The organism is Burkholderia cepacia complex sp. TUM26381 (assembly GCF_057439935.1).
Window position 1 is genome coordinate 2,373,966 of sequence record NZ_CM172006.1, and the last position, 114,432, is coordinate 2,488,397.

96 protein-coding genes and 3 tRNA genes (2 of these 99 running past the window's edge) are annotated in these 114,432 nt (G+C 66.5%); 30 read left to right on the plus strand and 69 right to left on the minus strand.

From position 1 onward, the window contains the following. The 10 genes from hscA to ACWMMN_RS11180 form a co-directional block, all read right to left on the minus strand. Positions 1-806, minus strand: the start of a protein-coding gene (hscA, locus tag ACWMMN_RS11135; RefSeq protein ID WP_342702498.1) for a Fe-S protein assembly chaperone HscA. Its footprint begins 1,063 nt before the window's first position; the window shows 806 of its 1,869 coding nt (coding positions 1-806); the start codon lies at positions 804-806; its stop codon lies beyond the left edge, outside the window. A 54-nt stretch (positions 807-860) separates the two neighbouring features. Further along, positions 861-1,388: a Fe-S protein assembly co-chaperone HscB gene (gene hscB / locus ACWMMN_RS11140; protein ID WP_059236685.1), complete on the minus strand. Its 528-nt coding sequence runs from the start codon at positions 1,386-1,388 to the stop codon at positions 861-863. A 94-nt stretch (positions 1,389-1,482) separates the two neighbouring features. Next, the gene (gene iscA, locus ACWMMN_RS11145; RefSeq protein ID WP_014896627.1) at positions 1,483-1,806 is read right to left on the minus strand and encodes an iron-sulfur cluster assembly protein IscA; all 324 of its coding nucleotides are present in this window, start codon (positions 1,804-1,806) and stop codon (positions 1,483-1,485) included. Between the two features lie 65 nt (positions 1,807-1,871). Further along, positions 1,872-2,279, minus strand: a complete 408-nt coding sequence (gene iscU / locus ACWMMN_RS11150) for a Fe-S cluster assembly scaffold IscU (protein WP_011352562.1) — start codon at positions 2,277-2,279, stop codon at positions 1,872-1,874. Between the two features lie 66 nt (positions 2,280-2,345). Beyond that, entirely contained in the window at positions 2,346-3,569 is a 1,224-nt protein-coding gene (locus ACWMMN_RS11155; RefSeq protein ID WP_059233718.1) for an IscS subfamily cysteine desulfurase, read from the minus strand. Positions 3,570-3,634: 65 nt separating this feature from the next. Further along, the gene (iscR, locus tag ACWMMN_RS11160; RefSeq protein WP_009691731.1) at positions 3,635-4,174 is read right to left on the minus strand and encodes a Fe-S cluster assembly transcriptional regulator IscR; all 540 of its coding nucleotides are present in this window, start codon (positions 4,172-4,174) and stop codon (positions 3,635-3,637) included. A gap of 114 nt (positions 4,175-4,288) precedes the next feature. Continuing rightward, positions 4,289-4,771, minus strand: a complete 483-nt coding sequence (locus ACWMMN_RS11165; protein WP_059233717.1) for a low molecular weight protein-tyrosine-phosphatase — start codon at positions 4,769-4,771, stop codon at positions 4,289-4,291. A gap of 101 nt (positions 4,772-4,872) precedes the next feature. Next, on the minus strand, positions 4,873-5,100 hold the full coding sequence (locus ACWMMN_RS11170) for a hypothetical protein (RefSeq protein WP_043190346.1): 228 nt from the start codon (positions 5,098-5,100) through the stop codon (positions 4,873-4,875). Between the two features lie 129 nt (positions 5,101-5,229). Further along, complete coding sequence (locus ACWMMN_RS11175) at positions 5,230-6,642, minus strand: lactate utilization protein B (protein ID WP_059233715.1); 1,413 nt, start codon at positions 6,640-6,642, stop codon at positions 5,230-5,232. Positions 6,643-6,677: 35 nt separating this feature from the next. After that, positions 6,678-7,400 carry a (Fe-S)-binding protein gene (locus ACWMMN_RS11180; RefSeq protein WP_174993526.1) on the minus strand — a complete coding sequence of 241 codons (723 nt, stop codon included), beginning with the start codon at positions 7,398-7,400 and terminating at the stop codon, positions 6,678-6,680. Positions 7,401-7,583: 183 nt separating this feature from the next. On the opposite strand from ACWMMN_RS11180, the gene ACWMMN_RS11185 reads away from it, so the two are divergent. Further along, positions 7,584-8,393 carry an IclR family transcriptional regulator gene (locus ACWMMN_RS11185; RefSeq protein WP_059233713.1) on the plus strand — a complete coding sequence of 270 codons (810 nt, stop codon included), beginning with the start codon at positions 7,584-7,586 and terminating at the stop codon, positions 8,391-8,393. A 115-nt stretch (positions 8,394-8,508) separates the two neighbouring features. Here the strand turns inward: ACWMMN_RS11185 and pbpG are convergent, their stop codons facing one another. Further along, entirely contained in the window at positions 8,509-9,678 is a 1,170-nt protein-coding gene (pbpG, locus tag ACWMMN_RS11190) for a D-alanyl-D-alanine endopeptidase (RefSeq protein ID WP_059233712.1), read from the minus strand. 231 nt (positions 9,679-9,909) lie between these two features. After that, positions 9,910-10,254 carry a hypothetical protein gene (locus ACWMMN_RS11195; RefSeq protein ID WP_486422666.1) on the minus strand — a complete coding sequence of 115 codons (345 nt, stop codon included), beginning with the start codon at positions 10,252-10,254 and terminating at the stop codon, positions 9,910-9,912. A 78-nt stretch (positions 10,255-10,332) separates the two neighbouring features. Between ACWMMN_RS11195 and ACWMMN_RS11200 the strand changes: the two genes are divergently transcribed. Continuing rightward, on the plus strand, positions 10,333-10,899 hold the full coding sequence (locus ACWMMN_RS11200) for a phasin family protein (RefSeq protein ID WP_059233711.1): 567 nt from the start codon (positions 10,333-10,335) through the stop codon (positions 10,897-10,899). A gap of 206 nt (positions 10,900-11,105) precedes the next feature. Here ACWMMN_RS11200 and lpdA read toward each other — a convergent pair whose 3' ends face one another. The 3 genes from lpdA to aceE form a co-directional block, all read right to left on the minus strand. Then, positions 11,106-12,872 carry a dihydrolipoyl dehydrogenase gene (gene lpdA, locus ACWMMN_RS11205; RefSeq protein ID WP_059233710.1) on the minus strand — a complete coding sequence of 589 codons (1,767 nt, stop codon included), beginning with the start codon at positions 12,870-12,872 and terminating at the stop codon, positions 11,106-11,108. A gap of 279 nt (positions 12,873-13,151) precedes the next feature. Continuing rightward, positions 13,152-14,795: a dihydrolipoyllysine-residue acetyltransferase gene (gene aceF / locus ACWMMN_RS11210; RefSeq protein ID WP_340624273.1), complete on the minus strand. Its 1,644-nt coding sequence runs from the start codon at positions 14,793-14,795 to the stop codon at positions 13,152-13,154. Positions 14,796-14,864: 69 nt separating this feature from the next. Beyond that, positions 14,865-17,561 (minus strand): pyruvate dehydrogenase (acetyl-transferring), homodimeric type, encoded by a 2,697-nt coding sequence (gene aceE / locus ACWMMN_RS11215; RefSeq protein WP_059233708.1) that lies wholly within the window; start codon positions 17,559-17,561, stop codon positions 14,865-14,867. A gap of 273 nt (positions 17,562-17,834) precedes the next feature. On the opposite strand from aceE, the gene fixL reads away from it, so the two are divergent. The 4 genes from fixL (at position 17,835) to ACWMMN_RS11235 (ending at position 24,470) form a co-directional block, all read left to right on the plus strand. Beyond that, entirely contained in the window at positions 17,835-20,351 is a 2,517-nt protein-coding gene (fixL, locus tag ACWMMN_RS11220) for an oxygen sensor histidine kinase FixL (protein ID WP_059233707.1), read from the plus strand. Then, on the plus strand, positions 20,348-20,986 hold the full coding sequence (gene fixJ, locus ACWMMN_RS11225; RefSeq protein WP_006493245.1) for an oxygen response regulator transcription factor FixJ: 639 nt from the start codon (positions 20,348-20,350) through the stop codon (positions 20,984-20,986). Before fixL ends, fixJ begins: the two co-directional genes overlap by 4 nt. 239 nt (positions 20,987-21,225) lie before the next feature. Beyond that, a complete protein-coding gene (folD, locus tag ACWMMN_RS11230) occupies positions 21,226-22,086 on the plus strand; it encodes a bifunctional methylenetetrahydrofolate dehydrogenase/methenyltetrahydrofolate cyclohydrolase FolD (protein WP_059233706.1) in 861 nt (286 codons plus the stop codon). Positions 22,087-22,382: 296 nt separating this feature from the next. Beyond that, on the plus strand, positions 22,383-24,470 hold the full coding sequence (locus ACWMMN_RS11235) for a M3 family metallopeptidase (RefSeq protein WP_486422667.1): 2,088 nt from the start codon (positions 22,383-22,385) through the stop codon (positions 24,468-24,470). 58 nt (positions 24,471-24,528) lie between these two features. On the opposite strand, the gene dinB is transcribed toward ACWMMN_RS11235, so the two are convergent. After that, a complete protein-coding gene (gene dinB / locus ACWMMN_RS11240) occupies positions 24,529-25,692 on the minus strand; it encodes a DNA polymerase IV (protein ID WP_486422668.1) in 1,164 nt (387 codons plus the stop codon). Positions 25,693-25,843: 151 nt separating this feature from the next. Here dinB and ACWMMN_RS11245 point away from each other — a divergent pair, with 151 nt between their 5' ends. Continuing rightward, the gene (locus tag ACWMMN_RS11245) at positions 25,844-26,536 is read left to right on the plus strand and encodes an aspartate/glutamate racemase family protein (protein ID WP_486422669.1); all 693 of its coding nucleotides are present in this window, start codon (positions 25,844-25,846) and stop codon (positions 26,534-26,536) included. A gap of 106 nt (positions 26,537-26,642) precedes the next feature. Here the strand turns inward: ACWMMN_RS11245 and ACWMMN_RS11250 are convergent. Beyond that, positions 26,643-26,719 (minus strand) — tRNA-Met (locus ACWMMN_RS11250). A 183-nt stretch (positions 26,720-26,902) separates the two neighbouring features. On the opposite strand from ACWMMN_RS11250, the gene xth reads away from it, so the two are divergent. After that, the gene (gene xth / locus ACWMMN_RS11255; protein WP_059233702.1) at positions 26,903-27,679 is read left to right on the plus strand and encodes an exodeoxyribonuclease III; all 777 of its coding nucleotides are present in this window, start codon (positions 26,903-26,905) and stop codon (positions 27,677-27,679) included. Between the two features lie 23 nt (positions 27,680-27,702). On the opposite strand, the gene ACWMMN_RS11260 is transcribed toward xth, so the two are convergent. From ACWMMN_RS11260 to glnA, 4 genes are all read right to left on the minus strand, one after another. Further along, positions 27,703-29,811 (minus strand): prolyl oligopeptidase family serine peptidase, encoded by a 2,109-nt coding sequence (locus ACWMMN_RS11260; RefSeq protein ID WP_486422670.1) that lies wholly within the window; start codon positions 29,809-29,811, stop codon positions 27,703-27,705. 89 nt (positions 29,812-29,900) lie between these two features. After that, the gene (gene ntrC / locus ACWMMN_RS11265) at positions 29,901-31,427 is read right to left on the minus strand and encodes a nitrogen regulation protein NR(I) (RefSeq protein ID WP_059233700.1); all 1,527 of its coding nucleotides are present in this window, start codon (positions 31,425-31,427) and stop codon (positions 29,901-29,903) included. Positions 31,428-31,472: 45 nt separating this feature from the next. Next, positions 31,473-32,615: a nitrogen regulation protein NR(II) gene (glnL, locus tag ACWMMN_RS11270; RefSeq protein WP_059233699.1), complete on the minus strand. Its 1,143-nt coding sequence runs from the start codon at positions 32,613-32,615 to the stop codon at positions 31,473-31,475. Between the two features lie 162 nt (positions 32,616-32,777). Next, positions 32,778-34,193, minus strand: coding sequence for a type I glutamate--ammonia ligase (glnA, locus tag ACWMMN_RS11275; RefSeq protein ID WP_059233698.1), 1,416 nt, complete (start codon positions 34,191-34,193; stop codon positions 32,778-32,780). 406 nt (positions 34,194-34,599) lie between these two features. Between glnA and ACWMMN_RS11280 the strand changes: the two genes are divergently transcribed. Further along, positions 34,600-35,064 (plus strand): rhodanese-like domain-containing protein, encoded by a 465-nt coding sequence (locus ACWMMN_RS11280; RefSeq protein WP_174993535.1) that lies wholly within the window; start codon positions 34,600-34,602, stop codon positions 35,062-35,064. A gap of 115 nt (positions 35,065-35,179) precedes the next feature. Here ACWMMN_RS11280 and ACWMMN_RS11285 read toward each other — a convergent pair whose 3' ends face one another. From ACWMMN_RS11285 to hrpA, 5 genes are all read right to left on the minus strand, one after another. Further along, complete coding sequence (locus tag ACWMMN_RS11285) at positions 35,180-35,995, minus strand: competence/damage-inducible protein A (RefSeq protein ID WP_059233696.1); 816 nt, start codon at positions 35,993-35,995, stop codon at positions 35,180-35,182. Further along, entirely contained in the window at positions 35,992-36,819 is an 828-nt protein-coding gene (locus ACWMMN_RS11290) for an EI24 domain-containing protein (RefSeq protein WP_059233695.1), read from the minus strand. Before ACWMMN_RS11290 ends, ACWMMN_RS11285 begins: the two co-directional genes overlap by 4 nt. Before the next feature lie 111 nt (positions 36,820-36,930). Next, positions 36,931-37,905: a sterol desaturase family protein gene (locus ACWMMN_RS11295; protein ID WP_174993537.1), complete on the minus strand. Its 975-nt coding sequence runs from the start codon at positions 37,903-37,905 to the stop codon at positions 36,931-36,933. Positions 37,906-37,921: 16 nt separating this feature from the next. Next, positions 37,922-38,911: a YVTN family beta-propeller repeat protein gene (locus tag ACWMMN_RS11300; protein WP_059233693.1), complete on the minus strand. Its 990-nt coding sequence runs from the start codon at positions 38,909-38,911 to the stop codon at positions 37,922-37,924. Between the two features lie 180 nt (positions 38,912-39,091). Continuing rightward, the gene (gene hrpA / locus ACWMMN_RS11305) at positions 39,092-43,309 is read right to left on the minus strand and encodes an ATP-dependent RNA helicase HrpA (protein WP_486422671.1); all 4,218 of its coding nucleotides are present in this window, start codon (positions 43,307-43,309) and stop codon (positions 39,092-39,094) included. 23 nt (positions 43,310-43,332) lie between these two features. Here hrpA and argA point away from each other — a divergent pair, with 23 nt between their 5' ends. Further along, entirely contained in the window at positions 43,333-44,712 is a 1,380-nt protein-coding gene (gene argA / locus ACWMMN_RS11310; RefSeq protein ID WP_014896599.1) for an amino-acid N-acetyltransferase, read from the plus strand. A 50-nt stretch (positions 44,713-44,762) separates the two neighbouring features. Beyond that, a complete protein-coding gene (locus ACWMMN_RS11315) occupies positions 44,763-45,038 on the plus strand; it encodes an oxidative damage protection protein (protein WP_006478357.1) in 276 nt (91 codons plus the stop codon). A 105-nt stretch (positions 45,039-45,143) separates the two neighbouring features. Here the strand turns inward: ACWMMN_RS11315 and ACWMMN_RS11320 are convergent, their stop codons facing one another. The 3 genes from ACWMMN_RS11320 to ACWMMN_RS11330 form a co-directional block, all read right to left on the minus strand. Continuing rightward, positions 45,144-46,556 carry an MFS transporter gene (locus ACWMMN_RS11320; RefSeq protein ID WP_342702520.1) on the minus strand — a complete coding sequence of 471 codons (1,413 nt, stop codon included), beginning with the start codon at positions 46,554-46,556 and terminating at the stop codon, positions 45,144-45,146. Positions 46,557-46,644: 88 nt separating this feature from the next. After that, on the minus strand, positions 46,645-47,862 hold the full coding sequence (locus tag ACWMMN_RS11325; protein WP_059233690.1) for a CaiB/BaiF CoA transferase family protein: 1,218 nt from the start codon (positions 47,860-47,862) through the stop codon (positions 46,645-46,647). Then, entirely contained in the window at positions 47,859-49,610 is a 1,752-nt protein-coding gene (locus tag ACWMMN_RS11330; protein ID WP_059233689.1) for an acyl-CoA dehydrogenase family protein, read from the minus strand. The genes ACWMMN_RS11325 and ACWMMN_RS11330 overlap by 4 nt, the downstream gene beginning before the upstream one ends. Positions 49,611-49,783: 173 nt before the next feature. Here ACWMMN_RS11330 and ACWMMN_RS11335 point away from each other — a divergent pair, with 173 nt between their 5' ends. Further along, positions 49,784-50,686, plus strand: a complete 903-nt coding sequence (locus ACWMMN_RS11335; protein ID WP_340624280.1) for a LysR family transcriptional regulator — start codon at positions 49,784-49,786, stop codon at positions 50,684-50,686. A gap of 98 nt (positions 50,687-50,784) precedes the next feature. Next, positions 50,785-50,859: transfer RNA gene (locus ACWMMN_RS11340), tRNA-Val, on the plus strand. A 252-nt stretch (positions 50,860-51,111) separates the two neighbouring features. Here the strand turns inward: ACWMMN_RS11340 and ACWMMN_RS11345 are convergent. The 4 genes from ACWMMN_RS11345 to ACWMMN_RS11360 all read right to left on the minus strand — a co-directional run bounded on the left by ACWMMN_RS11345 (position 51,112) and on the right by ACWMMN_RS11360 (position 53,699). Further along, positions 51,112-51,549, minus strand: coding sequence for a DUF4279 domain-containing protein (locus ACWMMN_RS11345; protein ID WP_340624613.1), 438 nt, complete (start codon positions 51,547-51,549; stop codon positions 51,112-51,114). Next, entirely contained in the window at positions 51,539-52,291 is a 753-nt protein-coding gene (locus ACWMMN_RS11350) for a hypothetical protein (protein WP_340624281.1), read from the minus strand. Before ACWMMN_RS11350 ends, ACWMMN_RS11345 begins: the two co-directional genes overlap by 11 nt. A gap of 108 nt (positions 52,292-52,399) precedes the next feature. Then, positions 52,400-52,822: a hypothetical protein gene (locus ACWMMN_RS11355; protein ID WP_342702545.1), complete on the minus strand. Its 423-nt coding sequence runs from the start codon at positions 52,820-52,822 to the stop codon at positions 52,400-52,402. A 16-nt stretch (positions 52,823-52,838) separates the two neighbouring features. Beyond that, positions 52,839-53,699 (minus strand): hypothetical protein, encoded by an 861-nt coding sequence (locus tag ACWMMN_RS11360; protein WP_342702547.1) that lies wholly within the window; start codon positions 53,697-53,699, stop codon positions 52,839-52,841. An 829-nt stretch (positions 53,700-54,528) separates the two neighbouring features. Here ACWMMN_RS11360 and cysC point away from each other — a divergent pair. After that, positions 54,529-55,071 (plus strand): adenylyl-sulfate kinase, encoded by a 543-nt coding sequence (gene cysC / locus ACWMMN_RS11365; RefSeq protein WP_059233686.1) that lies wholly within the window; start codon positions 54,529-54,531, stop codon positions 55,069-55,071. Positions 55,072-55,234: 163 nt separating this feature from the next. Here cysC and ACWMMN_RS11370 read toward each other — a convergent pair whose 3' ends face one another. The 10 genes from ACWMMN_RS11370 to hutH form a co-directional block, all read right to left on the minus strand. Next, positions 55,235-56,620: an aspartate aminotransferase family protein gene (locus ACWMMN_RS11370; RefSeq protein ID WP_486422672.1), complete on the minus strand. Its 1,386-nt coding sequence runs from the start codon at positions 56,618-56,620 to the stop codon at positions 55,235-55,237. 28 nt (positions 56,621-56,648) lie between these two features. Continuing rightward, on the minus strand, positions 56,649-57,986 hold the full coding sequence (locus ACWMMN_RS11375; protein ID WP_059233684.1) for a glutamine synthetase family protein: 1,338 nt from the start codon (positions 57,984-57,986) through the stop codon (positions 56,649-56,651). A gap of 12 nt (positions 57,987-57,998) precedes the next feature. Further along, the gene (locus ACWMMN_RS11380) at positions 57,999-58,805 is read right to left on the minus strand and encodes a gamma-glutamyl-gamma-aminobutyrate hydrolase family protein (RefSeq protein ID WP_059233683.1); all 807 of its coding nucleotides are present in this window, start codon (positions 58,803-58,805) and stop codon (positions 57,999-58,001) included. Positions 58,806-59,544: 739 nt separating this feature from the next. After that, positions 59,545-60,342: an N-formylglutamate deformylase gene (gene hutG / locus ACWMMN_RS11385; RefSeq protein WP_059233682.1), complete on the minus strand. Its 798-nt coding sequence runs from the start codon at positions 60,340-60,342 to the stop codon at positions 59,545-59,547. A 59-nt stretch (positions 60,343-60,401) separates the two neighbouring features. Continuing rightward, positions 60,402-61,778, minus strand: coding sequence for a formimidoylglutamate deiminase (locus ACWMMN_RS11390; RefSeq protein ID WP_174994622.1), 1,377 nt, complete (start codon positions 61,776-61,778; stop codon positions 60,402-60,404). 205 nt (positions 61,779-61,983) lie between these two features. After that, a complete protein-coding gene (gene hutI / locus ACWMMN_RS11395) occupies positions 61,984-63,207 on the minus strand; it encodes an imidazolonepropionase (RefSeq protein ID WP_486422673.1) in 1,224 nt (407 codons plus the stop codon). Positions 63,208-63,211: 4 nt separating this feature from the next. Further along, the gene (locus tag ACWMMN_RS11400) at positions 63,212-63,823 is read right to left on the minus strand and encodes a HutD/Ves family protein (protein WP_486422674.1); all 612 of its coding nucleotides are present in this window, start codon (positions 63,821-63,823) and stop codon (positions 63,212-63,214) included. Positions 63,824-63,825: 2 nt separating this feature from the next. Then, on the minus strand, positions 63,826-65,514 hold the full coding sequence (gene hutU / locus ACWMMN_RS11405) for a urocanate hydratase (RefSeq protein ID WP_059233678.1): 1,689 nt from the start codon (positions 65,512-65,514) through the stop codon (positions 63,826-63,828). Positions 65,515-65,553: 39 nt separating this feature from the next. Then, positions 65,554-66,249 carry a histidine utilization transcriptional repressor HutC gene (hutC, locus tag ACWMMN_RS11410; protein WP_011352609.1) on the minus strand — a complete coding sequence of 232 codons (696 nt, stop codon included), beginning with the start codon at positions 66,247-66,249 and terminating at the stop codon, positions 65,554-65,556. Positions 66,250-66,253: 4 nt separating this feature from the next. Next, complete coding sequence (gene hutH, locus ACWMMN_RS11415) at positions 66,254-67,777, minus strand: histidine ammonia-lyase (RefSeq protein ID WP_059233677.1); 1,524 nt, start codon at positions 67,775-67,777, stop codon at positions 66,254-66,256. A 213-nt stretch (positions 67,778-67,990) separates the two neighbouring features. On the opposite strand from hutH, the gene ACWMMN_RS11420 reads away from it, so the two are divergent. Next, entirely contained in the window at positions 67,991-68,911 is a 921-nt protein-coding gene (locus ACWMMN_RS11420; RefSeq protein ID WP_059233676.1) for a glutamate/aspartate ABC transporter substrate-binding protein, read from the plus strand. A gap of 21 nt (positions 68,912-68,932) precedes the next feature. Here ACWMMN_RS11420 and ACWMMN_RS11425 read toward each other — a convergent pair whose 3' ends face one another. Further along, on the minus strand, positions 68,933-69,688 hold the full coding sequence (locus tag ACWMMN_RS11425) for a 4'-phosphopantetheinyl transferase family protein (protein ID WP_174994625.1): 756 nt from the start codon (positions 69,686-69,688) through the stop codon (positions 68,933-68,935). A gap of 126 nt (positions 69,689-69,814) precedes the next feature. Then, positions 69,815-70,852: an alpha/beta hydrolase family protein gene (locus ACWMMN_RS11430; RefSeq protein ID WP_059233674.1), complete on the minus strand. Its 1,038-nt coding sequence runs from the start codon at positions 70,850-70,852 to the stop codon at positions 69,815-69,817. Positions 70,853-71,156: 304 nt separating this feature from the next. Here ACWMMN_RS11430 and ACWMMN_RS11435 point away from each other — a divergent pair, with 304 nt between their 5' ends. From ACWMMN_RS11435 to ACWMMN_RS11445, 3 genes are all read left to right on the plus strand, one after another. After that, entirely contained in the window at positions 71,157-72,098 is a 942-nt protein-coding gene (locus tag ACWMMN_RS11435) for a LysR substrate-binding domain-containing protein (protein WP_059233673.1), read from the plus strand. Between the two features lie 165 nt (positions 72,099-72,263). Further along, a complete protein-coding gene (locus tag ACWMMN_RS11440) occupies positions 72,264-73,496 on the plus strand; it encodes an MFS transporter (RefSeq protein WP_059233672.1) in 1,233 nt (410 codons plus the stop codon). Further along, the gene (locus ACWMMN_RS11445) at positions 73,487-73,609 is read left to right on the plus strand and encodes a hypothetical protein (protein WP_059233671.1); all 123 of its coding nucleotides are present in this window, start codon (positions 73,487-73,489) and stop codon (positions 73,607-73,609) included. The genes ACWMMN_RS11440 and ACWMMN_RS11445 overlap by 10 nt, the downstream gene beginning before the upstream one ends. Positions 73,610-73,631: 22 nt before the next feature. Here the strand turns inward: ACWMMN_RS11445 and ACWMMN_RS11450 are convergent, their stop codons facing one another. Further along, the gene (locus ACWMMN_RS11450; protein ID WP_059233670.1) at positions 73,632-75,110 is read right to left on the minus strand and encodes a cryptochrome/photolyase family protein; all 1,479 of its coding nucleotides are present in this window, start codon (positions 75,108-75,110) and stop codon (positions 73,632-73,634) included. Positions 75,111-75,436: 326 nt separating this feature from the next. Here ACWMMN_RS11450 and ACWMMN_RS11455 point away from each other — a divergent pair, with 326 nt between their 5' ends. Together ACWMMN_RS11455 and ACWMMN_RS11460 are read left to right on the plus strand one after the other, a co-directional pair. After that, a complete protein-coding gene (locus tag ACWMMN_RS11455; RefSeq protein ID WP_486422675.1) occupies positions 75,437-75,916 on the plus strand; it encodes an SRPBCC domain-containing protein in 480 nt (159 codons plus the stop codon). Between the two features lie 13 nt (positions 75,917-75,929). Continuing rightward, positions 75,930-76,382, plus strand: a complete 453-nt coding sequence (locus ACWMMN_RS11460) for a nuclear transport factor 2 family protein (protein WP_059233669.1) — start codon at positions 75,930-75,932, stop codon at positions 76,380-76,382. A gap of 60 nt (positions 76,383-76,442) precedes the next feature. On the opposite strand, the gene ACWMMN_RS11465 is transcribed toward ACWMMN_RS11460, so the two are convergent. Genes ACWMMN_RS11465 through ACWMMN_RS11480 form a run of 4 tightly spaced genes read right to left on the minus strand, consistent with a single transcriptional unit; the run spans position 76,443 to position 80,573 of the window. After that, positions 76,443-77,423 (minus strand): hypothetical protein, encoded by a 981-nt coding sequence (locus ACWMMN_RS11465; protein WP_059236680.1) that lies wholly within the window; start codon positions 77,421-77,423, stop codon positions 76,443-76,445. Between the two features lie 17 nt (positions 77,424-77,440). Then, a complete protein-coding gene (locus ACWMMN_RS11470; protein WP_486422676.1) occupies positions 77,441-78,232 on the minus strand; it encodes an SDR family oxidoreductase in 792 nt (263 codons plus the stop codon). A 41-nt stretch (positions 78,233-78,273) separates the two neighbouring features. Then, a complete protein-coding gene (locus ACWMMN_RS11475; protein WP_059233667.1) occupies positions 78,274-79,467 on the minus strand; it encodes a sulfotransferase family protein in 1,194 nt (397 codons plus the stop codon). Further along, entirely contained in the window at positions 79,464-80,573 is a 1,110-nt protein-coding gene (locus ACWMMN_RS11480; RefSeq protein WP_174994631.1) for a DUF1214 domain-containing protein, read from the minus strand. The genes ACWMMN_RS11475 and ACWMMN_RS11480 overlap by 4 nt, the downstream gene beginning before the upstream one ends. 214 nt (positions 80,574-80,787) lie before the next feature. On the opposite strand from ACWMMN_RS11480, the gene cysD reads away from it, so the two are divergent. The 5 genes from cysD to ACWMMN_RS11505 all read left to right on the plus strand — a co-directional run bounded on the left by cysD (position 80,788) and on the right by ACWMMN_RS11505 (position 87,627). Beyond that, complete coding sequence (cysD, locus tag ACWMMN_RS11485) at positions 80,788-81,684, plus strand: sulfate adenylyltransferase subunit CysD (RefSeq protein WP_059233665.1); 897 nt, start codon at positions 80,788-80,790, stop codon at positions 81,682-81,684. After that, the gene (gene cysN, locus ACWMMN_RS11490) at positions 81,684-83,606 is read left to right on the plus strand and encodes a sulfate adenylyltransferase subunit CysN (protein WP_059233664.1); all 1,923 of its coding nucleotides are present in this window, start codon (positions 81,684-81,686) and stop codon (positions 83,604-83,606) included. Before cysD ends, cysN begins: the two co-directional genes overlap by 1 nt. 129 nt (positions 83,607-83,735) lie before the next feature. Further along, on the plus strand, positions 83,736-84,923 hold the full coding sequence (locus tag ACWMMN_RS11495) for a helix-turn-helix transcriptional regulator (protein ID WP_059233663.1): 1,188 nt from the start codon (positions 83,736-83,738) through the stop codon (positions 84,921-84,923). A 300-nt stretch (positions 84,924-85,223) separates the two neighbouring features. Beyond that, entirely contained in the window at positions 85,224-86,591 is a 1,368-nt protein-coding gene (locus ACWMMN_RS11500) for an MFS transporter (RefSeq protein ID WP_256085077.1), read from the plus strand. Beyond that, on the plus strand, positions 86,578-87,627 hold the full coding sequence (locus tag ACWMMN_RS11505) for a lactonase family protein (protein WP_256085078.1): 1,050 nt from the start codon (positions 86,578-86,580) through the stop codon (positions 87,625-87,627). Before ACWMMN_RS11500 ends, ACWMMN_RS11505 begins: the two co-directional genes overlap by 14 nt. A 21-nt stretch (positions 87,628-87,648) precedes the next feature. Here ACWMMN_RS11505 and ACWMMN_RS11510 read toward each other — a convergent pair whose 3' ends face one another. Beyond that, entirely contained in the window at positions 87,649-88,686 is a 1,038-nt protein-coding gene (locus ACWMMN_RS11510; protein WP_174994635.1) for an AraC family transcriptional regulator, read from the minus strand. A 200-nt stretch (positions 88,687-88,886) separates the two neighbouring features. Between ACWMMN_RS11510 and ACWMMN_RS11515 the strand changes: the two genes are divergently transcribed. Continuing rightward, a complete protein-coding gene (locus ACWMMN_RS11515; protein ID WP_256085079.1) occupies positions 88,887-89,996 on the plus strand; it encodes a fatty acid desaturase in 1,110 nt (369 codons plus the stop codon). Between the two features lie 15 nt (positions 89,997-90,011). Here ACWMMN_RS11515 and ACWMMN_RS11520 read toward each other — a convergent pair whose 3' ends face one another. The 14 genes from ACWMMN_RS11520 to ACWMMN_RS11585 all read right to left on the minus strand — a co-directional run bounded on the left by ACWMMN_RS11520 (position 90,012) and on the right by ACWMMN_RS11585 (position 105,338). Then, positions 90,012-90,632 (minus strand): HAD family hydrolase, encoded by a 621-nt coding sequence (locus ACWMMN_RS11520; RefSeq protein ID WP_059233658.1) that lies wholly within the window; start codon positions 90,630-90,632, stop codon positions 90,012-90,014. Positions 90,633-90,768: 136 nt separating this feature from the next. Then, on the minus strand, positions 90,769-91,641 hold the full coding sequence (locus tag ACWMMN_RS11525; protein ID WP_256085080.1) for a hypothetical protein: 873 nt from the start codon (positions 91,639-91,641) through the stop codon (positions 90,769-90,771). Between the two features lie 51 nt (positions 91,642-91,692). Next, positions 91,693-92,349, minus strand: a complete 657-nt coding sequence (locus ACWMMN_RS11530) for a TerD family protein (RefSeq protein WP_059233656.1) — start codon at positions 92,347-92,349, stop codon at positions 91,693-91,695. Between the two features lie 100 nt (positions 92,350-92,449). After that, complete coding sequence (locus ACWMMN_RS11535; protein WP_059233655.1) at positions 92,450-93,466, minus strand: DUF475 domain-containing protein; 1,017 nt, start codon at positions 93,464-93,466, stop codon at positions 92,450-92,452. Between the two features lie 43 nt (positions 93,467-93,509). Further along, positions 93,510-94,250, minus strand: coding sequence for a VWA domain-containing protein (locus ACWMMN_RS11540; protein WP_486422677.1), 741 nt, complete (start codon positions 94,248-94,250; stop codon positions 93,510-93,512). Positions 94,251-94,270: 20 nt separating this feature from the next. Further along, complete coding sequence (locus ACWMMN_RS11545) at positions 94,271-95,374, minus strand: toxic anion resistance protein (protein WP_486422678.1); 1,104 nt, start codon at positions 95,372-95,374, stop codon at positions 94,271-94,273. Between the two features lie 87 nt (positions 95,375-95,461). Further along, entirely contained in the window at positions 95,462-95,770 is a 309-nt protein-coding gene (locus ACWMMN_RS11550) for a hypothetical protein (protein WP_342702575.1), read from the minus strand. Between the two features lie 33 nt (positions 95,771-95,803). Next, complete coding sequence (locus ACWMMN_RS11555; protein WP_486422679.1) at positions 95,804-97,141, minus strand: virulence factor; 1,338 nt, start codon at positions 97,139-97,141, stop codon at positions 95,804-95,806. Positions 97,142-97,188: 47 nt separating this feature from the next. Beyond that, positions 97,189-97,452 carry a PAAR domain-containing protein gene (locus tag ACWMMN_RS11560; protein ID WP_027784933.1) on the minus strand — a complete coding sequence of 88 codons (264 nt, stop codon included), beginning with the start codon at positions 97,450-97,452 and terminating at the stop codon, positions 97,189-97,191. Positions 97,453-97,461: 9 nt separating this feature from the next. Next, positions 97,462-98,943, minus strand: a complete 1,482-nt coding sequence (locus tag ACWMMN_RS11565) for a virulence factor (RefSeq protein ID WP_174994532.1) — start codon at positions 98,941-98,943, stop codon at positions 97,462-97,464. Beyond that, entirely contained in the window at positions 98,940-101,201 is a 2,262-nt protein-coding gene (locus tag ACWMMN_RS11570; protein WP_486422680.1) for a T6SS effector phospholipase Tle3 domain-containing protein, read from the minus strand. Before ACWMMN_RS11570 ends, ACWMMN_RS11565 begins: the two co-directional genes overlap by 4 nt. Positions 101,202-101,224: 23 nt before the next feature. Next, entirely contained in the window at positions 101,225-104,002 is a 2,778-nt protein-coding gene (locus tag ACWMMN_RS11575) for a type VI secretion system Vgr family protein (protein WP_059233649.1), read from the minus strand. 239 nt (positions 104,003-104,241) lie between these two features. Further along, positions 104,242-104,655 (minus strand): hypothetical protein, encoded by a 414-nt coding sequence (locus ACWMMN_RS11580; RefSeq protein ID WP_059233648.1) that lies wholly within the window; start codon positions 104,653-104,655, stop codon positions 104,242-104,244. A 53-nt stretch (positions 104,656-104,708) separates the two neighbouring features. Continuing rightward, on the minus strand, positions 104,709-105,338 hold the full coding sequence (locus ACWMMN_RS11585; protein WP_059233647.1) for a LysE family translocator: 630 nt from the start codon (positions 105,336-105,338) through the stop codon (positions 104,709-104,711). Positions 105,339-105,687: 349 nt separating this feature from the next. Here ACWMMN_RS11585 and ACWMMN_RS11590 point away from each other — a divergent pair, with 349 nt between their 5' ends. Both ACWMMN_RS11590 and ACWMMN_RS11595 read left to right on the plus strand, forming a co-directional pair. Beyond that, complete coding sequence (locus tag ACWMMN_RS11590; protein ID WP_174994533.1) at positions 105,688-107,868, plus strand: TonB-dependent receptor; 2,181 nt, start codon at positions 105,688-105,690, stop codon at positions 107,866-107,868. A gap of 57 nt (positions 107,869-107,925) precedes the next feature. Next, a tRNA-Ser gene (locus ACWMMN_RS11595) sits at positions 107,926-108,016 on the plus strand. A 241-nt stretch (positions 108,017-108,257) separates the two neighbouring features. Here ACWMMN_RS11595 and ACWMMN_RS11600 read toward each other — a convergent pair. Next, on the minus strand, positions 108,258-108,470 hold the full coding sequence (locus ACWMMN_RS11600) for a hypothetical protein (protein WP_174994534.1): 213 nt from the start codon (positions 108,468-108,470) through the stop codon (positions 108,258-108,260). 211 nt (positions 108,471-108,681) lie between these two features. Between ACWMMN_RS11600 and ACWMMN_RS11605 the strand changes: the two genes are divergently transcribed. Further along, positions 108,682-109,302, plus strand: a complete 621-nt coding sequence (locus tag ACWMMN_RS11605) for a DUF2939 domain-containing protein (protein WP_174994535.1) — start codon at positions 108,682-108,684, stop codon at positions 109,300-109,302. Between the two features lie 99 nt (positions 109,303-109,401). Beyond that, positions 109,402-110,004 carry a hypothetical protein gene (locus tag ACWMMN_RS11610; RefSeq protein WP_059233644.1) on the plus strand — a complete coding sequence of 201 codons (603 nt, stop codon included), beginning with the start codon at positions 109,402-109,404 and terminating at the stop codon, positions 110,002-110,004. A 28-nt stretch (positions 110,005-110,032) separates the two neighbouring features. Here ACWMMN_RS11610 and ACWMMN_RS11615 read toward each other — a convergent pair whose 3' ends face one another. The 3 genes from ACWMMN_RS11615 to acs all read right to left on the minus strand — a co-directional run. Beyond that, entirely contained in the window at positions 110,033-112,048 is a 2,016-nt protein-coding gene (locus ACWMMN_RS11615; protein WP_059233643.1) for a sodium:solute symporter family protein, read from the minus strand. Further along, positions 112,042-112,404 carry a DUF4212 domain-containing protein gene (locus ACWMMN_RS11620; RefSeq protein WP_486422681.1) on the minus strand — a complete coding sequence of 121 codons (363 nt, stop codon included), beginning with the start codon at positions 112,402-112,404 and terminating at the stop codon, positions 112,042-112,044. Before ACWMMN_RS11620 ends, ACWMMN_RS11615 begins: the two co-directional genes overlap by 7 nt. Before the next feature lie 83 nt (positions 112,405-112,487). Further along, on the minus strand, positions 112,488-114,432 hold the 3' portion of the coding sequence (gene acs, locus ACWMMN_RS11625; protein WP_059233641.1) for an acetate--CoA ligase. Its footprint extends 38 nt past the window's final position; 1,945 of the gene's 1,983 nt are visible here — the last part of the coding sequence; the start codon falls outside the window, past its right edge; the stop codon is at positions 112,488-112,490.

Below are 114,432 nucleotides of genomic sequence, written 5' to 3' on the forward strand. Positions count from 1 at the left end.
TCGAGCAGCAGGCGCACGTCTTCGGGCGCGAGCGTCTTCGCGTCGATGCCGGCCTGCGCGAGCACGTGACCGAACAGCGCATGGTCGAAATCGTCGCCGCCGAGCGCGGAATCGCCGCCTGCGGCCAGCACTTCGAACACGCCCTTCGTCAGCTTCAGGATCGACAGGTCGAACGTGCCGCCGCCCAGGTCGTACACCGCGTAGAGGCCTTCGGCGCCGTTGTCGAGGCCGTAGGCAATCGCCGCGGCGGTCGGTTCGTTCAGCAGGCGCAGCACGTTGAGGCCCGCGAGGCGCGCCGCATCCTTGGTCGCCTGGCGCTGCGCGTCGTCGAAATACGCGGGCACCGTGATCACCGCGCCAACCAGATCGTCGCCGAGCGAATCCTCGGCGCGATAGCGCAGCGTCGCGAGAATCTCGGCCGACACTTCGACCGGGCTCTTCACGCCGTCGATCGTACGGATCTGCACCATGCCCGGCGCATCGACGAATTCATACGGCGCGTTCGCCGCGCCTTCGACCTCGGCCTTGCCTCGGCCCATGAAGCGCTTGACCGACACGATCGTGTTGCGCGGATCGGTGGCGGCCTGCTCTTTCGCTTCGTGACCGATACGGCGGCCGCCCTTCTCGAGGTAACGGACCACCGACGGCAGCAGCATGCGGCCCGCTTCGTCCGGCAGCACTTCCGGCACGCTGTTGCGCACGGCCGCGACGAGCGAGTTCGTCGTGCCGAGATCGATCCCGACGGCGAGTCGCCGCTGGTGCGGCGCCGGCGCCATGCCCGGTTCGGAAATTTGCAGTAAAGCCATCTTGGTTCGTTCGGGCGCTCGGCCCGTTTGCTGCGCGTGCCGCGAGGCACGCGGTTAAGTTTCGAGGCGCTCGATCTGCGCGCCCACTTCCGACGCGACGCGTTCGATGAACATCAGCTGGCGCACGGCTTCCGCGGCGGCCTGGTCGGCGCCGCTGTCGAGCAACGTGCCGAGGCGCTCGACACGCACGCGCTTCTCGTCGCGCAACTCGGCAAGCAGCGCATCGAGCGCGTCGACGTTGCGGGCGGCGGCGGCATCCTCGATGCCTTCGCGCCACTCCATCTGCTGCATCAGGAACGCAGGTTCCATCGCCGTGTTGTTTTCCGCGCCGATGTCGACGCCGCGCAGCGACAGCAGATAGGACGCGCGCTTCAGCGGATCGCGCAGCGTGCGGTATGCCTCGTTCGCGCGGGTTGCCCATTGCATCGCGATGCGCTTTTGCGCGTCGCCGGCCGCCGCGAAGCGGTCCGGATGCACCTGCGTCTGCACCGTCCGGTAGGCGGTGTCGAGCGCCGCTTCGTCGAGCGCGAATTGCGCCGGCAGGTGAAACAGGTCGAAGTGGCTGTCTTTCAGCGAGACCATCGTCGCGTTCAATTCCGGTTCGTCGCGCGGCAAACGCCGCACATTAAAAAGGCGGCCCGTGCCGCCTCTTGCCCGCATCGCGCGGAGGTCCGCGTCACACGCGGAACGATTCGCCGCAACCGCACTCGTCCTTCACGTTCGGGTTGTTGAACTTGAACCCTTCGTTCAGGCCTTCGCGGGCGAAGTCGAGCTCGGTACCGTCGATGTACGCGAGGCTCTTCGGATCGACGATCACCTTCACGCCATGGCTCTCGAACACCTGATCCTCGGGAGCCAGCTCGTCGACATACTCGAGCTTGTACGCGAGCCCCGAGCACCCGGTCGTGCGAACGCCAAGCCGCAGGCCCACACCCTTGCCGCGACGGACGAGGTATTTCTGGACGTGCTGTGCTGCTTTTTCGGTCAGTGTAATTGCCATGATGTCCTTGCCGCGGCGCGCCACCGGGGCCCGCCGCGTTTCCTTCTCTAGCCGCTCGATGCCGCTCAGGCTGCTGCCTGATCGCCTTCCGTGGTGTCGTGGCGCTTCTTGTAGTCGGCCACGGCTGCCTTGATCGCGTCTTCCGCGAGGATCGAGCAGTGAATCTTCACCGGCGGCAGCGCGAGTTCTTCGGCGATCTGCGTGTTCTTGATCGACAGTGCCTCGTCGAGCGTCTTGCCCTTCACCCACTCGGTGACGAGCGAGCTTGACGCGATCGCGGAACCGCAACCGTAGGTCTTGAACTTCGCGTCTTCGATCACGCCGTCCGCGCCGACGCGGATCTGCAGCTTCATCACGTCGCCGCAAGCCGGCGCGCCGACCATGCCCGTGCCGACCGTGTCGTCGTCCTTTGCGAACGAACCGACGTTGCGCGGGTTTTCGTAGTGATCCAGAACCTTGTTGCTGTAAGACATGACTCAGACTCCTTGACTCGTTACGTCTGCGTGCGTCATCCGCCCGCGGGTGTATTCAATGCGCTATTAGTGTGCGGCCCATTCGATCGTCGACAGATCGATGCCTTCCTGGTGCATTTCCCAGAGCGGCGACAGTTCGCGCAGCTTCGCGATCTTGCTGTTCAGCAGGTCGATCACGAAGTCGACTTCCTGCTCCGTCGTGAAGCGGCCGACCGTGAAGCGGATCGAGCTGTGCGCGAGTTCGTCGTTGCGGCCGAGCGCACGCAGCACGTACGACGGCTCCAGCGACGCCGACGTGCACGCGGAGCCCGACGACACCGCGACGTCCTTGATCGCCATGATCAGCGACTCGCCTTCGACGAAGTTGAAGCTGATGTTCAGGTTGTGCGGGACACGGTGTTCCATGTCGCCGTTCACGTAGGTTTCCTCGATCTGCGACAGGCCGCGCAGCAGCTTGTCGCGCAGCATGCGGACGCGCTCGTTCTCGGTCGCCATTTCTTCGCGGGCGATGCGGAACGCTTCGCCCATGCCGACGATCTGGTGCGTCGGCAGCGTGCCCGAACGCATGCCGCGCTCGTGGCCACCGCCGTGCATCTGCGCTTCGATCCGCACGCGCGGCTTGCGGCGCACGTACAGCGCGCCGATGCCCTTCGGGCCGTAGGTCTTGTGCGCCGAGAACGACATCAGGTCGACCTTCAGCTTCGCGAGATCGATCCCGACCTTGCCGGTCGACTGCGCGGCGTCGACGTGGAACACGATGCCCTTCTCGCGGCAGATCTCACCGATCGTCTCGATGTCCTGGATCACGCCGATCTCGTTGTTCACGTGCATCACCGACACGAGGATCGTGTCCGGGCGCAGCGCGGCCTTGAACACGTCGAGGTCGATCAGGCCGTCATCCTTCACGTCGAGGTAGGTGACTTCGAAACCGTCACGCTCGAGCTCGCGGCAGGTATCGAGCACGGCCTTGTGCTCGGTCTTCACCGTGATGATGTGCTTGCCCTTGCCCTTGTAGAAGTTCGCGGCACCCTTGATCGCCAGGTTGTCCGACTCCGTTGCGCCGGACGTCCAGATGATCTCGCGCGGATCCGCGTTCACGAGTGCGGCAACCTGTTCACGCGCTTCCTCGACTGCACGCTCAGCGTCCCAGCCGTAAGCGTGGCTGCGCGACGCCGGGTTGCCGAACTGCTCGCGCAGGTACGGCACCATCTTGTCGACCACACGCGGATCGACGGGCGTCGTCGCGCTGTAATCCATGTAGATGGGCAGGTGGAGAGTCTCTTGGGTCATCTGTCGCTCCGGGTATTCTGTGCAGGGACTATGTGCGTTATGGGGTATGGCAGGCGCCTTCGCGCTCACGAACTCGCGATGTTGAACACCGAATTGGGGCCGAGCGGCATCGTGCGCACGGGCTCGGCCGGTGCGGCGACGGGCTCCGGTGTGCGACGATCACGCAGCACCGCAGGGGCGCCCTCGCGTGCACGCTGCTGATCGACGAGATCCTGCAGCGACACGGAATCGAGGTATTCGACCATCTTCTGGTTCAGGGTCGACCACAGCTCGTGCGTCATGCAATGGCCGTCGGGCTGCTTCGAGCCGTCGCACGTGCCTTTGCCGCCGCACTGCGTGGCGTCGAGCGGTTCATCGACCGCGATGATGATGTCGGCAACGGTGACGTCCTGCGCGCGACGCGCGAGGTTGTAGCCGCCGCCCGGGCCGCGCACGGATTCGACGATTTCATGCCTGCGCAGCTTGCCGAACAGCTGTTCGAGATACGAGAGCGAAATCCGCTGGCGCTGGCTGATGCCTGCAAGCGTCACCGGGCCCTGCTCCTGGCGCAGTGCCAAGTCAATCATCGCCGTGACGGCGAAACGGCCTTTGGTGGTGAGTCTCATAGTGTCTAGGGGACTGCAATCTTGACGATTTTGGTCAAGTATAAATATTTGACGATTTTAGTCAAGTATCCATGCCTTTGGTAGGGTATTCGCAGACCGCTGAATACCGTGCGATCAGCGCGCCGTACGGGCCCGCAGCGTCTCCAGCAGGCCCGCGCACGCGCGTTCGACCTGGTCGAGCACCTGTTCGAAACCCTGCGCACCGCCGAAATACGGATCGGCCACTTCGGTTTCGGCCGAATCCGGCGCGAATTCCATCAGCAGGCGCACCTTGTCGCGATGCTGCGGCGGGCAGCGGCGCTGCAATTCCGCGAGATTCGCCTCGTCCATCGCGAGCAGCAGGTCGAAGCGCTCGAAATCCGCCGCACTCACCTGCCGCGCGCGCAGCGCCGACAGGTCGTAGCCGCGGCCGAGCGCGGCCGCCTGCGCCCGCGTATCGGGCGGCTCGCCCACGTGCCAGTCGCCGGTGCCGGCCGAATCGATCGCGATCCTGTCCGCCAGCGCGGCCGCGTCGACCTGGTGGCGCATCACGCCTTCGGCGGTGGGCGAACGGCAGATGTTGCCGAGACAGACGAAACAGATCGCAACGCGGGTCATCGCACTATCGCAAAGTTGCGGCGGACCGCGTGGGAGAAGAGCACGCCATTATACAAAGACGGCCGAAACCGCGCCGCCGCGCAAAGCGACGGCGCCGTGCATTACAGCGCCTTCGGCGCGGCGAGCACGACATCGCCGGATGCGGCCGGCAGCGGCTTCGCCGCGTCGCCGACCAGCCCGAACGACACCGCGCGCGCCAGCTCGGCAGACGCCTGGTGCACTGCCAGCGGGCCACGCGACGGCGCATCGGCCATCGCATGCAGATAGGCTGCCGCTGCAAGCGGGACGACGATTGCCAGCGGCCAGTACATCGATATTGTCTTTCTCATGATGCGGACCTCCTTGACCGGGTACCCCGAAACCCAATTCCGGGGACTACAGACAGGATTCTATAGACCGCACCTATCGAGATAAATATGCAAATAGCGAACGCACTGTTGCCGCCCGATGAACAGTCGTCAGCCGAGGTGGCTTTGGGACGCCGCGTACAGCTCGCGGAACGTGCGCCCGGTCGGCGTCGGCATGTCGCGCGTATCCATCCAGCCGCCCATCATCGGCAGGCGGCGCAGCGTGCCGCCGCTGCCGCCCAGCCGCTCGAGAACGCGCACCGCGAGCTTGGTCGTCAGCGCATAGAGCATCGGCCGCCGCGCGAAGAAGCCCCAAGTGGCGAGGGCCGCCCGCTCGCGCCACGGCCGCAGATGGCGCTCGACCTGCTTCTCGCGCAGCGTGCGCAACAGGTGCGACAACGGAATCCCGGCCGGGCACACGCTGTCGCATTCGCCGCATAGCGTCGCGGCCTGCGGCAGGTCGAGCGTGCGGTCGAGCCCGACGTAGCTCGGCGTCAGCACCGACCCCATCGGCCCCGGATAGACCCAGCCATACGCATGGCCGCCGACCTTCTGGTACACCGGGCAGTGGTTCATGCATGCGCCGCAGCGAATGCAGCGCAGCATCTCCTGGAATTCGCCGCCGATCAGGCCCGTGCGTCCGCCGTCGACCAGCACCACGTAGTTGTGCTCGGGGCCGTCCTCGTCGCCGGGCCCGCGCGGCCCGGTCAGCAGCGAGAAATAATTCGACGTCTTCTGCCCGGTCGCGGAACGCGGCAGCAGGCGCATCGCGGTCGCGAGATCCTCGAGCGTCGGCAGCACCTTCTCGATGCCCGTCACCGCGACGTGCACGCGCGGCATCACCGTGCACATGCCCTCGTTCCCTTCGTTCGTCACGATCGCGACCGAGCCGGTCTCGGCGATCACGAAGTTGCCGCCCGTCACGCCCATGTCGGCCGACATGAAATGCGGGCGCAGCACCTCGCGCGCCTCGCGCGTCATGTCCGGAATCTCGGTGAGCCGCTCGCGGTGGTGCGTGCGCGCGAACAGGTCGGCGATCTCGTCCTTGTCCTTGTGCACGACGGGCGCAATGATGTGGCTCGGCGGCTCGTTGTCGTTGATCTGCAGGATGTATTCGCCGAGGTCCGTCTCGATCGACTGCACGCCCATCTCCGCGAGCACCGCGTTCAGGCGCATTTCCTCGGACACCATCGACTTGGTCTTGATGACCTTCTTCACGTCGTGCCGGCGCGCGATGTCGGCCACGAGCCGCGCGGCATCCGCGGTCGTTTCGGCGAACAGTACCGTCGTGCCGCGCCGCGTCGCTTCGCGCTCGAATGCTTCGAGCCACACGTCGAGGTTCTCCAGCGCGCGGTTGCGGCGCGCCTTCAGCGCGGCGCGCGTGGCCGGGAAGTCGATCGCGGTCATCGCGTCGGCGCGTGCCGACACGAACTTCGTCGACAGCTTCTTCAGGTTCTGCTGCAGGCGCTGGTCGGCCAGCTTCTGGCCGGCGCGCGCCTTGAAATGCATCGATTGGACTTGCATCGCGGTATCGGGGAATAAGTGAGCGGAACCGGGCGTCAGACGTCGCCCGCCAGCACCTGCGCGACGTGCAGCACGCGCGTGTCGCGGTCGCCGGTGCGGCGCAACCGCCCTTCGATGTTCAGCATGCAGCCGAGATCGCCGAGCACGACGGTGCCCGCGCCCGACGCGCGCACGTTCGCGCATTTCTCGTCCGCGATGGCCGCCGAGATGTCGCCGTACTTGACCGCAAACGTGCCGCCGAAGCCGCAGCAGTGCTCGCAGTCCTTCATCTCGGTAACCGCGACGCCGCGCTGCGCGAGCAGCGCGCGCGGCTGTGCCTTCACGCCGAGTTCGCGCAGGCCCGAGCACGCGTCGTGATAGGTGACGGGGCCCGTGAATTCGCCCGGCGCGAGCGACACCTTCGCGACGTTCGCGAGGAAATCGGTCAGCTCATGGACTTTCTGCTGGAACCGCGTGTAGCGTCCCATCAGTTCGGGGTCGTCGCGGAACAGGTCGCCGTAGTGCGCGCGGATCATCCCGCCGCACGAACCCGACGGGGCAACGACGTAATCGAACTGCTCGAATTCGCGCAGCGTCTTTTCCGCGAGGTCGCGCGCGAGCGCGCGGTCGCCCGAGTTGTAGGCCGGCTGGCCGCAGCAGGTCTGCGCGGGCGGCACGATCACCTCGTAGCCGGCGTCGCGAATCAGCTTGAGCGCCGAGAAACCGATTTCGGGGCGCATCAGATCGACCAGGCAGGTCACGAACAAACCGACTCGCATACGTGCTCCTTCGAGAAAACGGCACTCATTATCCGCCGTTTGGCCGGCAAGACCAACGCCGGTTCGCGCGCAAGCCCGCCGTGCGCGAAACGAGGACTTCCTCGAACGGCGTTCGCTTTTTTCACAATACGAGATACAATCGTTGCAACACCGCTTGACGCGTCAACCGATTTCTCCCCCGACATGAGCCAACCCACCCCGGATTCAAAAACGTCGATCCAGGTGATCGAACGCATGATGCGGCTGCTGGACGCGCTCGCCGCGCACAGTGATCCTGTCAGCCTGAAGGAACTGGCGCAGCGCACGGAGCTGCACCCGTCGACCGCGCACCGCATCCTCAACGACATGGTGACCTGTCGCCTCGTCGACCGCTCCGATCCCGGCACCTATCGCCTCGGCATGCGGCTGCTGGAGCTCGGCAACCTCGTGAAGGCGCGCCTGTCGGTGCGCGACGCGGCGCTGATGCCGATGCGCGAGCTGCACCGTCTCACCGGGCAGACCGTGAACCTGTCGGTGCGTCAGGGCGACGAGATCGTCTACATCGAGCGCGCGTATTCGGAGCGCTCGGGGATGCAGGTCGTCCGCGCGATCGGCGGCCGTGCGCCGCTGCACCTGACGTCGGTCGGCAAGCTGTTCCTCGCGGCCGACGAAACATCGCGCGTGCGCGCCTATGCCACGCGCACGGGGCTGTCCGGCCATACGCAGAACAGCATCACCGACATCGCAAAGCTCGAGCGCGAGCTGACGATCGTCCGCCAGCAATCGTGCGCGCGCGACAACGAGGAGCTGGAGCTCGGCGTGCGCTGTATCGCGGCCGGCATCTACGACGATTCGGGCAAGCTCGTCGCGGGCCTGTCGCTGTCGGCACCGGCCGACCGCCTGCAGGACGCGTGGCTCGGCCAGCTGAGCCGCACCGCGCTCACCATCTCGGAATCGCTCGGCTACCGGCCGGCGCCCTCGAAGGACGTGGACGGGCTGCAACGGCAGGCGTAAGGCTGCCCTCGCCGCTCCGGTTCCGGTTCCGGTTCTGCCGGACGAAAAAAAGCCCCGCGATTGCGGGGCTTTTTCGTTGCAGCCTGCGAAGCGGCCGTGAAACACCGCGGCGCGATCAGGTCCCGCCGTTCGGCGTGTTGGCTGCCGTCAGGCGCTCGCCGCCGCCGGCGTCGAGCCAGTTGCGCAGGCGCGATGCGTCGGCGAAGCGCGAGTACTTGCCGAACGAATCGAGCAGCACCATCACCATCGGCCGGCCGTGGATCGTCGCCTGCATCACGAGGCATTCGCCCGCTTCGTTGATGAAGCCCGTCTTCTGCAGGCCGATGTCCCACGAGCCGTTGCCGCGGATCAGCGCATTGGTGCTGTTGTAGACCAGGTTGCGCTTGCCCGTGTACACCTCGTAGGTGCGATCGGTCGAGAACTGACGAATCATCGGGTACTGGTACGCCGCATTGACCATCTTCACGAGATCACGTGCGCTCGACACGTTCGAGCTCGACAGGCCCGTCGAATTCTCGAAGTGCGTATCGGTCATGCCGAGCGCCTTCGCCTTCGCGTTCATCGCAGCGATGAACGCCGGACGGCCACCCGGGTAGTAGCGCGACAGCGACGCGGCCGCGCGGTTTTCCGACGCCATCAGCGCGATGTGCAGCATGTCCTCGCGCGACAGCACCGAGCCGACCGACAGGCGCGAGCCCGTGCCCTTCTCGTAGTCGCGGTCTTCGTCGGTGACTTCGATCTGGTCGGTCATCGGCGACTTCGAGTCGAGCACGACCATCGCCGTCATCAGCTTCGAGATCGACGCGATCGGCACGACGGCGTGCGAATTCTTGTCGAACAGCGGCTCGCCGGAATTCTGGTCGACGACGTACGCGACGCTCGAACGCAGCGCGAGCGCGTCGGGCGTGTCGTGCAGGCCGAACGCCTGGCCGACCGTCGGCCGGCGCGGCTGGAACGCGACCTTGCGGACCGCGCCGCGATGGCCGCCATGCAGGTTGTTCGCCGTGAGCGTCACGCGCTTTCGCGACGCTTTCGCGCGCGGCGCATCGGCCGCAGCGACCTTGGCGGATTTGTCGGACGTCGCCTTGGCCGACTTCTTCTTCGCTGACGAAGCAGGAGCGACGGCCTTTTTCTTGGCGGCTTGTTGGGTCTTCGCAGTGGCGGCAAAGGCGTCAGCAGGCACGACGGACGCGGTGGTCGCCAGCAAGGCGACTGCGACCGACACAGCCGTGCCGAGCGTCATGCTCTGCAACAATCTGCGGGGTGAAAACGATTCGGCTTTCATTGGGGTCTGGACAAAGCGGGCGGGAGGTTCCCGCAAGTGTAGTTAAAGCTGAAAAAAAGAGCAATATTAGGCACTTACCGATCGTCGTTAAACCGGAATGTAAGGGTCGGTCAACCTCAGACCAATGAACCCTCCCGCCCCCATCGAAAAAACTCATGGGTGCACTGCCCGACAGCGCCCGTCTCCCGATTACCACACGGTTAATTGAGATAACGTCACTTTGGAGGCGATTTAAAGCGGGGAAACTACGTATCCGGTGCCCGGCGTGCCAAAAGCGCCGGTCTCGACCGTGGCGGCGGCACGTCGCGACGGCACGCGCATCAAAAACAGCGCGTTTTTCGACAAGGACAGAAGGATAACGTTCCATGGGCCTGTCAGGTTTACCTGTGCATGATCATGGTGCGCCGCGCTTGCCCCGCGGTCGTGCGCACCATCTGGGATCACGCGTGAAACCGATTCCGGACGACCACGATAACTCGTTGTTTTATCGATAATTTGTCGCGATTGTGCAACGCACAAATAATACTTGACATCCGTTTTCTCTGCCCTAAAATACGCCTCATTGCTGCGTTGCACAAAGCACGCACATCCGAGGTTCCCCTGCGTAGTGCCCTTTACCCTGCGATCGACGTGATCGCTTTTCAGGAGCTTGACATGTCCTTGCTGACCCCCGAGCAAATCGCCGCTGCACAAAAAGCCAACCTCGAAAGCCTGTTCGGTCTGACGACCAAGGCGTTCGAAGGCGTCGAAAAGCTGATCGAACTCAACCTGCAGGTCGTGAAGTCGACGCTGGCCGAGAGCCAGGAAAACGCACAGCGTCTGCTGTCGGTGAAGGACGCTCAGGAACTGATCGCACTGCAAGCCAGCCTGTCGCAGCCGGTCGCTGAAAAGGTGCTGTCGTACGGCCGTCACCTGTACGAAATCGCATCGTCGACGCAAGCCGAGTTCACGAAGGTTGCCGAAGCGCAATTCGAAGAGCAGAACAAGAAGGTCCAGGCACTCGTCGACAACGTCGCGAAGAACGCCCCGGCCGGTTCGGAAACGGCTGTCGCCGCGCTGAAGTCGGCACTGAACGCTGCGAACACCACGTACGAAACGGTTCAGAAGGCCACGAAGCAAGCCGTCGAAATCGCTGAAACGAACTTCAACGCTGCTGCTGCCGTCGCAACGAAGGCTGCTACCGCCGCTGCTGCACGTCGTTCGAGCAAGCCGGCCGCGTAAGCGTCCCCTGCTCCTGAAAAAGCCGCGCCCAGCGCGGCTTTTTCGTTTCTGACGCCGGAACGTGTGCGAACCGGCAGCCGCCAGCCGGCTTCGAATGGCCGCTTGACCCTCGCGCCAGCTGCGTACAAAAGAAAACGCCGCCGCCCGGATTGCCCGGGCGGCGGCGTTTTTTCGCGGCCGGCGCATGGCCGGCCGTGCCGGCTGCGTTACTTCTTGCGTTGCGGCGGCAGGTCCGTACAGACGCCTTCGTACAGTTCGGCGGCCATGCCGACCGATTCGCCGAGCGTCGGGTGCGGATGGATCGTCTTGCCGATGTCTTCCGCGTCCGCGCCCATCTCGACGGCGAGGCACACTTCGCTGATCAGGTCGCCCGCGTTCAGGCCGACGATGGCGCCACCGATCACGCGATGGGTTTCCTCGTCGAAGATCAGCTTCGTGAAGCCTTCGTCACGGCCGTTCGCGATCGCGCGGCCCGAAGCGGCCCACGGGAACACGGCCTTGCCGTACTTGATGCCTTCGGCCTTGCACTGGTCTTCCGTCTTGCCGGCCCACGCCACCTCCGGATCGGTGTAGGCCACCGACGGGATCTGCAGTGCGTCGAAATACGCCTTCTCGCCGTGCGCGGCTTCCGCTGCGACGTGGCCTTCGTGCACGGCCTTGTGCGCGAGCATCGGCTGGCCGACGATATCGCCGATTGCGAAGATGTGCGGCACGTTCGTGCGCATCTGCTTGTCGACGTCGATGAAGCCGCGGTCCGTGACTGCGACACCGGCCTTGTCGGCACCGATCTTCTTGCCGTTCGGGCTGCGGCCCACTGCGACGAGCACGAGGTCGTAGCGCTGCGCTTCCGCCGGCGCCTTCTCGCCCTCGAACTTCACGTAGATGCCGTCTTCCTTCGCTTCCGCGCCGACCGTCTTGGTCTTCAGCATGACGTTGCCGAAGCGCTTCGCGTTGTACTTCTCCCAGACCTTCACGAGATCGCGGTCGGCGCCCATCATCAGGCCGTCCATCATTTCGACGACGTCGATCTCGGCGCCGAGCGTCGAGTACACCGTGGCCATTTCGAGGCCGATGATGCCGCCGCCGATCACGAGCATGCGCTTCGGCAGCTGGCGCAGTTCGAGAGCGCCCGTCGAATCGACGACGCGCGGGTCTTCCGGCATGAACGGCAGCTTCACGGCTTGCGAGCCCGCGGCGATGATCGCCTGCTTGAACTTGACGACCTTCTTGCCGTTTTCGCCCTGCACTTCCATGTGGAACGGATCGACGAATGCGCCGACGCCGGTGACCACTTCGACCTTGCGTGCCTTGGCCATGCCGGCGAGGCCCGTCGTCAGTTTCTTGACGACGCCGCCCTTGAAGTCGCGCAGCTTGTCGAGGTCGACTTCCGGCTTGCCGAACGTGATGCCGTGCGACGCGAGCGCCGCGGCTTCCTCGACGACGAGCGACGTATGCAGCAGCGCCTTCGACGGGATGCAGCCTACGTTCAGGCACACGCCGCCGAGCGTCGAGTAGCGTTCGACGAGCACGGTCTTCATGCCGAGATCGGCCGCGCGGAACGCGGCCGAGTAGCCGCCGGGGCCGGCGCCGAGCACGAGCATGTCGCACTCGATGTCGGCTGCGCCGGCGTAGCTGCCGGCTTGCGGCGCGGGCGCCGGAGCGGCTGCGGCCGGCGCCGGTGCAGCGGCTGCGGGCTTCGCTGCCTCGGGTGCCTTCGCGGGCGCCGCGGCGCCTGCCGAGGCTTCGACGATGGCGATGACGGTGCCTTGCGAGACTTTCTCGCCGGCTTTGACCTTGATTTCCTTGACGGTGCCGGCGACGTCGCTGGGCACTTCCATGGAGGCCTTGTCGGATTCGAGCGTGATGAGCGTTTGCTCTTTTTCGATCACGTCGCCGGGTTTGACGTTGACTTCGATGACATCGACGCCGCTGAAATCGCCGATATCCGGAACCTTGACTTCGATGAGACTCATTACTGTCCCCTTCTTGATTAGCTGCAGACAGAGGAGGAGAAACCCGCGAAAAACCCGCTACTACGGCCTGACAGAAGGACGGGAACCTGGGCAGGACCACCTTTGCCGTCCGCCCAAGGACGCGCCTTTCTTTTGGTTACTTTTCTTTGGAAGACAAAGAAAAGTGACCGCCGCCCCGCGCAGGGGCGACGCCAATAGACCGTTAGCGAAACAGGTTCAATGACAAAGGCGTGGAGAACCTACACAAAACCACGCCCCCGCGAGCCATCCCCCCGCTCATCAAAGAGCGATGCGACGGAAATCGCCGAGCAACGCGCCGAGATACGCATTGAACCGCGCGGCTTCCGCGCCATCGATCACGCGATGGTCATACGACAGCGACAGCGGCAGCATGAGACGCGGCACGAACTGCTTGCCGTCCCACACCGGCTTCGTCTGCCCGCGCGACAACCCGAGGATCGCCACTTCCGGCGCGTTGATGATCGGCGTGAAGTTCGTGCCGCCGATCCCGCCGAGCGACGAGATCGAGAAGCAGCCGCCCTGCATCTGGTCCGGCTTCAGCTTGCCTTCGCGCGCGGCCTTCGACAGGTCGCTCATTTCCTTCGCGATGTCGACGAGGCCCTTCTTGTCCGCATCGCGGATCACCGGCACGACCAGGCCGTTCGGCGTATCGGCCGCGAAACCGACGTGGAAGTACTGCTTGAACACGAGGTTGTCGCCGTCGAGGCTCGCGTTGAAGGTCGGGAACTTCTTCAGTGCGGCGACGACTGCCTTGATCACGAACGCGAGCATCGTGAACTTCACGCCCGCCTTTTCGTGCTCCTTGTTCAGCTGGACACGCAGCGCTTCGAGCTCGGTGATGTCCGCTTCGTCGTTGTTCGTGACGTGCGGGATCATCACCCAGTTGCGATGCAGGTTCGCGCCCGAGATCTTCTTGATGCGCGACAGCGGCTTCGCCTCGAACGGGCCGAACTTCGAGAAGTCGACCTTCGGCCACGGCAGCAGGTTCAGCTCGCCGCCGCCTGCCGGCGCGGCTGCCGCGCTCGGTGCCGCGCGCTGGCCCGTCATCACGCCCTTCACGAAGCCCGTGACGTCTTCCTTCGTGATACGGCCCTTCGGACCGGAACCCTGCACGCGAGCGACTTCGACGCCGAGTTCGCGCGCGAACTTGCGCACCGACGGCGACGCGTGGCTGGCGCGGTATTCACCCGACGGCGCGGCGGCCGGTGCGGCAGCAGCCGGTGCCGGCGCAGCCTTCGCGGGTGCCGGTGCGGCAGCCGGTGCCGGCGCGGCAGCGGCCGGAGCCGGTGCGCTCGCCTGCGGGGCGGCGGCCGGTGCGCCTGCGGCTTCGAGCAGCACGATCAGCGTGCCTTCCGATACCGAATCGCCCACCTTGACCTTGATGTCCTTCACGACGCCGGCGGCCGGGCTCGGCACGTCCATCGTCGCCTTGTCCGACTCGAGCGTGACGAGCGACTGTTCCTTCTCGACCGTGTCGCCGATCTTCACGCCGATCTCGATCACCGGCACATCCTTGTAGTCGCCGATGTCGGGCACCTTCACTTCGAGCGTGCCGCCGGCTGCGGCCGGTGCGGCCGCCGGGGCTGCTGCGGCCGGTGCCGGGGCTGCTGCCGGAGCCGGTGCTGCGGCCGGCGCAGCCGCGCCATTGGCCTGCGCCGCGGCGCCCCCTTCGAGCAGGATGATCAGCGAGCCTTCCGAAACGGAATCGCCCACCTTGACCTTGATTTCCTTCACGACGCCGCCTACCGGGCTCGGGACGTCCATCGTCGCCTTGTCCGACTCGAGCGTGACGAGCGACTGCTCGGGCTCGACCGTATCGCCGACCTTCACGCCGATCTCGATCACCGGCACGTCCTTGTAATCGCCGATATCCGGCACCTTCACTTCGATCGCTTGACTCATCTGTTTCTGTCTCCATGGCTGCGCGCGCTCCCTCGCGGGAGCGGCGCGCGGCATCACACGGCGTGTGCGTTAAACGGTCATCGGGTTGGGCTTGGACGGATCGAGGTTGTACTTGGCAATCGCGTCCGCGACCACCTTGCGCTCGATCGTGCCTTCGTCGGCCAGCGCGTTGAGCGCGGCGACGGTGACCCAGTGACGGTCGACTTCGAAGAAGTGACGCAGCTTCTCGCGGGTATCCGAGCGGCCGAAGCCGTCCGTGCCCAGCACGACGAAGCGGCGATCGATCTGGCCGCGGATCTGGTCGACCAGCGCGCGAACGTAGTCGGTCGACGCGATGACCGGGCCCTGCGTGTCCTTCAGGCACTTCTGCACGTGCGACAGGCGACGCTCTTCGGTCGGATGGAGCAGGTTCCAGCGTTCGACCTGGTGGCCTTCACGCGCGAGCTCGGTGAAGCTCGGCACGCTCCACAGATCGGCGGCAACGCCCCAGTCGTTCTTCAGCAGGTCGGCGGCAGCGATCACTTCGTTGAAGATCGTGCCCGCGCCGAGCAGCTGGACGCGCGGCGCCTTCTTGTCGGCGTCGGCCTTCTTGAACGCGTACATGCCCTTGATGATGTCGGCCGCCACGTGCTCGCCCTGCGGAATCGCCGGGTGCTCGTAGTTCTCGTTCATCACCGTGACGTAGTAGTACACGTCTTCCTGGTCCTGCACCATGCGGCGCAGGCCGTCCTGGATGATCACCGCGAGTTCATAGCCGAACGTCGGGTCGTAGCTCACGCAGTTCGGCACCGATGCCGCCCACAGGAGCGAGTGGCCGTCTTCGTGCTGCAGGCCTTCGCCGTTCAGCGTCGTGCGGCCCGCGGTACCGCCGAGCAGGAAGCCGCGCGAACGCATGTCGCCTGCGGCCCAGGCGAGGTCGCCGATCCGCTGGAAGCCGAACATCGAATAGAAGATGTAGAACGGCACCATGATCTCGCCGTGCGTCGAGTACGACGTCGCCGCCGCGATCCAGTCGCACATGCCGCCCGCTTCGTTGATGCCTTCCTGCAGGATCTGGCCGGTTTGCGATTCCTTGTAGAACATCAGCTGGTCGGAATCTTCCGGCACGTACTTCTGGCCTTCCTGGTTCCAGATACCGATCTGGCGGAACAGGCCTTCCATGCCGAACGTACGCGATTCGTCCGGGACGATCGGCACGACGCGCTTGCCCAGCGCCTTGTCCTTCAGCAGGATGTTCAGGATCCGCACGAACGCCATCGTCGTCGAGATCTCGCGGCCTTCGCCCGTGCCCTTCAGCAGCGGCTCGAACGCGTCGAGCGCCGGCACCGGCAGCGACGTCGCCTTCTCGCGGCGATGCGGCAGGTAGCCGCCGAGGTCCATGCGCTTCTGGCGCATGTATTCGAGTTCCTTCGAGCCTTCCTCGAACTTGAGGTACGGCACGTCGGCGATCTGCTCGTCGGTGATCGGCAGGCGGAACTGGTCACGGAACTTCTTCAGTTGCTCGACCGGCAGCTTCTTCTGCTGGTGCGTGATGTTCATCGCCTGGCCCGACTCGCCCATCCCGTAGCCCTTGATGGTCTTCGCGAGGATGACGGTCGGTGCGCCCTTCGTGTTCGTGGCTTCGTGGAACGCCGCGTAGATCTTGTGCGGATCGTGGCCGCCGCGGTTCAGCGCCCAGATGTCGTCGTCCGACCAGTCGGCAACCAGTGCCTTCAGTTCAGGCGTGTTGAAGAAGTGCTCGCGAACGAACGCGCCCGACTCCGACTTGTACGTCTGGTATTCGCCGTCGACGGCTTCCATCATGCGGCGCATCAGCGCGCCCGACTTGTCGCGGGCGAACAGCGCATCCCAGCGGCTGCCCCAGATGACCTTGATCACGTTCCAGCCGGCGCCGCGGAATTCCGATTCGAGTTCCTGGATGATCTTGCCGTTGCCGCGCACCGGGCCGTCGAGACGCTGCAGGTTGCAGTTGATCACGAACACGAGGTTGTCGAGCTTCTCGCGGCTCGCCATCCCGATCGCGCCGAGCGATTCCGGTTCGTCCGTCTCGCCGTCGCCGAGGAATGCCCACACCTTGCGGCCTTCCGTCTTCGTGATGCCGCGTGCTTCCAGGTACTTCATGAAGCGCGCCTGGTAGATCGCCATGATCGGGCCGAGACCCATCGACACGGTCGGGAACTGCCAGAAGTCCGGCATCAACCACGGATGCGGGTACGACGAGATGCCCTGGCCGTCGACTTCCTGGCGGAAGTTGTCGAGCTGCTCTTCCTTCAGACGGCCGAGCAGGAACGCGCGCGAATATACGCCCGGCGACGAGTGGCCCTGCACGAACACGAGATCGCCGCCGTGCTGGTCGGACGCTGCGTGCCAGAAGTGGTTGTAGCCGACGTCATAGAGCGTCGCGGCCGATGCGAACGACGCGATGTGGCCGCCGACGTTCGTGTCCTTGCCTGCGCGCAGCACCATCGCCAGCGCGTTCCAGCGCGTGTACGAACGGATGCGGTGCTCGATGTCCTGGTCGCCCGGGATCTTCGCCTGGCCGGCGACCGGAATCGTGTTGATGTACGGGGTATTGGCGGAGAACGGCAGGTGTTCGCCGTGCATGCGGGCGAACTCGATCTGCTTTTCGATCAGGTAATGCGCACGGCCGGTGCCCACGGAGGAGATCACGCCATCGAGCGACTCCAGCCACTCGACGGTTTCTTGCGGGTCGTCGTCACGTTCGGCGGCGACATATTTCATCACTTCGTTCGGTACAGCGGACATTCTCGTCTCCTGGGTCCTGGAATGTGAGGATCGCTCTCGTGCAGACGACGCGACACGGCCGGCTGCGGGCAAGCTCCAGCGGATTGTAATGAGCGTGCACGGGCCTGCGCAACAAAATTTTCGAATTGTGAGATCTTTTCTCGCAATGCGAAATATTGCTGCGCTGCACCCATATTTCGGGGCTCTCCGGCACGTGTCGTCGGAACAAAACCGTTTCCGTTCAACATATCCGGTATAGGTTTTCCATGTATTGCGCTGCGCTACAATCCTGCCATGTTGACCGATCGGCTTTTCGCACGCTCGGCGCGACCGCCGGGCCCGCCGGCGGAGTCGCAGCCGTCCCGTTGGCACCACGGACCGTGGTGGTCCAACTCCTATTTGTTGACGCCGCTGCTGTCGATCCTGGTGTTCCTCGTGGTGATGAGCCTCATCCTGTGGAGCCTGAATCGCCGCGAACAGCAACAACAGGAAGACACCCTGTTCCGTAACGTCGCGTGGGCGCAGCAGCAGATCCGCCTGTCGATGACGGGTGCGCAGGAACAGCTGCAGGCGCTGTCGCGCGATCTCGCATCGGGCCGCCTCGACCAGAACGCATTCCAGATGGCCGTCGCGGACGTGATGCAGACGCATCCGGAAATCCTCTACCTGAACTGGTACACCGCGCCCGGCGTGCAGCGCTGGCCGACCGTGCACCCGCCGTTGCTCGGCCAGCGGCTCGCGAAGCCCGGCGACGCACAGATGCAGGACGCCGTGCGCGGCGCGTACGACGAGGCGCGCAGCACGCGCCGCCAGGCCTATTCGCCGCTGATCTACGACGACTTCGGCAACGGCTTCATCACGCTGCAGACGCCGGTGATGCGCGGCGACCGCGAATATCTCGGCTCGATCGCCGCCGTGTTCTCGGTCGAGGGCATCCTGAAGCACGACATCCCGCAGGAGCTGTCGTCGAAGTACAAGATCTCGATCACCGACGCGAACAACCGCGAGCTGTCGTCCACGTCGACGCGCCCGCGCCTGCCGCGCGATTCGCACTACGACCTGCCGCTCGACCCGCCCGGCCAGGGGCTGACGGTGCGCGTGTACGCATTCCCGCAGCTCACGAACCTGACCAACAACACGCTCGTGTGGCTCGTCGCCGGCCTGTCGTGCTTCGTGCTGTGGAGCCTCTGGAGCCTGTGGAAGCACACGCGCCAGCGCTTCGAGGCGCAGCAGGCGCTGTACGCCGAGGCGTTCTTCCGCCGGGCGATGGAGAACTCGGTGCTGATCGGCATGCGCGTGCTCGACATGCACGGCCGCATCACGCACGTGAACCCCGCGTTCTGCCGGATGACCGGCTGGGACGAAACCGACCTGGTCGGCAAGGTCGCACCGTTCCCGTACTGGCCGCGCGACGCCTACCCGGAAATGCAGCGCCAGCTCGACATGACGCTGCGCGGCAAGGCGCCGAGCTCGGGCTTCGAGCTGCGCGTGCGGCGCAAGAACGGCACGCTGTTCCACGCGCGCCTGTACGTGTCGCCGCTGATCGACAGCTCGGGCCGCCAGACCGGCTGGATGTCGTCGATGACCGACATCACCGAGCCGAAGCGCGCACGCGAGGAACTCGCGGCCGCGCACGAGCGCTTCACGACGGTGCTCGAAAGCCTCGACGCCGCGGTGTCGGTGCTGGCCGCCGACGAAGCCGAGCTGCTGTTCGCGAACCGCTACTACCGCCACCTGTTCGGCATCCGCCCGGACGGCCATCTCGAGCTGTCGGGCGGCGGCTTCGACCGCGCGCAGGCCTCGTCCGACTCGATCGACATGGTCGACGCGTTCGCGGGCCTGCCGGCCGCCGCGCTGACGAGCAGCACCGCCGATGCGCAGGAGGTGTACGTCGAGAGCATCCAGAAATGGTTCGAAGTGCGCCGCCAGTACATCCAGTGGGTCGACGGCCACCTCGCGCAGATGCAGATCGCCACCGACATCACCACCCGCAAGAAGGCGCAGGAACTCGCGCACCAGCAGGAAGAGAAGCTGCAGTTCACGAGCCGATTGATGACGATGGGTGAAATGGCGTCGTCGATTGCTCACGAATTGAATCAGCCGCTCGCCGCGATCAACAACTACTGCTCCGGCACGCTCGCGCTCGTCAAGAGCGGCCGCGGCACGCCCGAGACGCTGCAGCCCGCGCTGGAAAAGACCGCGCAGCAAGCGCTGCGCGCCGGGATGATCGTCAAGCGGATTCGCGAATTCGTGAAGCGCAGCGAGCCGAAACGCCAGCCGGCAAGGGTCGCGGACATCGTCGCCGACGCGGTCGGGCTTGCCGAAATCGAGGCCAGAAAGCGCAGGATCCGGATCGTCACGGAAATCCTCGCAAGAATGCCTATTATTTATGTCGACCCCGTGCTGATCGAGCAGGTGTTGATGAACCTGATGAAGAACGCGGCCGAGGCGATGGCCGACGTGAAGCCGGCGGCGGCGGACGGCGTGATCCGCGTCGTCGCCGACATCGATGCGGGCTTCGTCGACATCCGCGTGATCGACCAGGGTCCGGGCGTCGACGAAGCGACCGCCGAGCGCCTGTTTGAACCGTTTTACAGCACCAAGTCCGATGGCATGGGCATGGGGCTGAACATCTGCCGTTCGATCATCGAATCGCATCGGGGGCGTCTGTGGGTGGTCAACAACGTCGAGCCGGATGGCCGCATTTCCGGCGCGACGTTCCACTGCAGCCTGCCCATTGGGGAACCCGCTGATCTCGGCCAAGGGGGGCGCGAGGCATCGGCATCACATACCGTTACGGGAGAACTATGAATAGCCCTGTCACCACCACTCAGGAAACCGTCTTTGTCGTTGACGACGACGAGGCCGTACGGGACTCGCTGCGCTGGCTGCTGGAGGCGAACGGCTATCGCGTGCAATGCTTCTCGAGCGCGGAGCAGTTCCTCGATGCATACCAGCCGGCGCAGCAGGCCGGCCAGATCGCATGCCTGATCCTCGACGTGCGGATGTCGGGCATGAGCGGTCTCGAGCTGCAGGAACGCCTGATCGCCGACAATGCCGCGCTGCCGATCATCTTCGTCACGGGTCACGGCGACGTGCCGATGGCCGTGTCGACGATGAAAAAGGGTGCGATGGACTTTATCGAGAAACCGTTCGACGAAGCCGAGTTGCGCAAGCTCGTCGAGCGGATGCTCGACAAGGCCCGAAGCGAAAGCAAGAGCGTCCAGGAACAGCGTGCCGCGAGCGAACGCCTGTCGAAGCTGACCGCGCGCGAGCAGCAGGTGCTCGAACGCATCATCGCGGGCCGCCTGAACAAGCAGATCGCCGACGATCTCGGCATCAGCATCAAGACGGTCGAAGCGCACCGCGCGAACATCATGGAAAAGCTCAACGTCAACACGGTGGCCGACCTGCTGCGCCTCGCGCTGTCGAAGAAGCAGGCCTGAGCGTCGACGCCGGCCGCGGCGGCGCTGCCCGCCCGGCCCGCAACCGGTGTTTGCCGCCCCGCGCGATGCGGCCCACTCGCGCGGCGGCGGCCTTTCCTCCCGGCGCACGCGCCGCGGTCATGACGCTTCCCGTTGATTCCCTGTCGGACGGCAGCAGGCGAACGGTATAATTGCGTGCTTTGCTACGGCGCTTCGGGTGCCGTACGCCCGCATTCCAACTTCCCGGCAGGACCACCACCATGACAGCCCTCCTCATCGACGGCAACGCCCTTTCGAAGACCCTGCGCGCGCAGGCTGGCGAACGCGCCGCCGCCCTGACCGCTCGCGGCCACCAGCCCGGTCTCGCGGTGATCCTCGTCGGCGAAAACCCGGCGAGCGAAGTCTATGTGCGCAACAAGATCAAGGCGTGCGAGGACAACGGTTTCTTCTCGCTGAAGGATGCGTACCCGGCCACGCTGTCGGAAGCCGGCCTGCTCGCGCGCATCGACGAACTGAACCGCGACCCGAAGATCCACGGCATCCTCGTCCAGCTGCCGCTGCCCGCGCATATCGACAGCCACAAGGTGATCGAGGCGATCGCGCCGGAGAAGGACGTCGACGGCTTTCACGTTGCGAACGCCGGCGCGCTGATGACCGGCAAGCCGCTGTTCCGTCCGTGCACGCCGTACGGCGTGATGAAGATGTTCGAGGCGCATGACATCGCGCTGCAGGGCGCGAACGCGGTCGTGATCGGCCGTTCGAACATCGTCGGCAAGCCGATGGCGATGATGCTGCTCGACGCCGGCGCAACCGTGACGATCTGCCACAGCAAGACGCGCGACCTCGCCGCGCACACGCGGCAGGCCGACATCGTGGTCGCCGCGGTCGGCAAGCGCAACATCCTGACCGCCGACATGGTGAAGCCAGGCGCGACGGTGATCGACGTCGGCATGAACCGCGACGACGCGGGCAAGCTGTGCGGCGACGTCGATTTCGCGGGCGTGAAGGAAGTTGCCGGCCACATCACGCCGGTGCCGGGCGGCGTCGGCCCGATGACCATCACGATGCTGCTGATCAACACGATCGAAGCGGCCGAGCGCGCCGCTGCTGCCGCAGCCTGACACCCCGCCCGTTCAGCCGGCGCGCAGTTCCGTGCGCCGGCGTCTCGCCAGCCGCATCGCCGCGGCTGCGCCGCACCGGTCGCCAGCGGGCGGCCTCCTCCGCCGGCCGCCCGTCGCCGGCCGCCCGTCGCCGGAAGCCCGTCGCCCCGCATCCGCCCCTGCGTCAATCGCGTCATTAGAAACTAACGATTGGAAAGCGCACGATGCGCCCCAATAATGTCGGTATCGGGCGCCATCGCGCCTAGCCGCCGTTACCCTTTTCATCCCGGTTCATCCGGCAACAGACAGGGAGTCTTATGTCCGCCAGCGCCACTACCAATCCGCTCCTCGACTTCTCCGGCCTGCCCCGTTTCGGCGAAATCCGCCCGGAACACGTGACGCCCGCGCTCGACACGCTGCTCGATGCCGCCAGCCGCGCGGTCGAAGCCGCGAGCGCGAACGCGACGCCGCCGACCTGGGCCGCCGTCGTCGAGACGGTCGAGCACGCGACGGAGCCGCTCGGCCGCGCATGGGGCATCGTCGGCCACCTGAACGCAGTCGCCGACACGCCCGAACTGCGCGCCGCCTACGGTGAAAACCTGCCGCGCGTGACCGAATTCTGGTCGAGCGTCGGCCAGAATCTCGCGCTGTACGAGAAGTACAAGGCGATCGCCGCGAGCGCCGAATACGCGACGCTGTCCGCCGAGCGCAAGAAGATCCTCGACAACGCGCTGCGCGATTTCCGCCTGTCGGGCGCCGAGCTGCCCGAGGACCAGAAACCGCGCTTCGCGGAACTGCAGGAGCAACAGGCCGCCCTGTCGAAGGCGTTCTCCGACCACGTCCTCGACGCAACCAACGCGTACGCGCACTTCGTCGAGGACGAGGCCGACCTGGCCGGCCTGCCCGGCGACGCGATCGAAGCCGCCCGCGAAGCCGCGCAGAAGGACGCCAAGGACGGCTGGAAATTCACGCTGCACTTCCCGTCGTACTTCCCGGTGCTGCAGTACGCGGACAACCGCGCGCTGCGCGAGACGCTCTACCGCGCGTATGCAACGCGCGCGTCGGAGCTCGGGCCGCAGTACGGCGACGGCAAGGCCGAATGGGACAACACCGCAATCGTCGCCGACGAGCTGAAGCTGCGCCGCGAAGAGGCGCAGATGCTCGGCTACCGCAACTTCGCCGAAGTGTCGCTCGCGCCGAAGATGGCCGAATCGCCGCAACAGGTGGTCGCATTCCTCGAGGATCTCGCGACGCGCGCGCGCCCGCACGCAGACAAGGACTGGGACGAGCTGCGCGCATTCGCCGCGAAGGAACTCGGCCTGACCGAACTCGCGCCGTGGGATGTCGCATACGCAGCCGAAAAGCTGCGCCAGCAGCGCTACGCGTTCTCGGAAAACGAGGTCAAGCAGTACTTCCCTGAGCCGGCCGTGCTGAAGGGCCTGTTCAACGTCACCGAGACGCTGTTCGGCGTGCGGATCAAGGCGGACGATGCGCCGGTATGGCACAAGGACGTGCGCTTCTTCCGCGTCGAGAACCGCGACGGCTCGCTCGTCGCGCAGTTCTATCTCGACCTGTACGCACGCGAAGGCAAGCGCGGCGGCGCATGGATGGACGACGCACGCTCGCGTGCGAAGCGCGGCGGCGACGTGCAGACGCCGGTCGCCTACCTCACCTGCAACTTCTCGGCACCGATCGGCGGCAAGCCCGCGTGCTTCACGCACGACGAAGTCATCACGCTGTTCCACGAGTTCGGCCACGGGCTGCACCACATGCTCACGCGCGTCGACGAGCTCGGCGTGTCGGGCATCAACGGTGTCGAATGGGACGCGGTCGAGCTGCCGTCGCAGTTCATGGAAAACTTCTGCTGGGAATGGGACGTGCTGTCGTCGATGTCGTCGCACGTCGATACGGGCGCCACGCTGCCGCGTGAGCTGTTCGACAAGATGATCGCCGCGAAGAACTTCCAGAGCGGGCTCGGCACGCTGCGCCAGATCGTGTTCTCGATGTTCGACATGCTGCTGCACGTCGACTTCGACCCGGCCGGCGCCACCGGCGTGACCGCGTTCGCGCGCGAGATCAACGAGCGCTATCACGTGATCCCGCAGGCAGCATTCTCGCGCTGGCCGAACACGTTCAGCCACATCTTCGCGGGCGGCTACGCGGCCGGCTACTACAGCTACAAGTGGGCCGAGGTGCTGTCGGCCGACGCGTACGCGGCGTTCGAGGAAGCGGCCGCCCAGAGCGGCAGCGTGCTCGACGCGGCCACCGGCACGCGCTATCGCCGCGAGATCCTCGAGGTCGGCGGCAGCCGCCCGGCGATGGATTCGTTCAAGGCGTTCCGCGGCCGCGAGCCGGAAATCGATGCGCTGCTGCGCCACAACGGGATGGCCACGCCCGCGCACTGAGCGCGCCGCCCGGCCGTTCCGGCCACATCGACAGGCACCGCTTCGGCGGTGCCTTTTTTCATGGTGCGGGCGGGTCGTCGTCGAACAGCGAGAATTGCCCGTGGCGCTCGGCCGTGTCCTCGTCGATACGCACGCCGACGCCGAGCAGACGCACGGCCTGCGCGCGGCGCTGCAACCCCTTCGCGAGCAGCGTGACGGCCGTCTGCGCATTCGTCGCATCGGCCACGCACTCGACCGTCGTGCGCTGGAAATCGGCGAAACGGATCTTCACGTACAGCTTGCGGATCGACCGCGCGGCGCCCGCGCGCGCAATCCGCGCGTCGAGCTGCACGACGAGGCGGCGGATTTCGTCCGCGCATTGCTCGAGCGTCGTCAGGTCGGTCACGTAGGTCGTCTCGACGCTGACCGACTTGCGCTCCTGGTCGGCCTGCACGGGCCGTTCGTCGATCCCGCGCGACAGTTCGTACAGCCGCCGCCCGAATGCGCCGAACTCGCGGTGCAGGTCGATCAACGGCCAGTCGCGCAACTGTGCGCAGGTCTGAATGCCGAGCCGGTCGAGCCGCGTGGCCGTCACCTTGCCGACGCCGTGCAGCTTGCGCACCGGCAGCGCCGCGACGAACGCGTCGATCTCGTGCGGCCGCACGACGAACAGGCCGTCCGGCTTGTTCCAGTCGGACGCGATTTTCGCGATGAACTTGTTCGGCGCGACGCCGGCCGATACGGTCACGCCGACCGTGTCGAACACGCGCTGGCGGATCTCGCGCGCGATCAGCGTCGCACTGCCCTGGCACCGGTCCGACCCGCTGACGTCGAGGTACGCCTCGTCGAGCGACAGCGGCTCGACGTCCGGCGTGTAGTCGCGATAGATCGCCATGATCTGCCGCGACGCCGCGCGGTACTTGTCCATCGCGGACGGCAGGATCAACAGGTCCGGACACTTGCGCATCGCGAGCGCCGACGACATCGCCGAATGCACGCCGTAGCGCCGCGCCTCGTAATTGCAGGTCGCGATCACGCCGCGCTGGTCGGGCCGGCCGCCGACCGCGAGCGGCCGGTTGCGCAGCGACGGGTCGTCGCGCATCTCGACCGACGCGTAGAAGCAATCGCAGTCGCAGTGAATGATCTTGCGCATGCGCGGCAGCGCGTCGCCCGGCGGCGGCACGTGCGGATCGGCAGGCGGAATGGTGGACGGGTTCACGGTGCCGATACTGTACAAAAACACAGTGCCGGTTTCAACTGCCGCGTGCGCCCGGCGCCGGCCGGCCGCAGCCGGCTGCGCCGTACCGGCCCGCTTGGCGGGGATCGTACCGGTCGGGCGCGGGCAGCGGCGCCTATACTCGTCTGCCGCGACACACGAAACGAAAAGGTGACGGATGAAGACGATCGGACTGATCGGCGGCATGAGCTGGGAATCGTCGGCCGAGTACTACCGGATGATCAACCGGCACTCGAAGTCGCTGCACGGCGGGCATCACAACGCGAAGAGCGTGCTCGTCACGGTCGATTTCGCGGAAATCGAAGCGCTGCAGCGCACGCACGACTGGGTGGCGCTCGGCGAACGGATGGCCGACGCCGCACGCCAGCTCGAAGCGGCCGGCGCCGATCTCGTCGTACTGACGACCAATACGATGCATCGCGTGCACGACGCGATCGAAGCCGCGGTGACGCTGCCGTTCCTGCATATCGCCGATCCGACCGGCAGCGCGCTGCGCGACGCGGGCGTCGAGCGCGTCGCCCTGCTCGGCACGCGCTACACGATGGAATTGCCGTTCTATGCGGAGCGGCTGCACGCAAGATTCGGCATGGAAGTGCTCGTGCCGGACGAACGCGGGCGTGACGACGTGCACCGGATCATCTACGACGAGCTGTGTCACGGCGTCATCTCGGCGGAATCGCGCGCGACGTATGTGTCGATCATCGAGGCACTGGCGAAGCGCGGCGCGCAGGCCGTGATCCTCGGCTGCACGGAAATCACGCTGCTGATCGGCGCGGACGATTCGCCGCTGCCGGTGTTCGACACGACCGCGCTGCATGCGAAGGCAGCCGTGGCGTGGGCTGCGCGATAACCGCGATCGCGATCGGCGCGCAGAAAACAAAAAACCCGGCACGGAGCCGGGTTCTTGTCGACGAAGCGCGCATCGGTCACTTGCGCGGCACATCGTCTGGTGTGCTTGGTTGCGGGGGTAGGATTTGAACCTACGACCTTCGGGTTATGAGCCCGACGAGCTGCCAGACTGCTCCACCCCGCGTCAGAGAAATAAATTATAGGGTGAGGAAGTACTCACGTCAATACTTTTGTCACAATTTCTTCTCCCCTCTGCCAGACGGCGTTGCATGCCCCCTGCTCCGCGTCGCGCATTGCACGCGTTCGCACCGCATGCTCGCGGTAAGATGGCGGCCTTCGCATTCACGCCGCACGCACACTCCCGTTCATGAAAATCGCCACCTGGAACGTCAACTCGCTCAACGTCCGCAAACAGCACGTGCTCGACTGGCTCGCGCAAAGCGGCACCGACGTGCTGTGCCTGCAGGAACTGAAGCTGCCGGACGAGAAATTCCCGCGCGCCGATCTCGAGGCAGCCGGCTACCGCAGCTGGTTCACGGGCCAGAAGACCTACAACGGCGTCGCGATCCTCGCGCGCGCGTCGCTGAACGTCGACGAATCGGACGTCGTGCGCAACATCCCCGGCTTCGACGATCCGCAGCAGCGCGTGATCGCCGCGACGGTCGACGGCGTGCGCATCGTGTCCGCGTACTTCCCGAACGGCCAGGCCCCCGACTCCGACAAGTTCGTCTACAAGATGCAGTGGCTCGACGCGCTGCAGGCATGGTTGCGCACCGAACTGCAGCGCTACCCGAAGCTCGCGCTGCTCGGCGACTACAACATCGCGCCGGAAGACCGCGACGTGCACGACCCCGCGAAATGGGAAGGCCAGAACCTCGTGTCGCCGCAGGAGCGCGCGCACTTCGCGCAATTGATCGAGCTCGGCTTCGTCGATGCGTTCCGCCGCTTCGAGCAGCCCGAGAAAACCTTCACGTGGTGGGACTACCGGATGATGGCGTTCCGCCGCAACGCGGGGCTGCGCATCGACCACATCCTGCTGTCGCCGGCGCTCGCGGAAACCTGCACGTCGTGCGAGGTCGACCGCACGCCGCGTACGTGGGAACAGCCGTCCGACCACACGCCCGTCGTCGCGATCGTCGGCTGATCGTCCCATCCGCCCGCGCCCGTTCAGCGCCGCGCGGGCGCCGGCCCGAGATGGGCCCACAGGAAGCCGAACTCGGCCGCATCGGCTTCCGCGCGTTCCAGGTCGTCGGCACTGCCGTGGCCGCCGTCGGTGTTCTCCCAGTACCACACCCGTTCATGACCGAGCGCATGCATGCGTGCGGCCATCTTGCGCGCGTGCGCGGGATGCACGCGGTCGTCGCGCGTCGACGTCGTCAACAATAACGGCGGATACACGACACCTTCGCGCACGCGGTGATACGGCGAATACGCGGCCAGCGCCGCGCCTTCGCGCGGATCGTCCGGATCACCGTATTCGTCGAGCCACGCGGCGCCCGCGTGCAGCTTCGGATAGCGCCGCATGTCGAGCAGCGGCACGCGGCACAGCACCGCACCGAACAGCTCCGGCCGCTGCGCCATGCACGCGGCGACCAGCAGCCCGCCGTTGCTGCCGCCCTCGATCCCGAGCCGGGTGGCGGTCGTCACGCCGGTCGCGGCCAGATCCTCGGCCACCGCGATGAAATCGTCGAACGAACGCTGCCGGTGTTCGCGCTGCGCATCGACGTGCCAGCGCGGCCCGAACTCGCCGCCGCCGCGGATATGCGCGAACGCCATCACGCCGCCGCGCTCGAGCCACGCGATGCCGAACGCGTCGCTGTAGCCCGGCAGGTTCGGGATCGCAAAGCCGCCATAGCCCGACAGCAGACACGGCCGCGCGACGCGCGCGGCGCCGTCGGCCGCATCGAGTGCATCGCGCGGCCCGATCAGCGTGTACGGCACCACCGTGCCATCCTGCGAGCGCGCGCTCGCGCGGCGCACGACGAGTCCGGCCGCATCGAACTGCACCGGCGGCCGGTCGAGCAGCACACGGCGCGACGGCGCATCGTCCGCGCGATCGGCAAGATCGGCCAGCCAGCACTCCGGCGGGTCGAGATAGGTGTCGACGTCGACGTACACCTCGTCGTTCAGCGTCGCCTCGACGGGCTCGACGTCGATCTGCGCGTCGCCCGGCCACTCGAACGGCCGCGCATCCCACGTCCACGTACCGTCGCCGGCCTGCCGCGGTCGCCACAGCATCGTGCGGTTGTGCACGTCGTCGAGCCAGCTCGCGATCAGCGTCGTGCGCGTGTGCGTCCACGTGCACGCGGACGTCGTCGGCTGGGGCGCGAACAGCGTCGTGAATTCGCGCGCTCCGGCGAGGAACGCCTGCTCGCGGATCGCGAGCAGCGAGCCGCCCGCATGGCGCACGCCGTCGCAGTCCCAGTCGAGGCGTGGCTCCAGCACGAGCCAGCCCTCCCAGAACCCGACTTCGACATGCGTCGGCACGTCGTAGCGCGCCCACTCGCCCGCGTCGGTCAGCCAGTACGCATGCGCATCGAAGAAGTCGACGCTGCGCCACGCGACGTGGCGGTTGTCGATCGGGTCGAACCACGCGCCCGCACTGATGTCGTCGGGTTCGCCGCTGAAGACGACGGGCGCATCGGCAAGCGCCGTGCCGCGCACCCAGCGTCGCGCTTCATACGGATAACCGGCCGCGGTCGCATGCGCTTCGCCGCGATCCCAGCTCACGTAGACGGTATCGCGGTCGATCCAGCCGACCGTGTGATGGCCCGGCTCGTCGATCGTGAACCCGCCGTCGACGAAACGGCGTTCGACGAGATCGAACTCGCGCACGACGACCGCATCGGCGCCGCCCGGCGACAGCGACAGCAGCGCGCGATCGCCGTCCGGATACAGGATCGCGTCCTGCTCGAACACCCACGATTCGCCCTCTTCGGCACCGAGCGCGTCGACGTCGAGCAGCGTTTCCCACGCAGGTTGACCGGCACGCCAGTCGTCCCAGCGCGTGCGGCGCCACAGCCCCTTCGGATGGAGATCGTCCTGCCACAGGTCGTACGCCCAGTCGCGCCAGCGGGTCGGAATCACCGGGCGTTCGCGCGGCAGATACGCCTTGGCGAGACGCGCGGTCAGCGCGCGATACGCGTCGTCGTCGCGCAGCACGGCGCGCGTACGCGCATTCTGCTCGTCGACCCACGTGCGTGCGCGTTTGCTGTCAAGCGCTTCGAGGAAACGGAACGGGTCGGCCCCGGCGGGCCAGCGGAAGGAATCGGACATTGAAGATCGGCGGAATGGCAAACGGCGTGCAAACCGCGATTATGTCCGATCGCGGCATGCGCGACGCCCGCGCATGCCGCAAATCGTGCTCAGGGCTCCAGGTGGAGTTCCTGGATCTTGCGCGTGATCGTGTTGCGGCCGATGCCGAGCCGCTCCGCGGCCTCGACCTTGCGGCCGCGCGTGAAGTCGAGCGCCTCGCGAATCACGGCCGCCTCGAAGCGGCGCGCGAGCTCGTCCATCACATCGGCCGAATTCTCGCGCAACAGCCGCGCGACTTCGGTACGAAGGCCATGCTCCCACACCGGGTAGCCGGCCGGCGCGCTGCCGTTCGGCGCGGCCGCGACGGGCACGGCCGCCGCCGGCGTCGCGCCGATCGCGGGCGGTACGCCCGCGGCGTTGCCGCCGTTGCCGAGCGCATCCGCGCCATCGCCCGTTGCGACGACCGGCGCACCGGACGCACCGGCCGGCACGAGGTCCGGCGGCAGGTCCTTGATCTCGACCGTCTGCGCGGGCGCCATCACGGTCAGCCAGTTCGCGAGGTTCTCGAGCTGCCGTACGTTGCCGGGAAACGCGAGCGACGTCAGATACACGAGCGCTTCATCGGACACGCGCTTCGGCTCGACGCCGAGATCGCGCGCGCTCTTCTGCAGGAAGTGGCGCGTCAGCAGCGCGATGTCCTCGCTACGCTCGCGCAGCGGCGGCAGGCGCAGCCGGATCACGTTGAGCCGGTGGTAAAGGTCCTCGCGGAACAGCCCCTGCCGCACGCGCGACTCGAGATTCTGGTGGGTCGCGGCGATCACGCGCACGTTCGCGCGCAGCGGGTTGTGCCCGCCGACCCGATAGAACTGCCCGTCCGACAGCACGCGCAACAGGCGCGTCTGCAGGTCGAACGGCATGTCGCCGATTTCGTCGAGGAACAGCGTGCCGTTCTCGGCTTGCTCGAAGCGGCCCTGCCGCGTCGTCTGCGCGCCGGTGAACGCGCCGCGCTCATGGCCGAACAGCTCGGATTCGAGCAGGTCCTTCGGAATCGCCGCGGTGTTCAGCGCAATGAACGGCCCGTTCGCGCGCGGGCTGTGGCGATGCAGCGCCCGGGCGACGAGTTCCTTGCCGGTGCCCGACTCGCCGGTGATCAGCACGGTCGCGGCCGAATGCGACAGGCGGCCGATCGCGCGGAACATGTCCTGCATCGCGGGCGCCTGGCCGAGCATCTCGGGCGCCTCGGCCACGCGCTCGTCCTGCGGCGCGCCGCCGCGCAGGCTTTCCTCCACCGCACGGCGGATCAGCTCGACGGCCTTGTCGACGTCGAACGGCTTCGCGAGATACTCGAACGCGCCGCCCTGGAACGCCGCAACGGCGCTATCAAGGTCGGAGAACGCCGTCATGATGATGACGGGCAGGCCCGGCAGGCGCTCGTGCATCGCCTGCAGCAACTCGAGGCCCGAGCCGCCCGGCATCCGGATGTCGGACACGAGTACCTGCGGCGTCTCGTGGTCGAGCGCGGCCAGCGCATCGCGCACGTTCGCGAAGCTCTTCGTCGCGAAGCTGTCCCGGGCGAGTGCCTTTTCAAGCACCCAGCGGATCGATTGGTCGTCGTCTACTATCCAGATCGGCTTCATAGGTCGGTCAGATTTGGGTGAATCCGGTGAATCGCAAGTCGCCGCTCAATGATCGAGCGGCAGCAGAATCTGAAATTCGGTACGTCCGGGCCGGCTTTCGACCTCGATCATCCCGTCGTGCTGCTGCACGAAAGTCTGCGCAAGCGTGAGGCCGAGCCCGCTGCCGTCTTCGCGCCCGGACACGAGCGGATAGAAGATCCGGTCGCGGATCTCTTCCGGAATGCCGGGCCCGTTGTCGATCACGTGCAAGTCCAGTGCCAGCCGGTACAGACGCTTCGCGATCGTCACCTTGCGCGCGATACGCGTGCGCAGCTCGATCTTCGCGTCGCCCTGCGCGATCCGTTCGCGCAGCGCCTGCGCCGCATTGCGCACGATGTTGAGCAGCGCCTGGATCAGTTGCTCCTTGTCGCCGCGCAGGTCCGGCACGCTCACGTCGTAGTCGCGCTCGATCGTGAGCCCGCGCGGAAATTCCGCGAGCATCACCGCGCGCACGCGTTCGCACACTTCATGAATGTTCACGTCGCCGACGATGTGCGGATGCCGGTGCGGCTCCAGCAACCGGTCGACGAGCGTCTGCAGGCGATCGGATTCCTTGATGATCACCTGCGTGTATTCGCGCAACTCGCCGCGCTCGCGCTCGCCCAGTTCGAATTCGAGCAGCTGGGCTGCGCCGCGAATGCCGCCGAGCGGGTTCTTGATCTCGTGCGCGAGGTTGCGGATCAGCTGCTTGTTGACCGCGGTCAGGTCGTGGATCCGCTCTTCCCGGTCGGTGCGCGACTGGCGTTCGTTCTCGAACAGCTCGACCAGCACGAAATCGGGCGCGGTCTCGAGGAAGCCGACGATCGCATGCACGTGCAGCGGTTCGCGGCCGGGCCGGTCGAGCACGGTATCGAGGTGCGTCGCGTGAAAACGCTCCTCGCCGATCGCGGTGATCGTCGAAGCCAGCTCGTTCGCGTTCGGAAAAATCTCGCCCCACGGCCGCTGCGCGAGCTGCCGGCGCGAGATGTCGAGCATCGCCTCCGCCGACGGGTTCGCAAACGCGATCCGCAGCGTCTTGCGGTCGAGCACGATCACGACCGTCGGCAGCGCTTCCAGCCCCGCCAGCAGGCCCGAGCGTGAGAGCCGCTCGTCGTCCGTCAGTCGCTCGGGCTGCCCCGTTTTCGCCTTGATCAGATTCTTCAGAACCATCTGCGTGCTTGTCGCGCCTCACCGGGCCAGAAAAATGAAAATCGTCGGAACAAAAAAGGGACGGCTGGACGCCGTCCCCTTTCAGACTCCGCCGTTCCCGCCGCAGCCCGCGCGACGGGAACGAACCGGCATGACGGCGCTGAATCGAAGCGCCATCGCCGATTAGAGCGAGTAGTACATCTCGAACTCGATCGGGTGCGTCGTCATGCGGAACTTCGCCAGCTCCTGCTCCTTCAGCGCGAGGTAGGCATCGAGCATGCCGTCCGTGAACACGCCGCCGCGCGTCAGGAACTCGCGATCCTTGTCGAGCGCTTCGAGAGCCTGGTCGAGGCCCGCGCAGACGGTCGGGATCTTTGCATCTTCTTCCGGCGGCAGGTCGTACAGGTTCTTGTCCGCTGCTTCGCCCGGATGGATCTTGTTCTGGATCCCGTCGAGGCCGGCCATCATCAGCGCCGTGAAGCACAGGTACGGGTTCGCCATCGGATCCGGGAAGCGCGTTTCGATACGGCGGCCCTTCGGGTTCGACACGTGCGGAATGCGGATCGAAGCCGAACGGTTGCGTGCCGAGTAAGCGAGCTTGACCGGTGCTTCGAAGTGCGGGACCAGACGCTTGTACGAGTTCGTCGTCGGGTTCGTGATCGCGTTCAGTGCACGGGCGTGCTTGATGATGCCGCCGATGTAGAACAGCGCCAGTTCCGACAGGCCTGCGTAGCCGTTGCCTGCGAACAGGTTCTGGCCGTCCTTCCAGATCGACTGGTGAACGTGCATGCCCGAACCGTTGTCGCCGACGACCGGCTTCGGCATGAACGTCGCCGTCTTGCCGTACGAGTGCGCGACGTTATGGATGATGTACTTCGACCATTGCGTCCAGTCGGCGCGCTCGACCAGCGTCGAGAACTTCGTGCCGATTTCGTTCTGGCCCTGGCCCGCCACTTCGTGGTGGTGCACTTCGACCGGGATGCCGAGCTGTTCGAGCAGCAGGCACATTTCCGAACGCATGTCCTGGAACGTGTCGACCGGTGCGACCGGGAAGTAGCCGCCCTTCGTGCCCGGACGGTGGCCCGTGTTGCCGCCTTCGAATTCCTTGGCCGAAGACCACGGTGCTTCTTCCGAGTTGATCTTCACGAAGCAGCCCGACATGTCCGTGTTCCACTGGACCGAGTCGAAAATGAAGAATTCCGGTTCCGGACCGAAGTAGGCCGTGTCACCGATGCCCGTGCTCTTCAGGTACGCTTCGCCGCGCTTCGCGAGCGAACGCGGATCGCGCTCGTAGCCCTTGCCGTCGGCCGGCTCGACCACGTCGCAGGTCAGCACGAGGGTCGACTCTTCATAGAACGGGTCGACGAAGGCTGCGTTCGGATCCGGCATGAGCAGCATGTCCGACGCCTCGATGCCCTTCCAGCCCGCGATCGACGAACCGTCGAATGCATGACCGCTTTCGAACTTGTCTTCGTCGAACGCCGAAACCGGCACCGACACGTGCTGTTCCTTGCCGCGCGTGTCCGTGAAGCGGAAATCGACAAACTTGCAGTCCTCGTCCTTCACGAGTTGCATGACGTCGGCGACGGTTTTACTCATAACCTCTTCTCCTGATTAGAACAATTCCGGCGGACTGGGAACCGCCTCGTTTATCGAGCTGACCGGGGTCTTGCTTTGGCGCAGCGCGCCCCGATTCGACCGAATTCTATATAGCAGCTTCCGTGCCATCTTTGCGAGCGACCGGAACAAATCGCGCCGGGGCTCGCCACGACAGGGCTGTGCTGCGCGATTCCGGGGCTTCGCGCTGCACCGGCCGTTTGCCGCAAGCACTGCAATGGTGCAATCGCTACGGCCCACCGCGACCGCAGAATCATTCTGGTGCATGCGCGCCATTTTGCACTCTTTTGGTGAACGCGTGGCCATGCGCGCACCGTCCTGCATGCGGGCGCCCGTGCCGCGACGCCGCGCTAGAATGTTCGTTTGACCGATACGGAGACTCCCTGCCATGAGTACGCTCGACCAGCTTTACGCGAAGGCCGACGAACGCCGCGCACAAGACGCGCTCAACTACGCCGGCGCGCTGCTGCCGGCCGAGGCATTCGAACTGCTGCAGCTCGACCCGTCCGCGCGCCTCGTCGACGTGCGCACGCGCGCCGAGCTCGACTGGATCGGCCGCCCGCTCGTCGGCGACGGCCAATACCTGCACCTCGAATGGACGCGCTACCCGGGCGGCGTGCCGAACGCCGAATTCGTCAACGAACTGAAGGCGGCCCTCCCGGCCGATACGCCGCTCCTGTTCCTGTGCCGCAGCGCCGCGCGCTCGAAACTCGCCGCGGTCGCATCCACGCAGGCCGGCTTCACGAAGGCGTTCGACCTGCTCGAAGGCTTCGAGGGCGCGAAGGACGCCGAAGGCCACCGCAAGACGGTCGACGGCTGGTGCTTCCGCAAATTGCCGTGGATCGGCGCCTGACGGCGCACTGCGCCGACCGGCTGCGACAACCCCATCGTCGAGCCGGGCGATGACATGCCGATGACGGGCCGCATTGCGCGGCCCGTAGCGTTGGTGCGGTCGCCTGGCGGGCCGCTCAGGCGCGCGGCGTGCCGGGCTCGACGACGTCGCCGCCGAGCAGGTGCACGCCTTCGCGCAGCTTCACGAACGCGGCCGCGACGGCTTCCGGCTCGCCCTTCACGCCAAGGTCGATGTGACGGCGCGCATAGATCCCGCCGCGCTCCGCGTCGCCGACGCTCGGCAGGCTGAACACGCGCACGCCCGGGAAATCGCGCTCGATGCGCTCCATCAGCGGCGTGAGCGTCGATTCCGGCAGCTCGAACACGTACAGCGAACGCTCTGCATGCGGCGTCGCGTGATGCAGATGCGCGTACTTCGTGTCGAGCACCCATTCGATCATCGGCCACGCCATCACCGGGAAACCCGGCACGAAGTGCAGGTCGCCGGCCGAGAAGCCCGGAATCCGGTTATAGCCGTTCGGGATGATCGTCGCGCCCACCGGGAACACGCCCATGTTGAAGCGGTGCTGATTCTCCGGCGACTCGAAGTCGACCGGCGTGGCCGCATCGGTGTGCGTTTCGCGGATCCGTTCCGAAATCAGCGCCTTCGCTTCCGGATGCAGTTCGAGCGGCACGCCGAGCGCAGCGGCCGCGCACTGGCGCGTATGGTCGTCCGGCGTCGCGCCGATCCCGCCGGTCGAGAACACGATGTCGCCCGACGCGATCGCACGCGCGAGCGTCGCGGTGATGCGCGCCGGATCGTCGCCGACGTATTCGGCCCAGTCGAGCGCGAGGCCGCGCGCGCCGAGCAGCTCGATGACCTTCGCCAGATGCTTGTCCTGCCGGCGGCCCGAAAGGATTTCGTCGCCGATGATGATGATGCCGATGCTCATGCCTGCCCCATGTCGATTGCGGTGGCGCGCGAGCGCGCGCGCAGGTCCTCCAGCGCGCGCAGGCAGTAGTGCCCGAACCACAGCGCCGAGAAGACGAGGATGAAAGCGTATACCCAGATCATGGCGGCCGCGACGAACGGAAACAGCACCATCATCCAGATCGACGAGACCCACACGAAGGTCGGTACGGTGCCGAGCAGCCCGGTCGCGACGCCGATGCCGATCAGCGGCCAGCGGTGCTGCCGCACGAGCGCGCGGCGCTCGTCGCGGCTCGCGTGCAGCGCGAGCGCGTCGTAGGTCATCACGCGGTACGTGAGCCAGCCCCAGATCACCGGCGGCAGCAGCGCGAAGAACGGCGGAATCAGCCACAGCGGGATCGTGACGACCAGCAGCACGACGCCGACGAGCGCCGCGCCGAGCGAATTGAACGCGCTGCCAAAGAAGGTGCCGCCCCGCTTCGATTCGAGCGCCGCGAACTGCCGGTTCGACAGGTGCTTGATCACGACCGGCATCGAGATCGTCGCGATCAGCAGCAGCACCGTCAGCACGATCAGCGGGATCGCGAGCGACACGACCACGAACGGCGCGACGACCGCATGCAGCTGCGACATGCCGATCGCATCGAACGCGCGATACAGCATCGCCGTCAGCACGAAACCGTCGAGCGCGCCGCGCGCGAGATCCAGCAGCGTCTGCCACGAGAACCACAGCACGGCGCCCCACAGCAGCGCCGAGACGACGAACGGCATCAGGGTGAGCCACAGCATGCGCGGGTGCAGCGCGCTGGCGAGCGCCCGGACGAAAGAGCGCAGCAAGTCGTTCATGCGAGCCTGTATCGACGGAGAAAAACGGAGAAAGGATAAACCACACGGCCCGCATGCGCCGAAGCGCATGCGGGCCGTGTGGGAATGCCGTTCAACGGGAGCGGGATCGCGTCAGGCGGACGCCGCACCGCGCTTGGCGGGGAACAGGCGCCGGAAGATCCGCACGAACGCGAGGCCGTGCTGCGACCAGAAGCCTTCGCCGTAGGACACGCCCTCGACCTGCTCGCGGATGCCGGTCGGCTCGACCGTGCGGCTCCACGACGCGGTGCCGAACATCATGTCCCACCACGGGAACAGCACGCCGAAGTTGCAGCCGTACTTGGTGCCTTCGTGACCGTAGCCGACCGCGTGGTGGCGCCGGTGGAAGATCGGGCTGACGAGCAGGCGCTCGCCGAGCCAGCCGAACGACAGGCGCGCATTCGTATGCTGGATGCTCTGCATGAAGTTCGTGAACGCGGTCAGCACGACGAACTGCGACGGCGTCACGCCGATCACGAGCGCGATCGCCGCGAAGAAGCACGACTGGAGCACGTCGTCGAGCAGGTGGTTGCGGTCGTCGCACCACAGCGACATCTGCCGCTGGCTGTGATGGACCGCGTGCAGCTCCCACCAGATGCCGAACTTGTGCTGCCAGCGGTGATACCAGTAGCCGGCGAAATCGAGCACGACGAGGTAGATCGCGAACGCGATGATCGGCTTCGAGGTCACACCCGGCCACAGATAGTCGAGGTTGACGTTCGCGACGCCGTGCAGGCGCAGCCACGCCTGGAAGTTGTCGAACACCGGCTGCAGCGCGAAGAAGAAGAACAGCGTGTAGATGCCGAGCTTCGAGATCGCCGTGTAGATCACGTCGACCCGCACCGCGCGGCGGTTCTTCCAGCGTTCGACCGGCAGCAGCGCCTCGAGCGGGCGCAGCAACGCGAACATCAGCACCATCTGCAGCGCGCCGATGATCACCCAGTACAGCGCGTCGTAGGTGTCCTCGTCATAGTCCATCAGGTTGAACTTGAAGAGGAGCGGCTGCACGACGTCGACGTACAGCCAGGTCTGGATGTCCGACACGAACGCATCGATCAGGTGCAGCATCGTTCGCCTCCGCCCGTCACGCGCCGTTCGCCGCCTTCCACGGCGCGCGGTCGTAGAAGTAGATGCCGTGCGGCGAGCGGCCGACGGCGATCGTCTGCACCAGCTTGCGCGAAGCCAGGTCGATGATCCCGACCTTCTTCGCGAAGCGGAACGTCACCCACAGCGTCTTCTTGTCGGCGGACAGCTCCATGTCGTCCGGGCCCGGCAGCAGGCCGGTGATGTCGCCGACGTTGGTGAGCGTGTTCTCGTCGATGATGCTGATCGTGTTCGCGACCCGGTTCGTCACCGCGACGTGCGTACCGTCGGCGAGCGAGCGGAAGTTGTGCGCGCCCTTGCCCGTGTAGATCTGCTTGACGACCTTCTGGTTGCGCCAGTCGACGACCGCGACGTAATCCGCGCCCGTCATCCCGACGAGCAGGAATTTGTCGTCCGGCGTGAGCCACAGGCCGGCCGGCACCTTGCCGACCTTCATCTTCCACTTGACCGTCTGCGTCGGCAGATCGATCGCCGCGATCTCGCCGGACACCTGCAGCGACACGAGCAGCGTCTTGCTGTCCTTCGTGAACGCAAGGTGGCTCGGCATCACGGCGAGCGGCACGCGCTTCACGAGGCGCAGGTCGCGGCCGTCGTAACCGTAGATGTCGACGCGGTCGAGCCGCAGGCCGGCCGCCGCGAACCATTTGCGGTCCGGCGAAAAGCCGAGCTGGTAGGGATCGTCGATCCCTTCGACGGTGCGCTGCAGCTTGCCCGTCTTCGGATCGAGGAACATCAGGCTGTTCGAGACCGAATTTGCGACGATCAGCGACGCATTGTCGGGCGTCGCCATCAGGTGATGCGGCTCCTTGCCGGTCGGCATCGTGCTGACGACCTCGCGGGTCTGCTGGTCGATCAGGGAAAGCGTCGCTTCGGCCGAATTGAGGACGATCACGTTATTCGCGTGTGCGGCGGGCGCCAGTACGGCGGCGGCCAGCGCGAGCGTGCGGCCGAGGGAAAGGAAAGTGCGCATGAAGACTCACGTCGAGGAACAACCGTCATTGTAAAACGTTCAACCGGCCGCACCGGTTGACGGCGGCCGGCATTGCGCCACTTCGACGCACGCCACGGCGGCCGGATGAGCCGCCGCGGCAGGCGCCGCGCGGCCGGCCGGGGCCGGCCGCCGGGGCGTGCCCGGGAAACCGATGTTGCGCTAGCGCTGCATCGACTCCCAGACCTTGTGCAGACGCTTGACAGAGACAGGCATCGGCGTGCGCAGTTCCTGCGCGAACAGCGAAATCCGCAGTTCCTCGAGCAGCCAGCGGAATTCCGCGAGCCGCGGGTCGGCGACGCCGCCGCGCTGCGACACCGCGCGCTGATACTGCTGGGCGAGCGGCAGCAGGTCGGCCGACTGCTTCGCGTCACGCGCCGGATCGGCCTTCAGCTTGTCGATCCGCAGCGCGATGCCCTTCAGGTAACGCGGGAAGTGCGCCAGTTGCGTGTAAGGCGTGTCGATCACGAAGCGCTTGCCGACCAGCGCGGCGAGCTGCTGCTGCAGGTCTGCGTGCGCCTGCGCGAACGGCTTCGCCTGCGCGAGCTTCTTCACGAGCCCCGCGTATTCGGCCAGGACCTGGCCGACCAGCCGCGCGATTTCCTGCGCGAGCAGGTTCAGGCGGCTCCGGCCCTCGTCGCGGCGCGCGTGGAAGCTCGCGTCGTCGTCGGGCAGCGGGTCCTGCAGGCACGCGCGGTCGAGCGCCGTGTCGATCAGCTGGTCGCGCAGCTCGTCCTGAGTGCCGAGCGACATGTACTGCATCGCCATCTCGCGCAGGCCCGGCAGGTTCTTCTCGAGGAACTTGATCGGCTCCTTCAACTGCAGCGCGAACAGCCGCCGCAGGCCGGCCCGGTGGATGCGCGCGGCCTCTTCCGGCGAATCGAACACCTCGACGTCGCAATGCGTGCCGCGGTCGACGAGCGCCGGATAGCCGTACAGCGTCTGGCCGCGCCGGCGGATTTCCAGCAGCTCGGGCAGCTTGCCGAAATTCCACGTCGTCAGGTTCTCGTACAGCGCCGTTGCGCCGCCTTCCGACGGAGCGGCCGTCTGCGGCGCCGCGCCCTTGCCCGCCTTCGCGTGGCGGCCAGCAGCGCCGGCAGCGCCTGCCGGGGCAGCCACCGCCGGCGCCTGGCCGGCCGGCTGGCCTGCGTCGGCCTCGCCGCCGGTCGCGATCGTCGACGCCGCCGCGATCTTCTGGAACTGCTGCTGCGCCTGCGCGCCGAGCTCCTGGCGCAGTTGCGCGAGATTGCGCCCCATCGCCAGCTGGCGGCCGTGCTCGTCGACCACCTTGAAGTTCATGAACAGGTGCGCGGGCAGCGTCTCGAGCTTGAAGTCGGCCGTCTTCATCGCGATCTGCGTCTCGCCGCGCACGTCGGCGATCAGCGCCTCGACGAGCCCGCCCGCGCCGAAGCGCTCGCGCCCCATCCGCTCGACGAAGCCGGCCGCGTATTCGGGCAGCGGCACGCAGTGCCGGCGCAGCTTCTGCGGCAGCGACTTCAGCAGCAACTGCACCTTTTCCTTCAACATCCCCGGCACGAGCCACTCGCAGCGGCGCGCGTCGACCTGGTTCAGCGCATACAACGGCACCGCGAGCGTCACGCCGTCGCGCAGCGTGCCGGGCTCGAAGTGGTACGTGAGCGCCATCTCGACGCCGGCCATCGTCGCGCGTTTCGGGAACAGCTCGGTCGTCACGCCGGCCGCCTCGTGACGCATCAGGTCGTCGCGCGACAGGTACAGCAGCCGTTGCTTGTCCTCCGCCTGGCCGCCCTTCTTCGCTTCGTCGCGATACCAGCGCTCGAACGCGACGCCCGTGTGGATCCCTTCCGGGATCGCCTGGTCGTAGTACGCGTAGATCAGCTCGTCGTCGACCAGCACGTCCTGGCGGCGCGACTTGTGCTCGAGCTGCTCGATGTCGGCGAGCAGCTTGCGGTTGTGCGCGAAGAACGGCAGTTTCGTGTCGAACTCGCCCTCGACCAGTGCGCCGCGGATGAACAACTCGCGCGCCCGCGCCGGATCCTGCTTGCCGAACGCGACGCGCCGGCGGTGGTAGATCGGCAGCCCGTACAGCGTCGCGCGCTCGTATGCGCTGACCTGCGCCGGACGCTTTTCCCAGTGCGGCTCGGACAGCGATTTCTTCAGCAGGTGCGCGCCGATCTTCTCGACCCATTCGGGCTCGATCTTCGCGAGGCAGCGCGCGTACAGCCGGCTCGTCTCGACGAGTTCGGCCGCCATCACCCAGCGGCCGGCCTTCTTCGCGAGCACGGAGCCCGGCCACAGGTAGAACTTGATCCCGCGCGCGCCAAGATAGTGCGGATCGTCGTCGGCTTTCAGGCCAAGGTTGCCGAGCAGGCCCGTCAACAGGGCCAGATGCACCTGTTCATAGGTCGCCTCGACTTCGTTCAGGCGCCAGCCGTGCTCGCGCACGACGGTCAGCAACTGCGAATGGACGTCGCGCCACTCGCGCAGCCGCAGGTGCGACAGGAAGTTCTGCCGGCACGCGTCAATGAGCTGTCGATTCGACTTCTTGTGCGCGACGGCCTCTTCGAACCACGCCCAGATCTTCAGCCACTGCAGGAATTCGGAACGCTCGTCGGCAAACCGGCGGTGCGCCTGGTCAGCCTGCTCCTGCGCCTCGATCGGGCGGTCGCGCGGGTCCTGCACGGACAGCGCGCTCGCGATGATCAGCACTTCGCGCAGCGACTGCTGGTCGCGCGCGGCGAGAATCATCCGGCCGACGCGCGGATCGAGCGGCAGCCGCGCGAGTTCGCGGCCGAGCGGCGTCAGCGCGTTGTCGTCGTCGACCGCGCCGAGTTCATTGAGCAGTTGATAGCCGTCCGCGATCGCGCGGCCGGGCGGCGGCTCGAGGAACGGGAACGATTCGATCGCCGTCAGGTGCAGCGACTTCATCCGCAGGATCACCGACGCAAGCGACGAGCGCAGGATTTCCGGATCGGTGAAGCGCACCCGCGCCTGGTAGTCGCTTTCCTCGTACAAGCGGATGCAGACGCCGTCGGCCACGCGGCCGCAACGGCCCGCGCGCTGGTTCGCGGCGGCCTGCGAGATCGACTCGACCTGCAGTTGCTCGACCTTGTTCCGGTACGAATAGCGCTTCACGCGCGCCAGGCCCGTGTCGACCACATAGCGGATGCCCGGCACCGTCAGCGACGTTTCGGCCACGTTGGTCGCGAGCACGATCCGGCGCGCATTCGACGCCTTGAATACCTTGTCCTGGTCGGCCGCCGAGAGCCGCGCGAACAGCGGCAGGATCTCGGTGTGCGGCGGATGGTGCTTGCGCAGCGCCTCGGCCGCCTCGCGAATCTCGCGCTCGCCGGGCAGGAACACCAGCACGTCGCCGGAGCCTTCGCGGCACAGCTCGTCGACCGCGTCGACGATCGCGTCCATCAGGTCGCGCTCGGCCTCGCGCGCGGTCTTCACGCGGTCGCGGCCGGCCGTGCCTTCGGCGTTCTTCACGGCCGGGCGATCCTCGGCCACCGGGCGGTAGCGCATCTCGACCGGATACAGCCGCCCGCTCACCTCGATCACGGGCGCCGGGCGCTCGTCGGTGCCGAAATGGCGCGCGAAGCGATCGGCGTCGATCGTCGCGGACGTGACGATCAGCTTCAGGTCCGGCCGCCGTGGCAGGATTTCCTTCAGGTAGCCGAGCAGGAAGTCGATGTTCAGGCTGCGTTCGTGCGCCTCGTCGATGATCAGCGTGTCGTACGCCTTCAGCAGCGGGTCGGCCTGCGTCTCGGCGAGCAGGATGCCGTCCGTCATCAGCTTCACGGACGCGCCCGGCGCGAGATTGTCGGTAAAGCGCACCTTGTAGCCGACCACCTCGCCGAACGGCGTGCCGAGCTCCTCGGCGATCCGGCGGCCGGTCGACGACGCGGCGAGCCGGCGCGGCTGCGTATGGCCGATCAGGCCGGTGCCGCCGGCGCCGAGGCCGCGGCCGAGGTCCAGACAGATCTTCGGCAACTGGGTGGTCTTGCCCGAGCCGGTCTCGCCGCAGACGATGACAACCTGATGACCGGCGATCGCGCGCGCGATTTCGTCGCGCTTGCCCGACACGGGCAGGCTTTCGGGGTACGTGATCGGCGGAACGGGATTCGGCGCGACGACGGCGCGCGGCGGACGCTCGCGGCGTGGCGGGCGCTCGCCCGTTGGCTCGGATGCGCCCTTCGCGGCAGGCGGGCGCGCATCGCCGCGCCGTTCGTCGCTGCGCGGCCCGCGCGGCGCGTGTGCCGGCGTGCCCGCCGGCTTTTCGTGCTGCTGGCGCGGCGGCTGGCCCTGCTGCTCGCGTGCATCGGCCGCACCCTCCGGGTGCCGGGCCGACGGCGTATTGGCCCGCGTCGGCGCGGGACTTTTAGAAACATTCGACATGGGGGCGCATTATAATCCCGCCCATGAATTCCCAAACCGACCTCCCCCCCGCCCAGACCGGCGCCGCGACGCCGCCGGCCGCCGACGATTCGGCCGCCAGTCACGCGCAGTTCGTCGACTGGATGCGCTCCGTCGCGCCCTATATCCACAAGTTCCGCAACAGCACGTTCGTCGTGGGGTTTGGCGGCGAGGTGGTGCAGCAGGGGCTGCTGAACGCGCTCGTGTCCGACATCGCGCTGCTGCAGGCGATGGGCATCCAGATCGTGCTGGTGCACGGCTCGCGCCCGCAGGTCGAGGAGCAGCTGAGCCTGCATGGTGTCGAATCCGAGTTTTCGCACGGCCTGCGCATCACCGATGCGCGCGCGCTCGAATCCGCGAAGGAAGCGGCCGGCGAAGTGCGTCTCGACATCGAGGCCGCGATCAGCCAGGGGCTGCCGAACTCGCCGATGGCGCACGCGCACATCAGCGTCGTGTCGGGCAACTTCGTGACCGCACGGCCGGTGGGGATTCTCGACGGGGTCGATTTCGCGCATACGGGCATCGTGCGCAAGATCGACGCCGAATCGATCCGTCATTCGCTCGCGAGCCGCAAGCTCGTGCTGCTGTCGCCGCTCGGCTTCTCGCCGACCGGTGAAGCATTCAACCTGTCGATGGAAGACGTCGCGTCGGCGGCCGCGATCGCGCTGCGCGCCGACAAGATCATCTTCCTGACCGAGGCGCCCGGCATCGTCGACGACGAAGGCGAGCTGGTGCGCGAAATGTCGCTCGACGCGGCCGCCGAGCTGCTCGATTCCGGCAACGTCCAGGGCGACGACGCATTCTTCCTCAAGCACTCGATTCGCGCGTGCCGCGGCGGCGTGACCCGGGCGCACCTGATCCCGCAGTCGCTCGACGGCAGCATGCTGCTCGAACTGTTCCTGCACGACGGCGTCGGCACGATGATCTCGTACGAGAACCTCGAAAGCCTGCGCGAAGCGACGCCGGACGACGTCGGCGGCATCCTGTCGCTGATCGAGCCGCTCGAGTCGGACGGCACGCTGGTACGCCGCGGCCGCCACCAGATCGAACGCGACATCGACCACTTCTCGGTGATCGAGCACGATGGCGTGCTGTTCGGCTGCGCGGCGCTGTATCCGTACCAGCAGGAGAAGATCGGCGAGATGGCGTGCCTGACGGTCGCGCCGGAAGCGCAAGGCTCGGGCGACGGCGAACGCCTGCTCAAGCGCATCGAGCAGCGCGCCCGCGCGCGCGGCCTCACGCACATCTTCGTGCTCACGACGCGCACCGAGCACTGGTTCCTCAAGCGCGGCTTCGTCAAGGTCAGCGTCGACGACCTGCCGGAAGACCGCCGCAAACTCTATAACTGGCAGCGCAAGTCGCTCGTGCTGATGAAGCAGCTCTGAGCACAGGCACGACTGCCCTCCCCCCAGACCGATTACAGGAGAAGTACACGATGGCTCGAATGATCCAATGCGCGAAGCTCGGCAAGGAAGCCGAAGGCCTCGATTTCCCGCCGCTGCCGGGCGAACTCGGCAAGCGCATTTACGAGAGCGTCTCGAAGGAAGCGTGGCAGGGCTGGCTCAAGCAGCAGACGATGCTGATCAACGAAAACCGCCTGAACATGGCCGACCCGCGTGCGCGGCAGTACCTGATGAAGCAGACGGAAAAGTACTTCTTCGGCGACGGCGCGGACCAGGCGTCCGGCTACGTGCCGCCGACGGAAGGCTGACGACGTGACGCGCGGCGCCGGCAGGCTGCCACGCGATCCGACGAAAAACGGCACCGTGTCTCGCACGGTGCCGTTTTTCTTTTCGGGGTGAGCGATCGGCGCGAGTCAGCCCGCCGGTTTCAGCGCGCCGCCTTCGCCCGGCTGTTGCGGGCTCCCGCTCGCGTTTTCGGCGCCTCCGCCTTCGGTGCCCCATTCTGCCGCATCGCTGCGCTCGGCCGTCGACAATTCGTCGGCGCGATACCCGGTGCGATTCAGCAGCGCCAGCATGCAGACGAGCGACACGAGCGCATAAAGCCCCGATGCGACCGCGACGCCGACGATGCTGCCCGTCGCGTTGAGGATCGCCTGCGCGAGCACCGGCGTGCCGCCGCCGACGACCAGCGCACTCAGCTGGTACGCGAGCGACAGGCCGGTGTAACGGATGTTCGCCGGGAACACGCGCGCGAGCACGCCGCCGACCGCGCCGTAGAACATCGCCGACGGAATCGTCGAGATGCACATGCCCGCGACGGCCACCCCGTACGAACGCGTCGCAAGCGCATGAAACATCACGGGCATCAGCACGATTTCCGGAATCAGGATCCAGCACATCGCGCGCCGCATGTCGACCTTCGACACGAACCACGCGCCGACCGGCTGCATCAGGAACTGCACGACCAGCGAGATCGACAGGATGCCGAGGAACGTGCCCTGCGCGTAGCCGAGTTCCTTCGTCGCCCACGACAGCGCGAACGTGCTGCGGAAGTACGTGACGTTGATCACCGGCAGCGTGCCGGCCGCGAGCAGCACGACCACCCAGTGATCGCGCACGACCTCGCGCAGCGGCAGCTTCACCGTGCGCTTGCGCGCGAGCACGCGCTGCATGTCGGCCGACTCCTCGAGTTTCAGCCGGATCACCATGCCGATGATCACGAGCACGGCCGACAGCAGGAACGGAATGCGCCAGCCCCACATCAGGAACGACGGCGTCGGCAGCGCGCTCAGCGCGAAGAACGCGGCCGTGGCCAGCAGGTTGCCGGTGGGCGAGCCCTGCTGCGCGAACGCCGCATACAGGATGCTGCGATGCTTCGGCGCGTTCTCGCTCGCGATCAGCACCGCGCCGCCCCACTCGCCGCCCACCGCGATGCCCTGCAGCACGCGCAGCACGACGAGACCGGCCGGCGCCCAGACGCCGATCTGCGCATAGCCGGGCAGCAGGCCGATGCCGGTCGTCGCGAGCCCCATCATCACCAGCGTGATCACGAGCGCGGTCTTGCGGCCGACGCGATCGCCGAGATGCCCGAACACGATGCCGCCGAGCGGCCGCGCGGCGAAGCCGGCCCAGAACGTGACGAACGCGAGCAGCGTCGCGACGCCCGGGTCCATCGTGCTCGCAAAGAACACCTTGCCGAACACGAGCGCCGCGGCCGTGCCGTAGATGTAGAAGTCGTACCACTCGATCGTGGTGCCGACGAACGCCGCGAAAGCGGCGCGACCGGGCCGCGGCTGCGCGGCGCTAGGGGATTGCGGACGGCTCATCGATGTCTCCGTGTTGTTGATCGGGGGCGCGACTCGCGCGCGCCTTTCCCGGGTGGCCGGCATCGCGCCGCCGGCCGGCGGCGTCGTGTCAGTCGGGTGCCGGGTCCGTTGCCGTTTTCAGCACGCCGGCGTCGAGCAACTGCTGCTGAAGCGCGCGATCGATACCGAGCCGGTCGAGCACTGCACGCGTGTCGCGGCCGAGCGCGGGCGGCGGCGACCGATAGGTCGCCGGCGTGCGCGACAGCTTCACCGGCGACGCGGTACCTCGATACGCGCCGATCTCGACGAACAGGTTCCGGTGCAGCGCATGCGGATCGTGCGCGACGTCGGCCACCGTGCGCACCGGCCCGCACGGCACGCCGGCCGCCATCAGGTCGCGCGCGAGTGGCTCGCACGCGTGCGCGGCGAGCCGCGTTTCCAGCTCTGCCTTCAGCTCGGGCCGGTGCGCGCAGCGGCTGCGGTTGTCGGCGAAGCGCGGATCGCTTGCGAGCGCCGGCGCACCGAGATGCGCGACGAGCCGCGCGAACTGCCGGTCGTTACCGACCGCAAGGAAGATCGGCACGGTCGCCGTGAGGTAGCTGTCGTAGGGCGCGATGTTCGGATGCGCGTTGCCGCTGCGTTCCGGCACGCGCCCCGAACCGAAGAAGTTCGGCAGGTGCGGATGCAGCAGCGACACGCCGCAGTCGTACAGTGCGATGTCGATCGACTGCCCCTGCCCGCTCCGCTCGCGCTCGGCCAGCGCCAGCAGGATGCCGGCGAGCGCGTTGAGCCCCGTGACCATGTCGACGATCGGCAGGCCGATGCGCGTCGCGTCGCCATCGCGTTCGCCGTTCACGCTCATCAGCCCGGCCATCGCCTGGATCACGGCGTCATAGCCCGGCAATCCGCCGAGCGGGCCGTCTTCGCCGAAGCCCGTCACCGCGCAGTGGATCAGGCGCGGGAAGCGCGGCTGCAGGTCGCGTGCGTAGTCCATCCCCCAGCGTGCAAGCGTGCCGGGTTTGAAGTTCTCGACGAGCACGTCGGCCTCTTCGAGCAGGCGCCACAGGATCGCGCGCCCTTCGTCGCGCGACAGGTCGAGCGCGAGCCCCTCCTTGTTGCGGTTGACGCCCATGAAATACCAGGCCGTATCGCCGAGGAACGGCGGCCCCCAGCCGCGCGTTTCGTCGCCGGCAGGCGGCTCGATCTTGACCACGGTCGCGCCGTGATCGGCGAGCGCCTGCGTGCAGTACGGCCCGCCGAGCACACGGCTCAGGTCGACGACTTTCAGGCCGTCCAGCGCGCCGCGGGTCGCGTTCGTCGTGCTCATCGCTCGACCTCCGGCAGCAGGTCGAGCGCCGTGTCGAGTGCGACCGGCAGGCCACGCAGCAACGCGTCGGACGCGGCCGATTCGTCGTCGCCCGACACCGGCGCGAACGGATCGACCGGCAGCAGCTTGTGGCGCACGATCAGGTGCGCAAGCGCGAGGCGCCTGAAATCCGGCGCGAGCCGCGCGCCCTCGCAGGCCATCAGCACGGCCGCGCTCGCGTAATACAACGCGGACGCGGCCTGCCGCACGCGCGCGTCGTCGCCTTCCGCCGCAACCCGCGCAAGCGCATCGCATGCGCGCCCGAGCACCCGCCGCAGCGCCGTGCGGCTCGCATCGGGCAGCGGCGCCGCACCCAGACGATCGCCCAGGAACGTGCGCAACGCATCGAGCGCATGCTCGCGCTGGGCAGCCCGCGCGACGTCGAGCGCGACGATGTTGCTCGTGCCTTCCCAGATCGAACCGAGATGCGCATCGCGCACAAGCCGCGCGTCGCTCCATTCCTCGATGTAGCCGGTGCCGCCGCGCACTTCCATCGCATCGCCCGTCACGCGACGCGCGTCGCGGCATGCGCGGAACTTGATCAGCGGCGTCAGGATCCGCACGCAGCGCGCGGCCTGCTCGTCACCGGCGTCGGCCTGCGGCAGCAGCAACGCGATCTGCATGAACATCGCGCGCGCCGCCTCGGCCGGCAGCAGCATCTTCATCAACTGGCGCTGCATCAGCGGCATCTCGATCAACTTGCGGCCGAACGCCTCGCGATGCGCGGCAACGTGCAGCGCCTCGTTCAGCGCGCGCCGCATCAGCCCCGCCGCGCGCACGCCGTTCGACAGCCGCGACATGTTGATCATGTCGGCCATCTGGTGAAACCCGCGGCCGGTCTCGCCGATCAGCCAGGCCTGCGCCCCTTCGAGCGCGATCTCGCCGCTCGCCATCGACCGGCTGCCGAGCTTGTCCTTCAGGCGCACGATCCGGTAGCGGTTGCGCGTGCCGTCCGGCAGCGTCTTCGGCAGCAGGAACAGCGCGAGGCCCTTGATGCCGTCCGGCGCGCCGTCGGGCCGCGCAAGCACCATCGCGAGATCGGCGTCCGCGTTCGAGCAGAACCACTTGTCGCCGGTCAGGCGCCAGACGGTCTCGCCGCGCGCATCCGTCTCGCATGTCGCGCGCGTCGCGATGCGGGCGACGTCGGAGCCGGCCGCCTGCTCGGTCATGAACATCGCGCCCTGGTACAGCGTGTCGAAATCACGCGACGCGAGCATCGGCAGGTAGCGCGCGACGAGCGCCGGATCGCCGAAGCGGCGCAGCGTGCGCGTCAGCGAATCGGTCATGCTGACCGGGCAGCACAGCCCGAATTCCGCCTGTACGAACAGGAACGTCAGCGCGTACTTGACGAGCGGCGGCACGGTTTCGGACCCGTGGCTGAGCGACGCGAGCCCGAGCTCCGCATAGGCGACGCGCTCGAGCGCGACATACGCGGGATCCTTGTCGATCCGCTGCACGGCCTCGCCGCGCCGGTTGCGATGCTCGAGCACGGGCGGATGCTTGTCCGCGCGCGACGCCCATTCGTCGAGTTCGCCCGACACGCGCGCACCGAGCGCGCGCAGCCGCGGTTCGAGTTCGGCATAGTTCGCGTCGCCGAGATGCAGCTTCAGCAACGCGCCGAGATCGGGATCGGCGGTAAAGAAATCGATCCCCCGGCTGTCGGGGATGTTGGATGCGCCGGCGTCCGGCGTGCGAGCGGTGTCGTTCATGCGTGCGTCTCCTGGGTTGCCTGCACGTCGGCTGGAGGCGCCGCTGCGGCGCCCGGCCAGTCCCGCGCAAAGCCTTCCGCAGAGCGTAGGCGCGCGATCGATAAGCGTCCAATACAGGATTTATCCGGTACGATAGATATCGCTTATCGATGCCGACGCCGGGAGGAGACATCGTGGAACTGAGGCAGTTGCGCTACTTCGTCGCGGTCGCCGAGGAGCTGCATTTCGGGCGCGCGGCGAAGCGCCTGTTCATCTCGCAGCCGGCGCTGAGTTTCGACATCCGCAAGTTCGAGGACGCGCTCGGCGTGCAGCTTTTCTCGCGCACCAACAAGACCGTCGCGCTGACCAACGCGGGCGAGGTACTGCTCGGCGAAGCCCGCCGGCTGCTGCTGCAGGCCGCCGAGGCTGAGCGCCTGACGGTGCGCTCCGCGTCGGGCCTCGCGGGCCGGCTGCGGATCGGCTTCGTTCATTCGATGCTGTATCGCGGGCTGCCCGACGCCGTGCGGCGCTTCGAGGCCGACTATCCGGGCGTCGAGGTCGTGCTGAGCGAGATGAACACGCACGCGCAGGTGCAGGCGATCCAGCGCGGCCAGATCGATCTCGGCTATGCGCACTGGGGCCACTTCCCGCCCGAGGTCGAATCGGTGCCGGTCTATGCCGAGCCGTTCGTGTGCTGCCTGCCGGCCACGCATCCGCTCGCGCGGCGCAGACAGGTCGCACTCGCCGCGCTCGCGGCGGAACCGTTCATCCTGTTTCCGCGCGAAGCCGCGCCGCACTATCACGACCTGATCATCGCGCAGTGCGTGAACGCGGGATTCAGTCCGCTGATCCGCCATGAGGCGCGGCTGTGGCAGACGATCCTGTCGATGGTCGAGTTCGGGATGGGCATCGCGTTGGTGCCACGCGTGCTGCAGCAGGCGAAAAGCGACCGCCTCGCGTTCCTGCCGCTGAAGGATGCGTCGCTCGAATCGCGCACGCTCGCGCTGAAACGCAGCGGCGCCGCCGAACCAGTTGCGCTGCGCTTTGCCGACTACGTGCGTGCGTCGATCGACGCGCTGCCCGCGCTCGCGGGGTGAGCCGGCGGACGGCGGGCAGGTTCTTGCGCGTACCTGAAAAAAATTTGCAGAAAGGGCTTTACGAACCCCAAAAGCTCTGACATAATTTCAGCTTCTTTGGGCGGTTAGCTCAGCGGTAGAGCACTGCCTTCACACGGCAGGGGTCACTGGTTCGATCCCAGTACCGCCCACCAAAGAATTCAATGACTCACGGCCGATATGACGCGTCTCGTAACCTAAGCGTACGGAACGTCATACGGAAATTGTACGTGAGCTTCTCAGGCCAGTCCCGGCCGCAGCAAGCCCTTCCCTAGTTTTACATCGAACTTCGCGGCAGTCCGGTGGGCTTTCGCGCGCTCGTGCCTCTCGGCTCATCGTGCCGCAAATCAGAGGCGCGCCACCCTTTCAAGCACCGCGCCTCCCGGCCTGCTCACACGCCAGCACGTCTACCGATACTCATCGATTTCAACTACACCGCCAATCGATTCGATGAGCTTGCGGGTGTCCTCTGACACATACGGGACACGATCACCAGCTTCGTTGTCCCAGTAGCAGAAGAACCGCATCCGCGCGGCAGACTTTTCGATTCGCTCCCGGAGGCCATCGCGCGGCAACGAAAGGCGATCGATCAGGTAACGCAGGTGTGGCTCCAGCCTATCACTTTGAACAGCAGCCTTGCTTTCCAACGCCCAAAGATTGAGCTTGCCCGGCCGGGTGCTGAGGCGACCAGACGGCAGCAGATAGGGCTTTCCTCGCGTAATCGTCCGAGTTGGGAACACGCCAAAGAATGCAGTCCACACATCCGGGTGCGTGTCCTCCGACGAGATGATGAACGTCGCGTGTGCCAGCGCGCTTTCGGGAGGCGTAGGTGAGTCAGGGTGCATAGTCATGGATGTTGTCAATAATTACGCCTTTGAACTCGACATCTCCGCTGTCATGGAAGATGACATTGTCGGCAGGCCCTAAGCCGTTTGCTGGCTTCAGGATGTGCAGCATCTGCCCGAATGTCTTGCGATCGTACCCAAGCATCTTGGCCGCAAAGTTCGGGTTGTTGGTCGCGGCAGCGAGCGATTCGATGCTATCGCTGACTTGGCCTCCGATGTAATCGAACGGTTGCGCGTCGCCAAGCAAGGAGGATGCGCCGCCCGGCAAGGCCGATGCACCTCCCGCCCCCGCACCTGCGACGCCCTCCAGATAGCTCATCAACCCGCCTGCCGACACGTCACTAGGTGTCGCCCAACTCGGCATGGGCTTGTCGACCGGCAGCGCGGCCATTCCCGGCACGCTGGCGAATCTGTTGGCTTTTGGGAAAGGCGGTGTTGTGGGAGAGCCTCCGGCAGAGCCGCCACCGCCGCCACCCACCGGTCGATCTATGGACACAGACACTCGCCCGTCTTCTATGGCTGACTTTAGCGCGGCAACCGGATCGCTACTATGAAAGCCCAGGCCTAGCTCTCGAACGTAGTCGGAAGCTCCGCCCGTAAGGCCCGCGTACTTCGGCCAGTGCAGCATCAAGTCAGACACATCGCTGCGTTGGCTGGCCGTCCGATTCGCACTGCCAGAACCCGCCGCGCGCGTCAGCGTAGCGCGTTTTCCAAAACCCAGATCAATTGTCACTGAAGCCATGAATCTCGTTCTCCGTATCGGCTTCGCAGGACATAACGTTGCTCTCTCAACGTTAGGCCAAGCACTTCAAAGCCGATACTTTAGCAGGAGTGTCCGGACGGCTTCGCTTCAATGCCTCGTTCGATTCTTCTCGATGTGAGCCGCACCGACCTGACCGAACTGGCCCACCAGTTGGAGTTCCTTCATGGCCTTTAGGCGCTGGCTGGCTGGTGCAGTGTGATCTTGGGCGATCTCAGCCAAATTCTGCGTGGCCTTGTGTTCGTTCCACATACTCGAAACCGGCGCGAGACGGATCGCGGCATCCACTTCGTTGTACAAGGCGCAGTCGGCCAGGTGCGCGGCCCACCCAATCGGCATCCCGCAGAACTCAAACAAGCTTCCAAAGGCGATGTCGAACGCCGCGCGAGCGCCCTTGCCCTCTACTCGAAGGCGGATGTATTGATCGAAGTGGGCGCGGTGTTGCTCACGAAACTGCGTGTCGCGAAAGATGGTGTCGTGGTTGACGCGCTTGTCCGTGGATTTAAGCTTCATGTTTCGTACTCCATAGTTAAGTTGATAAATGCTTGTTGTTATATGGTCTTGTTCTGGCGCACAGCTGCGAATCGATCCAGAGTGCGGAAGACAACTGCAACGTGCCTTGCCGCTCGTTGAAGTCCGACGCACGAACCTTGATCAACTCGCCGGGTCGCGATGCCGTGTGCAGCAGCCCCTTGATGAATGTTGCGAGATCAGTCGCGCACGCCACGATGAGCGAGCGCCTTTGGTCGACAGTCAAATAGCCTTGCCTGCCCTTCCCTACGCCACGGAACGCGCTGACCCTGCGCCACGCTGCGTCGCTCGCGTAGAGGCCGTCCTTGAACGCGAGATTCATCGCTGCTTTGAATGAGGACAGGTGGCGGTTGGCTGTGTCCTTGGCTCGGCGGATCGCTTCCAGATCGTCCGATTTGGCCCTCTTAATCAGCCCGTCGCGCCAGTCGCTTATGTGAACGCTAGTGAGTTTGTCCAGAGCCACCTTAGCCACCGGCGCTTTGTACACGTGCGTTTCGAATCGTGCCTCAGCATCGTCCGCAGTCTTATCGCGCTTGTTTGCTCTCAGACGGGCGACATATCGCTTACATGCTTGCTCAACGTTCACCGATTCGAGCAGCACCACGCCGCGAGCCTCCGTGTCGGCCCACTCCCGCGCGGCGGTTGCCGCGTCTTCGAATGTCTCGACATGCCCTAACGACTGGTATTGCTGGCGGCCCGTGGACTCGTCGCGCTGGCGGGCGATCCATGTTCCCTCCCCCTCGGAAACCCGCCTGTACCCTACGGCCAGACCCTTACGAAGAACACACCAATACGGCTCGCGACGGACGGCCAAACGCGCCCTTGCGTCAGCGCTGATGATTGAAATTTGCTTGCTCATGACTACGGATTCCGTACGGAAAGAGCACGGAAAATCGCCTAAAGAGGCAGATCACCGTGCTCGATGGAAATTCGTAAGTCATTGATTCATTGTGATTCTCACTTCTTCGCGCATGGCTTTTCGGTCATCCACGCGCCTTCACACGGCAGGGGTCACTGGTTCGATCCCAGTACCGCCCACCAAAGAATTCAAGGGCCTGCGTCTCACGACGCAGGCCCTTTTCGTTTTGGCTCGCCGCCCTTTCACGACTGCCTACTTCGGAGCCTATGCCCCGATTGCGGAATCTCACCGCCGACTCCCTTCCCGTACAACCGCGGTAAATTCATCGCCTTTGCCGGCAACCATATTTCCGATCCAACCAGGCACCGGCATCACCCCGGCAAGCCCGTCCGGCGCCCTGAAGTTTTCCGGCCGCCATTCAATCCCTCACATCGGCACACTTCGCCGAAGTGCACTTTCTCAAACGCTTGTCCACCGACGCCACGCAATTCGCCCAACATTGGCAATTCGCATTGGCGAACAATCAGACGAATAAGACATTCACCATCTGATCGATTCCCTTTTCGCCAATCGGAAGCAGGCACGCCGGCGCGACCAGCGTACCCTGCATCGTCAAAAAGCCCATCAATTTCAATCGTGTAGCTACGGAACCTTCAATACGAAAGAGGGAAAACCGCGATTGTAATTATTGGTAATTGTTATGTAACATTTGTCCGAATTCGGATGCATAGAATCGTTTCGCCATATAACAGCCAGCCGAATCAGCATCGCATTTACGGCACGAAATCATGACTTGCGATGATGAGCTGGCGATAGAACCAGAATACCCATGTCATCAGAGAACAACGACTACACCCTGTGGCTGACCGGTTTGAGTGGCGCCGGCAAGTCGACCCTCTCGCACGAAATTGCCGGGCAGCTGCGCGCCCGCAATGTGCCGGTCTGCATCCTCGACGGAGACGAGTTGCGTGCAGGCGTTTCGCCGGATCTCGGCTTCACGCGCGAGGACCGTACCGAAAACTGTCGCCGCACGGCCGAAATCGCGAAATTGCTCAACAGGCAGGGGATCGTCGCAATCGTCGCGCTGATCTCGCCGTACGAGGCCGACCGGCAGCGGGCACGAGACATCATCGGGTCGAATCGGTTCGTCGAGGTCTACCTGAAAACCGATATTGCCACCTGCTCCGCGCGGGATCCGAAGCAGCTTTACGCAAAAGCGATCACCGGCCAGACGACGCAATTTACCGGCATTTCCGATCCGTACGAAGTGCCGGCCGCCCCCGATCTGATCGTGGATACGGGAACGCTCGATATCGCCGCATCGGTCGCGCTCGTGATGAATTTCGAGCGCCAGCGCTTCGCGACTGCGTAACCGCTGCCTGCCGTCATTTCGCTGCCGGGCGATACCTCACACTGCCCGCCGCCGAACGGGCCGCTTCGAAAGCCGGCCCGACCTCAGATCCCGTCCGAACGAGATTCCGTATGCCCCCGCGCACGATCGCAATCGCACCCGCGCGGGGTACCTCGCTTCACGACTACCCCACCCGCGCCGCCGTCGCGTCGAACGCGCGCTTTGCCTTGTCGACGATCTCGTCGACTTCTGCTTCGCGAATCACGAGCGGCGGCGACAGCAGCATCCGGTCTCCGGTCGCACGCATGATCAGGTTGCCGTTGAAGCAGAAGTCGCGGCAGATCGTGCCGATATCGGCGTCCGCGCCGAACCGCTCGCGCCGGTCGCGGTCGCGCGCCAGCTGGACGCCGGCGACCAGCCCCGCTCCCGCAATCTCCCCGACGACCGGATGATCGCCCAGCGCATCGCGCAGCCGCCGCTGGAAATACGGTCCGATATCGTTCCTCACGCGCTCGACGATCCCTTCGTCGCGCAGCAGCTTCAGGTTCGCGACCGCGACGGCCGCCGCCACCGGGTGGCCCGAGTACGTGAGGCCGTGATTGAATTCGCCGTTGTCGATGATCGGCCGCGCGACGCGCTCGTGAATGCCGACCGCCCCCATCGGCACGTAGCCCGACGTGAGGCCCTTCGCCATCGTGATCAGGTCCGGCTCGAAGCCGAAGTGCTGGTGTGCGAACCATTCGCCGGTGCGCCCGAACCCGCCGATCACTTCGTCGGCAACGAGCAGGATGTCGTACTTGCGGCAGATCCGCTGGATTTCCGGCCAGTAGGTCGACGGCGGGAAGATCACGCCGCCCGCGCCCTGGAACGGCTCGCCGATGAATGCCGCGACATTCTCCGCGCCGAGTTCGAGAATCTTCGCTTCGAGCTGCTGCGCACGCGCGAGACCGAACGCTTCCGGCGTTTCGCCCGGCTGCGCTTCGCCGAAGAAATACGGCTGGTCGATGTGCACGATGTGCTCGACCTTCGACGGCATCTGCTCGTGCATGTAGCCCATCCCGCCGAGCGTGCCGCCCGCGATCGTCGAGCCGTGGTAGCCGTTCTTGCGCGAGATCACGTACTTCTTCTGCGGCTTGCCCTGCACGCGCCAGTACTGGTGCACGAGGCGCAGCACGGTGTCGTTGCCTTCCGAGCCGCTGTTGCAATAGAAGAAGTGGTTGAAGCCGGCCGGCGTCACTTCCGCGAGCATCGCCGACAGCTCGATCACCGGCGGGTGCGTGGTCTTGAAGAACGTGTTGTAGAACGGCAGTTCCTGCAGCTGGCGGTACGCGGCGTCGGCGAGTTCCTTGCGGCCGTAGCCGACGTTCACGCACCAGAGACCGGCCATCCCGTCGATCACCTTGTTGCCGTCCGAATCCCACAGGTAGACGCCGTCGGCCTTCACGATCACGCGGCTGCCCGCGCGGTTCAGCGCGCCCATGTCCGAGAACGGGTGGATGTGGTGCGCGGCGTCGAGCGCACGGTATTCGGCGGTCGAGTGCGGCGGAAAAGCTTCGTTTCGATCGGTCATGTTTCCTCCGTAAAACAGCGCCGCACGTTCACACGTGCAGCAGCAGATGCCTGCGTTCCCACGAACTGATCACGCGGAAGAACGCTTCATATTCGGTTTCCTTCAATGCCAGGTAGGCCTTCACGAACTTGTCGCCGAGAATGCCGGCGAGCGGTTCGCACGCGGCCATCAGCGAAATGCCCTCTTCGAGGTTGCGCGGCAGTTGGTAAGGCAGATCGTAGCCGTCCGATGCGATCGGCTCGGTCGGCGCGAGCTGCTGCGTCATCCCGAGATAGCCGGCGGCGAGCGTCGCCGCGAACACGAGGTACGGGTTGCAGTCGACGCCCGGAATCCGGTTCTCGATGCGGCGCGCGACGGGGCTCGACTGCGGGATGCGGAAGCCGACCGTGCGGTTGTCGTAGCCCCACTGCACGTTGATCGGCGCGGCCATGAAGCGCGACAGCCGGCGATACGAATTGATGTACGGCGCGAAGATCGGCATCAACGCCGGCGTGTACTTCTGCAGCCCCGCGAGATAGCTGTGGAACAGCGGCGACACCGAGCCGTCATCGTCGGCGAACAGGTTCCGCCCGGTGTGCATGTCCGCCAGGCTCTGGTGAATGTGCATCGCGGATCCCGGCTCGTTTTCCATCGGCTTGGCCATGAAGGTCGCATACATGTTGTGACGCAGCGCGGCCTCGCGCACCGTGCGCTTGAACAGGAATACCTGATCGGCCAGCGGCAGCGCGTCGCCATGCACGAAGTTGATTTCCATCTGCGCAGCGCCGACTTCGTGGATCAGCGTCTCGATATCGAGGCCCTGCATTTCGCAGTACTCGTAGATATCCTCGAACAGCGGATCGAACTCGTTGACGGCCTCGATCGAATACGACTGGCGGCCGGTTTCCGCGCGCCCCGTGCGGCCGACGGGCGGACGCAGCGGCAGGTCGGGATCGGCGTTCATGTCGACGAGGTAGAACTCCAGTTCCGGCGCGACGACGGGCTTCCAGCCCTTTTCCTTGTACAGGTCGAGCACGCGGCGCAGCACGTAGCGCGGCGAGATTTCGACCGGCGAGCCGTCGAAGTGCACGCAGTCGTGGATCACTTGCGCGGTCGGATCGACGGCCCACGGAATCAGGCAGATCGTCGCCGGATCGGGCACGCACACCATGTCGGGATCGGTCACACCGGTCAGCGTGCCGTCCTCGGGATAGTCGCCGGTCACGGTCTGCACCATCACGGCCTGCGGCAGGCGCATCGATTCGCCGGATTCGAATTTGTTGCGCGGAATGATCTTGCCGCGCGCGATGCCGGCCATGTCGGGAATGATCGCCTCGACTTCGGTGATGCGGTGCTGTCGCAGGAATTCGCTCAGTTCGGGTTGCATGATCGGCCTCGTTCAGTCGACGTCGGATGCGGCCGGCGACGGCATCGCGCCGCCGGCCGCATGAAGGCGGTGCGTCATGCGCGCGCGGCACGCCGCGCCGAATGCCGCAAAAATATCGCGCGACAGCGGCTGTTCCGCGTAGCGCCATTCGGGATGCCACTGCACGCCGAGCGCGAACGCACGTGCACCGCGCACGCTGACGGCCTCGACCAGCCCGTCGGGCGCACTCGCTTCGACGGCAAGCCCCGCGCCCAGACGCGCAATGCCCTGGTCGTGCAGCGAATTGACCGTCGCCTCGTGCGCGCCGCGCGCGACCCGCTGCAGCAGGCCGCCCGGCGCGAGTCGCACGACATGCGCGGGACCGTATTGCCGTTCGAGCGGATCGGCGGGCCGTTCGCGATGATCGTCGAAGCCGTTCGTCGCGTGCAGCCGCTGATGCAGCGTGCCGCCATACGCGACGTTCAGTTCCTGCATGCCGCGGCAGATCGCGAGCACGGGCACGCCCGCGTCGATCGCCGCGCGGATCAGCGGCAGCGCGGTCGCATCGCGCGCCGGATCGTGCAGCGTATCGGGCGCACTCGCGTCACCGCCGTAATGATGCGGTTCGACGTTCGAATAGCTGCCGGTAAACAACAATCCGTCGACGGCCGCGACGATCGCATCGGCCGGCTGCCGCGCGCCGAGCGCGGGCAGCACGAACGCCAGCACGCCGGCGCCGTCGACGAGTGCGGCAAGGTACTTCTCGCCTGCCGTGTGGTTCGGATGCGCACCGCGCAGGATACGGTCAGCGGTGACGGCTACGATCGGTCGTGCGCGCATGGGCGTCTCTCCGGTAATCGCACACGACACGCTCGCGCGCGGAACGATGAAGGTCCGGGGAGGCGCCGCCTGCGCGCGCCATCGCGCAACGGATGCGCATGCGCAATCCTGCCGCGTGGACGATGCGGCAACAGGCGGTGCGGCCCGGGACGGATGCGGAAAAGGACGCTAGGGCAACAACGATGCGCTGCCGTCGCACTGCACCGCGCTGAACACGTGCGCGGATACGAGGTTGAAGCGGCGCAGGCCGCGATGGGAAATGGCGAAGAAACGAGGTTCGCGTAACGGGGCGGCACGCGTGCCGCGATCAGGGCGCCGGTTCGGCCCGGCCTGAGGCGGCGCGCCCGCCGACGGACTTCGCGTCCGGCGTATCGAAGGGCTGGCGGCTTTCACGATCGTACTCGACTGGCTGATGGAGGCAGGACACGTGTCGCAATGCTGCGCGGCGACACGTCAGCAAGATGTCTCGCAGCGGATGCCGGCGCAGTACAGCCATCGTCGATGGCCTCGCCGCCGGTGCGCGCGTGACGACTTCCTGACATTCAGCTTATATCACCTAAAAATTGCGTCAAATTTTCAGGTGCGGATGACGATATCGATCAGACGAAAAAAGACAAAAAAAACGGCATCGATCCGTGAGATCGATGCCGTTTTGTGCATTGCGTCGGCTCGCACGGTGCGCACCGACGGATCGCGACGCCCCTGCTCCGCCGCGCTGCCGCACGCGTGCGGCCCGCGTTCAGCGATGCGCGAGCGCGGTTTCGACGAGCGTCTGCAGCAGCGGCACAATCCGCGCTGCACGTGCTTCGTCGTACGCGTACGGGCGCGTCTCTTCCATGTAGGTGATCTGCGACAGTTCGAGCTGCACGGCCTCGACACCGGTATCGGGCACGCCGTAGTGGCGCGTGATGTAGCCGCCCTTGAAGCGCCCGTTCGCGACGGCCGTATAGCTGCCGTGCGCGAGCACCCGTGCAGCCAGCGCCTCCGCGAGACCGGGCGTCGCGCTCGCACCGCTCGACGTGCCGAAATTGAAGTCCGGCAGGCGGCCTTCGAAGAAACGCGGCACGTGCGAGCGGATCGAATGCGCTTCCCACACGAGCACGCGGCCGTGTTCGCGCTTCAGGCGCGCGACCTCGCCCTGCAGCGCGCCGTGATACGGCAGCCAGTAGCGGTCGCGGCGGCGCATGATCTCGTCGTTGCCGGGCAGCGCATTCGCCGGATAAAGCGGCGCCTTGTCGAACGTATCGACCGGCACGAGCCCCGTCGTGTCCTGCCCCGGATACAGGTTCTCGTTGTCGGGCGGGCGGTTCAGGTCGACGACATAGCGCGCATGCGACGGTACGAGAATCGACGCGCCGAGGTCGGCCGCAAAACCATACAGCCGCTCGAGATGCCAGTCGCAATCGTCGACGAAGCGCGCATCGGGCGTCATCGTCGCGGCGATGTCGTCGGGGATGTGCGTGCCTGCGTGCGGGATCGAGATCAGCAGCGGCAGCGTGCCCTGCTTCAGCGTGAATACAGCCGGTTGTTCAGTCATGTCGCCTCACCGTAAGAGTCCGCCGGCGCACGCGTGCGGCGTGCGCCGGTTGCCGCGCGTCAGCGCAGCAGTTGCGCCAGCGCGGCGCGATAGTCGGCATACGCGACGGCTTCGTCGCGATGGCGGCGGCCGCTCACGACGCGTTCGCCGCCCGTGTAGACGTCGAGCACGGGCGTCTCGCCATGCTCGGCGAACACGATGCCCGACAGCCATGCCGTGCTGCCGTGTTCGGCGATCGCCGGATGGTCGGGATCGAGCACGAGCCAGTCGGCGCGGCAGCCTTCGCGCAGCGCACCGACGCGCCGCCCGCTCGCCTGCGCGCCGCCCGCGAGCGACGCGTCGAACAGGCGATCGGCGACGTGGGCCTGCGACTCGCTCGCCAGCACGTTGCGCGCGCGGTGCACGAGCCGCTGCCCGTATTCGAGCAGGCGCAACTCCGAGCGCCAGTCGACCGACGCGTGGCTGTCCGAACCGACGCCGATCACGCCGCCCTGCGCGAGATAGTCGACGGCAGGGAATACGCCGTCGCCGAGATTCGCTTCGGTCGTCAGGCACAGGCCGGCGACCGCGCGACGCTTCGCGAGTGCGGCCGTCTCGGCCGCGTCGACGTGCGTCGCATGCACGAGGCACCAGCGCGACCCGACATCGAAACGATCGAGCAGCCATTGTACGGGGCGCGCGCCGTAGGCGCGAACGCAATCGTCGACTTCGGCCGTCTGCTCGGCGATGTGGATATGCACGGGCGCATCGCCGGGCAACCCGTCGAGCAGCGCACGCAGCCCGTTCTCGGACACCGCGCGCAGCGAGTGCGGCGCGACGCCGTAGCGCAGCCCGCCATGCTCGGGCGCCGCGCGACGCATCGTGTCGAGCAGTTCGAGCAGGCCGTCGGGCGTGTTGATGAAGCGGCGCTGGTCTTCGCGCGGCGGCTTGTTGCCGAAGCCGGCGAACTGGTACGACACCGGCAGCATCGTGATGCCGATGCCCGCCGAACGGGCGGCATCGACCACGCGCGTGCCGAGTTCGGCGATCTGCGGATAGCGCGAACCATCCTGCGCGTGATGCACGTAGTGGAATTCGCACACCGACGTGTAGCCGCACTTGAGCATCTCGACATACAGCCAGCGCGCAATCGCCGCGAGCGCGTCGGGCGTGATCTTCAGCGCGAAACGGTACATCAGGTCGCGCCAGCTCCAGAAGCTGTCGGCAGGATTCGCCCGGTATTCGGTGAGTCCCGCCATCGCGCGCTGGAACGCGTGCGAATGCAGGTTCGGCATGCCGGGCAGTACCGGCCCGGCCGCACGCGCGATGCCTGCCGGCGCGTCGGTATCGGGCGTCACGCCGGTCAGCGTGCCGGCCGCATCCCAGCGCAGCAGCACGTTGCGGCGCCAGCCATCGGGCAGGTAGGCATGGTCCGCGAACAACATGGTGTCAGTCATTGCGAGTCCTTATTGACCGGATCAAGCGCTTCGGCGTCTCGTCCGGCCGCGTACCGCGGTCGGCAAGTGCGAGCGCATCAGCGCGCCTGCCCCTGCTTCGCGGCGATCGACCGGCGTGCGCGCTGGCGCGCACGGCCCGGTCCCATGCAAAGCGTCGATCGGGCCGGGCACGTCATTACCCGGCCCGGTCCGATCCATTGCAACACTATCCGTTCATCCGGCGGAATACCGTCGTGCCGCCGCGAACGACCTGCTCGCACAGCGGCCGGCCGATCCAGTACGCAAGCTCGGACAGCGAGCCGACCGACCACGCGGCGAAGTCGGCCTGGCGACCGACCTCGAGCGCGCCGTGGCGATCCGCACGGCCGAGTGCCGCAGCCGCATGGCGCGTGACGCCCTGCAGCACCTCGGGCACCGTCATGCGGAACAGCGTGCAGCCCATGTTCATCGTCAGCAGCAGCGATTCGAGCGGCGACGTGCCGGGATTGTGATCGGTCGCAAGCGCGATCGGCACGCCGTGCTTGCGCAGCAGCTCGATCGGCGGCAGTTGCGTTTCGCGGATGAAGTAGTACGCGCCGGGCAGCAGCACGGCGACCGTGCCGGCCGCCTTCATCGCCTCGATGCCCGCTTCGTCGAGAAATTCGAGGTGGTCGGCGGACAGCGCGCGGTAACGCGCGGCGAGCACCGTGCCGCCCGCGTTCGACAGTTGCTCCGCATGCAGCTTCACGGGCAGCCCGCGCCGCGTCGCAGCCTCGAACACGCGTTCGGTCTGCGCGAGCGAGAAGCCGATCCGTTCGCAGAACACGTCGACCGCGTCGACGAGCCCCTCGTCGGCCAGCGCCGGCAGCATCCGGTCGCACACTTCGTCGATGTACGCGTCCGCACGGCCCGCATATTCGGGCGGCAGCGCATGCGCACCGAGGAAGGTGGTATGGACGGTGACCGGGAAGCGTTCGCCGAGCTGGCGCGCGACACGCAGCATCTTGCGTTCGCTCGCGAGGTCGAGCCCGTAGCCCGACTTGATCTCGATCGCGGTCACGCCTTCGGCGAGCAGCGGTTGCAGGCGCGCGGCGGCCTGCACGAACAGCGTCGTCTCGTCGGCTGCGCGTGTCGCGCGCACCGTCGACACGATCCCGCCACCCTGCCGCGCGATTTCCTCGTAGCTGACGCCCGCGAGGCGCTGCGCGAATTCGTCGGCACGCGTGCCGCCGTACACGAGGTGCGTGTGGCAATCGACGAGACCCGGCGTCACCCACGCGCCGTGCAGGTCTTCGCGCTGCCAGTGCGCATAGCCGTGCGGCAGCGCGGACAACGCGCCGAGCCAGACGATCGTGCCGGTTTCATCGGCGGCGATCGCCGCATCGTCGATCGTCTCGTCGGGATGGCCGTGCGGACACAGCCTCAGGTGATGCCAGACAGTCGGTTTCATGCGTTCAGTCTCGTTCGCCGATGGCGAGCGATACGGCGAGCAGCGCGCCGCTACCGCTCACGACGACGTCAAACGCACGCCGCGGCCCGTCGAGCCGCAACGTGTCCAGTTCTTCCAGCGCGTGGTGCGTGCCGTCGAGTTCAACGTCAACCGCACCGGCCGCGCAAAACAGCAGCACGGTATCGGCGTGCGCGATGCGGTGCGCGCCTGCGCGCCACACGTCGAGCGTGCCCCGTGCGGCCGAGCGGCGCGTCATCAGGTTGAAGTCGCGCGTCGCGCCGTCGTGCAGCGTCGCGTCGATCGCCGTCTCGCCCGCGAAATCCGCACGGGCCAGCGGTGCATCGAGCACGTGTTGCACTCCGCCCGCTTCGGCCAGCGTCATGCCGGCGCCGGACAGCAGCACGAGCGTGCGGTCGATCCCGTCGAAACGCGAGAACGGCCCGGCCATGCCGACATCCGCGACGCTCACGCGCCACGCGAACGCGTCGAGCGCGGCGCCCGGCGGGAACGCGCCGATCTCGCGCGTCACGCCGCCGCCGTTCTTCCACGGCGACGCGACGAGATCCGCCGCGCGGATCAGCGTCGCGCTCACCGGCGCCTGGTCGAGCGCCGTCATGCTCAGCGGCCGAGCATCGGCAGCTTCAGGCCGGCTTCGCGTGCCGTCTGCTGCGCGAGTTCGTAGCCGGCATCCGCATGGCGCATCACGCCCGTCGCCGGATCGTTCAGCAGCACGCGACCGAGACGCTCGTGCGCTTCAGCCGTACCGTCGGCGACGATCACGACGCCCGAGTGCTGCGAGAAGCCCATGCCGACACCGCCGCCGTGGTGCAGCGACACCCACGATGCGCCGCCTGCCGTGTTCAGCAGTGCGTTCAGCAGCGGCCAGTCGCTGACCGCGTCCGAACCGTCCTTCATCGATTCCGTCTCGCGGTTCGGGCTCGCGACCGAACCCGTGTCGAGGTGGTCGCGGCCGATCACGATCGGCGCCTTCAGTTCACCGTTCTTGACCATCTCGTTGAACGCCTGGCCGAGGCGATAGCGATCCTTCACGCCGACCCAGCAGATCCGTGCCGGCAGGCCCTGGAACGCGATGCGCTCACGCGCCATGTCGAGCCAGTTGTGCAGGTGCGGATCGTCGGGGATCAGCTCCTTCACCTTCTGGTCGGTCTTGTAGATGTCTTCCGGATCGCCCGACAGCGCAACCCAGCGGAACGGGCCCTTGCCTTCGCAGAACAGCGGACGGATGTACGCCGGCACGAAGCCCGGGAAGTCGAACGCGTTCTCGACGCCCATTTCCAGCGCCATCTGGCGGATGTTGTTGCCGTAGTCGAGCGTCGCCGCGCCGCGTTCCTGCAGATCCAGCATAGCCTGCACCTGGACGGCCATCGACTGCTTCGCGACCTTCACGATGCTCTGCGGATCGACCTTCTGCGCTTCGCGCCATTGCGCGACGGTCCAGCCTTGCGGCAGGTAGCCGTTGATCGGGTCGTGCGCGCTCGTCTGGTCGGTCACGCAATCCGGCGTGATGCCGCGCTTGACGAGTTCCGGGAACACGTCGGCCGCGTTGCCGAGCAGGCCGATCGACACGGGCTTGCCCGTGCGCTTCGCTTCCTCGATCATGCCGAGCGCTTCGTCGAGCGTCGTCGCCTTCTTGTCGACGTAGCGCGTCTTCAGGCGGAAGTCGATGCGCGTCTCGTCGCATTCGACCGCGATCATCGAGAAGCCGGCCATCGTCGCGGCCAGCGGCTGCGCGCCGCCCATGCCGCCGAGGCCGCCCGTCAGGATCCAGCGGCCCGACGGGTCGCCGTTGAAGTGCTGGTTCGCGACCGAGAAGAACGTTTCATAGGTACCCTGAACGATGCCCTGGCTGCCGATGTAGATCCAGCTGCCGGCCGTCATCTGGCCGTACATCATCAGGCCCTTGCGATCGAGCTCGTGGAAGTGGTCCCAGTTCGCCCAGTGCGGCACGAGGTTCGAGTTCGCGAGCAGCACGCGCGGCGCATCCTTGTGCGTGCGGAACACACCGACCGGCTTGCCCGATTGAATCAGCAGCGTTTCGTTCTCTTCGAGATCCTTCAGCGACGCGAGGATCTGGTCGTAGCATTCCCAGTTGCGCGCTGCACGGCCGATGCCGCCGTAGACGACGAGCGCATGCGGGTGCTCGGCGACTTCCGGGTCGAGGTTGTTCTGGATCATCCGGTAGGCCGCTTCGGCCAGCCAGGTCTTGCAGGTCTTCTCGCTGCCGCGCGGCGCGCGGATCGTGCGCGTCGGATCGAGACGGGGATCGATGTGTTTCGGATGGTTCATGACGACTGCTCCCGAAGGAAAATGACTATCAAATAGGAATCAGAAATGCCCGGTGAAGCGATAACGGCTGCCGGGATGCCACAGATTCGCCACCGAGGCGACGACGCCCTGCGACCAGGTGCGCCGATGTAAAACCAGACACGGCTCGACGTCGTCCATCCGCAGCTGCTCGCGCCGTTCCGGCGCCGGGGCCGCCGCTTCGATCCGGTACTCGACGCGCTGCAGCGGCGCCGCGCGCATCAGGTACAGGTTCGGCGTCGTGTTCGTGAAATCCTGCTCGGCGTAATCCGGCGCGACCGCCGGATTCACCCACCGTTCTTCGAGCTGCACGGGCTCGTCGTTCTCGAAGTGCAGCACCTGCGAATGAAACAGCTTCGTGCGCACGGCCACCTGCATCTCGTCGGCGAGCGCCTCGTCGGCGCGGATCGTGTCGAGACCGAGCACGCTGGCGTGATACGCGTGCCCGCGTGCGCCGACTTCCTCCGAGATGCTGCGGATCGCCACCAGCGTCGACTCGTACTTCGGCCGTGCGACGTAGGTGCCCGCGCCCTTCATGCGCGTGAGCACCTGCTCGGCCGTCAACTCGCGCAGCGCGCGGTTGACGGTCATGCGTGCCACCTTGAATTCGCGCGCCAGCTCGTTCTCGGACGGCACCTGGTCGCCCTCCTCCCACTCACCGGCGTGGATGCGGCCCAGGATGAAATCCTTGATTTCCTGGTAGACCGGCGCGCTCATCAGCTTACTGTTCCGATGCGAACGAGAACGGGCTGATCTTCGCGAACGCGCGCTCGCCGACGAGCTTCGCGATCGCTGCGATGTCCGGTGCGAAGTAGTGGTCGAGCTCGTAATGCGCAACCTTGCCGCGGATCGTTTCCATCGCGGGCGCCAGCTTCGGGCTCGTGTGATACGGCGCGCGCAGGTCGACGCCTTGTGCGGCAGCCAGCAGTTCGATCGCGAGGATGTGCTTCGTGTTGTCCGCGATGTCGGCGAGCTTGCGCGCGGCGAACGTCGCCATCGACACGTGGTCTTCCTGGTTCGCGGAAGTCGGCAGCGAGTCGACCGACGCCGGGTGCGCGAGCGTCTTGTTTTCCGATGCGAGTGCGGCCGCCGTCACGTGGGCGATCATGAAGCCCGAGTTCACGCCGCCGTCCCGCACGAGGAACGGGGGCAGGCCCGACAGCGTCGCGTCGATCAGCAGTGCGATGCGGCGTTCGGCCAGCGCGCCGATTTCCGCTGCGGCGAGCGCGAGGTTGTCGGCCGCGAACGCGACGGGCTCGGCGTGGAAGTTGCCGCCCGACAGCACTTCGCCGGTGTCCGGGAAGATCAGCGGGTTATCCGACACGGCGTTCGCTTCGACCAGCAGCACGTCGGCCGCATGGCGCATCTGGTCCAGGCACGCGCCCATCACCTGCGGCTGGCAGCGCAGGCTGTACGGATCCTGCACCTTGTCGCAGTCGCGGTGCGACTGGTTGATCGGCGAGCCTTCGAGCAGGTCGCGATACGACGCCGCTGCGTCGATCTGGCCCTGGTGGCCGCGCAGTTCATGGATGCGTGCGTCGAACGGCTTCACCGAACCGGCGGCCGCGTCGACCGACAGCGCGCCGGCGACGAGCGCCGTGCGGTACAGGTCTTCGATCGAGAACATGTTGTCGAGCGCCAGTGCGGTCGACGCCTGCGTGCCGTTCAGCAGCGCGAGGCCTTCCTTCGCCTGCAGCGTCAGCGGCGCGAGGCCCGCGACGCGCAGACCGTCGAGCGCGCTTGCACGCTCGCCGCGGATGAACACTTCGCCGACGCCGAGCAGCACGGCCGACATGTGCGCGAGCGGCGCGAGGTCGCCCGATGCGCCGACCGAACCCTTCACCGGGATCAGCGGCAGCACGTCCGCGTTGAACAGCTTGATCAGCGCGTCCATCACTTCGCGGCGGATGCCCGAGTGGCCGCGGCCGAGGCTCGACAGCTTCAGCGCCATCAAGAGGCGCACCGACGAACGCGCCATCGGCTCGCCGACGCCGACCGCGTGCGACAGCACCAGGTTCTTCTGCAGCAGCTCGAGCTGGTCGTGCGGGATATGCGTGCTGGCCAGGCGGCCGAAGCCCGTGTTGATGCCGTAGGCCGGCTCGCCCTTCGCGGCGATGTCGGCGACAGCCTTCGCGCCGGCGTCGATCTTCGCGAAGCTGGCCGGGTCGAGCGTCAGTTGCACGGATTCGCGTGCGATCTGGCGCAGTTGCGGGAGGGTCAGGTGGCCGGGGGTCAACGTAATCATGTGAGCAATCCTGTCTAGACAAGTTCGGAATGGATTGAAGTGTAGCCACGTCAACTTGTCTAGACAACCCGTTTTTCACCGATTTCGACTTGGGAGTTTCCCTGATGTCCGGCGCGGCCCGCCGGATCGGTCGACGGGATCCGGCGCTTAACATATGTTGCAATTATTTTGTATTTGGCAACATACGGATCAGCATTCACCCCGGAGACCGCCATGCCTTTCCCGTCACGATTCGCCGGCCGGTTCGGCCGCCCCCTGCTCGTCGCCGCATGCACGCTCGCGTGCGGCGCCGCGCTCGCCGCCGAGCCGCTGTCCGGCACGCTCGACAAGATCCGGCAGAGCAACCTGATCTCGATCGGCCACCGCGAAACGTCGGTGCCGTTCTCCTACGTCGATGCGGGCGGCAAGGTGATCGGCTTCTCGCAGGACCTGTGCGACCGCGTGATCGCGGCCGTGAAGGCGCGCACCGGCAAGCCCGACCTGCAGGTGCGCTTCATCCCGGTCACGTCGCAGAACCGCATCCCGCTCGTTCAGAACGGCACCGTCGACCTCGAATGCGGCGTGACCACCAACCTCGCCGCGCGCCACGCGCAGGTCGCGTTCTCGACCACGTTCTTCGTCGCGACGACGCGGCTGCTCACGCGCACGACGTCGGGCATCCACGACTTCCCCGACCTCGCCGGCAAGACGGTCGTGACGAACCAGGGCACGACGTCGGAACGCCTGCTGCGCAAGATGAACGAGGAAAAGAAGATGAACATGCAGATCATCAGCGCGAAGGACTACGGCGAAGGACGCCTCACGCTCGAATCGGGCCGCGCGGCCGCGTACATGATGGACGACGTGCTGCTCGCGGGCGTGCGTCAGCTCGCCGCGAAACCGGCCGACTGGCAGATCGTCGGCACGCCGCAGTCGTCGGAAGCCTACGGGTTCATGCTGCGCAAGGACGATCCGCAGTTCAAGGCGCTCGTCGACGGCGTGCTCGTGCAGTTGATGAAGCGCGGCGAGATCAACGCGCTCTACGACAAATGGTTCATGAAGCCGGTGCCGCCGAAGGGGCTGTCGTTCGACTTCCCGATGAGCGACGTGATCAAGGCGCGCTACGCGGCGCCGAACGATGCGCCGCTCGAGTGAGCGCCGCGCGGCGACATCGGCTCATGCGCGCGTCCACGCGACGCACGCCGCGTAGCCGGGCGCCGCGTCGAGCCACGCCGCGTCGAACGCCGCGACGCCGGCGGCAGGCGCGGCCGGTTCGACGATCGTCGTCGCGGGTGTCGCCGCGTCGCGCGGCGGCACGACCGCGAACGCACGCAATCCGCCGACGATGCCGGTGCCGAGCGCCTTCAGCAGCGCCTCCTTCGCAGACCAGACGCGCAGGAATGCGCCCTCGCGCTCGCCGGGCGGCAGGCCGTCGAGATACGCGACCTCGGCAGGCGCGCAGACTTCGCGCGTCAGCGCGCGCCAGTCCACCGCGCGGTTGCCGCCCTCGATATCGACACCGACGCGGCCCGCCGGCGCCCACGCGAGCAATGCATGCTCGCCCGCGTGCGACACGTTGAAATCGAGCGACGCGCGATGCGCGGGGTCCAGTGACGGCCGCCCCGATGCGTCGACGACGATCGCGACCGCATGCGGTGCGATACCGAGCGCCGCACCGAGTACGTCGCGCAGCGCGGCGCGCGTCGCGGCACTGCGCACCGCGTCCTCGTGCCGCAGGAAGCGCGCGGCCCGTGCGCGCTCGTCGTCGTTCAGCGCCGCATACGCGGGCGACACGAGCGGGACGCGCCAGTCGAAATCGACGCGCGCGATCCGCACGCCCGCGCGGGACGCGGCGCGCGGTGTGTCGAGTGCCAGCACGCGCCACGCACGGGGCGTTTCTACCTGGAAAGCGGAAGCGGACGGGATGGACATCGGCGCGGCAGCCTGTGCTGGGGAATGAAACGTCCGATGTTAATCGATCGCGCCGGCACGCGGCCGCCGAAGCGGCATCGGGAAGCGAACGGGTACCGCGCGTTGCGTTCGTTCGCTTCCGCCGGGTCACCCGTTCGCGGCCACACCCGGCAGGCCGCCAACCGCCACCTGTCCGCGCGATGCGGGGTGAAGCGCATGCACGGCGCCCGGCGCGTCGGCCGGCAGCACCCCGTGTTGCAGCCAGTACAGCGCGACGGGCCACAGCGTGTCGGTGAAGCGGCTGTGGAAAAACGCGAAATGGCCGATCGCGTCGACGCCGATGTCGGCCGGCGCGATCCGCAGATGCGTGACGTGGCTACCCGCGTAGTAGCCGACCAGCCGCTCGATCGCGTCGACCGTGCCGAACGCGTCGTCGTCAATGCCGATCGCGAGCATCGGCGCCGTCAGCCCCGCAAAACGCGCCGGCAACGCCGTGCGGCTCACGGCGCCGGCATCGAGCACGCCGCCGATGTAGCCATCCTCGAAACGCGGCTGCGCACGCGCCCAGGACAGCGCGACGCCGCGCGGCGTGTCCTCCATCCAGCCGAGCCGCTTCGCGGGTACGTAGCCGAATACGGCCGCGAGCGCGGGCATCGCGACGTGCCACTTCCACCACATGCGGCGCCGTTCGGCCGGCAGATAGTCGCGCCAGTACGCATACTGCGCGCCGACGGTCACTGCATGCCGCACATGCACGTTCGATGCCGCGAGCCCGAGCAAGCAGCCACCGATGCTATGCGCGACGACGTCGAGCGGCTGGCCCGGAAACGCGTCGCGCGCGTACTGCAACGCGGCTTCGCAATCGAGCCGCCCCCAGTCGAGCCAGTTCGCGCGCAGCTTCGCGAGCCGCGCCGGGCGCGACCCGCCGATGCCGCGATAGTCGTAGACGAGCACGTCGCGCCCCTGCGCGAACAGCCAGGCCGCGAAACGGAAGTAGTAGTCGCAGCGCACCGACGTCGCGCAATTGATGACCGTCACGGGCCGCGCGGCGCCGCCGCCGCGATGACGCCAGACATGGCCGCGCAATTCGTAACCGTCGGCGGCGCGCAGCGTCACGGGCTCGGGCGGCAATGCGCCTGCCGCGCGACTACCCTGCGCCGCCCCGCTTCCTTCGTTCGACATCATCGTCCTGTCTCCTGTCGGTCCGAGTTAGTGCATTAGCGCTGACTCAAACTCCATGTTTCGCGGTCGGTCCCAATTAGCGCCTCAGCGCTTACTCGGATTTCATGCTTCGCGATCGGCCCAGTTTGCGCTTCAGACCTTGCCCAAGCCCTCATGCTTCGAGGACAACCAGCGCAAGCGCATCGGCGCCTGAGCGGGCCCCGTGCTTCGCGAACCGCTGCCCGCGCCCACCGCCCAGCCTCCATTGAACTTGACGCGTGCCGCGTTCTCAACCAATCTTGCTGCTCCGTTCGCATGAGTCACGCGCATGTCAACGCCACTCGTCCGCCTCCCTTCGCTCGATCTCGTCCGCGGTTTCGTCGCCGTCGGCCGCCGCATGAGCATCACGCTCGCCGCGCAGGACCTGTGCGTCACGCAGTCGGCGGTCAGCCGCCAGATCCATGCGCTCGAAGCGCATCTCGGCGTCGCGTTGCTGCAGCGCGGCTACCGGAAGATCGCATTCACGCCGGAAGGCGAACGTCTGTTCCGCGTCGCGGATGCGGCGCTGTACGGGCTGCAGGACACCGTCGCGTCGCTCGCCGCCGCGCGCGAGCGCCAGCCCGTCACGATCACCGCGAGCATCGGCGTCACCGCGCTGTGGCTGCTGCCGCGGCTTGGGCGCCTGCAGGCTCGCCTGCCCGGGATCGACCTGCGTGTCGCCGCGAACGACAAGGTACTCGATTTGCGCGCCGAAGGCATCGACCTCGGCATCCGCTACTGCCCGCGCGAGCGCGCGCCGGCCGGAGCGCTGCGCCTGTTCGACGAGATCGTCGTACCGGTCGCGCATCCCGCGCTCGCCGCGCAGCCGGTCACGAACGCCGCCGCGATCGCCGGTCACGTGCTGCTCGAATTCGACGGGCCGCCGCAACCGCAACTGCAGTGGCATGCGCACCTGCACGCCGCAGGCCTCGGCGACGCGCGCCCGAAAGGCGTGCTGCGCTTCAACCAGTACGACCAGGTGATCCAGGCCGCGATCGCGGGCCAGGGCGTGGCGCTCGGCCGGCTCGCGCTCGTCGCGCCGATGCTCGCGGACGGCCGGCTCGCGGTGCTCGGGCCGCACACGCAGGCGCTGTCGGATGCATACGGCTACTGGTTGTTCCAGCACGATCCGGCCCCGCGCCGCGAAGTCGCCGACGTGCGCGACTGGATGCTCGCGGAAGCGGCCGAATGCGATGCGGCCATGCGCGCGCACGGCACGGCATCGGCATGAGCCGGCTGTCCCGAGGCGCGTCACCGTGCGCTGTCGCCGTCACTCCGTCGCATTCCTCTCACGCATGTCAACCTGACCGAATGATCGCTTGAGCGACGGCGGCCCCGATCGTCTAATCGGATCGAGCGCGGCCGCTTCGCCGCGCGCCCTCATCCGGAGACACGCATGACCCCGATCGAGCAGGAAGTCCGGCGCCGCTGGCTGCCCGTGCTGGCAGGCGGCCTGATCATGGGCGCCGCGCTCGGCATCCGCCACGTGCAGGGCCTGTTTCTCGCACCCGTATCGCTCGACCACGGCTGGTCGCGCGAGGCGTTCGGGCTCGCGCTCGCGCTGCAGAACCTGATCTGGGGCATCGCGCAGCCGTTCACGGGGATGATCGCCGACCGCTTCGGCTCGGTGCGCGTGATCGTCGCCGGGATGCTGCTGTATGCGGCCGGGCTCGTCACGATGGCGCATGCGGGCACCACCGGCCTGTTCACGGTCGGCGCCGGGCTCGTGATCGGCATCGCGCTGTCGGGCTCGGCGTTCGCGTCGATCTACGGCGCGTTGAGCCGCCTGTTTCCGCCCGACCGGCGCGGCTGGGCGCTCGGCGTCGCGGGCGCGATCGGCGGGCTCGGCCAGTTCTGCATGGTGCCCGTTGCGCAGGAACTGATCGGCGGCATCGGCTGGCGGCATGCGTTCATCGCGCTGGCGCTCGTCGCGGCGCTGCTCGCGCCGCTCGCCGTGCTGCTGCGCGACCGGCCCGCCCAGGCGGCCGGCGCGGACGCCGGCCCCGGCCAGTCGATCGGCGACGCCGTGCGCGAGGCGTTCGCGCATCGCGGCTTCTGGCTGCTGAACGCGGGCTTCTTCGCGTGCGGCTTCCAGCTCGCGTTCATCGCGACGCACCTCCCCGCCTACCTGCTCGACCACGGGCTGCCCGCGCGCCACGCGAGCGTCGCGCTCGCGCTGATCGCGTTGACCAACGTGGCCGGCACCTATGCGTGCGGCCATCTCGGCGGGCTGCTGCGGCGCAAGTACGTGCTGTCGGTGCTGTACCTCGTGCGTGCGCTCGCGATGGCCGCCTTCGTCGTCGCGCCGCTGTCGCCCGCGAGCGTCTACGTGTTCGCGGCCGTGATGGGGTTCACGTGGCTCGGCACGGTGCCGCTGACGAACGGCGTGATCTCGCAGGTGTTCGGCGTGCGCTACATCGCGACGCTGTTCGGCTTCGTGTTCTTCGGACACCAGCTCGGCAGCTTCTTCGGCGTCTGGCTCGGTGCGGTGGTGTACGACGCGACGCATTCGTATCTGCCGCTGTGGATCGGCTCGATCGCGCTCGGCGTGCTCGCGGCGCTGCTGCACCTGCCGATCGACGACGCGCGAGTCGCGCGTCCGGCATCCGGCAACGCGGCATGGGCATGATCCGTACGATGCTGGCCGCCGGCACGCTCGCGTTCGTCGCGTGGTGCGGCGCGGCCTACTTCGATTCGGGCGTCGCGTACGCGCTGCTCGAGCACGTCGCGTTCTGCAACTGATGCGGCAGGCCGGGGCAGGCAGTCAGCGGCGCTTCGGCAACGCGGCCAGCGCATCGAGCGCGCGGGCGCGCGCGGCCGCATGCTCGACGAGCGGCTCCGGATAGTCGACGCCGAGCCGCACGCCGGCCGCGTCGAGTTCCAGCGGCGACGCTTCCCACGGCGCATGGATCGATGCGTTGTCGAGGCCGGCAAGCTCGGGCACCCAGCGCCGCACATACACGCCGTCCGGATCGAACTTCTGCCCCTGCGCAACCGGATTGAAGATGCGGAAATACGGCGCGGCATCGGCGCCGCAGCCGGCCACCCACTGCCAGCTCGCCGCGTTGTTCGCGGGGTCCGCATCGACCAGCGTGTCCCAGAACCACGCTTCGCCCGCGCGCCAGTCGATCAGCAGGTGCTTGATCAGGAACGACGCGACGACCATCCGCACGCGGTTGTGCATCCAGCCGGTCGTCCACAGCTCGCGCAGGCCCGCATCGACGAGCGGATAGCCGGTCTGCCCGCACTGCCACGCGTGCAGCGCAGCAGGATCGTCGCGCCACGGCATCGCGTCGAACTGTGCGCGGAAGTTGTCGGTCGCGAGCGCCGGGAAGTGATACAGCAGCGTGTAGCTGAACTCGCGCCAGCCGAGCTCGCTCAGGAATTTTTCGGCGTCCGCCGCGTACGCCGCGCCGCCTGCGTGCGCGGCACCCTGCACCGCGTGCCACACCTGTCGCGGCGACACGTTGCCGAAGCGCAGGAACGGCGACAGCCGGCTCGTCGCGGGCCGGTCGGGACGATCGCGCGCATCCGCATAACCGGCGAGCGACGTGGTCAGGAAGGCGTCGAGTTGCGCGTGTGCGCCGGCTTCGTCGGGCGCGGGCCACGCATCGCGCAGGCCGCCGGCCCAGTCCGGCGCGCGCGGCAGCCACGCGAGCGCGTCGAGCGCCAGCGCCCGGTCGCGCACGGTCTTCGGCCACGGATGAAATGCGATCCGCTCGGGTTCCGGCAGCGGCACGGCAACCGTACGGTCGCGGCGCGCCGCACGCCAGTACGCGGTGAACACCTGATACGACCCGCCGCTGCCCGTCAGCACCTCCCACGGTTCGTTCAGCAGGCTGCCGTTGCTGCTCTCGACCGCGACACCGCGCGCCTTGAGCGACGTCTTCAGCGCCGCGTCGGCGTCGCGCTGCGGCTGTGCATAGCGGCGGTTCCAGTACACGGCTTGCGCGCCCGTATCGTGCACCACGCGCTCGATCTCGCGCTGCGCGTCGCCGCGCAGCAGCAGCAGGCGTCCGCCATGACGCGCGAGCGCGGCATCGAGCCCGGCCAGCGACCCGTGCAGCCACCAGCGCGCCGCGCCGCCGGGCGGACGCCCGGCACCGTCGCCGCTGTCGTCGACGAATACGCAGACGAGCGGCCGGCCCGATTCGACCGCGCGCGTCAGCGCGGGCTGGTCGGTCACGCGCAGATCATCGCGGAACCAGACGATCGCAGGGGCAACGGACGACTTGGCAGGCACGGGTACCTCGATGGCGAAAGCGCGAAGAGATGCGTATTGTCGCGGCTGCGCGGCGTGGTGTCGACGCCGCCGACGGTCGCGCCAATTGCGCCGCCCGCCGCGCCCGGTGAAACGCCTTAGTCCATTCCGACGATTCTTCGCCGCGGGCACCGGCCTACGCTCGATGTCGGGTGCGCCGCGCTGCGCGAGTCGGGCCGGCCGATACCGGCCCCGCGGGCGCCGGTCCGCACCCGTCACGTGCGCCGGCCGATGCCGGCGCGACGCCTTTCGACCGCCGCGACGCCTCCGGCCCTCCGGGCGCGCACGGCTTCATCCGATACGCCGCCATGACCAAACCCTCGAATCTCGTCACCTCGATCACCGTCGACATCGACGCGCCAGCCTCCGTCGTGTGGGAAGTGCTGACCGATTTCCCGCGCTACGGCGAATGGAACACGTTCTGCATCGGCTTCGAAACGACCGGCAAGCTCGGCGATTCCGTGCACATGCAGGTGCGCATTCCGGGCACCGAGACGGTGATTCCGGTCAGCGAGATCCTCGTCGCGTACGAGCCCGAACGCCTGCTGTCGTGGGAGCAGCGCCCGACCGACGACAACAAGGACGCCGCGCGCCGCGACCAGTACATCGACGCGAACGGCGCGGCGCGCTGCCGCTATTTCACGACCGACCAGTTCCTCGGCGTCAACGCGGACACGATCATGCAGCACCACGGCGCCTGGGTGAAACAGGGCTTCGACCAGTGCGCGCGCGACGTGAAGCAGCGCGCCGAAGCGCTGCACGCGGCACGCACGCGCAAAAGCGCGTGACCGGGAGCGGCCGATGCCCGATCTGCAAACGCTGTCCGACCACCACGACATCCGCGAGCTGGTCGTCGCGTATTCGAGCGCGATCGATGCGCGCGACTTCGATGCGCTCGACTCGGTGTTCACGCCCGACGCGGCGATCGACTATCGCGCGATGGGCGGCATCGCCGGCCGCTTTCCGGACGTGAAGGCATGGCTGCGCACCGTGCTGCCGCAGTTTCCGCGGTACCAGCATCTGGTCGGCAACCTGTCGATCCGGCTCGACGGCGACACCGCGCGCGGCCGCACGATCTGCTTCAATCCGATGGAAGTCGCGCTGCCGGACGGCGGCACGCAGGTGATGTTTCTCGGGCTGTGGTACGTCGACCGGTTCGTGCGCACCACGCAGGGCTGGCGCATTGCCGAACGCGTCGAGGAGCGTTGCTACGGCCACAACGTGCCGGCCGTGCTCGCGGGCGCGACCGGCTGAACCGGCCGCGACGCGTGCGCCGTGCGAAAGCGGCACGGCGCACGCGCGGCCGTTGCGGCATCAGTCGAGCCGGAACGCGGCCTCGAAGCGCTCGGCGAATGCGTCGAACTCGGCTTCCGGCAGATGGTTGATGCCGCCCGCCCGCTTGCGCCCGCCGCCGGTCGCAAACCCGCGGCAGAACTCGTCCGCACCGATCGGCCGGCCGTCGGGCACGCGCACGCTGACGACCAGCCCGCCCTCCGCGCGCGGCGACAGCACCGCGAGCGCCGCATGCGGCGCATTGCGCATCCGCTCGTTCGCGAGCATGCCCGTCGCGCGCCGCGCCCACGGATGATCCGGCATCCGGACCAGCGTCGCGCCCGGCACCTCGCGCAGCGGCGCGAGCGCGCAGGCGCGCGCCATGTCATCGCGGTATCCATCGCGCAGCGCGGCGAACACGGCCGTCTCGCGCACGAAATCGAGCGGATCGGTGCACGGCAGCATCGCGTCGGCGAGCGCCGCCGGATCGAAATGCAGATCGCCGACGCATTCGCCGTACGCGTTGTAGTTCAGGTAGAGCCCGAGTTCGGCGAGCGTGCAACGCTCGGCCTCGCCGATCCCGTGCTCGCGCGCGAGCGCATCGCCGAGCGCCGGCAGTTCGTCGCCGAATGCCGCGACGATCGCCCAGCGCACGTGCCGGCCGCCGAGATGACGGTTCACGATCGCGCTCGTGCAGACGTCGGCCGCCGTGTCGATATGCGCGTCGAAGCGCGGATCGTCGGGCAGCTCGCCCGCGAAGTGATGATCGAAATAGCGGACCGTCGTGCCGTCGCGCAGCAGCCGCGCGCACGCGTCGCGGTTCTGGTCGTGCGACACATCGAGCACGGTGACGATGTCGCCCGCGCGCGCGTCGATCCGCTCGAGCAGCCTGATGTCGCGCTTCACGCCCGTTACGAGCGTGCCGCGCACGCCCTCCGCGAGCCGCAGTTGCTGAAGCGCGCACAGGCCGTCCGCGTCGCCGTTGAACGCGAAGAAATGCTGCGCGTGTCGGGTGTCCTGCATGATCCGTTGCTCCATCGTCAAGGCATGAAATCGCCGCCGTTCGCGTCGAGCGTCGCGCCCGTCACCGCATTCGCGTAATCGGACGCGAGAAACAGCGCCGCGCGCGCGCAATCGTCGTCGGTCGGCAGCTTCGCGAGCGCAATATTGGACGCGATCGGCGCGATGATCTGCTCCTCTGTCATCCCGTTGTCGGCCGCCGCCTGCCGGAAATACGTCTGCGTCGGCACGCCCCACATCCAGCCCATGTGGATGCTGTTCGCGCGAATGCCGTGCATGCCGAGTTCGCGCGCCAGGTATTTTGCCGCAACCGCGAGCGCGCCCTTCGATACAGCGTAGCCGCCTTCCCCTGCAAACGGCTTGCGGGTTGCCTGCGTGTTGATCATCACGATCGCGCCGCGCTTTTGCCGCTTCATGTGCGGCACGACTTCCTGCGTCAGCGCCATCGTGCCGAACACGTTGGTATCGAACACCGCGCGCCAGCCGTCGAGGTCGGCTTCTTCCACCGGCTCCGGAAACGTGCCGTGCACGAATGCGCTGTTCACGAGCGCGTCGATCCTGCCGCAGCGCTCGACGGCCTGGGTCGCGAGCTGTCTGCATTGCGCGCGGTCGGTGATGTCGGTCCTCACCTTCAGCACGTCGCAATCGACGCCGAGCGCCCGGATCCGTGTTTCCGCATCGTCGAGCTTGTCCATCGTGCGCGCCGCGACGACCACGCCGCGTGCGCCCTCGCGTGCGGCCTCGACCGCGAGCTTCACACCGAGCCCCGGCCCGATCCCGGAAATCACGACGATCTTGTCCTTCATCAACATGCGTTGTCTCCTGGTTGTCGTTCGTCTCGCGGGTGCGGCCGTCAGCCGGCCGCCCGCAGGTGCCGCGCGCGATACGCGGCGAAGTCGTGCGCGAGCTGCGCATCGGTGAAGCCGAAGCGCGCGATCGAATAGTCGTGGGCCGCGCGCTTGTCGCGGCCGTTGCGCGCCATCCAGCCCGTCATCGCCGCGCGCTGCGCCGCATCGAGCGGCATCCCGGCGAACGCATAGACGGCTTCGGCCACGCCCAGCGGATTCGACACGGTGTCCTCGAATCGCACGTCGAGAAACCGGTCGGCCGGCAGCGCGTCGCGCGCGGTCATCGCCGCACCGATCGCGCGCGCCATCCCCGCGTTCCACTGCGCGCCGACGGCGAGCGGATCGGGTTCGTCCGCATACATCTGCCACAGCGTGTGCGCCATGCTCGCCATCGACGGAATCGTCTGCGCGGGATCGCGGTGCGTGAGCACGACCTGCGCGCGCGGAAACACGCGGCACAGCACGTCGATCGCATGCAGGTGCTGCGGTGTCTTCAGCAGCCAGCGCTGCGCCGGCGCCACGCCGCGCCGCGCCTTCTGCCACTGCAGGAACTGCAGCATCCGCTTCAGGTACGTGTAGACCGGCGTGAGATCCTGCCGCGCGAGCCACGCCGTATAGCGCGGCACGTTCGCGTACGAATCCATCGCGCACACGAACGAATGCTCCATCAGCATGAACTCCTCGTCGGCGAGCATCGCGTCGAGCGGATGGATCGTCAGGATCTGCGGAATGCACTCGATCATCGTCGCGACCTCGGCCTGCGCGCGCGCGATGCGCACGGCCGGCGCGTCGAGCGTCTCGCCGGCAAGCGGCGCCGGGTAGCGCGTTTCCCACCATGCAGCCGAATGAAAGCGCGGATCGACGGCCAGCAGCCGCTGCAGCAACGTCGTGCCCGTGCGCGGCAGGCCGACGATCACGAGCGGATCGTCGATCGCGATATCCGCGATCTCCGGGTGACGCCCGAAGTAATCCTCGACGACGAGCCGGTTCACGAGCTGGCCGACGAGCTTTTCGCGCATCATCTCCGCGCCGCGCGCGGACAGCGCCGCTTCGTCGATCAGCGATGCGCACATCACGTCGAGCGCCTCGCGATACGGCCCGTCGCCGAACGCGGTGAGCCCGCCCGTGCGCGACACGGCCTCGGCAATCAGGCCGTCGGGGGCCAGCAACGGACGAATCCGGTCGAGCGGCGCGTTCATGCGGCCTCCTTCAACGTTGCGCGCTTCACGACGCGCGTGCGCGGATGTACCGGTTGCGCAGCGCCGACCCAGCGCCAGCAGATCGTGCCCGTGCGATGTCCGGCCGTATCGAGCCAGTTCGCATCGCCCGGCTGCGCGGATGCGACCACGACTGTCACGCCACCGTCGGCATTCAAACGCGCGCTGTGCTTGTTCACGCAGATGTCGAAGTGCCGGTAGTCGAGCGACTCCATCCAGTAGTTGTTGAGCTGCACGTTCCAGAAGTCGCAGTCGGGCACCGTGTCGACATCGATCACGAGCGCCTCGTCGTCGGCCAGCTCCCAGCACGAGTGGTAGTAGTAGATGTTCGGGTCGCCGCCGACCGACTGGCACAGCGCCTGGTCGGCGGGCGGCAGCGCGTTCACGTGCGACCGGTAGCTCGCGGCCCAGTCCGCGAACAGCTTCGACGTCTGCTCGACGAACTGCGCGGCGCGCGCGAGGCCACCCTGCAGCGCGAGCGGATCGAGCGGCGCCGGGCGATCGTCCGCGCCGATGCGCGCGATCTTCAGTTGTGCAGGCGTTTCAGCACGCCGGTCGAGGAAGGTCTGGCGCACGAGCAGCGCATTCGTGCCCGGCTCCATGCGCACCCAGTTGCCCTCGCGCGGCGTCTCGCTCAGCACGATCTCGAAGCTGCCGTCCGGTGCGATCTCGAGCTGCTTCGCATCGAGAAAGCCCGTCTGCAGCATCTTGCCGTCGGTCTCGTAGCCGCCCTTCTGCGTACCGAAGCTCAGGTACGCAACCGTGCCGCGCCGCCCCGTCACGCGGTATTCGCAGCGGCCGTCGAGGCGTGCGTACTGGTACAGGTTGTCGGGATTGTCGGCACCGATCTTCGCGGTCTCGTGCGACGGCGAGAAGAAGCCGGGCCAAGCGCCGTCCGCGAATTCGACGTGCATTTCGAGCGCGATGCGCATCAGCCGGCTCAGGTAGCGGAAGCCTTCCGCGCGCGTCAGCGGATCGTCCGGCGCTTCCGCGCGCAGGATCTGTTGTCCGCTGCGTTTCAGGGTGTCGCAGAAATCGGCCCAGGTCTGGCCCGAAAGCAATTGCGTGGCTCGTGTGTCGTCCGTCATGTGTCGTCTCCGCCGATGGTCGAGCGCTCACCTTAAGCGCCACCGCCGCGCGCCACTTCGTCCGGGTGGACTAAGGAAAGATCCGCTCCACCGCCGCATGCCGGTTTAGTCCACCCGGACGAAGAGCGGCACGCCGCTCGCTCGATACCGTTGGCGTCATGCACGAAACGCCGCACATGTCGCGCGGCACCGGCATGAAACAAGGAGACGAACGATGTTGACCCACTTGGAGCGGCTGGAGGCCGAAAGCATCCACATCCTGCGCGAGGTGGTGGCCGAGAGCGAGAACCCGGTGATGCTGTATTCGATCGGCAAGGACAGCTCGGTCATGCTGCATCTCGCGATGAAGGCGTTCTACCCGGCGAAGCCGCCCTTTCCGCTGCTGCACGTCGATACGACGTGGAAATTCCGCGAGATGATCGCGTTTCGCGACGAGACGGCCGCGCGCCTCGGCCTCGACCTGCGCGTGCACATCAACCCCGACGGCGTCGCGAACGATATCAATCCGTTCACGCACGGCTCGGCCGTGCACACCGACGTGTGGAAGACGCAGGGGCTCAAGCAGGCGCTCGACCACTACGGTTTCGACGCCGCGTTCGGCGGCGCGCGCCGCGACGAGGAAAAATCGCGCGCGAAGGAACGCATCGTGTCGCTGCGTTCGGAGCAGCACCGCTGGGACCCGAAGCGCCAGCGGCCCGAGCTCTGGTCGCTGTACAACGCGCGCAAGCGCAAGGGCGAAAGCCTGCGCGTGTTCCCGATCTCGAACTGGACCGAGCTCGACATCTGGCAGTACATCCAGCTTCACGACATCCCGATCGTGCCGCTCTACTACGCGAAGGAACGCCCCGTCGTCGAACGCGACGGCGCGCTGATCATGGTCGACGACGAACGGCTGCCGCTGCGTGACGGCGAGCACCCGCAGATGCGCAAGGTGCGCTTTCGCACGCTCGGCTGCTATCCGCTCACGGGCGCAATCGACAGCGATGCGACATCGCTCGACGACATCCTGCAGGAGATGCGCGAGACGCGCACGTCCGAGCGTCAAGGACGGCTGATCGACAGCGATTCGGCCGGTTCGATGGAGAAGAAGAAACAGGAGGGATATTTCTGATGGCACACGTACTCATTGCGCCCGACAAACGCGCGCGCCACGCCCCCGACGCGCCCGCGACCGGTGACGCCCCCACGCAAACCCAGGACCTGCTGCGTTTCATCACGTGCGGCAGCGTCGACGACGGCAAGAGCACGCTGATCGGCCGCCTGCTGTACGAATCGAACATGCTGTTCGACGACCAGCTCACGCAGCTCGAAGCCGATTCGAAGAAGGTCGGCACGCAAGGCGGCGAGCTCGATTTCGCGCTGCTCGTCGACGGCCTGTCGGCCGAACGCGAGCAAGGAATCACGATCGACGTCGCGTACCGCTTCTTCGCGACCGCACGACGCAAGTTCATCGTCGCCGATACGCCCGGCCACGAGCAGTACACGCGCAACATGATCACCGGCGCGTCGACCGCCGATCTCGCGGTGATCCTGATCGATGCGCGCAAGGGCGTGCTCACGCAGACGCGCCGCCACAGCCATCTCGTCGCGCTGATCGGCATCCAGCGCGTCGTGCTCGCGATCAACAAGATGGATCTCGTCGGCTACGACCAGGCCGTGTTCGACCGCATCGACGCCGACTATCGCGCGTTCGCGGCCGAACTCGGGCTCGCGGACATCGTCAGCATCCCGATGTCGGCGCTGCGCGGCGACAACGTGATCGCCCCGAGCGCGCGGATGCCGTGGTATGCCGGCCCGTCGCTGATGCAGCATCTCGACCGCCTGCCGCTCGCCGCACGCGTGACGCGCGACGAACCGTTCCGGCTGCCCGTGCAATGGGTCAACCGCCCGCACCTGAATTTCCGCGGCTACGCGGGCAGCATCGCGTCGGGCGAGATCCGCGTCGGCGAGCGCGTGCGCGTGCTGCCGTCCGGCAAGGAGAGCCGCGTCGCAACGGTGATCACGCAAAGCGGCGAAAGCGACATCGCGCGCGCCGGCGACGCCGTGACGCTGACGCTCGCCGACGAGATCGACATCAGCCGCGGCGACATGATCGCGCGCGCCGATGCGCCGCCGGAAGTCGCCGACCAGTTCGAAGCCACGCTCGTGTGGATGCACGACGAGCCGCTGCTGCCCGGCCGCCCGTACCTCGTGAAGCTCGGCACGCAGACGGTCGGCGCGACCTGCGCGACGCCGAAGTACAAGGTCGACGTGAACACGCGCGAGCACCTTGCCGCGCGTACGCTCGCGCTCAACGAGATCGGCGTGTGCAACCTGAGCCTCGACCGGCCCGTCGCGTTCGATCCGTACGACCGCAACCGCCATACGGGCGGCTTCATCGTGATCGACCGCTTCACCAACGACACGGTCGGCGCCGGGATGCTGCACTTCGCGCTGCGCCGCGCGCACAACGTGCACTGGCAGGCCGTCGACGTCGATCGCGACGCACGCGCGGTGCAGAAGGCCCAGACGCCGCGCATCGTGTGGCTGACCGGGCTGTCGGGCGCCGGCAAGTCGACGATCGCGAACCTCGTCGAGAAGCGGCTGCACGCGCTCGGCAAGCACACGTACCTGCTCGACGGCGACAACGTGCGGCACGGGCTCAATCGCGATCTCGGCTTCACCGAGGCCGATCGCGTGGAGAACATCCGGCGCGTCGCCGAAGTCGCGCGGCTGATGCTCGACGCGGGGCTCATCACGCTCGTGTCGTTCATCTCGCCGTTCCGCGCGGAGCGCGACATGGCACGCGCGATGGTCGGCCCCGACGAGTTCGTCGAGGTATTCGTCGACACGCCGCTCGCGGTCGCGGAGGAACGCGATCCGAAGGGCCTGTACAAGAAGGCGCGGCGCGGCGAGCTGAAGCACTTCACGGGCATCGACTCGCCGTACGAGCCGCCCGCGCAGCCCGAACTGCGCGTCGACACGGTGGCCGAGTCGCCGGAGGAAGCGGCCGAGCGCATCGTCGCGTACCTGCTGCGCGAGCGTACGGCGTAGGCGCCGCAAGCGGGCAGCCCGGCGGTTGCCCGCTTGCCCGCGTCGCCTACTCCGTTCGGATGACGCGGGCCGCCAGCCGGCCGGTATGCTGGTCCGGGCCCCCTCACCCCGACCAAGGAGAACACGAGCATGCGGATCGCGCTGGCGCCTGGCGATACGGCCGCGCACGACGGCTTCGACGACGCGGCCTGGACGGCGCGCGAACTCAGCACGTGGCTCGGGCTCGTCTATCAGGGGCCATCCGAAGCGACGCCGTGGGCCGGCTTTCTCGAAGCGGTCCGCGTGCGGCTCGACGCGAGCTTCACGACGCTCGTGCTGCGCAATCCGGGCGGCGCACGGCACGGGCTCATCATCAATGCGTCGGCGCACGGCCCGCTGCTGCCCGGCGAGCCGTCGTACAGCGAGCAGTTCTATGCGCTGTGCCCGTTTCTCGACCACCCGCCCGGCCAGGTCTTCACGGCCGACCGGCTGTTCGGCGAAACCGCGTGGCGCGCACACGATTTCTACCGGCAGTACCTGCAGCCGCTCGACCTGCGCTACATCCTCGGCGCGAACCTGCGCGGCGAGCGCGGCGTCGAGTGCGCGTTCTTCGTGAGCCGCGCGCACGGCAGCCGCGATTTCGACGCCACCGAGCGCGCGCAGGTCGCAACGCTGCTGCCGCACCTGCAGCGTGCAGTCGAGTTGCATGCGGCGTTCGACGTGCTCGATGCCGAACGCGCGCTGTACGCGGGCACCGTCGACCGGCTCGATGTCGGCACCGCGATCGTCGACGAGGACGGCCGTGTGATCAAGCGCAACCGCATCGCCGAGCGGCTGATCGAGCAGCAGGACGGGCTGTGCGTGCGCCAGGAGCGGCTCCACGCGTCGTGCCCGCTCGACGAGCGCCGGCTGCAAAAGGCGCTGCAGGCCGCACTCGAGCATTTCCGCGCGGGGGCGCTCACGCGTATCGAAGCCACCACGCTGTCGCGTCCCGGCGGTGCCATGCCGCTGAGCGTGCTGCTGCGCCCGCTCGCGCCCTATCGCGGCGCCGAAGACCGCCAGCACCGGCCGGCCGTCGCGGTGTTCGTGCGCGATCCGGCGTCGTCGCCGCAGACATCGCGCGACATGCTGCACCGGCTGTTCCGGCTCACGCCGATGGAAACCGAAATCGCGCTGCTGCTCGTCGACGGGCTGACGCTCGACGAAGCGGCCGCCGCGACGGGCATCACGAAGAACACCGCGCGTGCCCACCTGCGCGGCATCTTCGCGAAAACGGGCGCAACGCGACAGGCCGTGCTCGTGAAGACACTGCTCAACAGCGTCGTGTCGATGGCGTAGCGCACCGGGGCAGCCATCGCCGGACCGCCCGTGCGGCTGCCCCACGACGCGGGGTACGAACCGGCAACGCGGTCTGGCAACGAGCATGATCTCATTTCATGTCATACGTCGTCAGACATTGAAAAATCATTCACCTGCCTGAAGGTATTCGCCAATATTTGAGAAATTTCCGGGTAAACCCGCGACGTCATCACCGGTACACCGGCGTACCATGTCATACGACGACATACTACATAGAACGCCACCCTGACGTGGACGCGGGCCGCCGCCCCGTCCGCCGCCGCCCGACCGGAGACACCCTTGAACCCGCCCTCGTCCGCCCTGCCCGGCCGCGACCCGCTCGCATCCGCCGTCTCGAAAGTGAAGTGGCACGTGCTGCCGCTCGTGCTGATCATGTTCATCGCGAACTACATCGACCGCGTGAACGTCGGCTTCGTCGATCGCCACCTCGAAGCGTCGATCGGCATCGGCGCGGCTGCGTACGGGCTCGGCGCCGGGCTGTTCTTCGTCGGCTATGCGCTGTTCGAAGTGCCGTCGAACCTGCTGATGCAGCGCTACGGCGCACGCGTGTGGCTCGCGCGGATCATGGCGACGTGGGGCATCGTCGCGGCCGCGATGGCGTTCGTGTGGAACGACACGTCGTTCTACACGCTGCGCTTCCTGCTCGGCGTGGCCGAGGCCGGCTTCTTCCCCGGCGTCGTGCTGTACCTGTCGCAATGGCTGCCGCCGCAGGAGCGCGGCAAGGCGATGGCGATCTTCCTCGGCGGCTCCGCGTTCGCATCGGTGCTGTCCGGGCCCGTGACCGGCGCACTGCTGTCGATCCGCGGCTTCGGCCTCGAAGGCTGGCAATGGATGTTCCTGATCGAAGGGATGTTCTCGGTCGCGCTGTGCGGCGCGAGCTGGCTGTTGCTGAAATCGCACATCCGCGACGCGACGTGGCTCACGGCCGAAGAACGCACAGCGCTCCAGAACGCGCTCGACGAGGAGCGCGCGACGCGCGACGTGCGCTCGAACGTGCCGGTGCGCGCCACCGCGCTGCTGCGCGATCCGCAGATCATGCTGTTCTGCTTCCTGTACTTCTCGATCCAGCTGACGATCTACGCGGCCACGTTCTGGCTGCCGACGATCATCCGCAAGATGGGCGGCCTCACCGATTTCCAGGTCGGCCTGTACAACACGATTCCGTGGATGATCGCGATCGGCGCGATGTACGGCTTCGCGGTGCTGTCGTCGAAGTGGAAGCATCCGCAGCGCTGGCTCGCGTGCGCGCTCGTGCTCGCCGCCTGCGGGCTGTTCGCATCGACGTCGCACGATCCGGTCTGGTCGTTCGCGTCGATCTGCTTCGCCGCGCTCGGCTTCAAGGCCGCGTCGTCGCTGTTCTGGCCGATCCCGCAGGGCTATCTCGACACGCGCGTGGCCGCGGCCGTGATCGCGCTGATCAACTCGGTCGGCAACCTCGGCGGCTTCGTCGCGCCGACGGCGTTCGGCTATCTGAAGCAACATACGGGTTCGATCACGGGCGGCCTGTATGCGCTCGCGATCGCTTCGCTCGTCGCCGCGGCCGCCGCGCTGTTCGCGCGCACGCACCGGCGCAGCGATCCGCCGAGCGGCCTGCCGGCCGACGACTCCTTCACGAATGCTTCGATGCTCCGCCATGCCGAACACTGACCGCCTGACCGTCGTCGTCTCGAATGCCGCCGACGGCGACCTCGCCACGTTCTCCCTCGCCGGCGACGGCACGCTCGCGCCGCTCACCCGCTATCCGGCCGCCGACATCGCGATGCCGATCGCCGTGCAGGCCGACCGCGCGCGCCTCTACGTCGCGACGCGCGGCGAACAGCCGACGATCGTCGCGTTCCGCGTCGCCGCGGCCACGGGCGCGCTCGTGCGCATCGGCACAACGGCGATCGACGCGAGCCATGCGTACCTGTCGCTCGACCGCAGCGGCCGCTGGCTGCTTGGCGCGTCGTACGGCGGGAACTCGCTGAGCCTTTACGACGCCGCGCGCGTGCGCGACGGCGACGGTACGCCGCTGCAGGTCGCGGGCGGCATCGCGAACGCGCACGCGGTGATCGTGTCGCCGGACAATCGTTTCGCGTACGTCAGCTCGCTCGGCTCGGACCGCGTGTTCGGCTTCGCGCTCGTCGAGGACGCGGCCGGCCTGCGTGCGGTCGAACACGGCGAAACGCGCGTGCCGGCCGGCTTCGGCCCGCGTCACCTGCAGTTCGCGGATGGCGGCCGCACGCTCGTGGTCGTCAGCGAATTCCAGGCCACGCTCGCGACCTTTGCACGCGACCCCGACACCGGCAGGCTCGGCAATGCACACGTGAGCGCGCACCACCCGGCCGTCGCCGAACTCGCGCCAGGCCATCCGCGCCCGCCCGCCCCCGCCGAACCGTCCGTGTGGGCCGCCGACCTGCACCTGACGCCCGACGAACGCTTCGCGTATGTCAGCGAGCGCACGTCGAGCCAACTGCTCTGCTATCGCCGCGATGAAGCCGGGGCGTTCGAACCCGCACACGCGACGGCGACCGAAACGCAGCCGCGCGGGTTCGCAATCGATCCGTCGGGACGCTGGCTCGTCGCCTGCGGCGAACAGTCGGAACACGTGGCCGTGTACGCGATCGCGCCGGACGACGGTGCGCTGACGCTGCATGCGCGCGTGCCGGGCGGACGCGGCGCGAACTGGATCGCGATCGTCTGAGGAACCGGCAAGTACCGGCGTTCAGCGCCGCTCGCTCGGCGCGACGCCCGTCCAGCGCTTGAACGCGCGCGTGAAATTGGCGCGGTCCGTATAGCCGACGCGCGCCGCGATCTCGTCGACCGGCAGGCGCGTGCCTTCGAGCAGCCGCAGCGCGTCGCGCAGCCGGATTTCGTCGAGCAGCGCCGAATAGGTCGCACCGAATTCGGCGAGCTTGCGCTTGAGCGTGCGCGCCGACACATGCAGTTCGCGCGCGACGTCGTCGACCGACGGATAGCCGTCATCGCCGCAGATCAGCAGGTTGCGCACGCGCTCGACGACGCTCTCGGCATAGCCGAGCCGCGCGAGTTCGGCCTCGCACTGCTGGACGATCATTTGTGCGGTCTGCGCGTTCGCGGTGCCGATCGGCTCGTCGAGCAGCGCGGCGTCGCAGCGGATGCGGTTCGCGCTCGCGTCGAAATGGCAGCGCGGCAGCCGCGCGCGATAACGCTCGAACCACGGCGGCTCGGGCCATTCGAAATGGAGTTCGGCGCGCGACTGCAGCGTGCGCCCCGGCGCCGGATACAGCAGCGAATTGAACAGGATCGCGGTCTCGACCAGGAAGTTCTCGACCGCGAACTGGCGCAGCCGGCCGAGCGGAAACGCTTCGAGCACGTCGATGTCGACGATGCCGTCGAGTTGCGCGAGCCGCACCGAGAAGAACGGCACGCGCGTCGGCAGGTAGCGGATGCCGAGCGCGATCGCCTCGCCGAGCGTCGCGCAGCTCATCAGCCCGAAGCCGATCAGCCCCGCTTTCGTCAGGCTGCTGCGCAGGCCGATCTCGATCGCGATCGACGGGTCGTCCGTCGCGTCGAGCAGGTTGAACACGATCGCCGCCTGCTGCATCGGCGTGATGCGCGCATCGGGCTGCGCGAGCCGGTCGCGCTCGACGCCCGAGCCGGCGAGAATGCGGCCGCCGTCGATGCCGCGCTCCTCGGCCAGCATCAGCATGAACAGCGCATACGCGGACGACACCGTCGCCTTGTTCAGCTGGCGCGCGGCATCCGGGACGGACAGGACCATGCGGCGGACTCCGGAGCGGTTTCGGCGGATTGTAGCGTCGCTGGCCCGCAATGACACCGCAGCGGCACTCTAGCCGCGCGGCCACCCTGGCCCGAAATGACACCGCCATTGGCACCGGCGGCCCTCGCGTGCGCTCCGGCGGGCGCCTATGCTTGTCACATCGGCATTGCGCCCCACTCTTTCCGCACGGATTCCGGTCGATGAGCCAACCCGCACGAACCGTCTTTCGCCACGATGCAGACAAGGTCGCGTACGTCCGCCGCGAGGTCAACGCCGCGAGCGACGCGATCCGCGCGCGCTTTCCGCTGCTCGACAACCAGAACCTCGTCGGCGCAACCGTGATGGCCGTATCGGTGAGCGCGATGCTCGCGATCGCGTGGCTGTATGCCCGCGGCGCGATCGCGTGGTACGTCGCGCTGCCGCTCGCCGCGTTCGTCACGTCGCTGATCCACGAGCTCGAGCACGACCTGATCCACCTGATGTACTTCAAGAAGACGCCGTGGGCCTATCACCTGATGATGGCGCTGTGCTGGCTCACGCGGCCCGGCACGATCAACCCGTGGACGCGGCGGCGCATGCACCTGCATCACCACAAGGTGTCGGGCGGCGAATCGGATCTCGAGGAATTCGGCATCACGAACGGCGAGCGCTGGGGCGTGAAGCGCCTGCTGATGATCGCCGACGGCATGCTCGCCGTCGTGCTGCGCCCGGCCTCGATGCGTCGCAAGGTGAAGCAGTATGTGGCCGCGCAACCGGTGCAGGATCCGTCGGAACGCCTGCAGCTGCGCGTCGAGCAGGTGTCGTCATACATGCCGGTCGGCCACGTGTATTACGTGCTGTGGCACGCGTTCATCGTCTATCACGTCAGCCTGTTCGCGCTGCATGCGTTCGGCTACTCGGCGACGGTGCCGGCCGTCGTCGAACGCGCGATGAACGTCGTCGATTTCCTGGCGGTGGTATGGCTCGGGCCGAACTTCGTGCGCAGCTTCTGCATCAACTTCGTCAGCTCGAACATGCACTACTTCGGCGACATCGATTCGCGCAACGTGATCCAGCAGACGCAGGTGCTGAACCCGTGGTGGATGCTGCCGTTCCAGTTGTTCTGCTTCAATTTCGGCAGCACGCATGCGATCCATCACTTCGTCGTGCGCGATCCGTTCTACATCCGGCAGCTGACCGCACGCACCGCGCATGCGGCGCTGCGTGAGGTCGGCGTGCGCTTCAACGACGTCGGCACGTTCGCACGTGCGAATCGCTGGGGTGGCTATCGCCCGTCGCGCGGTACGCGCAACGCGCAGGCCGACACGTAACGCCGGCGCAGGCCATCAAGCGCCGATCGGCGGCATCGGCCCCTGCCCGCGGATCCACGACCAGTTCGCGAGTTCGGCCATTTCCTTGTCGCCGCGGCTGTCGCCGTATGCGAACAGTTGCTTCGGCGGCCGGTTGCCCCACCACCCGCGCAGCCGCACGACCTTCTGCGGTCCCCAGCAGTTCTCGCCGTCGAGCCGGCCGGCGAAGGTGCCGCGCTCGAACGCGAGCCGCGTCGCGAGCACCGCATCGAAGCCGGCCGTCTTCGCCCACTTCTCCAGATACAGCGACGGCGACGCGCTGACCAGCACGACTTCGTGCCCGCGCGCCCGATGTTCGCGAATGCGCTCGAGCATTTCCGGGCGCACGAGGCCCGGCAGATAGGTGTCGACGAACGTGCGCGCCTGCGCATCGAGCGCGTCCTCGCGGATCGGCCCGAATGCGAACGACGCGAACTTCGCCTTCGCGTCGCCGCGCGACAGCAGCCCGGCCTTCATCGCGACGATCCACGGCAGCGCGCGCAGCCCGGCCCATGCGAAACGCGGCGTGCCGACCGCATAGCGGACGAAATGGCGGAAGCTGTCGGTAGTCGTGATGGTGCCGTCGAAATCGAACGCGGCGACGATGCGGTCAGTCATGGAGAATCGGCGGGAAAGCGATGGAATGCCCCGGAAGATAGCAGACTCGCGGCGCCGCGCGCGAAACGGCGTGACGCAGCATGGCCAGCGGAGCAGCCACACCCGCCGCAGCGCACGTGGCCGCCGTGTCGTTCGCTCAGCGCTGCGGCCGCGCGGCCAGCGCCGCCGGCAGCACGACGTTCATCAGGTGATCGGCGCGCGACAGCAGATCGGTCACGCGCTCGTCGAGCCCGCGCAGTTGCGCCGGCTGCATCCGGATTTGCTGGACCGCCTGCCCGACGATGTTGCGGCGGTCGAACAGCGTGCGCTCGACGCCGGCATCGTCCGGCGCACGCACGACGTCCGCCACCGCGCTCAGCGCCGCGAGCACGACCACGAGGTTTTCCTCCGCATGGCGGACCTTCGCGGCGAGTTCCTCGGTACGGCGCGGAAAGAACCCGAGCGACTGCTTGAGCGCGCCGATCGCCGCACGGTAATCGACATGCCCCGACGCCGCGCCGAACCAGCGTTCGAACATGCCGGCCTTGCGCGTCGCCTGCGCGAGCATCCCGGCCATCATGTCGGCCGCGCCGAGTTCGTTGAATTCGCGCGTCGTCGCCGCGACGGCTTCGACGAGGTTGCCCGCCGTTTCCAGCGCGCCGTCGCCGATCGTCGCGACCGTCGCGAGCTTGAGCGGCACCAGTTGCCGGATGTGTCGCTCGATGCGCGGCGCGTAGTCGGGATAGAGATTCGGAAAGCTGGCCTGCGCGGCGCGGAAGCACGCGTCGAGCTGCGGGTGGTTCGATTCGCCGAACAGCGCACGGCCGACCGCTTCGGCCGGCGCCGCGCGTGCGGCGTTACCGGGTGCGGGCGCCGGCCCGAGGTCGAGCGCCTGCGGCGCGGGCCGCTCGGGCGCACGCGCGGCCTGCGCGCCGGCCGCGGGCGGTGCGTCGAACGCAAGACGCCCGGGCGTGCGCTCGGGCGTCGTATCGAACTCGAGCCGCTTCGGCTCATCGGACGGATTCGTCATCGCTGCTTCCTGCCCGGCGCGGCGGTGTTCCGCACGCCGGGCTGCCGCCAGTCAGACCGCGCCGCCGTATGCGCGCACGAAATCGCCGAGGCCGCGGTTGTAGCCGGCGCCAACCGCCTTGAACATGAAGTGGCCGTCGCGGCGATAGAAGCTGCCGACCTGCACCGACGTCTCCATCGAGAAGTCTTCCTCGAGTGCGTACTTCGCGATCACGGCGCCCGTCACCTCGTCGGCGATCTGGATGTAGCTGTTGCGAACCTGCCCGAAATTCTGGCGGCGCGCTTCGGCCTGGTCGATCGTCACGACCACCGAGATTTCCTCGACGTCGGCCGCAAGCTTCGTCACGTCGATGAAGATCACTTCGTCGTCGCCGTCGCCGCTGCCCGTGCGGTTGTCGCCGCTATGCACGACGCCCAGGCACTTCGACGCGGGCATCCCGCGCTTCGGGAAATCGTCGCCCGGCTGGATGAAGGTTTCCTTGCGCTCCATCGTGCGCACTTCGCTGTTGTAGAACACGAAGTGCTGATCGGAGATCAGCCTCGGATTGCTTTGCGTGTCGTACTTGCACAGGAACACCGACACGTCGAGGTCGAAGTCCGTGCCCGTGTCCGTTGCGTTCGCGTCCCAACCGAGACCGATGCGGAATTTCTGCGTGCCGGGCGCTTCCTTCGACAGGTTGACGCGACCGCCTTTCGACAAATTGATCATCTGAACCTCTTCTGCTGGAACCGCCGTTGCGCCGGCGGCAATGCCGGGCCGCACGGTGCGGCCCTTCGTTGATGGTGTTCGCGCCGCGCGTGACGCGTGCTTACTCGCCCGCCACCGCGGTGCGGTCTTCCCTGCGCTGCACGACGATCGACGACCATACGGCCGCGGCGATCATCGCTGCGCCGATCAGGCCCGTGACGACCTCGGGCACCTCGAACTTCACGCCCAGGAACATGATCGTTGCGAGCGCACCGATCGCCCAGAACGCGCCGTGCTCGAGAAAACGGTACTGCGCGAGCGTGCCCTTCTTCAGCAGCACGAGCGTCATCTCCCGGATGTAGGCCGCACCGACGCCGAGGCCGAGTGCGATCAGGAAGATGTTGTTCGACAGCGCGAACGCGCCGATCACGCCGTCGAAGCTGAACGACGAATCGAGCACTTCCAGGTACATGAAACCCGCAACACCTTCGCGCACCACGCGCGTGCCCGTCTCCCCGCCGCCGACCAGGTCGCCCACGCCGTGCGCGATCACGAAGCCGATCACGCCGAACGCGCCCGCGAGCAGGAAGCTGACCTGCTCGGCCGCCGGCACGTAGAACGACGCGACGATCACGATCGCGAGCGTCAGCGCCACTTCCAGTGCGGTGATGCGGCCGAGATGGCGCATCGGGCCTTCGAGGAAGCCGATCCAGTGTTCGTCCTTCTCGGTGTCGAGCATGAACTTGAAGAACACCATCAGCAGGAACGCGCCACCGAATGCCGACACCTCGTGATGCGCGGACGTCAGCACGGCCGCGTACTTCTCCGGCGATTCGATCGCGAGCGTCAGCGCATCCCACAGGCCGATGTGGCCGATCACCGCGACGATCAGCAGCGGGAACACGAGCCGCATGCCGAACACCGCGACCGGCAGGCCGAACACCATGAAGCGGTTGCGCCACTTCTCCGACCAGTTCTTGAGCACCGATGCGTTGACGACCGCGTTGTCGAGCGACAGCGAAATTTCGAGCACACACAGGACCGCGACGATCAGCATGTCCTTCACGCCGCCGAGGAGATAGGCGGCGATCAGCGCGAGCACCGTGAGCGACAACGGGATCTTGAAGTCTTTCAACATGATGGGGTAATCGAGTTCGGAAAAATGGGCGTGCGGGCCGCGCTTACTTCGCGCGCACCCAGTCGCAGAATTCTTGCGTGATCAGCTGTTCGTAGATCTGTTCGTCGCTGATATTCAGCGATTCGAGATGCAGGAAGCCGACGTTCGGCATTTCGTCCGCGATTTCCGCGAGGAAGCCGAATTCGCTCGGATCGCCGACGCCGACGAGCGACCAGTACAGCGGGAAGTGCTGCGACTCGGCCAGCAGCTGGCGCACGCGTTTGCGGTCGTTCTTCGGGTTCTGGCCGTCGGTGACGAACAGCACCCACGCGGGCAGATGGCCGTTCGCCGGTGCGGAGGCGGCCGGCGCGGACGGTTCGTCCGCACTGCCGAACAGCCGGCTCAGGAAACCGCGCCTGGCTTCGCGCTTCGGCTCCGGCGCGCGAAAGAAGAAGTCGACGATGTCGTTCATCACCGGCGCGTACTGCGTGCCGCCCCACTTCTCGATCCGTGCTTCGAGCACGTGATCGGAGATGTACGAGCCGTAGTTGTCCGGCGTCGCGGTCGGCAGGCGGTCGTAGCCTTCGGTGAAGGTCCACGTGTCGACTTCGCCGTTGTCGTCGAACTTCAGCGCGATGCCGAGGATCCGGTCGTGCGTCTCCTGGATCACGCCCGACTGGTACAGCGGCTTCGCGGAGCCCGAGATGTCGAGCGCCGCGCCGACACGCACGACGGGCGGCTTCAGGATCTGGCGTTTTTCGAGGACGATCGCGACCTTCGCCGCGCGTTTCTCAAGCGTAATCATGCGGTGTTCTCTCAGTTCTCTCAGTTGTGCTTCGGAGCGAATCGGGTGATCAGGTCCTGTTCGAGCTGGCGCAGGCGCGGCGCATCCTGTTCGCGCTGGCGCTTGCCGTCGGCGATGATCTGCGTGATGTCGTCGAATGCGCCGAACAGCTGCTGCTGCGCGTATTCGAACGTGTCGGTCGAGATCACCGGACGCTGGCCGAGCTTCGCGACTTCCTGCGCGTTCTGGCGGTTCAGGTCGGCCTGCGCGCGGATCGCCTCGTCGGCCGCGTCGTACGTCGCGTTCGCGAGCGCCGCCGCGCGCTTCGTGCTGAGTTGCTCGAGATAGAGCGCGAACGCGTTGGTCCACGCGGGGATCAGCACGGTCTTGATCGTCATGAACTTCGACGTCAGCGTGCGTTTCTGGTCCTGCTCCATCCGGATCTGCGGCGCGAGCTGCTTCGACATCAGCATCGCGCGGTCGAGGTCGTCGAGCTTGCTCTCGAGTGCGTCGACCTTGCGCTTCACGTCGAGCAGGCGCTGTGCCGCGAACGCATCGTCCGCCGGCTGCTGGCCTGCCGCGAGGTGCGCGCGCAGCGTCGCGAGCGCCGTTTCGCCGTGCGCCTTCGACTGCGCGAGCTCCTGGTGCAGCGCGTAGTTGTCGTTGTACATCCGCTGGAGTTCGTCGATGCCGGCTTTCTGACGCTGCGCATGGTTCTCGAGCTCGACGACGAGCGTGTCCATCCGCTTGCTCACCGACTCGTATTGCGACAGCAGCTTCTCCTTGGTCGAGCGGAACAGCCGCGTGACCTGCGTGAGCAGCCCGCCCTTGTCGGCGCCGCGCGGGTCGAGCCCCTTCGCGGTCGCGATCAGTTCGTTGAGCTTGTCGCCGAACTGGTCGGCATCCGACGCGCGGACGCTCGCGAGAATCTGTTGGGAAAAGGCGGCGATCCGCGTGCCCTGCGTCGCGCCGAGCTGGTCGATCTCGTCGACGGTGATCAGGCGGACGTTCTCCGCCGGGCGTGCGGCCGGCGCGGCAACGGCGGCGGCGGGCACAACGGCGGGCGCTGTAACGGGTGACGAAGACGGGGTGGAAGGACGATCGCTGACCGCATCGGATTTCTTGTCATCGAATAGCGGCTTCATGTGGCTACCACGTTTCCTTTTCTGCTTTTTGCTACGTGTTGTCGTCGTGCGCGCAAGGCGCGCATCCGCGATTGCCGTCGTGCTCTCTCACGGGCGGCAGACGGACAATAAATGGCGACGGTGCGGTGCGTCAAGCGACGCAAATCTTTCAATCGCCATACGTTTTGTAATGTATTCGATGAAAACCTCGATGACGCTTCTGGTGACGCGGGGGCCAATGCCTTGATGGAGCGAGAATCCGGATTTCTCGGGAAGTACCAGCAACAAGAAATAGAAAGTAATTTGAAAGAATTTGCTTCTCGCTATTCCGCTGATTGTTACAGATTGCTTAACGCCGGAGGGACGTCGCACCGCATCGGTCGACGGCGTATCCGTCGATGCCTGACGTGCGGACATGCGATGTATTGCGGCAGTCGCCTGCGCCAGGTCCTACTCCGAATAGCCTTGCGACGCTGGACGCGCATCGTGACGACGGCCCCACCACGGCAAATACGCGTTGTTTCCGCCGCGAGCGCGGAACCAGTTCTTGCTGGCGTCGATCGGTGTCAGCTTCGATGGCGCGACCACCACCACTGCAGTCGGATGCTCGGCGTCGGTCGTTCCCGCCACGAGCACGTTTCCACCGAGGTGATTCGCGCGACCGATCGCGAGTGCCACATTGGTCAAGGCCGCACCGGCCCCCATGTCACCGAGCAATGCCGACGTGTTGAAGGTATTTCCGCGAAGGTCGTTTTCCGGCAAGGCTTCCGCGAGTCCTTGCGAGAAGGCCGCAGCCCTTGCCGACGCGGCATCGCTGCCCTTGCCCGCGTCATGAATGACATAGTTCAGCGACGAGACCGTGACGCCGGCATTGCTTGCTGCCGCATCGATAATCGTCGATCTCCACGCATGCGCCGCACGCATTGCATCGGTGCTCCCGTCGAAATCCCGAAGGTTGCCCCGTGCGGCCTTGCCGATCCAGGCGAGCGGCTCTCGTTCGGTCTTCAAACCCGGACCCGCGAGGAACAGCACCACCATGTTTTCGTTGATCTGTTCGTCCTGCGGCGGAAAGCTCGGCGCGTCCCAGTTCATCACCCATGCGCTTTTGTCGGGGTGCGCGGCGAGGTAGTCCAGCGCAGCGTTCAGCGACGTGAAGCCGGCATTGCCCCGACCCGAGGTCACGTGCACATCGGGCGGCGTGTCACGACTCCATAGATCTTTTGCGGAGGGGTTGCCGATTTCATACGCACTCACCATTTCGTCGCGCAAGAACGCTCCGGCAGCTACCGGGTCGAGCCGGCCGGCAGGAAGTGCTAATTCGACACGCACCCCGGCCAGTTCGCGCCACTCTCTCTTGTACTTCGAGCTGACGGTGTAAAAATAGTCCGGGTTCATCACATAGCGCGTCCGAAACAACACAAGAAGTTCGCTAATATATTTCTCGTAGAAACCCACGAACGACTCGCGCCCCCGCGCCCCGTCCGCCACGATAGAGATCGCCTGCAACGTCGAGTATTTTTGGGGATTTGTCCGCACCATATCGTCGTCGACGTTCGGCTTCACCAACCCGAGCGTCCACAGCAATTGCCACTCGGTCGGATAGTCACGGCGCTGCAGCGGATTGAGCCATTCAAGTCCGACTACCTGGGCAACGAACGGCGCGGCAGCCCCCTCTTCGACAGATGGCGCCAGCGCAGTACTCGTCTCGGCCCGCAACGGCGAGCCCGACAGAAGTGCCGCCATGGCGAGTGAGACGAATCCAAAGCGTCCGGCAAGAATGCGATACATGAATATTCCTGGTCGAACCGGCCAACGACGGAGGCCGGTTCGACAATTCATTCCCGTCCGGACGACGCCAGACTCGAAATCAGCGTCGCGCCACACGATGTCTTGTGGCCATCGAATGCAGCGGGTTTGCCATCGACGATGACCTGCGGATCGCCTTCGGCGATAAAGCAGGCCTGATGGCCCGCGATCGGGCAGACACACGTATCACCGAGTCGGGCGACCGGCCGCCCCATCACTTCACTGACCGCGCTGCCGGTTACGACCTGCCCACCATGGCTCGTCGCGTCGCCGACTCGAATGATTCCGCGCATGCGTGCTCCTTATTCCGAATAGCCTTGCGATGCCGGACGCGCGTCATGACGGCGGCCCCACCACGGCAAGTACGCGTTGTTCTCCCCGCGTGCGCGGAACCAGTCCTTGCCTGCGTCGATCGGCGTCAGCTTCGAAGGCGCAACGACTACCACTGCCGTCGGATGCTCGGTGTCGGTCGTTCCTGCGACAAGCACGTTGCCGCCGAGGTGATTCGCCCGGCCGATCGCCAGCGCCACATCGGTCAGCGCCGCGCCAGCTCCCATGTCGCCGAGCAACGCCGATGTGTTGAAGGTCTGCGTACGGAAATCGTATTCCGGCAGCACTTCCGTCAGCGTCTGCGACAGCGAGGCAATCCGTGTCGATGCAGCATCGCTGCCCTTGCCTGCGTCGTGCACGATGTAATTCACCGACGACACCGGCACGCCTGCATTGATCGCCGCTTTATCGAGCGTCGACTTCCATGCCTGCACCGCGCGGCTCGCGCCTTGCTTCGCCTCGAAATCCTTGACGTTGCTTCGCGCGGCTTTGCCGATCCACGCAAGCGGCTCACGTTCCGTCTTCAGGTCCGGACCCGCCAGGAACAGCACCACCATGTTCTCGTTGATCTGTTCATCCTTCGGCGGAAAGCTGGGGGCGTCCCAGTTCATTACCCACACGCTTTTGTCGGGGTGGGCAGCCAGATAGTCCAGTGCCGCGTTCAGCGACGTGAAGCCGGCATTCCCCTGGCCCGTCGTCACATGCACATCGGGCGGCGTATCGTGACTCCATAGGTCTTTCGCGGACGGATTGCCGATCTCATACGCATTGGTCATTTCGTCACTCAAGAATGATCCGGCAAGCACCGGATCCAGACGCCCCTTCGGAATGGCGAGCTCGACGCGGACACCAGCCAATTCGCGCCACTCCTTTTTATTATCAGACTTTACCGTATAAAAATAATCAGAGCTCGTTACATATCGAGCACGAAAAAGCACGAGCAATTTTCTAACATACTTCTTATAAAACCCAACAAATGACTCACTACCCCATTGACCATCGGCCACAATAGAAATTGCTTGCAACGTCGAATATTTCTTCGGATTTGCCCGAACCATATCGTCGTTGTTGTTCGGCTTCACCAATCCCAGCGTCCACAACAATTGCCACTCTGTCGGATAGTCACGCCTCTGCAGTGGATTCATCCACTCAAGGCCCACCACTTGAGCCACGAAAGGCTTGGACGGCTCTGCCCCCGCACCTGCGGAAGCCGATCCGGCAGCCGGCGCAGCGATCGCTTTCGGTGCTACAAGAACGGTCGTCAACGCCAACACCACAATTGCCAGAAGTCCCGGCAGCAGCACCAGTCGCTTCATCAATTCCCCCAAATTCAATAGCCCACCAGTCGAATCACCGGTCGAAGTCGCCAGTACAAGCGAAACGATAGAGGTTACGATCATCACAACGCATGCCATTCCTACACGACGAGGCCATGTGGCGATGATCGTTCTCACAGAATACCCCCGATCTTCAGGAAAAGCCCTCCATCGCGTTCGTCATATATCTTAGATGGCATCATTGCATCCTTGTCCTTCTTCACCCAATTCTGAAGGAAATCCTTTTTATATTTACCGTACGAGAGATATTCAGAAAATTTCTGACTCGGATGACTGTCATCCAGATCACCGATAAACCTCCAGTCAGCCTCAATGCGAAGCTTATAGAAATCAAGCTCCGTCAGATAGCAAAGACCAATTGCCACATCATAAGCGAGTGCCTTTTCAGCATGGTCCTTGTTGGTCATGATGGTCGAATGGTTGGTGGGGTTATTTTTGTCCCCACCGTTCAGAATCTGAAAAATCTCCTTGTTCCGCCATTCGGTGTAGTCAGCACTTGCTGACTCTGGATTGTCCTCTCCGACTACCTTTCCATCTTTGTCGACCCAGCGGCGATTTCCGGATCTCCGCGCCTCCATACGGAGAATGGAGTGATCCTCGTACCGCTGCGCAGCCTCGGATGCGGCATCCCCCTGCGCTTTCAGCGCGTCGCTTTCGGTCGCAAATTTTTCCGACTTCGTGTCGAAGTTGTCGTATGGGTCGTCATCCCGCTTACCCTCCTTATTGGCATCGCGGCCAGCCGACGGCGGATCGTAACCCTCGTTGAAGCGCCCTTCCTCGATCGGTTTCCCGTGCGCATCACTAGCGCCTGATGGTTTGCCGTAACGCAACGCCTTTGGAAAGAAGCGTGTTTCCTTGTCGAGCATCGGAGCCGTAATCGGGATTTCCCATTCTTTCGGCGGCAGGGCATTGACCTCCATGTCCGACAAGTTGAACAGGTAGAGGGCGGGGCTCGTTACAAACGTGACAAACTTCGCGAACCACCCCTCGTTGGAATGCATGCCTCGCGCAAAACCGTATCGCGCGGGCGGTGACGGGGGATACCAAAACCCCTCCGTTTTGTTCTTGCCACTACGCCAGTCATCCTCCCAATACCGGTATAGCTTATTGTCACCGCCGACCTCGAAATTCGACGCGAACACACGTTGCGAGAAAACACCCCACGCGTTCGTCGCACTGATCTCTTCGATATTCATGCCGCGCCATCCGATCCCTTGAACGGTCAGGGCGGAAATGACCTGATCATGCGGACAGCAATACAGTGTCACTCTCCCGTAGGTATTCTTCTGGTACAACCCGTGCGCCTCCCGGTCCTTGGCTGCGCTATACGGCTTCCCCCCGCACTCCGACGGTCTGGCGTTTTCCATCGCGCGATCGAGATCCTCCGCAGGCATCTCCAGATCGGCTCGAGCGCGCAGGATATCGAAGTACTCCCTCAGCGTTTCCTTGCGGGCGACATAAGTCTCGCGCCCCACGTGTCCGTTCTTGTCGCGTACCCCGCGCTGTGCCCAGGTATCGGTGAAGTTGCTCTCCACCAGGCTGTACGGCGGATTGGCAAGAACATAAGTGTCCGCCACGCAGCGTCCTTTCTTGCCCCACCGGTCCTCCACCTCCGGCAACCGGTCGCCGAGGAACGCAGCGGCAAGACCGATCATGTTTCCCTGGCTGTGGCACACGATCGTGATCGGCACGTCGGCCTGGCGCTTGCGGATCGATTCGACCAGGCGCGCAAGCCGTAGCGCACCCAGCACGCCATAGGTACGCGGCGGCGTCGAATAGATCTTGCGGTTGCCGATCGAATTCATATGCTGGACGGTCAACCAGAGAAAAAGCCGGTCGTGCAACCCGTCGTTCCACAGATCCGGCAGACTCGAACACCCGCCCGCGAACGGCCCGCCGCCCCAGTAATTCTTCTCGTTGAGCATGATCTTGTCGCCATACTCCTTCAGTTCCTCAGCATTGGCGGCATAGCCCCACCGGAAATGAATGACGGGAGAAAAGGACGGATCGGGCTTGATGTACGTCTTCGACGTCATTTCCGGATTCAGGAAGCCGTCGGACGTCAGGCTCTCGATATAGCTGACCGGCGTCATCTGCCCGGCCACTGGCCCGAAATGGAACAGTTGATCGTCATAGCGCCCCATGCGCCGGTTCAATCCGGCGCACAGCCCCTGCTCGGCGTCCTTGAACCATTCGCCCTCAGAATTCACCCCGTGCACGAAGATGACCACACCCGGCAGCGGCATCTGCATCACGCATTCGAGGTCGTTGCGATTGAACAGCGTCGTCCCCGCCCCACCGCCCACCGAAGTCTGCGACGCATCGTCAGCCGACGTTTGCCCGCTCGGGTTCTGCGCAAAGTTGTAGTTGAACATGTTGTTTTTCTTGAAGACTCAGCTCAGGTTCTCGACTTGAAGAAGCGCACCGCCAGTTGTTCGAACTGATCGCTGCTGACCGGCGCCAGCTTGCCTTGCGCATCGGTCTTCCCCTTGATCAACTCGCCCGACGCCTTGCGCACCTCGGCTTCCATGCCCTCGACCGGCTGCCCGTCGGTAGCCCGGACCAGCTTCGGCACGCGCCCCAGCGAGCCCTGGTCGAACTTCGGAAAATCGGCGCTCATGCTCGCCGGCCCGGCCCACGTATGCGACGCGGATTTGACGGTGAAACTCCCCGGACACCCGAGCTCGATATCGCCGCCATGCAGCTTCAGATACGCGCCGCCCGACGTCACGAACACGACCTGCTCGCTGGCCATGCCCGCGAGCTTGCCGCCCCCCGCCGTCATCTGGATGTTCTTCGCCGAATCGATCTGCGTATCGTCGTTCTGGCTCTGCAGCGCCACCTTCCCCTGGTTGGCGATCGCCGAGACTCCCTCGCTGTGCGCGAACATCGCCACGCCATGCCCGGCCTGCAGGTTGATCCGCTGACCGCTCGTGTACTGAAGGTGGTTCTGCGCGACGACATCGACGTTGCCGCCCGCATGGGTCGTGACGGTCTTCGGTGTCGCCATGCTGATGCCGGCCGGCGCGGTGATGCCGATCGCGGCCATCGACGCGCCCGACGATTCACCGCCGCCGGACGCCTCGCCATTCGGCCAGCCCTTCACCGTGGTCATGAGCGCGTCGTGCGGCTGCGTATCGGGCGCCACGCCCTGGTGCTGGCCCGCATAGTCGCCGAGGCTCTTGAACAGCTCGACGCATTCCTGCATCAATTGCAGATACTCGTCCCGCGCAAGATGCCCGTCGCTCGCGCGCAGCCGTTCCCATGCAGAAATCAGCATCGCCTTGCCGCTGCGAATCGCCACGTGCGCATCGCTGCGCAATTCGGCGCCCTCGCCGCGCGCCGCACCCTGCCCGTTGTCGCGCGGCTGCGTCAGATAGCCGAGGTTCAGCTGACTGTACGCGTGCTCGCTCGCCAGCTGGCTGCTGATCTGGCCAGGCGTATCGTCGAAGCGGATCTGGTTGTAGCGCTGCCCCTTGATTTCCTTCGTCTTCGTGCCGGACAAGTAACGGTTGCCCGGCAGCGCGCCCGTATGGCTGAAGGTCGCCGGCATGTTCGGCCCGTTGGCCAGCACGCCCATCACGACGAGCCGGTCCGGATCGCCGCCGATATGGCCGATCAGCACCTCCATGCCGACGCGCGGCAACGTATTCGCGCCGAAACTCGGCCCGGCGAGCGCGCAGGCGACGCGCACCGGCGCGCTGTCGGACGGCGTGCCGCTCGTGCCGGCGCCCTGCGCGTGCGCGTGATCGTCCGCATTCAGCCCCTGGATCCGCACACGGATGCGACCCATTTCATCGCAGAACACCTCCTCGCCCTCCGGGCCGACGACGACGGCCGTCATCGGATGCACGGGTGGCAGGTCGACGTGGGGATCGTAGGCAGGCGTCAGCGGTACGCCGCGCCGCACGCACGAGAACGTGTTCTCGTAGCGCCTGTCGCTCTCATCGCCCGGCTTGCCGCTCACGTCGGCCGGCACCGCGTTGAACAGCACGCGGCTTGCCGCGAACAACGACTGCGCGCGCTCGTTCAGTTCCTTCGGCAGGTTGTTCCGCACGCGATGGTGAAGCGACGTGACGACGAACTGCCGCTGTTCGGCCGGCAAGGTGTCGAGCTGCGGATGCTCGGCAAGCGCAAACCAGTGACCGACGGCCAGATCGCGCACATTGCTCACGCCGTCGACGGATTCGGCACGCAGTTCATGCGCCAGCATCCGGTCCTTGCCGATCCGGTCGAGGTCGGACGACGAATCCCCCGCGTGCGGGATATCGATGACGGCATCAGCCAGCAAATGCCCGAGGTCGTTGCCGCCGTCGCCCTGGTCGACGATCGTCGCCTGTTCGGTTTGCGACATCCGGCCGGTCTTGTAATCCCACGTCGGCCGGACGATCTTGCCCGGGATCAACCGGCGGCTCGTCGCCCACAACGTGATCGAATCGCGTTCTTCCGTAGCGGCGTCGCGGTGGTAACGGATGGTACCGGCGGCCGTGTCCGGCAGCTTCATCGAGTCGTCGGCGAAGACGAGCGTGTGAACCGGCGTGTCATGCGCGTTGCCGCTTGCCCGCTCGCCGGCCTTGCCCGCCTTGACGAATACGGTCGCACCGTCGCGCCGCAACAGCCGCCGGATGAAATGCGCGTCCGACTCGTTGACCTGCCGCGTCAGCTCGCGCGCCGGGTATCGTTCGCCGTGCAGGCCGGACAGGTCGAATTCGAATGCGCCGGCGAGCGCCGGGCTGCGCTGGCGCCACTCCTGAAGCAGCACGCCCAGGATGTCGGGCAGGCTCTTGGAGCGAAACAGCCGCGAATTGGTCCGCCGCTCCATCACGGACAGCACGTCGCGAATCGTCAGCTGGTAGCAGGTCAGCGAACCGTCCGACTGTCCGGTGCGAACGTCGGTGACGATGCCGTTGATGGTGTGGAGACGCCCACGATCGGTCGTCATCTCGACGGAAACCGGCAGCCCGATGAAGCTGCGGATCGGGAGATCGGTCCGCGCGGACACGCAGGTCAGATGCCCGTCGACGCCCGTCATCAACCCTTCGCGGATGTCGGCATACTGAAGCGCAAGCACCTGCTCGAGCGTCTTCTGAGCGGGCCCCCAGTTCATGCGAACCGGCCGATTGTTCTGATCGACCACCCCGGACGCAAACGTGCGTAGCAATTCGGCTGTATTCACAGCGTGACTCTCAGGATTTTGTTTTACTTCGTTATTCGTCGAGCAATCACGCCCGCCGGTCCGTCCTGGGAGTGCCGCTCGTCTGGTTTTCGGCGAGCATAGCAAATTTGTCAGGTTGATGACGGCTTTTTGACAGGATTTAGAATCCTTGTTGCAAGGTCGCCGGCCGGATTCAAAAATTCACAGTCTTTCGAATCGATTCGGGCATCATCCGGCGGCACCCGACCATCGTCCCGGTGTCATCCGCGTACGTGCCGCATGCCCAATCCGGGCAGGACGAACGGCACGGATCGGTCACGAATCGTGAAATCCCATCGCCCGTCGAACCCGACGAACGTCGCGCTGAAATGCCGGTCGTCGGCCCACGTCAGGTCGTCCAGATAGAACGACGCATACATCGCGCCGACCGTGCGCTGCGCGAGCACCTTCAGTGGATCCTTCGACACGAGCGTGAACGTGACGGCTTCCTCGAACGGGCAGTCGTAGTCGGTGACGAGCAGATACGCGGCCGGCGTTTCGAACTGGCGCAACAGCACATAGCCGGAAACGGCGAGCGCGGAACGCACGCCATCGACCCGCACACGCGTGCGCGGCGGCCACGCTTCATACGGCCCGTCGTGCGTCTCGAGCGCGAAGCGATCGACCGGCGTCATCGCCGCACGGCCTTCAGCGTGCCGCTTTCCCGCTGCATCGCTGCATCGCCGCGTCAGTGCGCGGCCTTGCGATACAGGGCAACGTACGCCGCGAGCATCAGCAGCAGCGACCCGCTGACACGGTTCAGCCACTTCTCCCCGGCCGCTTTCCACACGCGGACCGAATGCACGCCCAGCAGCGCGTAACCGGTCATCCCGATCACGTCGATCGCGACGATCGTCGCCGCAAGGATCGCGTACTGCGGCGCGATCGCCTGTGACCGGTCGACGAACTGCGGCAGCAGCGCGGACATGAACAGGTAGTACTTCGGGTTGCTCATCGCGACGAAGAAGCTCTTCAGGAAAGCGGTCCGGCGATCGGGCGTCGCGGGTACGCACGCCTGCGCATCGGCAGGGCTGCCGCTCGACATCAGCATCCGGATGCCCACGTACGCGAGCCACGCCGCGCCGAGCAGCTTCAGCGTCACGAACGCCGTTTCGGACGCCTCGAGCAGCACGCCGAGGCCGAACCCGACCAGCGCGACGAGCACGACGTCCGCCGTGACGGCGCCGAGCATCCCGACCATCGCGTGACGCAATCCGTACCGCGAGCCGTTGCTCATCGCGAGCAACACCGTCGGGCCAGGCGTCGCGACGCCGACGGACAGGATCAGGGCAAAGGCGAGCAAGGCGGAGAGCGACATGGCGTGGCGTTCCTTCTGAAGAGAGCGATCCGAGCGGATGGCACCGTCGTTCACCAGCCACGCGGACAGAAATCGACACGCGCGATTTGTTACGACGAATGCGGCCGGTCAATGATCGCATGTTCATCGCGATCCCTGCGCAGCGGCTGAGCGCCGTCGATCCTGCACGGCGACCGCCCGCCTTCCCGAATAGTGAGTCGATCATTTAGTAAACGACAATCATTCGCGTTTACGCTAGACTCCGCCGCTCGATAAAAACCGCGCCCGCGACAGTACGGACGCGCCACGCCGCCCGGATTCCGATTTGCCGCCCTGGGATGGATCACCGACCACATCCGAATTGCGTCCCATGTCGACACTTTCGTTACCCGTCCGGCGTCTCACGCCGATTGCCTTCGGCATTGCGCTCGCCTGTACCGTCCCTGCCGTCGCCCTGGCCCAGCAGGCCACTTCCGCCGCCGGCGCCGCACCCGACGCGGCCGTGCTGCCGTCGATCAACGTGACCGGCGCAGCCGAGCCGCTGCCTGGCGACCTCGCGCCGACCTACGCAGGCGGCCAGGTCGCGCGCGGCGCGGATTTCGGCGTGCTCGGCCGGCAAAAGGCCAGCGACGTGCCGTTCAGCATGACCACCTACACGTCGAAACTGATCGAGGACCAGCAGGCACGCACGCTCGCCGACGTGCTCGACAACGATCCGGCCGTGCGCAGCGCGTCCGGCTACGGCAATTTCTCCCAGGTGTTCGTCATCCGCGGTTTCACGCTCGCCGGCGACGACGTGTCGCTGAATGGCCTGTATGGCGTCACGCCGCGTCAGCTCGTCGAAACCGAGGCGGTCGAGCGTGTCGACGTGTTCAAGGGCGCGAATGCCTTCCTGAACGGCGCGTCGCCGGGCGGCTCGGCGATCGGCGGCGGCGTGAACCTGCAGTTGAAGCGCGCGGACGACAAGCCGCTCACGCGCGTCACCGTCGACGGCGCCACATCCGGTTCGCTCGGCACGCATGTGGACATCGGCCGCCGCTTCGGCAGCGAAGGCCAGTTCGGCGTGCGCGTGAACCAGTCGATCAACGGCGGCGATACGGCCGTCGACGGCGAGCGCCGCCGCGACAACGTGACGGCCGTGTCGCTCGACTGGCGCGGCGACAAGCTGCGCCTGTACGGCGACTTCCTGTATCAGCGGCAACGGATCGACAACGGCCGCCCGGTCGTGCTGATCAGCGGCAACCAGTTGCCGGCCGTACCGTCCGCGACGCACAACTATGCGCAGCCGTGGAGCTTCAGCGAGCTCGAGGACACGATCGGCATCGTGCGCGCCGAGTACGATTTCCTGCCCGCGTGGACGGCCTACGTATCGGCCGGCGCGCGCCATACGAACGAACACGGCGACTATTACACGCCGACCTACTCGTCGTCCGGCACGACCGGCTCGCGCCTGAGCGTGCCGCACAAGGAAGATGCGCAATCGGCCGAAGCCGGCGTGCGCGGGCGCTTCACGACCGGCCCCGTGTCGCACTTCGTGACGGCCGGCGCGTCGTTCATCCGCATCGACAGCCAGTCCGCGTACACGATGTCGAGCGCATTCCCGACGACGCTCTACGATCCGGCGCCGGTTGCGTTCCCGGCGACCGCCTACTCGGGCGGCGACATGAACGATCCGGGCACGATCACGAAGACCTGGCTGCGCAGCTTCGCGGTGTCCGACACGCTCGGCTTCCTCGACGACCGCGTGCTGTTCACGATCGGCGCGCGCCGCCAGTCGATTTCGGTCGACAACTTCGACTACACGGGCGCGGTCACCACCACGTACAGCGACGCGATCACGACGCCGGTATTCGGTCTCGTCGTGAAGCCCTCGCGCAACGTGTCGATCTTCGCGAACCGCAGCGAGGCGCTCGCGCAAGGCGAAGTCGCACCGAACACCGCGCGCAATGCGGGCCAGGCGCTGTCGCCGTTCCGGTCGAAGCAATACGAAGCCGGGATCCGCTACGACACCGACAAGTACGGCGCGTCGCTCGCGCTGTTCCAGATCGAGAAGCCGATGGCGTACACCGATCCGGCGTCGCAGTTGTTCGGCGCCGACGGCACGCAGCGGCACCGCGGCATCGAGACGGCCGTGTACGGCGAGCCGTGGAAAGGCGTGCGGGTGATCGCCGGTGCGACGTACCTCAAGGCGACGCTGCAGAACACGGCGGGCGGCGCGAACGACGGCAACCGGCCGATCGGCGTGCCGTCGTTCCTGTTCAACGCGAACGCCGAATACGATGTGCCGATGCTGAACGGACTCACGCTGACCGCGCGCTGGATCCACACGGGGCCGCAGTACCTGGACGTCGCGAACACGATGTCGATCCATGCATGGGACCGCTTCGATCTTGGTGCGCGATACGCGACGGACGTGTTCGGCAAGAAGACGACATTCCGCGCAACCGTGCGCAACGTCGCCAACAAGGCGTACTGGTCGTCGGCGACCGGCGGGTATCTGACGCAGGGCGAGCCGCGGTCGGTGTGGCTGTCGATGACGACGGATTTTTGACGGGCGCCGAAGGGAGTGGCGGGCTGCCGCCAGAGTTTGCTATACTCTCGGTCTTCCGGAGAGATGGATGAGTGGTTTAAGTCGCACGCCTGGAAAGCGTGTATAGGTTAATCGCCTATCGGGGGTTCGAATCCCCCTCTCTCCGCCAGGATTCAATGCCCGCGCCAGCGGGCATTTTCGTTTCCGGAGAGAAGCGAGCCGATCGTTCGGCCTGCGCGTGGGATTCGAAGGGATTCGCCTGCAAGCGAATCCGCGGCCCGCGCCCGTGTGGGCGAAGCCCCCTCTCCGCCGGCACACGGTAAAAGCGGGCCTCTCGGCCCGTTTTTTTATTTCTCCCTGCGAAAACGCACGCCAATCGTCGGCGCAGGCTGCCCCGACGGGCTCTTGCTTCATTGTTCGCCCTCCCGCCGCGCGTCGTCGAACAGGGTCGAGTGAGCCGCCAATCCGGGTGACGGCACGCCTTTCGTCCACGTCTTCAATTCCGATTCGCCACGCTCACCCGCGCGGGCCACGCAGTTCAACTGCGGTTTCCATCGCGGCAATATCGTTTCAGCCTCGATGCGCCAATTAATCCGCCATTCAAAATCGAACGGCGATCGCATTCCGACGACTCATCCGGCCGCTTGGCACGATACGAGCGCAGCACTGCATCCGACAGGACGATATCTCCCCCACCGCAGGCACGGCCGCCCGTCCAGCCATCATGCGAAACCGCGCAGCGATTCCCCGTGCGAACAGTCAACGCCTCAAACTTTCCGGCGCACGACCGTTAAACTGCTTTCCCGATAAACAATATCGACACACGCCGAGACCATGAAAAAGAAAACACGAATCGTGATCGCAGCAATCGCCATCGCCGCAGGCGTCGCGTCCAGTTACGCGAGCCCATACTTCACGATGTATCAAATGCGATCGGCCATGACGGACAAGGATGCCGACTCGTTTTCGTCGCACGTCGACTTTCCGTCGCTGCGTGAAAGCCTGCGTGGTCAATTCTTGACCATGGTGCAATCGAAAGTGGCGAATTCGCCCGATATGAAAGGCAATTCATTCGCCGGTCTGGGAATGATGGTGGCGATGGGTTTCGCGAATCAGCTCATCGACACGATGGTGACGCCGGCCGGCGTCATGACCATGATGGCCCAGGGGGCGGCCAAACCCGCGCACCCCGCCGGTGTCCCGGCTGCCCCCGCATCGTCTGGCGCCCCGACGGAAGCGACTCACGCGAGTTCCGACAGCGGCGCGGCGCCGCACGAAGCCAACACGGCGCCGAAGGTCGACTATTCGGTACGCTACAAGAACTGGTCGACCGTCACCGCGACTGCGCGGAAAGGAACCGTCGACCAGGTGACGCTCGTATTCAAGCGTGACGGCCTCTGGTCGTGGAAGCTGAGCGGCATCGACCTGCCGATCGACCAGTTCGGTTCGAACTGATCGCCGGGCGTGCGACGCACGGCGGATCCCGAGCGCCGCACGCTAAAGATCCGCATTGATCTGACGATATAGGAGGTTTCGGCTCCGCGAGTCACGTCCATGCGATTCAGCCTGCGGTTCGTCATGACGGCCGGCATCTCGGCCATGCTGTCGGCGTGCGCGACGGTAACGTCCGCCCCGACGATCAGTACCACCGTGGCCGTCACATCGGCTCCGTCATCGCAGAAAGTACTACGCGACGGCGGGTCCGCAACCGACCTGTCGGTCGTCGGTCAGCCTGCGCCGACGTTCCACACGCTCCTTTCCGTTCGCGAATGCGTTGCCGGCAAATGCACCGCCGGCATCGCAAAGCCGGCGGTCGCGGTGACCGTCCAGCGCGTGTCCGAAGGGCAAGCGACCCTACGCTTCGCGGTGACGATGGATATCGCCGGCAGCCAGACGCTGAAATCGCAAACCGGCCAGGCAACGTCGGAAGTGACCCTGTCGATCCCGGCGGGCGCGACGCCGATCACCGATCAGTTTGCCGTTGACCGGGTCGCGACGATCAAGGTGGGCGAGTTTCGGCACGTGGCATTGCCACACGGCATTCGTGCCTATGTCTGCGTCGCGATCCCCAACGCAAACGGCATGACGGATGGAAGCTGCGATGTCGGTCGTGTGCAAACGGCCAAGAGTGCCGAACTCGGGACTTCCGCGCTCTGACCCGCGCCATACGACGCCCGCCCCTGCGTCACGGATGCCGGATGTAATCCACCAGCGCCCGCGTATATTCATCCGGCTTTCGATCGAGCAGACTCACGACGATCGCCACCGCAAACCCCGCCGGCACGCCGAACACGCCTGAGCTGATCGGCTCGATCCCGAACCACGTGCGCCCGGCGAACCCGGTCAGCTGCGTGAAGTACGGATAAGTCGACACGATGTAGTACACGCACACCGTCAACCCCGTCACCATCCCGGCGATCGCCCCGCGCGTCGTCGTGCGTTTCCAGAACACCCCGAGCACCAGCACCGGAAAGAAGCTCGACGCCGCCAGCGAAAACGCGGCACCGACGAGAAACAGGATCTTCCCCGTATTGAGCGACGCGACGTACGACGCGAACAGCGCGACACCGAGCAGCAGCACCTTCGAGATCGTCACGCGCCGCTGGCTCGACGCATCGGGCGCGACCATGCAGTAATAGACATCGTGCGACAGCGCGTTCGCGATCGTCAGCAACAGCCCGTCCGCGGTCGACAGCGCCGCGGCCAGCGCACCGGCCGCGATCAGCCCCGACACGACATACGGCAGCCCCGCGATCTCCGGCGCGGCCAGCACGACCATGTCCGGCTGCATCTGGATTTCCGACCAGTGCACGATGCCGTCGCGAATCACCTCGACGACGCTGATCAGGTCCGGCTCGAAGTGATGCCATTGCGTGACCCACGCCGGCAATTCCGCGAATGGCCGCCCGACGAGGTTCGCGAGGATCTCGTACTTGATCAGTACCGCGAGCACCGGCACGCTCAGGTAGAACAGCGCGATGAAGAACAGCGTCCAGCCGACCGAGCGCCGTGCGGACGCGACCGACGTGGTCGTGTTGTAGCGCGTCAGGATGTGCGGCAGGCTCGCGGTGCCGAGCGACAGGCACAGCAGCAGCGCGAGAAAATTCCGCTCGCGCGGCTTGCGTTCGTCGTCGCTCGCGGCGGGAAACGGCTCGTGCATCGGCACGGGCGGCTCGGCACGGGCAAGCAGGTCGTCACGCGCCTGCGTCCACGCGACCCGCGCCGCCGCCGGATCGCGCGGGAAATCGGCCAGCTCGCGCTCGCGCTGGCTGATCTCGCGCAGCGGCCCGTTGTGACGCCGCAGGTCGGCGAGCTGGTCGGCAAGATGCCTGCGTGCGTCCGCATAGGACGCCGGCAGCCGGTCGAGCCGCGTCTGGATGTCCGCGGCTTGCCGGCGGTACGCGTCGCGCACCTGCTGCTCCCCGGACGCATCGCGCACCTGCGCCTCGCGCGCCGCGACGCGCTCCATCAGCTTGCCGTAGCTGAATTGCGGCACGGGACCGAGCCCGTTCTTCATCGCGATCAGCGACACCGGAATCAGGATCGCGCTGATCAGGATGATGTACTGCGCGACCTGCGTCCACGTGACCGCGCGCATCCCGCCGAGAAACGAGCACACGAGAATGCCCGCGAGCCCGCAGAAGATCCCGATCGCGAAATCGACGCCGATGAAGCGCGTCGCGATCAGGCCGATCCCCTGGATCTGCGCGACCAGATACACGAACGAGCACAGGATCGCCGCGCCGGCCGCGAGCGCGCGCACGGCCGTGCTCGAAAAGCGCGTGCCGAGAAAATCGGGAATCGTGTAGCGCGCGAGCTTGCGCACATACGGCGCGAGCAGGAACGCGACGAGGCAGAACCCGCCCGTCCAGCCCATCACGTACGCGAGCGCATCGTAGCCGGTGGAATAAAGCGATCCGGCCAGGCCGATGAACGACGCGGCCGACAGCCAGTCGGCCGCCGTCGCCATCCCGTTGAACGCGGACGGCACGCGCCGCCCGGCCACGTAGTATTCGACGAGATCGGACGTGCGCGACAACAGCCCGATCACCGCATACACGGCGATCGGCACGAACAGGAACACGTAGCCGATCCAGACGCCGGAGCCGGTCGCGCGCTCGATCCGCCACATCAGCAGCACGAACCCGAGAAAACCCAGCGTATAGAGCGCGTACGCGCGGATCAGTCGATGCGTCAGCATGAATCAGCGCCCGCCGTTCGGCGTGCCGGCGTGCCGGCGTGCGCCGCGTGGTCGTCGTATGCCCGGCGCAGCGTGCGGTCCGCGCGCTGCATCAGCCCGATGTAGACGACGATCAGCACGAGATACACGAGAATCGCCCCCTGCGCGCCGACATAGAACGGCAGGCTGAAGCCGGCGAAGTGGACGCCCGCGAGCGCGGGCCCGAAGAACGGCACGATGAACGACACCGAGAACCCGATCACCATCAGCACCGCGATCAGCGCGACGTTGAAACGCCAGTAGCGCGCATGGGCACGCGCGAGCGGCTCGGGAACGGGCGGTGGCGCAGCAGGCGCCGAACGGGTCGGAACGGTCATGCCGTTATGTAGCAAAAAGCCCCTGCGCGGGCAATCGGGATTGCCGCGCAGGGGCTCGTGCGCGAGACGCGCAGCCGGTACGATCAGCGCACTTCGGTGAGCTGTTCGAGGATGGCCGGGTTCTCGAGCGTGGACGTATCCTGCGTGATCGCCTCGCCCTTCGCGAGCGAACGCAGCAGGCGCCGCATGATCTTGCCCGAACGCGTCTTCGGCAGGTTGTCGCCGAAGCGGATGTCCTTCGGCTTCGCGATCGGCCCGATCTGCTTGCCGACCCAGTCACGCAGCGTCTTCGCCAGTGCCGCCGCTTCCTCGCCTTCCGGGCGCGAACGCTTCAGCACGACGAACGCAACGACCGCCTCGCCCGTCGTATCGTCCGGACGGCCGACCACGGCCGCCTCGGCCACGAGCTCGTGCGACACCAGCGCCGATTCGATCTCCATCGTGCCGAGCCGGTGACCCGACACGTTCAGCACGTCGTCGATCCGGCCCATGATCGTGAAGTAGCCGGTGTCCTTGTCGCGCACGGTGCCATCGCCGGCGAGATACAGGCGGCCGCCGAGTTCCTCGGGGTAGTAGCTCTTCTTGAAGCGCTCCGGGTCGCCCCAGATCGTGCGGATCATCGCAGGCCACGGACGCTTGACGACGAGGATGCCGCCCTGCCCGTTCGGCACGTCCTGGCCCGTCTCGTCGACCACCGCGGCCATGATGCCCGGCAGCGGCAGCGTGCACGAACCGGGCACGGTCGGCGTGGCGCCCGGCAGCGGCGTGATCATGTGGCCGCCCGTCTCGGTCTGCCACCACGTATCGACGATCGGGCAGCGCTCCTGGCCGACGTGCTTGTGATACCACATCCACGCTTCCGGATTGATCGGCTCGCCGACCGTGCCGATGATGCGCAGGCTCGACAGGTCGTAACTCTTCGGATGCACCTTGTCGTCGGCTTCGGCCGCCTTGATCAGCGAACGGATCGCGGTCGGCGCGGTGTAGAACACGGTAACCTTGTGATCGCCGATCATCTTCCAGAAACGGCCGGCGTCCGGGTAGGTCGGCACGCCTTCGAACACGACCTGCGTGCCGCCGCATGCGAGCGGACCATAGGTGATGTACGTGTGGCCCGTGACCCAGCCGATGTCGGCCGTGCACCAGAATACGTCGTCGGGTTTCCAGTCGAAGGTCCACTTCATCGTCTGCGCGGCCCACAGCAGGTAGCCGCCCGTGCTGTGCTGCACGCCCTTCGGCTTGCCGGTCGAGCCCGACGTATACAGGATGAACAGCGGATGCTCGGCGCCGACCCACTCCGGCGCGCACGTGTCGGACTCGCCGTCCGCGATGTCGTGCATCCACAGGTCGCGGTCCGCGTGCCAGTCGATCTTGCCGCCGGTGCGGCGATAGACGATCACGCTCTTCACCGCTTCGCAGCCGCCCATCGCGATCGCCTCGTCGGCGATGCTCTTGAGCGGCAGCGTCTTGCCGCCGCGTGCCTGCTCGTCGGCCGTGATCAGCGCGACCGCGCCGACGTCGACGAGCCGCTCGTTCAGCGATTTCGCGGAGAAGCCGCCGAACACGACCGAGTGCGTCGCGCCGATGCGCGCGCAGGCCTGCATCGCGACGATACCTTCGATCGACATCGGAATATAGATGACGACGCGATCGCCCTTGCCGATCCCGCGCTTCTTCAGCGCATTCGCGAAGCGCGACACGCGGCCGAGCAGATCCGCATAGGTGACGCGCGTGACCGTGCCGTCGTCGGCCTCGAAGATCACCGCGACGCGCTCGCCGTTGCCGGCTTCGACGTGACGGTCGAGGCAGTTGTACGACGCGTTCAGCTCGCCGTCGTCGAACCACTTGTAGAACGGCGCGGTGCTCTCGTCGAGCACCTTCGTGAACGGCTTGTGCCACGCGAGGCCTTCGCGCGCGAGACGCGCCCAGAAGCCCTCGTAATCCTGCTCGGCCTCGGCGGCGAGCGCACGGTAGGCCGGCATGCCGGAAATGGTCGCCGCCTTCTCGAGCGCCGCGGGCGGCGCGAAC

What these genes read in the sequence shown, in the direction of transcription:
- ACWMMN_RS11590 (WP_174994533.1), top strand. Translation starts at nt 105,688, where the DNA reads ATGTCGACACTTTCGTTACCCGTCCGGCGTCTCACGCCGATTGCCTTC.
- iscA (WP_014896627.1), bottom strand. Translation starts at nt 1,806, where the DNA reads ATGGCAATTACACTGACCGAAAAAGCAGCACAGCACGTCCAGAAATAC.
- ACWMMN_RS11330 (WP_059233689.1), bottom strand. Translation starts at nt 49,610, where the DNA reads ATGAACGACACCGCTCGCACGCCGGACGCCGGCGCATCCAACATCCCC.
- hrpA (WP_486422671.1), bottom strand. Translation starts at nt 43,309, where the DNA reads ATGTCGAATGTTTCTAAAAGTCCCGCGCCGACGCGGGCCAATACGCCG.
- hscB (WP_059236685.1), bottom strand. Translation starts at nt 1,388, where the DNA reads ATGGTCTCGCTGAAAGACAGCCACTTCGACCTGTTTCACCTGCCGGCG.
- iscR (WP_009691731.1), bottom strand. Translation starts at nt 4,174, where the DNA reads ATGAGACTCACCACCAAAGGCCGTTTCGCCGTCACGGCGATGATTGAC.
- ACWMMN_RS11285 (WP_059233696.1), bottom strand. Translation starts at nt 35,995, where the DNA reads ATGAGCATCGGCATCATCATCATCGGCGACGAAATCCTTTCGGGCCGC.
- ACWMMN_RS11175 (WP_059233715.1), bottom strand. Translation starts at nt 6,642, where the DNA reads ATGCAAGTCCAATCGATGCATTTCAAGGCGCGCGCCGGCCAGAAGCTG.
- ACWMMN_RS11455 (WP_486422675.1), top strand. Translation starts at nt 75,437, where the DNA reads ATGACCAAACCCTCGAATCTCGTCACCTCGATCACCGTCGACATCGAC.
- ACWMMN_RS11360 (WP_342702547.1), bottom strand. Translation starts at nt 53,699, where the DNA reads ATGAGCAAGCAAATTTCAATCATCAGCGCTGACGCAAGGGCGCGTTTG.
- hutI (WP_486422673.1), bottom strand. Translation starts at nt 63,207, where the DNA reads ATGAAACCGACTGTCTGGCATCACCTGAGGCTGTGTCCGCACGGCCAT.
- argA (WP_014896599.1), top strand. Translation starts at nt 43,333, where the DNA reads ATGAATTCCCAAACCGACCTCCCCCCCGCCCAGACCGGCGCCGCGACG.
- ACWMMN_RS11200 (WP_059233711.1), top strand. Translation starts at nt 10,333, where the DNA reads ATGTCCTTGCTGACCCCCGAGCAAATCGCCGCTGCACAAAAAGCCAAC.
- lpdA (WP_059233710.1), bottom strand. Translation starts at nt 12,872, where the DNA reads ATGAGTCTCATCGAAGTCAAGGTTCCGGATATCGGCGATTTCAGCGGC.
- ACWMMN_RS11510 (WP_174994635.1), bottom strand. Translation starts at nt 88,686, where the DNA reads ATGGTCCTGTCCGTCCCGGATGCCGCGCGCCAGCTGAACAAGGCGACG.
- ACWMMN_RS11440 (WP_059233672.1), top strand. Translation starts at nt 72,264, where the DNA reads ATGACCCCGATCGAGCAGGAAGTCCGGCGCCGCTGGCTGCCCGTGCTG.
- ACWMMN_RS11325 (WP_059233690.1), bottom strand. Translation starts at nt 47,862, where the DNA reads ATGAGCACGACGAACGCGACCCGCGGCGCGCTGGACGGCCTGAAAGTC.
- ACWMMN_RS11280 (WP_174993535.1), top strand. Translation starts at nt 34,600, where the DNA reads ATGAGTACGCTCGACCAGCTTTACGCGAAGGCCGACGAACGCCGCGCA.
- ACWMMN_RS11235 (WP_486422667.1), top strand. Translation starts at nt 22,383, where the DNA reads ATGTCCGCCAGCGCCACTACCAATCCGCTCCTCGACTTCTCCGGCCTG.
- hutU (WP_059233678.1), bottom strand. Translation starts at nt 65,514, where the DNA reads ATGAACCATCCGAAACACATCGATCCCCGTCTCGATCCGACGCGCACG.
- ACWMMN_RS11530 (WP_059233656.1), bottom strand. Translation starts at nt 92,349, where the DNA reads ATGATCAATTTGTCGAAAGGCGGTCGCGTCAACCTGTCGAAGGAAGCG.
- ACWMMN_RS11180 (WP_174993526.1), bottom strand. Translation starts at nt 7,400, where the DNA reads ATGCGAGTCGGTTTGTTCGTGACCTGCCTGGTCGATCTGATGCGCCCC.
- ACWMMN_RS11560 (WP_027784933.1), bottom strand. Translation starts at nt 97,452, where the DNA reads ATGCGCGGAATCATTCGAGTCGGCGACGCGACGAGCCATGGTGGGCAG.
- ACWMMN_RS11185 (WP_059233713.1), top strand. Translation starts at nt 7,584, where the DNA reads ATGAGCCAACCCACCCCGGATTCAAAAACGTCGATCCAGGTGATCGAA.
- ACWMMN_RS11320 (WP_342702520.1), bottom strand. Translation starts at nt 46,556, where the DNA reads ATGAGCCGTCCGCAATCCCCTAGCGCCGCGCAGCCGCGGCCCGGTCGC.
- ACWMMN_RS11290 (WP_059233695.1), bottom strand. Translation starts at nt 36,819, where the DNA reads ATGAACGACTTGCTGCGCTCTTTCGTCCGGGCGCTCGCCAGCGCGCTG.
- ACWMMN_RS11390 (WP_174994622.1), bottom strand. Translation starts at nt 61,778, where the DNA reads ATGACTGACACCATGTTGTTCGCGGACCATGCCTACCTGCCCGATGGC.
- ACWMMN_RS11170 (WP_043190346.1), bottom strand. Translation starts at nt 5,100, where the DNA reads ATGAGAAAGACAATATCGATGTACTGGCCGCTGGCAATCGTCGTCCCG.
- ACWMMN_RS11460 (WP_059233669.1), top strand. Translation starts at nt 75,930, where the DNA reads ATGCCCGATCTGCAAACGCTGTCCGACCACCACGACATCCGCGAGCTG.
- cysC (WP_059233686.1), top strand. Translation starts at nt 54,529, where the DNA reads ATGTCATCAGAGAACAACGACTACACCCTGTGGCTGACCGGTTTGAGT.
- ACWMMN_RS11445 (WP_059233671.1), top strand. Translation starts at nt 73,487, where the DNA reads ATGGGCATGATCCGTACGATGCTGGCCGCCGGCACGCTCGCGTTCGTC.
- ACWMMN_RS11380 (WP_059233683.1), bottom strand. Translation starts at nt 58,805, where the DNA reads ATGCGCGCACGACCGATCGTAGCCGTCACCGCTGACCGTATCCTGCGC.
- ACWMMN_RS11495 (WP_059233663.1), top strand. Translation starts at nt 83,736, where the DNA reads ATGCGGATCGCGCTGGCGCCTGGCGATACGGCCGCGCACGACGGCTTC.
- ACWMMN_RS11505 (WP_256085078.1), top strand. Translation starts at nt 86,578, where the DNA reads ATGCCGAACACTGACCGCCTGACCGTCGTCGTCTCGAATGCCGCCGAC.
- fixL (WP_059233707.1), top strand. Translation starts at nt 17,835, where the DNA reads ATGTTGACCGATCGGCTTTTCGCACGCTCGGCGCGACCGCCGGGCCCG.
- ACWMMN_RS11525 (WP_256085080.1), bottom strand. Translation starts at nt 91,641, where the DNA reads ATGACGAATCCGTCCGATGAGCCGAAGCGGCTCGAGTTCGATACGACG.
- ACWMMN_RS11400 (WP_486422674.1), bottom strand. Translation starts at nt 63,823, where the DNA reads ATGACGGCGCTCGACCAGGCGCCGGTGAGCGCGACGCTGATCCGCGCG.
- aceE (WP_059233708.1), bottom strand. Translation starts at nt 17,561, where the DNA reads ATGTCCGCTGTACCGAACGAAGTGATGAAATATGTCGCCGCCGAACGT.
- hutH (WP_059233677.1), bottom strand. Translation starts at nt 67,777, where the DNA reads ATGATTACGTTGACCCCCGGCCACCTGACCCTCCCGCAACTGCGCCAG.
- glnA (WP_059233698.1), bottom strand. Translation starts at nt 34,193, where the DNA reads ATGAGTAAAACCGTCGCCGACGTCATGCAACTCGTGAAGGACGAGGAC.
- ACWMMN_RS11580 (WP_059233648.1), bottom strand. Translation starts at nt 104,655, where the DNA reads ATGACGCCGGTCGATCGCTTCGCGCTCGAGACGCACGACGGGCCGTAT.
- ACWMMN_RS11345 (WP_340624613.1), bottom strand. Translation starts at nt 51,549, where the DNA reads ATGCACCCTGACTCACCTACGCCTCCCGAAAGCGCGCTGGCACACGCG.
- ACWMMN_RS11155 (WP_059233718.1), bottom strand. Translation starts at nt 3,569, where the DNA reads ATGACCCAAGAGACTCTCCACCTGCCCATCTACATGGATTACAGCGCG.
- ACWMMN_RS11425 (WP_174994625.1), bottom strand. Translation starts at nt 69,688, where the DNA reads ATGTCCATCCCGTCCGCTTCCGCTTTCCAGGTAGAAACGCCCCGTGCG.
- ACWMMN_RS11540 (WP_486422677.1), bottom strand. Translation starts at nt 94,250, where the DNA reads ATGATTACGCTTGAGAAACGCGCGGCGAAGGTCGCGATCGTCCTCGAA.
- folD (WP_059233706.1), top strand. Translation starts at nt 21,226, where the DNA reads ATGACAGCCCTCCTCATCGACGGCAACGCCCTTTCGAAGACCCTGCGC.
- ACWMMN_RS11375 (WP_059233684.1), bottom strand. Translation starts at nt 57,986, where the DNA reads ATGCAACCCGAACTGAGCGAATTCCTGCGACAGCACCGCATCACCGAA.
- ACWMMN_RS11520 (WP_059233658.1), bottom strand. Translation starts at nt 90,632, where the DNA reads ATGACTGACCGCATCGTCGCCGCGTTCGATTTCGACGGCACCATCACG.
- ACWMMN_RS11295 (WP_174993537.1), bottom strand. Translation starts at nt 37,905, where the DNA reads ATGCTGCACCTGATCGATGCGTTCGTGTCGGACATCCAGACCTGGCTG.
- ACWMMN_RS11315 (WP_006478357.1), top strand. Translation starts at nt 44,763, where the DNA reads ATGGCTCGAATGATCCAATGCGCGAAGCTCGGCAAGGAAGCCGAAGGC.
- aceF (WP_340624273.1), bottom strand. Translation starts at nt 14,795, where the DNA reads ATGAGTCAAGCGATCGAAGTGAAGGTGCCGGATATCGGCGATTACAAG.
- ACWMMN_RS11300 (WP_059233693.1), bottom strand. Translation starts at nt 38,911, where the DNA reads ATGCGCACTTTCCTTTCCCTCGGCCGCACGCTCGCGCTGGCCGCCGCC.
- ACWMMN_RS11355 (WP_342702545.1), bottom strand. Translation starts at nt 52,822, where the DNA reads ATGAAGCTTAAATCCACGGACAAGCGCGTCAACCACGACACCATCTTT.
- ACWMMN_RS11615 (WP_059233643.1), bottom strand. Translation starts at nt 112,048, where the DNA reads ATGCTGACGCATCGACTGATCCGCGCGTACGCGCTCTATACGCTGGGT.
- cysD (WP_059233665.1), top strand. Translation starts at nt 80,788, where the DNA reads ATGTTGACCCACTTGGAGCGGCTGGAGGCCGAAAGCATCCACATCCTG.
- ACWMMN_RS11480 (WP_174994631.1), bottom strand. Translation starts at nt 80,573, where the DNA reads ATGACGGACGACACACGAGCCACGCAATTGCTTTCGGGCCAGACCTGG.
- ACWMMN_RS11465 (WP_059236680.1), bottom strand. Translation starts at nt 77,423, where the DNA reads ATGCAGGACACCCGACACGCGCAGCATTTCTTCGCGTTCAACGGCGAC.
- ACWMMN_RS11430 (WP_059233674.1), bottom strand. Translation starts at nt 70,852, where the DNA reads ATGATGTCGAACGAAGGAAGCGGGGCGGCGCAGGGTAGTCGCGCGGCA.
- ACWMMN_RS11515 (WP_256085079.1), top strand. Translation starts at nt 88,887, where the DNA reads ATGAGCCAACCCGCACGAACCGTCTTTCGCCACGATGCAGACAAGGTC.
- ACWMMN_RS11570 (WP_486422680.1), bottom strand. Translation starts at nt 101,201, where the DNA reads ATGTTCAACTACAACTTTGCGCAGAACCCGAGCGGGCAAACGTCGGCT.
- ACWMMN_RS11350 (WP_340624281.1), bottom strand. Translation starts at nt 52,291, where the DNA reads ATGGCTTCAGTGACAATTGATCTGGGTTTTGGAAAACGCGCTACGCTG.
- ACWMMN_RS11545 (WP_486422678.1), bottom strand. Translation starts at nt 95,374, where the DNA reads ATGAAGCCGCTATTCGATGACAAGAAATCCGATGCGGTCAGCGATCGT.
- ACWMMN_RS11620 (WP_486422681.1), bottom strand. Translation starts at nt 112,404, where the DNA reads ATGACCGTTCCGACCCGTTCGGCGCCTGCTGCGCCACCGCCCGTTCCC.
- ACWMMN_RS11165 (WP_059233717.1), bottom strand. Translation starts at nt 4,771, where the DNA reads ATGACCCGCGTTGCGATCTGTTTCGTCTGTCTCGGCAACATCTGCCGT.
- ACWMMN_RS11470 (WP_486422676.1), bottom strand. Translation starts at nt 78,232, where the DNA reads ATGTTGATGAAGGACAAGATCGTCGTGATTTCCGGGATCGGGCCGGGG.
- iscU (WP_011352562.1), bottom strand. Translation starts at nt 2,279, where the DNA reads ATGTCTTACAGCAACAAGGTTCTGGATCACTACGAAAACCCGCGCAAC.
- ACWMMN_RS11245 (WP_486422669.1), top strand. Translation starts at nt 25,844, where the DNA reads ATGAAGACGATCGGACTGATCGGCGGCATGAGCTGGGAATCGTCGGCC.
- ACWMMN_RS11260 (WP_486422670.1), bottom strand. Translation starts at nt 29,811, where the DNA reads ATGTCCGATTCCTTCCGCTGGCCCGCCGGGGCCGACCCGTTCCGTTTC.
- ACWMMN_RS11600 (WP_174994534.1), bottom strand. Translation starts at nt 108,470, where the DNA reads ATGCGATCGCCGTTCGATTTTGAATGGCGGATTAATTGGCGCATCGAG.
- fixJ (WP_006493245.1), top strand. Translation starts at nt 20,348, where the DNA reads ATGAATAGCCCTGTCACCACCACTCAGGAAACCGTCTTTGTCGTTGAC.
- hutC (WP_011352609.1), bottom strand. Translation starts at nt 66,249, where the DNA reads ATGAGCGCGCCGGTCTACCAGGAAATCAAGGATTTCATCCTGGGCCGC.
- glnL (WP_059233699.1), bottom strand. Translation starts at nt 32,615, where the DNA reads ATGGTTCTGAAGAATCTGATCAAGGCGAAAACGGGGCAGCCCGAGCGA.
- ACWMMN_RS11610 (WP_059233644.1), top strand. Translation starts at nt 109,402, where the DNA reads ATGCGATTCAGCCTGCGGTTCGTCATGACGGCCGGCATCTCGGCCATG.
- ACWMMN_RS11535 (WP_059233655.1), bottom strand. Translation starts at nt 93,466, where the DNA reads ATGTTGAAAGACTTCAAGATCCCGTTGTCGCTCACGGTGCTCGCGCTG.
- ACWMMN_RS11435 (WP_059233673.1), top strand. Translation starts at nt 71,157, where the DNA reads ATGTCAACGCCACTCGTCCGCCTCCCTTCGCTCGATCTCGTCCGCGGT.
- pbpG (WP_059233712.1), bottom strand. Translation starts at nt 9,678, where the DNA reads ATGAAAGCCGAATCGTTTTCACCCCGCAGATTGTTGCAGAGCATGACG.
- ntrC (WP_059233700.1), bottom strand. Translation starts at nt 31,427, where the DNA reads ATGAAGCCGATCTGGATAGTAGACGACGACCAATCGATCCGCTGGGTG.
- hutG (WP_059233682.1), bottom strand. Translation starts at nt 60,342, where the DNA reads ATGACTGAACAACCGGCTGTATTCACGCTGAAGCAGGGCACGCTGCCG.
- ACWMMN_RS11420 (WP_059233676.1), top strand. Translation starts at nt 67,991, where the DNA reads ATGCCTTTCCCGTCACGATTCGCCGGCCGGTTCGGCCGCCCCCTGCTC.
- ACWMMN_RS11585 (WP_059233647.1), bottom strand. Translation starts at nt 105,338, where the DNA reads ATGTCGCTCTCCGCCTTGCTCGCCTTTGCCCTGATCCTGTCCGTCGGC.
- ACWMMN_RS11370 (WP_486422672.1), bottom strand. Translation starts at nt 56,620, where the DNA reads ATGACCGATCGAAACGAAGCTTTTCCGCCGCACTCGACCGCCGAATAC.
- ACWMMN_RS11555 (WP_486422679.1), bottom strand. Translation starts at nt 97,141, where the DNA reads ATGTATCGCATTCTTGCCGGACGCTTTGGATTCGTCTCACTCGCCATG.
- xth (WP_059233702.1), top strand. Translation starts at nt 26,903, where the DNA reads ATGAAAATCGCCACCTGGAACGTCAACTCGCTCAACGTCCGCAAACAG.
- ACWMMN_RS11475 (WP_059233667.1), bottom strand. Translation starts at nt 79,467, where the DNA reads ATGAACGCGCCGCTCGACCGGATTCGTCCGTTGCTGGCCCCCGACGGC.
- ACWMMN_RS11550 (WP_342702575.1), bottom strand. Translation starts at nt 95,770, where the DNA reads ATGTCCGCACGTCAGGCATCGACGGATACGCCGTCGACCGATGCGGTG.
- ACWMMN_RS11605 (WP_174994535.1), top strand. Translation starts at nt 108,682, where the DNA reads ATGAAAAAGAAAACACGAATCGTGATCGCAGCAATCGCCATCGCCGCA.
- cysN (WP_059233664.1), top strand. Translation starts at nt 81,684, where the DNA reads ATGGCACACGTACTCATTGCGCCCGACAAACGCGCGCGCCACGCCCCC.